At 58.5% G+C, this 115,343-nt stretch carries 102 protein-coding genes, 1 tRNA gene and 2 pseudogenes (2 of these 105 running past the window's edge); 44 read left to right on the top strand and 61 right to left on the bottom strand.

Features of this window, described 5'->3' with window-relative positions; all coding sequences use genetic code 11:
* On the top strand, positions 1-618 hold the 3' end of the coding sequence (gene ligA, locus HEQ17_RS06290) for an NAD-dependent DNA ligase LigA (RefSeq protein WP_296291948.1). Its footprint begins 1,422 nt before the window's first position; only the last 618 of its 2,040 coding nucleotides appear in the window; its start codon lies beyond the left edge, outside the window; it ends in the stop codon at positions 616-618.
* A complete protein-coding gene (gene def, locus HEQ17_RS06285; protein ID WP_296291947.1) occupies positions 615-1,154 on the top strand; it encodes a peptide deformylase in 540 nt (179 codons plus the stop codon). The genes ligA and def overlap by 4 nt, the downstream gene beginning before the upstream one ends.
* 99 nt (positions 1,155-1,253) lie before the next feature.
* Here the strand turns inward: def and HEQ17_RS06280 are convergent, their stop codons facing one another.
* The 5 genes from HEQ17_RS06280 to lptF are packed head-to-tail and all read right to left on the bottom strand — an operon-like array spanning position 1,254 to position 6,030.
* Positions 1,254-2,423 (bottom strand): pyridoxal phosphate-dependent aminotransferase, encoded by a 1,170-nt coding sequence (locus tag HEQ17_RS06280; RefSeq protein ID WP_296291946.1) that lies wholly within the window; start codon positions 2,421-2,423, stop codon positions 1,254-1,256.
* Positions 2,424-2,442: 19 nt separating this feature from the next.
* Entirely contained in the window at positions 2,443-3,384 is a 942-nt protein-coding gene (locus HEQ17_RS06275; RefSeq protein WP_296291945.1) for a CysB family HTH-type transcriptional regulator, read from the bottom strand.
* Between the two features lie 35 nt (positions 3,385-3,419).
* The gene (locus HEQ17_RS06270; protein ID WP_296291944.1) at positions 3,420-3,821 is read right to left on the bottom strand and encodes a CbiX/SirB N-terminal domain-containing protein; all 402 of its coding nucleotides are present in this window, start codon (positions 3,819-3,821) and stop codon (positions 3,420-3,422) included.
* Positions 3,818-4,924, bottom strand: coding sequence for an LPS export ABC transporter permease LptG (gene lptG / locus HEQ17_RS06265; RefSeq protein WP_296291943.1), 1,107 nt, complete (start codon positions 4,922-4,924; stop codon positions 3,818-3,820). Before lptG ends, HEQ17_RS06270 begins: the two co-directional genes overlap by 4 nt.
* The gene (gene lptF, locus HEQ17_RS06260; RefSeq protein WP_296291942.1) at positions 4,921-6,030 is read right to left on the bottom strand and encodes an LPS export ABC transporter permease LptF; all 1,110 of its coding nucleotides are present in this window, start codon (positions 6,028-6,030) and stop codon (positions 4,921-4,923) included. The genes lptG and lptF overlap by 4 nt, the downstream gene beginning before the upstream one ends.
* A 24-nt stretch (positions 6,031-6,054) precedes the next feature.
* Between lptF and HEQ17_RS06255 the strand changes: the two genes are divergently transcribed.
* The 4 genes from HEQ17_RS06255 (at position 6,055) to HEQ17_RS06240 (ending at position 9,609) form a co-directional block, all read left to right on the top strand.
* Entirely contained in the window at positions 6,055-7,626 is a 1,572-nt protein-coding gene (locus tag HEQ17_RS06255) for a leucyl aminopeptidase (protein ID WP_296291941.1), read from the top strand.
* 14 nt (positions 7,627-7,640) lie between these two features.
* A complete protein-coding gene (locus HEQ17_RS06250) occupies positions 7,641-8,075 on the top strand; it encodes a DNA polymerase III subunit chi (protein WP_296291940.1) in 435 nt (144 codons plus the stop codon).
* A 56-nt stretch (positions 8,076-8,131) separates the two neighbouring features.
* The gene (locus HEQ17_RS06245) at positions 8,132-8,356 is read left to right on the top strand and encodes a hypothetical protein (RefSeq protein ID WP_296291939.1); all 225 of its coding nucleotides are present in this window, start codon (positions 8,132-8,134) and stop codon (positions 8,354-8,356) included.
* Positions 8,357-8,442: 86 nt separating this feature from the next.
* A complete protein-coding gene (locus HEQ17_RS06240) occupies positions 8,443-9,609 on the top strand; it encodes a branched-chain amino acid ABC transporter substrate-binding protein (RefSeq protein WP_296291938.1) in 1,167 nt (388 codons plus the stop codon).
* A 102-nt stretch (positions 9,610-9,711) separates the two neighbouring features.
* Here HEQ17_RS06240 and HEQ17_RS06235 read toward each other — a convergent pair.
* Positions 9,712-9,802: transfer RNA gene (locus tag HEQ17_RS06235), tRNA-Ser, on the bottom strand.
* A 200-nt stretch (positions 9,803-10,002) separates the two neighbouring features.
* On the opposite strand from HEQ17_RS06235, the gene HEQ17_RS06230 reads away from it, so the two are divergent.
* The gene (locus HEQ17_RS06230; protein WP_296291937.1) at positions 10,003-12,276 is read left to right on the top strand and encodes an arginine/lysine/ornithine decarboxylase; all 2,274 of its coding nucleotides are present in this window, start codon (positions 10,003-10,005) and stop codon (positions 12,274-12,276) included.
* Between the two features lie 67 nt (positions 12,277-12,343).
* Positions 12,344-14,761 (top strand): YgiQ family radical SAM protein, encoded by a 2,418-nt coding sequence (locus tag HEQ17_RS06225; protein ID WP_296291936.1) that lies wholly within the window; start codon positions 12,344-12,346, stop codon positions 14,759-14,761.
* Positions 14,762-14,817: 56 nt separating this feature from the next.
* On the opposite strand, the gene HEQ17_RS06220 is transcribed toward HEQ17_RS06225, so the two are convergent.
* The 3 genes from HEQ17_RS06220 to map are packed head-to-tail and all read right to left on the bottom strand — an operon-like array spanning position 14,818 to position 18,860.
* On the bottom strand, positions 14,818-15,387 hold the full coding sequence (locus HEQ17_RS06220; RefSeq protein WP_296291935.1) for a flavin reductase family protein: 570 nt from the start codon (positions 15,385-15,387) through the stop codon (positions 14,818-14,820).
* A gap of 16 nt (positions 15,388-15,403) precedes the next feature.
* Positions 15,404-18,043: a [protein-PII] uridylyltransferase gene (locus tag HEQ17_RS06215; RefSeq protein WP_296291934.1), complete on the bottom strand. Its 2,640-nt coding sequence runs from the start codon at positions 18,041-18,043 to the stop codon at positions 15,404-15,406.
* A gap of 1 nt (position 18,044) precedes the next feature.
* Positions 18,045-18,860, bottom strand: a complete 816-nt coding sequence (map, locus tag HEQ17_RS06210) for a type I methionyl aminopeptidase (protein WP_296291933.1) — start codon at positions 18,858-18,860, stop codon at positions 18,045-18,047.
* 239 nt (positions 18,861-19,099) lie between these two features.
* Here map and HEQ17_RS06205 point away from each other — a divergent pair, with 239 nt between their 5' ends.
* Complete coding sequence (locus tag HEQ17_RS06205) at positions 19,100-20,443, top strand: Gfo/Idh/MocA family oxidoreductase (protein WP_296291932.1); 1,344 nt, start codon at positions 19,100-19,102, stop codon at positions 20,441-20,443.
* Between the two features lie 36 nt (positions 20,444-20,479).
* Here the strand turns inward: HEQ17_RS06205 and HEQ17_RS06200 are convergent, their stop codons facing one another.
* Both HEQ17_RS06200 and HEQ17_RS06195 read right to left on the bottom strand, forming a co-directional pair.
* A complete protein-coding gene (locus HEQ17_RS06200; RefSeq protein ID WP_296291931.1) occupies positions 20,480-20,803 on the bottom strand; it encodes a type II toxin-antitoxin system RelE/ParE family toxin in 324 nt (107 codons plus the stop codon).
* Entirely contained in the window at positions 20,800-21,081 is a 282-nt protein-coding gene (locus tag HEQ17_RS06195) for a type II toxin-antitoxin system Phd/YefM family antitoxin (protein ID WP_296291930.1), read from the bottom strand. Before HEQ17_RS06195 ends, HEQ17_RS06200 begins: the two co-directional genes overlap by 4 nt.
* A 233-nt stretch (positions 21,082-21,314) precedes the next feature.
* Between HEQ17_RS06195 and purL the strand changes: the two genes are divergently transcribed.
* Genes purL through HEQ17_RS06180 form a run of 3 tightly spaced genes read left to right on the top strand, consistent with a single transcriptional unit; the run spans position 21,315 to position 28,824 of the window.
* Positions 21,315-25,373, top strand: coding sequence for a phosphoribosylformylglycinamidine synthase (gene purL / locus HEQ17_RS06190; protein ID WP_296291929.1), 4,059 nt, complete (start codon positions 21,315-21,317; stop codon positions 25,371-25,373).
* 39 nt (positions 25,374-25,412) lie between these two features.
* A complete protein-coding gene (locus tag HEQ17_RS06185; RefSeq protein ID WP_296291928.1) occupies positions 25,413-27,503 on the top strand; it encodes a hypothetical protein in 2,091 nt (696 codons plus the stop codon).
* Positions 27,466-28,824 (top strand): DEAD/DEAH box helicase, encoded by a 1,359-nt coding sequence (locus tag HEQ17_RS06180; protein ID WP_296291927.1) that lies wholly within the window; start codon positions 27,466-27,468, stop codon positions 28,822-28,824. Before HEQ17_RS06185 ends, HEQ17_RS06180 begins: the two co-directional genes overlap by 38 nt.
* Before the next feature lie 290 nt (positions 28,825-29,114).
* Here the strand turns inward: HEQ17_RS06180 and HEQ17_RS06175 are convergent, their stop codons facing one another.
* The 6 genes from HEQ17_RS06175 to HEQ17_RS06150 form a co-directional block, all read right to left on the bottom strand.
* On the bottom strand, positions 29,115-31,085 hold the full coding sequence (locus HEQ17_RS06175) for a U32 family peptidase (RefSeq protein ID WP_296291926.1): 1,971 nt from the start codon (positions 31,083-31,085) through the stop codon (positions 29,115-29,117).
* A 487-nt stretch (positions 31,086-31,572) separates the two neighbouring features.
* Entirely contained in the window at positions 31,573-32,346 is a 774-nt protein-coding gene (locus HEQ17_RS06170; RefSeq protein ID WP_296291925.1) for a peptidylprolyl isomerase, read from the bottom strand.
* An 84-nt stretch (positions 32,347-32,430) separates the two neighbouring features.
* Complete coding sequence (locus HEQ17_RS06165) at positions 32,431-32,703, bottom strand: BolA family transcriptional regulator (RefSeq protein ID WP_296291924.1); 273 nt, start codon at positions 32,701-32,703, stop codon at positions 32,431-32,433.
* Positions 32,700-33,242: a septation protein A gene (locus HEQ17_RS06160; RefSeq protein WP_296291923.1), complete on the bottom strand. Its 543-nt coding sequence runs from the start codon at positions 33,240-33,242 to the stop codon at positions 32,700-32,702. Before HEQ17_RS06160 ends, HEQ17_RS06165 begins: the two co-directional genes overlap by 4 nt.
* A 44-nt stretch (positions 33,243-33,286) precedes the next feature.
* Positions 33,287-33,694, bottom strand: coding sequence for a peptide-methionine (R)-S-oxide reductase MsrB (msrB, locus tag HEQ17_RS06155; protein WP_296291922.1), 408 nt, complete (start codon positions 33,692-33,694; stop codon positions 33,287-33,289).
* Positions 33,691-35,238: a YdiU family protein gene (locus HEQ17_RS06150; RefSeq protein ID WP_296291921.1), complete on the bottom strand. Its 1,548-nt coding sequence runs from the start codon at positions 35,236-35,238 to the stop codon at positions 33,691-33,693. Before HEQ17_RS06150 ends, msrB begins: the two co-directional genes overlap by 4 nt.
* A 121-nt stretch (positions 35,239-35,359) precedes the next feature.
* Between HEQ17_RS06150 and HEQ17_RS06145 the strand changes: the two genes are divergently transcribed.
* The 19 genes from HEQ17_RS06145 (at position 35,360) to HEQ17_RS06055 (ending at position 57,211) form a co-directional block, all read left to right on the top strand.
* Positions 35,360-36,988 (top strand): 3-(methylthio)propionyl-CoA ligase, encoded by a 1,629-nt coding sequence (locus HEQ17_RS06145; protein WP_296291920.1) that lies wholly within the window; start codon positions 35,360-35,362, stop codon positions 36,986-36,988.
* Between the two features lie 124 nt (positions 36,989-37,112).
* Positions 37,113-38,345, top strand: coding sequence for a branched-chain amino acid ABC transporter substrate-binding protein (locus tag HEQ17_RS06140; protein WP_296291919.1), 1,233 nt, complete (start codon positions 37,113-37,115; stop codon positions 38,343-38,345).
* 188 nt (positions 38,346-38,533) lie between these two features.
* Positions 38,534-39,568, top strand: coding sequence for a branched-chain amino acid ABC transporter permease (locus HEQ17_RS06135; RefSeq protein ID WP_296291918.1), 1,035 nt, complete (start codon positions 38,534-38,536; stop codon positions 39,566-39,568).
* A 3-nt stretch (positions 39,569-39,571) separates the two neighbouring features.
* Entirely contained in the window at positions 39,572-40,864 is a 1,293-nt protein-coding gene (locus tag HEQ17_RS06130) for a branched-chain amino acid ABC transporter permease (RefSeq protein WP_296291917.1), read from the top strand.
* Positions 40,861-41,631: an ABC transporter ATP-binding protein gene (locus HEQ17_RS06125; protein ID WP_296291916.1), complete on the top strand. Its 771-nt coding sequence runs from the start codon at positions 40,861-40,863 to the stop codon at positions 41,629-41,631. The genes HEQ17_RS06130 and HEQ17_RS06125 overlap by 4 nt, the downstream gene beginning before the upstream one ends.
* Positions 41,631-42,326: an ABC transporter ATP-binding protein gene (locus tag HEQ17_RS06120; protein ID WP_296291915.1), complete on the top strand. Its 696-nt coding sequence runs from the start codon at positions 41,631-41,633 to the stop codon at positions 42,324-42,326. The genes HEQ17_RS06125 and HEQ17_RS06120 overlap by 1 nt, the downstream gene beginning before the upstream one ends.
* A 122-nt stretch (positions 42,327-42,448) precedes the next feature.
* A complete protein-coding gene (locus HEQ17_RS06115; RefSeq protein ID WP_296291914.1) occupies positions 42,449-44,560 on the top strand; it encodes a 3-hydroxyacyl-CoA dehydrogenase NAD-binding domain-containing protein in 2,112 nt (703 codons plus the stop codon).
* Between the two features lie 145 nt (positions 44,561-44,705).
* Positions 44,706-45,881: an acetyl-CoA C-acyltransferase gene (locus HEQ17_RS06110; RefSeq protein WP_296291913.1), complete on the top strand. Its 1,176-nt coding sequence runs from the start codon at positions 44,706-44,708 to the stop codon at positions 45,879-45,881.
* A gap of 90 nt (positions 45,882-45,971) precedes the next feature.
* Positions 45,972-47,813 carry an acyl-CoA dehydrogenase gene (locus HEQ17_RS06105; RefSeq protein WP_296291912.1) on the top strand — a complete coding sequence of 614 codons (1,842 nt, stop codon included), beginning with the start codon at positions 45,972-45,974 and terminating at the stop codon, positions 47,811-47,813.
* Positions 47,813-48,118 carry a Dabb family protein gene (locus HEQ17_RS06100; RefSeq protein ID WP_296291911.1) on the top strand — a complete coding sequence of 102 codons (306 nt, stop codon included), beginning with the start codon at positions 47,813-47,815 and terminating at the stop codon, positions 48,116-48,118. The genes HEQ17_RS06105 and HEQ17_RS06100 overlap by 1 nt, the downstream gene beginning before the upstream one ends.
* A gap of 13 nt (positions 48,119-48,131) precedes the next feature.
* Positions 48,132-48,923, top strand: coding sequence for an SDR family oxidoreductase (locus tag HEQ17_RS06095; RefSeq protein ID WP_296291910.1), 792 nt, complete (start codon positions 48,132-48,134; stop codon positions 48,921-48,923).
* Positions 48,924-48,942: 19 nt separating this feature from the next.
* Positions 48,943-49,365, top strand: coding sequence for a PaaI family thioesterase (locus HEQ17_RS06090; protein WP_296291909.1), 423 nt, complete (start codon positions 48,943-48,945; stop codon positions 49,363-49,365).
* 37 nt (positions 49,366-49,402) lie between these two features.
* Complete coding sequence (locus HEQ17_RS06085) at positions 49,403-50,419, top strand: NADP-dependent oxidoreductase (protein ID WP_296291908.1); 1,017 nt, start codon at positions 49,403-49,405, stop codon at positions 50,417-50,419.
* A 10-nt stretch (positions 50,420-50,429) separates the two neighbouring features.
* Complete coding sequence (locus HEQ17_RS06080) at positions 50,430-51,365, top strand: glutathione S-transferase family protein (protein WP_296291907.1); 936 nt, start codon at positions 50,430-50,432, stop codon at positions 51,363-51,365.
* Positions 51,362-52,267: an SDR family oxidoreductase gene (locus tag HEQ17_RS06075; RefSeq protein WP_296291906.1), complete on the top strand. Its 906-nt coding sequence runs from the start codon at positions 51,362-51,364 to the stop codon at positions 52,265-52,267. Before HEQ17_RS06080 ends, HEQ17_RS06075 begins: the two co-directional genes overlap by 4 nt.
* Positions 52,268-52,470: 203 nt before the next feature.
* Complete coding sequence (locus tag HEQ17_RS06070; RefSeq protein WP_296291905.1) at positions 52,471-54,840, top strand: Tex family protein; 2,370 nt, start codon at positions 52,471-52,473, stop codon at positions 54,838-54,840.
* Positions 54,841-54,846: 6 nt separating this feature from the next.
* Complete coding sequence (locus HEQ17_RS06065; RefSeq protein WP_296291904.1) at positions 54,847-55,932, top strand: phospholipase; 1,086 nt, start codon at positions 54,847-54,849, stop codon at positions 55,930-55,932.
* A gap of 9 nt (positions 55,933-55,941) precedes the next feature.
* Positions 55,942-56,229, top strand: coding sequence for a DUF1330 domain-containing protein (locus tag HEQ17_RS06060; RefSeq protein WP_296291903.1), 288 nt, complete (start codon positions 55,942-55,944; stop codon positions 56,227-56,229).
* A gap of 28 nt (positions 56,230-56,257) precedes the next feature.
* Positions 56,258-57,211, top strand: coding sequence for a rhodanese-related sulfurtransferase (locus HEQ17_RS06055; RefSeq protein ID WP_296291902.1), 954 nt, complete (start codon positions 56,258-56,260; stop codon positions 57,209-57,211).
* Between the two features lie 36 nt (positions 57,212-57,247).
* On the opposite strand, the gene HEQ17_RS06050 is transcribed toward HEQ17_RS06055, so the two are convergent.
* Positions 57,248-58,384, bottom strand: a complete 1,137-nt coding sequence (locus HEQ17_RS06050; protein WP_296291901.1) for an iron-containing alcohol dehydrogenase — start codon at positions 58,382-58,384, stop codon at positions 57,248-57,250.
* 211 nt (positions 58,385-58,595) lie between these two features.
* Between HEQ17_RS06050 and HEQ17_RS06045 the strand changes: the two genes are divergently transcribed.
* Together HEQ17_RS06045 and HEQ17_RS06040 are read left to right on the top strand one after the other, a co-directional pair.
* A complete protein-coding gene (locus tag HEQ17_RS06045) occupies positions 58,596-59,558 on the top strand; it encodes an alpha/beta hydrolase (RefSeq protein WP_296291900.1) in 963 nt (320 codons plus the stop codon).
* Between the two features lie 4 nt (positions 59,559-59,562).
* The gene (locus HEQ17_RS06040; protein ID WP_296291899.1) at positions 59,563-60,420 is read left to right on the top strand and encodes a YbgC/FadM family acyl-CoA thioesterase; all 858 of its coding nucleotides are present in this window, start codon (positions 59,563-59,565) and stop codon (positions 60,418-60,420) included.
* A 1-nt stretch (position 60,421) separates the two neighbouring features.
* Here the strand turns inward: HEQ17_RS06040 and HEQ17_RS06035 are convergent, their stop codons facing one another.
* Positions 60,422-61,381, bottom strand: a complete 960-nt coding sequence (locus tag HEQ17_RS06035; RefSeq protein ID WP_296291898.1) for a folate-binding protein — start codon at positions 61,379-61,381, stop codon at positions 60,422-60,424.
* 150 nt (positions 61,382-61,531) lie between these two features.
* On the opposite strand from HEQ17_RS06035, the gene mltG reads away from it, so the two are divergent.
* From mltG to HEQ17_RS06010, 5 genes are all read left to right on the top strand, one after another.
* On the top strand, positions 61,532-62,536 hold the full coding sequence (gene mltG / locus HEQ17_RS06030; RefSeq protein WP_296293686.1) for an endolytic transglycosylase MltG: 1,005 nt from the start codon (positions 61,532-61,534) through the stop codon (positions 62,534-62,536).
* A gap of 89 nt (positions 62,537-62,625) precedes the next feature.
* Positions 62,626-63,267 (top strand): dTMP kinase, encoded by a 642-nt coding sequence (gene tmk / locus HEQ17_RS06025; RefSeq protein WP_296291897.1) that lies wholly within the window; start codon positions 62,626-62,628, stop codon positions 63,265-63,267.
* On the top strand, positions 63,264-64,268 hold the full coding sequence (locus HEQ17_RS06020) for a DNA polymerase III subunit delta' (protein ID WP_296291896.1): 1,005 nt from the start codon (positions 63,264-63,266) through the stop codon (positions 64,266-64,268). The genes tmk and HEQ17_RS06020 overlap by 4 nt, the downstream gene beginning before the upstream one ends.
* Positions 64,269-64,271: 3 nt before the next feature.
* Entirely contained in the window at positions 64,272-65,078 is an 807-nt protein-coding gene (locus HEQ17_RS06015; RefSeq protein ID WP_296291895.1) for a TatD family hydrolase, read from the top strand.
* A 5-nt stretch (positions 65,079-65,083) separates the two neighbouring features.
* Positions 65,084-65,809, top strand: a complete 726-nt coding sequence (locus HEQ17_RS06010) for an ankyrin repeat domain-containing protein (RefSeq protein ID WP_296291894.1) — start codon at positions 65,084-65,086, stop codon at positions 65,807-65,809.
* Between the two features lie 176 nt (positions 65,810-65,985).
* Here the strand turns inward: HEQ17_RS06010 and HEQ17_RS06005 are convergent, their stop codons facing one another.
* From HEQ17_RS06005 to HEQ17_RS05960, 10 genes and pseudogenes are all read right to left on the bottom strand, one after another.
* Complete coding sequence (locus tag HEQ17_RS06005; RefSeq protein ID WP_296291893.1) at positions 65,986-68,463, bottom strand: penicillin acylase family protein; 2,478 nt, start codon at positions 68,461-68,463, stop codon at positions 65,986-65,988.
* 63 nt (positions 68,464-68,526) lie between these two features.
* On the bottom strand, positions 68,527-69,438 hold the full coding sequence (locus HEQ17_RS06000; protein ID WP_296291892.1) for an LD-carboxypeptidase: 912 nt from the start codon (positions 69,436-69,438) through the stop codon (positions 68,527-68,529).
* 14 nt (positions 69,439-69,452) lie between these two features.
* On the bottom strand, positions 69,453-70,823 hold the full coding sequence (gene tadA / locus HEQ17_RS05995) for a tRNA adenosine(34) deaminase TadA (RefSeq protein ID WP_296291891.1): 1,371 nt from the start codon (positions 70,821-70,823) through the stop codon (positions 69,453-69,455).
* Entirely contained in the window at positions 70,820-71,170 is a 351-nt protein-coding gene (locus HEQ17_RS05990) for a hypothetical protein (RefSeq protein WP_296291890.1), read from the bottom strand. The genes tadA and HEQ17_RS05990 overlap by 4 nt, the downstream gene beginning before the upstream one ends.
* A 6-nt stretch (positions 71,171-71,176) precedes the next feature.
* Positions 71,177-71,827 carry an FMN-binding negative transcriptional regulator gene (locus HEQ17_RS05985; protein ID WP_296291889.1) on the bottom strand — a complete coding sequence of 217 codons (651 nt, stop codon included), beginning with the start codon at positions 71,825-71,827 and terminating at the stop codon, positions 71,177-71,179.
* A gap of 48 nt (positions 71,828-71,875) precedes the next feature.
* Positions 71,876-73,528 (bottom strand): glutamine-hydrolyzing GMP synthase, encoded by a 1,653-nt coding sequence (gene guaA, locus HEQ17_RS05980; RefSeq protein WP_296291888.1) that lies wholly within the window; start codon positions 73,526-73,528, stop codon positions 71,876-71,878.
* A 70-nt stretch (positions 73,529-73,598) separates the two neighbouring features.
* Positions 73,599-75,069 (bottom strand): annotated as a pseudogene (gene guaB, locus HEQ17_RS05975) (IMP dehydrogenase).
* 133 nt (positions 75,070-75,202) lie between these two features.
* Positions 75,203-76,111 (bottom strand): class I SAM-dependent methyltransferase, encoded by a 909-nt coding sequence (locus tag HEQ17_RS05970; RefSeq protein ID WP_296291887.1) that lies wholly within the window; start codon positions 76,109-76,111, stop codon positions 75,203-75,205.
* Between the two features lie 8 nt (positions 76,112-76,119).
* The gene (locus tag HEQ17_RS05965; RefSeq protein ID WP_296291886.1) at positions 76,120-76,488 is read right to left on the bottom strand and encodes an RnfH family protein; all 369 of its coding nucleotides are present in this window, start codon (positions 76,486-76,488) and stop codon (positions 76,120-76,122) included.
* The gene (locus tag HEQ17_RS05960; RefSeq protein WP_296291885.1) at positions 76,481-76,921 is read right to left on the bottom strand and encodes a type II toxin-antitoxin system RatA family toxin; all 441 of its coding nucleotides are present in this window, start codon (positions 76,919-76,921) and stop codon (positions 76,481-76,483) included. The genes HEQ17_RS05965 and HEQ17_RS05960 overlap by 8 nt, the downstream gene beginning before the upstream one ends.
* Positions 76,922-77,015: 94 nt before the next feature.
* On the opposite strand from HEQ17_RS05960, the gene smpB reads away from it, so the two are divergent.
* Positions 77,016-77,510 carry an SsrA-binding protein SmpB gene (gene smpB / locus HEQ17_RS05955; RefSeq protein ID WP_296291884.1) on the top strand — a complete coding sequence of 165 codons (495 nt, stop codon included), beginning with the start codon at positions 77,016-77,018 and terminating at the stop codon, positions 77,508-77,510.
* Between the two features lie 92 nt (positions 77,511-77,602).
* On the opposite strand, the gene HEQ17_RS05950 is transcribed toward smpB, so the two are convergent.
* The 12 genes from HEQ17_RS05950 to HEQ17_RS05895 form a co-directional block, all read right to left on the bottom strand.
* Positions 77,603-78,685, bottom strand: a complete 1,083-nt coding sequence (locus HEQ17_RS05950) for an enoyl-CoA hydratase/isomerase family protein (RefSeq protein WP_296291883.1) — start codon at positions 78,683-78,685, stop codon at positions 77,603-77,605.
* Positions 78,678-79,562: a DMT family transporter gene (locus HEQ17_RS05945; RefSeq protein ID WP_296291882.1), complete on the bottom strand. Its 885-nt coding sequence runs from the start codon at positions 79,560-79,562 to the stop codon at positions 78,678-78,680. Before HEQ17_RS05945 ends, HEQ17_RS05950 begins: the two co-directional genes overlap by 8 nt.
* A 13-nt stretch (positions 79,563-79,575) precedes the next feature.
* Complete coding sequence (gene typA / locus HEQ17_RS05940; RefSeq protein ID WP_296291881.1) at positions 79,576-81,393, bottom strand: translational GTPase TypA; 1,818 nt, start codon at positions 81,391-81,393, stop codon at positions 79,576-79,578.
* 13 nt (positions 81,394-81,406) lie between these two features.
* Positions 81,407-82,387, bottom strand: coding sequence for a tRNA pseudouridine(55) synthase TruB (gene truB / locus HEQ17_RS05935; protein ID WP_296291880.1), 981 nt, complete (start codon positions 82,385-82,387; stop codon positions 81,407-81,409).
* Positions 82,388-82,389: 2 nt separating this feature from the next.
* Complete coding sequence (gene rbfA, locus HEQ17_RS05930; protein WP_296291879.1) at positions 82,390-82,764, bottom strand: 30S ribosome-binding factor RbfA; 375 nt, start codon at positions 82,762-82,764, stop codon at positions 82,390-82,392.
* Positions 82,765-85,716, bottom strand: a complete 2,952-nt coding sequence (gene infB, locus HEQ17_RS05925; RefSeq protein ID WP_296291878.1) for a translation initiation factor IF-2 — start codon at positions 85,714-85,716, stop codon at positions 82,765-82,767.
* A gap of 26 nt (positions 85,717-85,742) precedes the next feature.
* Positions 85,743-87,227 (bottom strand): transcription termination factor NusA, encoded by a 1,485-nt coding sequence (gene nusA, locus HEQ17_RS05920; RefSeq protein WP_108353971.1) that lies wholly within the window; start codon positions 87,225-87,227, stop codon positions 85,743-85,745.
* A gap of 71 nt (positions 87,228-87,298) precedes the next feature.
* Positions 87,299-87,862, bottom strand: a complete 564-nt coding sequence (gene rimP, locus HEQ17_RS05915) for a ribosome maturation factor RimP (RefSeq protein WP_296291877.1) — start codon at positions 87,860-87,862, stop codon at positions 87,299-87,301.
* 155 nt (positions 87,863-88,017) lie between these two features.
* A complete protein-coding gene (locus HEQ17_RS05910; protein WP_296291876.1) occupies positions 88,018-89,625 on the bottom strand; it encodes an ABC transporter ATP-binding protein in 1,608 nt (535 codons plus the stop codon).
* Entirely contained in the window at positions 89,622-90,677 is a 1,056-nt protein-coding gene (locus HEQ17_RS05905; RefSeq protein ID WP_296291875.1) for an ABC transporter permease, read from the bottom strand. The genes HEQ17_RS05910 and HEQ17_RS05905 overlap by 4 nt, the downstream gene beginning before the upstream one ends.
* Positions 90,674-91,711 (bottom strand): microcin C ABC transporter permease YejB, encoded by a 1,038-nt coding sequence (locus HEQ17_RS05900; protein ID WP_296291874.1) that lies wholly within the window; start codon positions 91,709-91,711, stop codon positions 90,674-90,676. The genes HEQ17_RS05905 and HEQ17_RS05900 overlap by 4 nt, the downstream gene beginning before the upstream one ends.
* Positions 91,712-91,714: 3 nt before the next feature.
* A complete protein-coding gene (locus HEQ17_RS05895) occupies positions 91,715-93,607 on the bottom strand; it encodes an extracellular solute-binding protein (RefSeq protein WP_296291873.1) in 1,893 nt (630 codons plus the stop codon).
* A 37-nt stretch (positions 93,608-93,644) separates the two neighbouring features.
* Between HEQ17_RS05895 and fabI the strand changes: the two genes are divergently transcribed.
* The 3 genes from fabI to HEQ17_RS05880 all read left to right on the top strand — a co-directional run bounded on the left by fabI (position 93,645) and on the right by HEQ17_RS05880 (position 95,720).
* Positions 93,645-94,457 (top strand): enoyl-ACP reductase FabI, encoded by an 813-nt coding sequence (gene fabI / locus HEQ17_RS05890; RefSeq protein ID WP_296291872.1) that lies wholly within the window; start codon positions 93,645-93,647, stop codon positions 94,455-94,457.
* Between the two features lie 70 nt (positions 94,458-94,527).
* Entirely contained in the window at positions 94,528-95,121 is a 594-nt protein-coding gene (locus HEQ17_RS05885) for a chromate transporter (protein ID WP_296291871.1), read from the top strand.
* Positions 95,118-95,720 carry a chromate transporter gene (locus HEQ17_RS05880; protein WP_296291870.1) on the top strand — a complete coding sequence of 201 codons (603 nt, stop codon included), beginning with the start codon at positions 95,118-95,120 and terminating at the stop codon, positions 95,718-95,720. Before HEQ17_RS05885 ends, HEQ17_RS05880 begins: the two co-directional genes overlap by 4 nt.
* Before the next feature lie 39 nt (positions 95,721-95,759).
* On the opposite strand, the gene HEQ17_RS05875 is transcribed toward HEQ17_RS05880, so the two are convergent.
* Genes HEQ17_RS05875 through HEQ17_RS05865 form a run of 3 tightly spaced genes read right to left on the bottom strand, consistent with a single transcriptional unit; the run spans position 95,760 to position 97,637 of the window.
* A complete protein-coding gene (locus tag HEQ17_RS05875) occupies positions 95,760-96,110 on the bottom strand; it encodes a hypothetical protein (RefSeq protein ID WP_296291869.1) in 351 nt (116 codons plus the stop codon).
* Between the two features lie 42 nt (positions 96,111-96,152).
* Positions 96,153-96,887 (bottom strand): 23S rRNA (guanosine(2251)-2'-O)-methyltransferase RlmB, encoded by a 735-nt coding sequence (rlmB, locus tag HEQ17_RS05870; protein ID WP_296291868.1) that lies wholly within the window; start codon positions 96,885-96,887, stop codon positions 96,153-96,155.
* A 60-nt stretch (positions 96,888-96,947) separates the two neighbouring features.
* Entirely contained in the window at positions 96,948-97,637 is a 690-nt protein-coding gene (locus HEQ17_RS05865) for an ABC transporter ATP-binding protein (protein ID WP_296291867.1), read from the bottom strand.
* Here HEQ17_RS05865 and HEQ17_RS05860 point away from each other — a divergent pair.
* Together HEQ17_RS05860 and mnmH are read left to right on the top strand one after the other, a co-directional pair.
* The gene (locus HEQ17_RS05860; RefSeq protein WP_296291866.1) at positions 97,636-98,286 is read left to right on the top strand and encodes an arylesterase; all 651 of its coding nucleotides are present in this window, start codon (positions 97,636-97,638) and stop codon (positions 98,284-98,286) included. The two genes, HEQ17_RS05865 and HEQ17_RS05860, sit on opposite strands and share 2 nt — an antisense overlap.
* Complete coding sequence (gene mnmH / locus HEQ17_RS05855) at positions 98,283-99,338, top strand: tRNA 2-selenouridine(34) synthase MnmH (RefSeq protein ID WP_296291865.1); 1,056 nt, start codon at positions 98,283-98,285, stop codon at positions 99,336-99,338. Before HEQ17_RS05860 ends, mnmH begins: the two co-directional genes overlap by 4 nt.
* 15 nt (positions 99,339-99,353) lie before the next feature.
* Here the strand turns inward: mnmH and HEQ17_RS05850 are convergent, their stop codons facing one another.
* The 17 genes and pseudogenes from HEQ17_RS05850 to HEQ17_RS05770 all read right to left on the bottom strand — a co-directional run.
* On the bottom strand, positions 99,354-99,575 hold the full coding sequence (locus tag HEQ17_RS05850; RefSeq protein WP_296291864.1) for a hypothetical protein: 222 nt from the start codon (positions 99,573-99,575) through the stop codon (positions 99,354-99,356).
* A gap of 49 nt (positions 99,576-99,624) precedes the next feature.
* A complete protein-coding gene (locus HEQ17_RS05845; protein WP_296293685.1) occupies positions 99,625-100,401 on the bottom strand; it encodes a DUF2189 domain-containing protein in 777 nt (258 codons plus the stop codon).
* Positions 100,402-100,583: 182 nt separating this feature from the next.
* On the bottom strand, positions 100,584-101,828 hold the full coding sequence (locus tag HEQ17_RS05840; protein WP_296291863.1) for a PLP-dependent transferase: 1,245 nt from the start codon (positions 101,826-101,828) through the stop codon (positions 100,584-100,586).
* Between the two features lie 72 nt (positions 101,829-101,900).
* Positions 101,901-102,425, bottom strand: a complete 525-nt coding sequence (locus HEQ17_RS05835) for a phosphoribosyltransferase (RefSeq protein ID WP_296291862.1) — start codon at positions 102,423-102,425, stop codon at positions 101,901-101,903.
* A 56-nt stretch (positions 102,426-102,481) separates the two neighbouring features.
* Positions 102,482-103,810, bottom strand: a complete 1,329-nt coding sequence (locus HEQ17_RS05830) for an adenylosuccinate synthase (RefSeq protein ID WP_296291861.1) — start codon at positions 103,808-103,810, stop codon at positions 102,482-102,484.
* Between the two features lie 17 nt (positions 103,811-103,827).
* Positions 103,828-104,988 carry an ATP phosphoribosyltransferase regulatory subunit gene (locus HEQ17_RS05825; protein ID WP_296291860.1) on the bottom strand — a complete coding sequence of 387 codons (1,161 nt, stop codon included), beginning with the start codon at positions 104,986-104,988 and terminating at the stop codon, positions 103,828-103,830.
* Between the two features lie 142 nt (positions 104,989-105,130).
* Positions 105,131-105,298, bottom strand: a pseudogene (locus HEQ17_RS05820) (DUF2065 domain-containing protein).
* A gap of 21 nt (positions 105,299-105,319) precedes the next feature.
* Complete coding sequence (gene hflC, locus HEQ17_RS05815; protein WP_296291859.1) at positions 105,320-106,219, bottom strand: protease modulator HflC; 900 nt, start codon at positions 106,217-106,219, stop codon at positions 105,320-105,322.
* Between the two features lie 11 nt (positions 106,220-106,230).
* Positions 106,231-107,610 (bottom strand): FtsH protease activity modulator HflK, encoded by a 1,380-nt coding sequence (hflK, locus tag HEQ17_RS05810; RefSeq protein WP_296291858.1) that lies wholly within the window; start codon positions 107,608-107,610, stop codon positions 106,231-106,233.
* Positions 107,611-107,666: 56 nt separating this feature from the next.
* Complete coding sequence (hflX, locus tag HEQ17_RS05805; RefSeq protein WP_296293684.1) at positions 107,667-108,833, bottom strand: GTPase HflX; 1,167 nt, start codon at positions 108,831-108,833, stop codon at positions 107,667-107,669.
* A gap of 72 nt (positions 108,834-108,905) precedes the next feature.
* Positions 108,906-109,169 (bottom strand): RNA chaperone Hfq, encoded by a 264-nt coding sequence (gene hfq, locus HEQ17_RS05800; RefSeq protein WP_040506060.1) that lies wholly within the window; start codon positions 109,167-109,169, stop codon positions 108,906-108,908.
* A gap of 70 nt (positions 109,170-109,239) precedes the next feature.
* Positions 109,240-110,580, bottom strand: coding sequence for a ribosome biogenesis GTPase Der (gene der, locus HEQ17_RS05795; protein ID WP_296291857.1), 1,341 nt, complete (start codon positions 110,578-110,580; stop codon positions 109,240-109,242).
* A gap of 20 nt (positions 110,581-110,600) precedes the next feature.
* Positions 110,601-111,731, bottom strand: a complete 1,131-nt coding sequence (gene bamB / locus HEQ17_RS05790) for an outer membrane protein assembly factor BamB (RefSeq protein ID WP_296293683.1) — start codon at positions 111,729-111,731, stop codon at positions 110,601-110,603.
* Positions 111,731-112,402, bottom strand: a complete 672-nt coding sequence (locus tag HEQ17_RS05785) for a tetratricopeptide repeat protein (protein ID WP_296291856.1) — start codon at positions 112,400-112,402, stop codon at positions 111,731-111,733. Before HEQ17_RS05785 ends, bamB begins: the two co-directional genes overlap by 1 nt.
* A gap of 24 nt (positions 112,403-112,426) precedes the next feature.
* The gene (hisS, locus tag HEQ17_RS05780; RefSeq protein ID WP_296291855.1) at positions 112,427-113,764 is read right to left on the bottom strand and encodes a histidine--tRNA ligase; all 1,338 of its coding nucleotides are present in this window, start codon (positions 113,762-113,764) and stop codon (positions 112,427-112,429) included.
* On the bottom strand, positions 113,761-115,050 hold the full coding sequence (gene ispG, locus HEQ17_RS05775; protein ID WP_296291854.1) for a flavodoxin-dependent (E)-4-hydroxy-3-methylbut-2-enyl-diphosphate synthase: 1,290 nt from the start codon (positions 115,048-115,050) through the stop codon (positions 113,761-113,763). The genes hisS and ispG overlap by 4 nt, the downstream gene beginning before the upstream one ends.
* Positions 115,051-115,052: 2 nt before the next feature.
* On the bottom strand, positions 115,053-115,343 hold the end of the coding sequence (locus HEQ17_RS05770) for a helix-turn-helix domain-containing protein (RefSeq protein WP_296291853.1). 636 nt of this gene lie beyond the right edge of the window; 291 of the gene's 927 nt are visible here — the last part of the coding sequence; the start codon falls outside the window, past its right edge; the stop codon is at positions 115,053-115,055.

Below are 115,343 nucleotides of genomic sequence, written 5' to 3'. Positions count from 1 at the left end.
GTCAACAGCCTGGCCGACTTGTACCACCTGAAACTGGACAAATTGGCCAACATGGACCGCATGGCCGAAAAATCTGCCGTCAACTTGCTCGAGGCTTTGGAAAAGTCCAAAACCACCACCCTCGGGCGCTTTTTGTTCAGCCTGGGCATTCGCCATGTGGGCGAGGCCACAGCCAAAGAACTGGCCCGCCACTTCGGTCAACTCGATGCCATCATGGCCGCCAGCGAAGACGCACTTTTGCAAGTGGCCGATGTGGGCCCTGTGGTGGCCCACAGCATTCGCACCTTTTTTGATCAGCCACACAACCGCGAAGTGGTGCAAGCCCTGCGCGATGCGGGGGTCTCCTGGCCCGAAGGTGAGGCCTTGGCCCCAACAGAAATGCCTTTGGCGGGCATCACCGTGGTGCTCACCGGCACGCTGCAAAGTATGGGCCGCGACGAAGCCAAGGAAAAACTCGAAGCCCTGGGTGCCAAAGTGGCCGGTTCGGTGAGCAAAAAAACCCACTACGTTGTTGCTGGGGCCGAATCGGGCAGCAAGCTCGACAAAGCCCAAACGCTGGGGGTGCCCGTGCTGGACGACACGGGTTTGGCGTTGTTGTTGACAGGCAACAAACCATGAGCGTGCATGACATTCTCAAAATGGGCGATGCCCGCCTGCTGCGCGTGGCTGAACCTGTGCAGGCTTTTGATACCCCTGAACTGCATGTGCTGATCGCCGATATGCGCGACACCATGGCGGCGGTCAACGGTGCGGGGTTGGCTGCGCCGCAAATCGGGGTCAACCTGCAGTTGGTGATTTTTGGCAGCACGGCGCACAACCCTCGCTATCCAGGACGCCCACTGGTCCCACCCACTGTGCTCGTCAACCCTGTGATCACGCCTCTGGGCTCAGACGAAGAGGAAGATTGGGAGGGCTGCCTGTCTGTGCCGGGTTTGCGCGGAGCGGTGCCGCGCTGGTCGCGCATTCGTTATACGGGTTTTGATGAATGGGGGCAGACCATTGATCGAACGGTGGAGGGTTTTCATGCCCGCCTGGTGCAGCACGAATGTGACCACCTGATCGGCAAACTCTACCCGATGCGGGTGCGCGACTTCAGCCGCTTTGGTTTTACACAGGTGTTGTTCCCTCAGATCAGCGCTGCTGAGGACGACTGAACAAGCCAAGGCCATATGCGGTGGCAGCAGACCTGTGGTCGGACATCGGTGCAGGCGCTGTCCACACTGTGCAAGCAGGGGTTGCAGCACAGCAAGGCTTTACAGGCACTTGAGTTTTTCCAGAGCGACCAGCAGCGTTTCGTCTTTTTTGGCAAAGCAAAAACGGATGACTCCTTGGTCAAAGCCGTCGCCGTAGAACGCGGACAAGGGGATGGCAGCCACCCCGATGTCGGTGGTGAGCCATTTGCAGAAGTCGGCTTCGCTGAGGTTTTTCTCGGGCACTTGAAGTCCTGATATGTCCACACACTGAAAATAAGTGCCCTCGCTAGGCAGCAGCCTGAAATGGGTTTGAGCCAGGCCTTGCCGAAACAGGTCGCGTTTGCGCTGGTAAAACGCGGGTAAATCCAGATACGGCGCGGAATCGGCCATGAAGCGGGCCAAGGCGTGCTGCATGGGTGTGTTCACAGTGAACACGTTGAATTGGTGCACTTTGCGAAACTCTGCGGTGTAGGCCGCAGGTGCTGCCACGGTGCCGATTTTCCAGCCGGTCACATGGTAAGTTTTGCCAAAACTGGACACAATGAAGGCGCGTGATGCCAGGCCGTCGAAGTGGGCTGCGCTCCAGTGTTGGTTGGGTGCATAGGCTATGTGCTCGTAGACCTCGTCGCTGATCAGCACGACGTTGGTGGGGGCCAAAATCTCTTGCAGCGTGAGCATGTCCTGTCTGGACCAGATCATGCCGCTGGGGTTGTGGGGCGAGTTGATCAAGATAGCCCGTGTTTGGGGCGTGAAGGCGGCGCGGATTTTGTCGAAATCCGGTCGGAAGGTGCCCGGCCTGAGGGGTACACGCACGACCAAGCCACCGGCCAATTCGATGTTGGGCACATAACTGTCATAGCACGGCTCCAGCACGATGACCTCGTCGCCCGGGTGCACGATGGCCAGGATGATGGTGAGGATGGCCTGCGTAGCCCCTGCGGTCACGGTGATCTCGCTGGTTGGGTTGTAATGTCGGCCGTACAGGGTTTCGATTTTTTTGGCCACAGCTTCGCGCAGAGGGGCCACACCAGTCATGGGCGGGTATTGGTTGAGGCCCTCGCGCATGGCGTCGTTCACCAGGTCGAGCAGCAGGGGGGCGCACGGAAAGTCTGGAAAACCCTGACCCAGGTTGACCGCTTTCTTTTCGGCGGCCAGCGCCGACATGACCGTAAAAATGGTGGTGCCCATGTGGGGCGCTTTGGATGTGAGGTCGGGGGTGCGTGCGTTCATGGTGTTCAAAGCGCAAGGCTCAAAGTTCGTAATCGTTGACCTGACCATTCATGGCGCGAGCGACCAGAGGGGCTGTGAGGCGATCACTCAGCATTTCTGCAAAATGGTAAACAAACTGCCGCAGGTAAGCCCCTCGTTTGAACGCCACCCGTGCCAGATTCATGCCCAACAAGGTGCCCAGGGGCCGCACCGCCAAGTCTTTGACTGGGTCATCTTTGACGGCCATTTCGGCCACGATGCCGATCCCCATTCCCATTCGCACATAGGTTTTGATGACATCCGAGTCAATCGCTTCAAGGGCGATTCGGGGACTGAGCTTCTTGGCGGTAAAGGCTTGGTCGATCCTGCTGCGTCCAGTGAAGGAGGGGTGGTAGGTGATCAAGGGTTCACTGGCAATGTCCTCCAGTGACAAGTGGGGTTTGCCGGCGAGGGGGTGATGCAGGGGAAGGACCAGCACATGTTGCCATTCATAGCAGGGCAAAGTGACCAGGTCCTCGTAGGCCGACAGGGATTCGGTGGCAATGCCGATTTCGGCCGTGTCGGCCAACAGCATCTGGACCACCTGATCGGGTGAACCTTGGTGCAGGCAGATGTTGACTTTGGGGTACTTCTCTCGCAGTTTGGCCACTGGCAAGGGTAAAACATAGCGGGCCTGAGTGTGGGTGGTGGCAATCGACAAGGTGCCGCTGTCCTGTGCGCTGAATTGTTCACCGATTTTTTTCAGGTTGTTCACTTCGCGCATGATCATTTCGATGCTGTGCAACACGTGTTGGCCTGGTTCAGTGATGCGTTTGAGGCGTTTGCCGTGTCGCGCGAAAATCTCGATCCCCAGTTCCTCTTCCAGCTCAATGATCGCTTTGGATACGCCGGGCTGCGAGGTGTGCAGCGCCTTGGCGGTTTCAGTCAGGTTGAGGTTTCGGCGCGCAGCTTCCTGGATAAAGCGGAATTGATGCAGATTCATATATGATTGGTTATATTAAAAGCCTGCATTATGCTTTAATCATCTATGTATTGAGCCGCCTGGCCCGCAGCAATGCGGGCCAGGAGATCGGTCATTGCAGGGTGCTCACCAATGGCGGGGAGCAACTCGAAAGCCACTTGGGGATGGGCCAGGGTCAAGTGCTTGACCATCTCGGGCAGGTCTTCGCGGGCATGTCGACCAACGCCCAAAAACATCGGCACGATGCGCAGATGAGACAAACCCTGCTTCATCATTTCTTCGACTGCGGTGGGCAAGTCCGGTTGAGTCAACTCCAAAAAAGCGACCGCCACAGGGATCTGGGGCCACTGCTGAGCCATGCGTTGGGCCACGGCGTCGATCGGCAGCCGCCAAAGCGGGTCCCGTGAGCCGTGGGCAAACAACACAACACCGGTGTTTACATGGAGGCAGGAAGTCATCGGCGCAGCACCATCCACCAGAAAGCGGCCAGAGAGATGGCGCTGTACAAGAGTGCTGGTGCCGCCGACGTGAGCAGCGGTTGCCAGTTTTGCAAGTTACCAATGAAGCTGAAAACGTTGTTCAGCAGGGCAAAGCTGATGCCTGCCAAAACACCGCCAAAGACGTGACCTGCAATTTGTCCAGATCGGAAATGCAGGTAGGCAAAAGGCAGCGCCAGCACCAGCATCACCAGGCAGCTCAAGGGGTAGAAAACTTTGCGCCAGAATTCAATCTCATACCGTTGGGCATTTTGTTGGTTGACCGTGAGATGGCGCATGTAGCCAAACAACTCCCACGTGCTCATCCGCTCCGGGCTCAACAAGGCGGCAGCCACCATGTCCGCGCTGATCCCGGTGGGCCATGTTTGGCTGTCCAGCCTGATGGCACTGAGCCGGGGCGAGTCACTGGGCGTGGCGTCCAGGATGGATTTGTGGTCGACCTGACTGAGCTGCCATTGCCCAGGCTGAATTTGTGCCTGCCCTGCGCTGGTAATGGCCAACAATTGGCCGCGCTGGTTGAATGCATGGATGCGAACGTCCAGCATCTGATCAATGCCGTCAAAACGGCGCAAATTCACTGCATATAGGACGTCGCCATTTTTTTCACGCAACCAGGCACCGGTTTGACCCACAGTCAACTGGCCCTGAAAAGGGGCCTTGATGTGCTGCGCTTGGCGATCGGCCCAAGGGCTGGCGTAATCCCCGAGGAAGAAGGTCATGAAAACAAAAACCAGCCCCAATTTGAAGAGTGAACTCAGGGCCATCCATGGCTCCAACCCCCCCGTGCGCAAAATGGTGAACTCCGAGCTTTGCGCCAAACGCGCCATCACAAAAATGCTGCCAATCAAGACCGATATGGGCAACAACTCGTAAAGGTGTGAGGGTGTTTTCAGTCCAATGAACAGCACTGCGTGCTGCAATTGGTAGCCTTGGCCTGCTAAACGCGAGAGGGCCTGAAGCTCGTCGACCAGGTCAAAAAATAAAAAAAGTGCCAAAAAGCCCACAGCCACAAATGCCACGGCGCGGATGATTTCTCCATACAAAATTCTGCGCACGGTTTTCATGATGGCGCTCCTTGGGGGCGCGGTGTCCCGGTCCACAGGTTGCGCCAATTCCAATTCATGTGACGCCAGCCCAGCCATAACAGAGACAAGGCCAAAATGCCCCCATGCAAGGCCATGACAAAGGACAGCGCACTGACCCGCCCGGCACTGATCCAACTTTGTCCAACAGTCAGCAGGTTGTAATAAGCCACAAACACAAACAAAGCCAATCCCAGGTGATAACTGCGACCCACGCGGGGGTTCACAGCCGAAAGCACCAAAGCCAGCAAAACCATGTTCATGGCGGTGAGCACCAAGCCAATGCGCCAACACAATTCAGCCTGGTTGCTCAAGGTGGGTTGTTGAATCAGTTGCAAGGTGGTGCTTTGGCGGCTGCTGCGCACGTCACTGAGTGGGGCCGTGTCGGCATCGATCAACAACTGGTAACGCTCAAATTGGGTTAGGCGGGTCACCCCAGTGTCCAGGTTGGTTAACCATTGTTGGCCGTTCTCAAGAAATAAAAAACGGTCCTGTCCTACGAATTCAATACGGCCCTGCGATGCGGTAGTGACACTTTCAAGGCGACCATCCCGGCTCGAAACGAAGACATTATTCCCCCAGTTTTGACCTGGGCTGTCTTTGTCGATGAAAAACACCCGGTTACCACCAGCCGACTCCTGAAACTGTCCCGGTGCGATCCGTTCTACATCGTTTCTTTTTTCAAAACGCTGGCGCAAATCCTGAATTTGTTGGTGACTCCAGGGCCATACCAACAAGGCCAGCAAGGCAATCACCAAGAAAATCGGCCAGGAAAAGCGGAAAAGTGGTCGAACGAATTGAGCCAAACCTTGGCCACTGGAGAACCAGATGACCATTTCACTTTCTCCATACATTCGTGACAAGGTGGCGACGCAAGCGATGAACAAGCTCAAAGTAATGATGGTGGTCATCTGTCCCAGCACGCTCAAGCCCATCACCAGCATCACCTCGGAGGGGTTGACGCTGCCTCTGCTGGCTTGGCCCAAAGTGCGAATCAGGATGATCGTCATGACGATGGTCACCAAAATCAGCAGCGTCGCACCAAAGTTGCGGGCCAGGTCTTTGCGTAAAGCGGAATGGAATAACATTGGCAAAACAGGAAAACCCGAATTATGAACTTCCAAATCCAAAAACTTTCTCTGTCTGAAGCCATACAGGGCCAATTGGACGCTTTGATCGTTTTATGGCCGAGCCAAGTGACCCCTCACGCCTTGGCCCATGACCCTGTGACCCGATGGGTGGCCAAAGCCATTGAGCAGGGCGACTTTGAGCTCAAGGCAGGAGCGGTCATTTCGCTGTATTGCCAACCAGGCATTTTGCCGCGCCACCTGGTGGTGGTTTGCACCGCTGACAACCAGCCCCCTCAAATTCGTGCTGCTGTTCAATTGGCCTGGGGGGCGTTGAAGTTGGCCAAGATCAAACATTTAGGCTTGCATGTGGTGGGCAATGCCACGCCCCAAGGTCTTCAATCGGCCTTTTCCGGTTTGGCAGAGGCCAGTTACTGCTACACCACCACCTTGAGCCAGCCCAAAACGCGCGCTCTCAAACAGGTAAGGTTCAGTTCGGCCAATGTCACTGCAGCCCTCGAGTCGGCTGTGCGGCATGCACAAGCCCTGGTAGCAGGTGTGGAGTTGGCCAAGGAGTGGGCCAATCGTCCGGCCAACCATGCCACGCCTTCCCATTTGGCCCGCGCTGCCCAGGACGTTGCTACTGGCCGTGCATTCAAGTGCGAGGTGCTGGGCCCCAAAGAAGTGGCCAAGTTGGGCATGGGTGCCTTCATGGCCGTGGCTCAGGGCGCGGCCGAACCCTTGCGTTTCATTGTCATGCGTTATAGCGGCGCATCGGCTTCTCAAGCCCCTGTGGTCCTGGTGGGCAAAGGCATCACATTTGACACGGGGGGGATTTCCATCAAGCCAGCACCCGAAATGGACGAAATGAAGTACGACATGGGGGGCGCTGCCAGTGTGTTGGGTGTGTTCAAGGCCTTGGGCTACTTAAAGCCCAAAATCAATGTGGTGGGCTTGATACCTGCAACTGAAAACATGCCCGATGGTTTGGCAGTCAAGCCCGGGGATGTCGTGACCAGCATGAGTGGCCAGACCATTGAAATCTTGAACACCGATGCCGAAGGCCGTCTGGTGCTGTGCGATGCGCTCACTTATGCCGAACGCTTCAAGCCTCAGGCGGTGATTGACATCGCCACCCTCACCGGCGCTTGTGTCATCGCCTTGGGATCTGTTCGCAGTGGCTTGTTTTCTAGCCATGACGCATTGGCCCGTGCCCTTGAGCAGGCCGGTGATTTCTCGGGGGATCCTTGCTGGCGCATGCCCCTGGATGACGACTATGCCGAGGGCCTGAAGTCTCGTTTCGCCGACGTGGCCAACGTCGCAGGTCGTGCAGCTGGCGCGGTCACAGCGGCCAAGTTCCTGCAGCGATTCTCAAAGAGCTTCGCCTGGGCTCATTTGGACATTGCTGGCACGGCTTGGCGCAGTGGCGCAGCCAAAGGCGCCACTGGCCGCCCTGTGGGGCTGTTGTTGCAATACTTGATAACTTTGGCATCCCGAACCGAGGTGTCGGGCGCGGGTCAAGAAAAAATCACCAAAACAAACAAAACCGCGAAGCGTGTTCGCAAAAGCTTGGTCAAGGCCATGCCTACTGCAGCACGCAAGGGCCGACCTGCCTGAGCCATTTTGCCTTGATGACCCGGATCGAATTTCACTTCAATATTGCCGAGCGGTTGCTGCACACCTGTCGTCTGTTGCGCAAAGTTCGGGCCCAGGCATTGCGTGTGGCTGTGGTGGGTGCGCCAGTCACTTTGCAACAACTGGATTTCGAGTTGTGGCGCTTTCATGATGTTTCTTTTTTGGCCCATTGCACGTCGGAATCGCCTCTACAGGTACAAAGCGCATCGCCCATCTGCTTGGGTGCTCATCCCCAAGTTTGGGGTGTGGAAGATGTGTTGGTGAATTTGGGCGATCAGGTTCCGCAAGGGTTTGACCGATTCAAGCGTTTCATTGAAATTGTCTCTAGTGATGACCACGGAAAAGCGCAAGCCCGTCTGCGGTGGAGGCATTACAAAAGTCTGGGGTATGAACCAGAGCAACACGATATGTCCAGGACTTCCGAGCCATGAACACCATCTCCAAGCCTTCTTCCGACCACAGTCCTTTGCCAGACGCGATGCCCACCTTGAGCGATGCGATCGAGGATGTGCCACCTTCTGTTGCTTGCGCACTCGATGCCCGCGCAGCAGAAAAACAAGCCTTTTTGGCATTGTCCGTTGAATTGTTGCAACAGTTGCGACCTGAGTTTGACCGCTTGGCGGCTGCGCTTGTGCACCGAACACTTGAAACAGCTTGGCAACACAAGGTCAATCAGTCTTCAAAAAACCAATTTCCCCCTGAATTTCTCTGATTTTGGTTTACCCTAGGCCAAAAGTGCTGGATTTTGAAGTATCGTTAAGGCTTGCTTAATTGAAGCAATCTTTTTTCGGAGTTTCTATGACTTTTTCTGGTGCACGTTCTTTGACTTTGGTGTCTGTTGCGGTTGCTGCAGTTGTTTTGGCTGCATGCGGCAAGAAGGAAGTGGTTTCTAGCGAGCTTGTTGTGAAGATTGGCCATGTGGGGCCGGTCAGTGGTGCGATTGCCCACTTGGGCAAAGACAATGAGAATGGCGCCCGCATGGCCATTGAAGAGCTCAATGCTGCGGGCCTGAAGATCGGTGACAAAACCCTCAAATTCGAGTTGCTGGCCGAAGACGACGCAGCAGATCCGAAGCAGGGCACTGCCGCTGCACAAAAACTGGTTGATGCCAAGGTCAACGGTGTCATCGGTCACCTCAACTCAGGTACCACCATTCCCGCTTCACAGATTTACAACACCGCGGGCATCCCCCAAATTTCGCCATCGGCGACCAATCCCAAGTACACCCGCCAAGGTTATGCCGGTGCTTTCCGCGTGGTGGCTGACGATGTGCACCTCGGGGGTACTTTGGGCAAGTACGCTGTCGAAACCCTCAAAGGGAAAAGCATTGCGGTGATTGATGACCGTACAGCTTACGGTCAGGGTGTAGCCGAAGAGTTCAAGAAGGCCGTTACTGCTGCTGGTGGTGCCATTGCGGGGCATGAGTTCACCACCGACAAGGCCTCTGATTTCAATGCGATTTTGACCACACTCAAGGCCAAAAAGCCTGACATCGTTTTCTTTGGCGGTATGGACGCCGTAGCCGGCCCCATGTTGCGTCAGATGAAGTCCTTGGGCATCCAGGCCAAGTTCATGGGTGGAGATGGCATTTGCTCCTCGGAGTTGGCCAAGTTGGCGGGTGACGCGATGCGTGATGAAAGCGTTGTGTGCGCCGAAGCTGGCGGTGTGGAAGGTGAGCAAAAGGTCGGCATGGACAAGTTCCGCGCCGATTTCAAAGCCAAATTCAATGCCGATGTCCAGGTCTACGCGCCTTATGTCTATGACGCGGTCAAGGTCATGGCCACTGCAATGGTCAATGCAGGCTCTGCCGACCCTGCCAAGTACTTGCCAGCACTCAAGAGCATCACCTACAAGGGCGTGACGGGTGACATCGCGTTCGACGAAAAAGGCGACATCAAAAATGGTGCTTTGACCTTGTACACCTACAAAGGAGGCGAGCGTTCACAAATCGCTGTGGTACGTTGATGGTCCATCGCTCCCGGACATGGGGGCGGTTTCATGTCCCGTGATACCGGGCACGAAATGACAGACGAAAAAAAGCCTGCAGGTGTGCAGGCTTTTTTTGTTTGGCGGAGCAGGCGGGATTCGAACCCGCGGTGGGCTATTAACCCACACACGCTTTCCAGGCGTGCGACTTAAACCACTCATCCACCGCTCCGAAGCCACGCATTGTAGCAGTGGAAAATGCCTACTCGGGAGAGTGTTCGCATTTCTTGAGTCGCCTTAGGCCGCTGGACGCCATCGGGTTTCTTTCAGCATTTTGTGATTTGTGGCACTCAACGGCTTTTTTTTTCCTTAAACTTCGCCTCTGTTCGAATTCCTTTGTCTCCTCTTGTTGGCTCAACGCCCGATCTGCCCATGAAATTCCGCTTTCCCATCGTCATCATTGACGAAGATTACCGCTCCGAGAACACTTCGGGCTTGGGCATTCGTGCACTGGCAGATGCGATCATTGCCGAGGGGTTTGAAGTGTTGGGGGTGACCAGTTATGGCGATCTGTCTCAGTTTGCGCAACAACAAAGCCGAGCCAGCGCGTTCATTCTCTCGATAGACGATGAAGAGTTCTCGCCCGGGCCGGACTTGGACCCCGCAGTCATCAATTTGCGCGCCTTCATTGACGAAGTTCGTCGCAAGAACGCCGATGTGCCTATCTACATTTATGGCGAAACCAAAACATCGCGGCATTTGCCCAACGACATCCTGCGGGAGTTGCATGGTTTCATCCACATGTTCGAGGACACCCCGGAATTTGTGGCGCGTCACATCATCCGTGAAGCCAAGAGTTATCTGGAGGGCGTACAACCACCTTTCTTCAAAGCCTTGCTTGACTATGCCGAAGACGGTTCGTATTCATGGCACTGTCCCGGACACTCTGGAGGAGTGGCTTTCCTCAAGAGCCCTGTGGGCCAGATGTACCACCAGTTCTATGGCGAGAACATGTTGCGCGCCGACGTTTGCAATGCGGTGGAAGAGTTGGGGCAACTGTTGGACCACAACGGCGCCATTGGCGAAAGCGAGCGTAATGCCGCGCGCATCTTCAATGCCGACCATTGTTTTTTTGTAACCAATGGCACGAGCACATCCAACAAGATTGTTTGGCACCATGCAGTAGCGCCTGGCGATGTGGTGGTGGTAGACCGCAATTGTCATAAATCGATCCTGCACGCGATCATCATGACTGGAGCAGTACCGGTCTTCATGAAACCAACCCGCAACCATTTCGGCATCATTGGCCCGATTCCAAAAAGTGAGTTTGAGCCTGCAGAGATCATGGCCAAGATCAAGGCCAACCCATTGCTCAAGGGCGTGGATCCTAAAAAGGTCAAACCCCGCGTGATGACGCTCACGCAGTCCACCTACGACGGCGTCCTCTACAACACCGAAACCATCAAAAGCATGCTGGATGGGTATGTCGAAAACCTGCATTTTGATGAGGCTTGGTTGCCCCATGCAGCTTTTCATCCGTTTTATGGGCCTTACCATGCCATGGGCAAAAAGCGCGCGCGACCCAAGGAATCGATGGTCTATGCCACCCAATCCATCCACAAACTGCTGGCCGGGATCAGCCAGGCCAGCCATGTGCTGGTCCAGGATGCCCAGAACGTCAAACTTGACAGGCCTCTTTTCAACGAGGCCTATCTCATGCATACCTCCACGTCTCCACAGTACAGCATCATCGCCAGCTGCGATGTGGCTGCCGCCATGATGGAGCCGCCGGGTGGTACCGCATTGGTCGAAGAAAGCATTGCAGAGGCCCTGGACTTCCGGCGGGCCATGCGCAAGGTGGATGCCGAATATGGCAACGACTGGTGGTTCAAGGTTTGGGGGCCGGAAAAGCTGGCTGATGAAGGCATAGGCCGTGCTGACGAATGGATTTTGCGCAATGACCCTCGCAAAAAAGCCAGCAAGTGGCACGGCTTTGGCCAGCAATTGGCCGACGGCTTCAACATGCTCGACCCGATCAAGTCCACCATCGTCACCCCCGGACTGGACCTGGATGGCAAGTTCGACAAAACCGGCATTCCAGCGTCCATCGTCAGCAAGTTTTTGACCGAACACGGTGTGGTGGTCGAGAAGACGGGCCTTTACAGCTTCTTCATCATGTTCACCATCGGCATCACCAAGGGCCGCTGGAACACGTTGCTGACTGCTTTGCAGCAGTTCAAGGACGAGTACGCCAAGAACCAGCCGATGTGGAAAATCATGCCTGAGTTTTGCCAGAAATACCCGCGTTATGAGCGCATGGGGCTGCGCGATTTGTGTCAGCATGTGCACGAGATGTACGCTAGGTACGACATTGCTCGCTTGACGACCGATATGTACTTGTCTGACCTTGCTCCGGCGATGCGTCCTTCCGATGCTTATGCGCACATAGCGCAGCGCAAAACAGAGCGGGTAGAAATCGACCATCTGGAGGGGCGCATCACCGTTGGCTTGGTCACCCCTTATCCCCCTGGTATTCCCCTTTTGATTCCGGGCGAAGTCTTCAACAAGAAGATCGTGGATTACTTGAAATTTGCCCGCGAGTTCAATGAAAAGTGTCCCGGATTCGAAACGGACATCCATGGCTTGGTGGAGATCAAGGACGATGACGGCAAGAAGCGCTACTTTGCCGATTGCGTCATGACCTGATTCCCATCCAGACCGCAGGCTTACCACCAAAACCTTACACTGGTGGGCACTCCCCCGTGCCCTGTACATGAACGCTTTCACCGACGTCTCTTTCTTCCCGCGTGACGCCAAACCCCTGACCAGTTACCGCAAGTACTGGGCGCAGCGCTTTGGCACGGCCCCGTTTTTGCCGATGAGCCGCGCCGAAATGACCCAACTGGGCTGGGACAGCTGCGACATCATCATCGTCACGGGCGACGCCTATGTGGACCACCCCAGCTTTGGCATGTCGGTGATTGGTCGCATGTTGGAAAACCAAGGTTTTCGGGTCGGCATCATCGCCCAGCCCGACTGGACCAGCGCCGACGCCTTCAAAGAACTGGGCCAACCCAACCTGTTTTGGGGCGTGACCAGCGGCAACATGGACTCCATGATCAACCGCTACACGGCGGACCGCAAAATCCGCACCGACGACGCATACACCGCGGGTGATTTGGGCGGCAAACGGCCTGACCGCGCCGCCATCGTCTACAGCCAGCGCTGCCGCGAAGCCTTCCCCGAAGTGCCCATCGTGCTGGGCGGCATCGAAGGCAGCCTGCGCCGCATCGCGCACTACGACTATTGGTCTGACAAAGTCCGCCGCTCGGTGGTGGTGGACAGCAAATGCGATTTGCTCTTGTACGGCAACGCTGAGCGGGCGATTGTCGAAATCGCCCACCGCCTGGCAGCCCGTGAGCCGGTAGCCCAGATCACCGACGTGCGCGGCACAGCCTTTGTGCGCCGCGAGACCCCAGAAGGCTGGTTTGAAATCGACTCCACCAGCGTGGACGCCCCCGGCCATGTGGAAGCGCACATCAACCCCTATCTGATGATTTCGGACCAAGCGCGGGAGCAGGGTGCCACTTGCGCCCGCGAAGAAGAAGCCAAAGAAGTGGCCGAGGGCCACAACGCGCAAAACGTCCAAAGTGTTGAAGCCGATTTGTCCGCCGCCGTGGCCCAGGCCCGCACCGTGCAAGCCGCTATTCAGCCCATCACTCAGCCGCTGACTTTTGTGCCCAACCCAGCACTGCGCGGCAAAGGCACCCACAAAGTCCCGCCCCGCGACAAAAGCGTGATCCGTCTGCCGAGCTACGAGCAGGTCAAGCAAGATGCCGTGCTCTACGCCCACGCCAACCGCGTGCTGCACCTGGAAACCAACCCCGGCAACGCCCGCTGCCTGGTGCAAGCGCATGGCGAAGGCCTTGATGGCGATGTCAATTCCAAACGATTGGCACGCGACGTGTGGATCACGCCGCCGCCCATCCCGCTCACCACCGCAGAGATGGACCATGTGTTTGACCTGCCCTATGCCCGCAGCCCGCACCCGCGCTATGCCGACGAAAACGGCAGCCACGACCACGCGACCAAGATCCCAGCGTGGGAGATGATCCGCTTCAGCGTGAACATCATGCGCGGCTGCTTTGGCGGCTGCACCTTTTGCTCCATCACCGAGCACGAAGGCCGCATTATCCAAAGCCGCTCCGAAGAATCCGTCATCCGCGAGGTCGAAGACATCCGCGACAAGGTCAAAGGCTTCACTGGCGTCATCTCTGACCTGGGCGGCCCCACCGCCAACATGTACCGCCTGGGCTGCAAGAGCCCCGAGATCGAATCGGCCTGCCGCAAACCCAGCTGTGTATTCCCAGGTATCTGCCAGAACCTGACCACCGACCACGGCCCGCTGATCAACATGTACCGCCGGGCGCGCAACTTGAAGGGCATCAAAAAGATTTTGATCGGCTCTGGCCTGCGCTACGACCTGGCCGTGCAGTCGCCCGAATACGTGAAAGAGCTGGTGCAGCACCATGTGGGCGGCTACCTGAAAATTGCGCCCGAGCACACCGAGGGCGGCCCGCTGTCCAAGATGATGAAGCCGGGCATCGGCAGCTACGACCGCTTCAAGTCGATGTTCGACAAGTACAGCGAAGAAGTGGGCAAAAAGCAGTTCCTCATCCCGTACTTCATCGCCGCCCATCCGGGCACCAGCGACGAAGACATGATGAACCTGGCCATCTGGCTCAAAAAGAACGGCTTTCGGGCCGACCAGGTGCAAACCTTTTATCCCAGCCCCATGGCCACCGCCACGGCCATGTACCACTCCACCCGCAACCCGCTGCGCAAAATCACCCGCGACAGCGAAAAGGTGGACGTGGTCAAAGGCGACAAGCGCCGCCGCCTGCACAAAGCGTTTTTGCGCTACCACGACGCCAACAACTGGCCCCTGCTGCGCGAAGCGCTCAAGGCCATGGGCCGGTCGGATTTGATTGGCAACGGCAAACACCATTTGATTCCGAACTGGCAGCCGTTGGCCGAAGACGGCTACCAAAGTGCCCGGCGCAAAAACAGTACAGGTGCTGGCGAAAAATCATCGGTGGCACTGTCCACCGCTCCCAAGCGCCTGGGTCAGCCCCGAAAGGGCCAATTGCTCACCCAACACACCGGTTTGCCACCTCGTCGCAAGAGTTGATGCAGCCACACCTGTTTGATTGACCCGTTATGACTCAGGGTAGCACTGGCCTAGCATCATTCAAGGGACTGGAAAGGACTGAATTGGCCAAATTGACTGGCCCTGTACATCAGAGCAGGCGTGTTGTTCCAGTCATAATCGCGAACCTTGCCCAGCACGATCAAATGATCGCCTGCGTCAACCAACTGGTGTAAATCGCAGTCAAACCAGGCCACAGTGCCTGTCAGCCGAAGCCGATCGCTGTGGTGCCGCTCGGCTGGTACGCCCATAAAACGGTCAGTCATGTTGCCGCTGGCAAATTGGACTGCCAACGCTTGTTGGTCGTGTGCCAGTACATTGACCATGAATCCATGGGATTCGGTGAAAGCAATCAGGCTGCTGGCCGCTTTGCGAATGCTCCACAACACAAGAGGCGGATTGAGAGAGACCGAGCTGAACGAGTTGCAGGTCATGCCCACGTCCTGCCAGCCATGATGGGTCGTGATCACAGTGACCCCGGTACCAAAACAAGCCAAGGCTTTTTTGTAATCGCCCGTGTTTTCCGGATGTCCTGGCGGGCTATCGCGGTCGGCTGCAAAAGGATCAGTGGTCAAAAGATGAGAAGACTTGGGGATTGACGGATTCATGAACGGTGAAGGTCATTCAGGAGGGCTGCAGGGCTTGCAATATCTCGGTTTCAATTTCGATTTGTGCCCGGTTGTGCTGAAGTGCTGGCCCGCTGATGAGGAAATTGTCTTCAACCCGCTCGCCGAGCGTGCTGATTTTGGCCAAGTGAAGGTGCACCCTGTGTTTGGCCAGCACCATGGCAATGCTGTAAAGCAAACCAATGCGGTCGCTGGCAGAAATACTCAGCAGCCATTTTTGAGCCGTGTCATCCGGACTGAGACTGACACGAGGGGTGATCGGAAAACTTTTGACCCGTCTGGACAGTCGGCCACGAGAAGGGGGAAGCAATGGGCCTTTTTTTTCCAGAACTTGGGTCAAGCCTGACTCCACCATGGTCATCAGTTCGCGGTAATGCTCTGGCAACATCGGGGTAACGATCTGAAAGGTATCCAAAGCCCAGCCGTTGAGGGTGGTGTGAATCCGGGCGTCCAGAATGCTGAAGCCCGATTGGTCAAAGTGACCACAGATGCGCGCAAACAAGTCGGGTTGGTCCGGGGTGAAGACCAAAATCTGTAAACCTTCACCCACAGGTGAGGGGCGTGCCCGCACAATGGTGCAGCCTTGCGACGAGTCGGGCGCAGCGACATGGCGCGAGAGTTGGCGGGCGTGCCAAGCGATGTCCGAGGCATCATGGCGCATGAAGTAACTCACATCCAGCGTATCCCAAAGAGCCTTGTGGCCCTCATGGGGTTGTGCCTGACGTGCCAATTCAATCAGGGCTTCCCTTTTGCGTGCCTGGACCTCCGTGTTGGCATCAGGGGCGCTGCCGCCCAGAACGCGCAGCGTGGCTTTGTACAGGTCTTCCAGCAACTTGCCCTTCCAGGCATTCCAGACTTTGGGGCTGGTGCCACGAATGTCGGCGACTGTGAGCAAATACAGGGCTGTCAGGTGACGTTCGTCGCGCACCCTCAGCGCAAATCTTGCGATGACTTCAGGATTTCCCAGGTCTTCTTTTTGCGCCACATGGCTCATGGTCAAGTGTTCGCTGACCAAAAATTCGGCCAATTTGGCGTCATCTTTGGGGACATTGTGTTGTCTGCAAAAGGTGCGAACTTCAGTGCAGCCTAGCTGTGAGTGATCACCGCCACGACCCTTGGCGATGTCATGGAACAAGGCTGCCAAATACAAAATCCAGGGCTTGTCCCAGCCACTGGCTAACTGTGAGCACAAAGGGTATTCATGGGTATGTTCGGCCATGAAAAACCGGCGCACATTGCGCAGCACCATCAGGATATGCTGATCCACCGTGTAAGCGTGAAAGAGGTCGTGCTGCATTTGTCCAACAATGCGACGGAAAACCCAGAGGTAACGGCCCAATACAGAAGTTTCGTTCATCAAGCGCAAAGCGTGTGTGATGCCTTGGGGTTGCTGCAAAATTTTGAGGAATGTTTGCCGATTCACCGGGTCAGCCCTGAACCGGGCGTTCATGACTGAGCGCACGTTGTACAGTGCGCGCAGAGTCCGCGCCGAGAGTCCTTTGAGTCCAGGGGTCGTCTGGTACAACAAAAAGGTTTCCAAAATGGTGTGAGGATGCTTTTGGTAAAGGTCGTCACTGGCCACTTCGATCAAACCTGCTTTTTCAAAAAAGCTTCTGTTCAAGGGGCGTAACTGGTCAATGCTTTCTCCGCGTTCGGTCTTGAGCCGGTCTTCGATGTTGAGCAGCAAGATCTGGTTGAGCTGCGTCACTGCCTTGGCCGCCCAATAGTACTGTTGCATCAGCTTTTCACTGGCACGCAGCGCCAAACGCCCCTGCGGGCTGACATCCGAGTTGAACCCAAAGGCCTCAGCCACACTGGTTTGCAAGTCAAACACCAATCGGTCTTCGCGCCGTTTGGCCTTCAAGTGCAAGCGGGCACGGATCAACCCCAGCAAGGCTTCGTTGCGTTTGATTTGCCTCGCTTCCAAAGGGGTGGCCAGACCTTTGCGGGCCAGGTCATCCCAACTCTGGCCCTGTCCGGCAGCTCGTGCGACCCATAAAATGACTTGGAGGTCACGCAAACCACCAGGGGATTCTTTGCAGTTGGGTTCCAGGGCATAGGGTGTGTTTTCAAACTTGGTATGGCGCTGGCGCATCTCCAGCGTTTTGGCTACCCAAAAAGCCTGGGGGTCCATCGCTTGCTGAAACAATGTTTGAAAGTCCAGAAACAAGCGGGTGTTTCCGGTGACGCGTCGTGACTCCAGCAAAGAAGTTTGAATCGTGATGTCTTTGCTGGCTTCGGCGAGACAGTCGCTCAGCGTGCGTACACTGGAGCCAAGGTCCAAGCCAGCGTCCCAGCAGCTGCCAATGAAACATTCAATTTGTGCTTGCAGCTCTGGTGTTTCTTCGGGAGCCTGGCCATCTGGCAGCAGCACAAGCACATCCACATCAGAGCAGGGAAACAATTCGGCGCGGCCAAAGCCTCCTACAGCCACCAAGCTGAGAGCCGAAGACATACCGGCATCTTGCCAAAGCTCAATCAGCAAACCATCGGCCAAAATGGACAATTGGCGCAAGCTCTGTTTCAAGCCTCGTGCAGCATATGCACTGTCTGCCAATGAGGACATCACCTTGGCTTTGTCCTGTTGGTAGGTCTGGCGCAGCGAGGCCAGGTCGGCCCGCAAGGGTGAGGCTGGCATGTCAGGCGCTGGCTTGATCGGTCACAAAAGTGGGCACTGCGGGAGAACCCGCCGAGACTGTCAGTACCTCGTAGCCGGTTTCGGTGACCAGAACCGTGTGTTCCCATTGGGCTGACAGCGAATGATCTTTGGTGACAATGGTCCAGCCATCCCCCATTTCCTTGATGTCGCGCTTGCCGGCATTGATCATGGGCTCAATGGTGAAGACCATGCCCGCGATCAACTGTGTCAAGGTGCCGGGTTTGCCATAGTGGAGAACCTGGGGTTCTTCGTGGAACACGCGACCAATGCCATGCCCGCAAAACTCCCGTACCACCGAGAAGCCATGTCCTTCGGCAAATTTTTGGATGGCATGACCGATGTCGCCCAAATGAGCGCCGTGCCTGACCTGTTCGATGCCTTTCCACATGGCCTCGTAGGTGAGGGCGGCCAGGCGCTTTGCAGCGATGGAGCCATCACCAACCATGAACATGCGACTGGTGTCACCATGCCATCCGTCTTTGATGACGGTGATGTCGATGTTGACCGAATCCCCCTTTTTCAAGGGTTTTTCGTTGGGTATGCCATGGCAAACTTGGTGGTTGACCGAAGTGCAGATGGATTTGGGGTAGGGCTTGTATCCGCCAGGCGCGTAATTGAGTGGCGCCGGAATGGCTTTTTGCACATTCACGATGTAGTCGTGGCAAAGCCGATCCAGTTCGTTGGTGGTGACACCCGGTTTGACATAAGGGGTGATGAAGTCCAGAACTTCAGATGCTAGACGTCCTGCGACGCGCATGCCGACGATGTCGTCGGCGCTTTTGATGGTGATACTCATATTGCGATTATCCCATTCGCTGCGTGTCTGAATCTCCTTCCCTGGACAAGACCCCCTCGGCCATGAAATCAGTCCCTTTGACTTTGGTTGTGACGCGGCAGTCGCGGGTAAACACCCTTGTTGCGAATTGAGGCATTTGCTTATTCTGTAAACCAACATGACACTTCAAGCCAATCATCTAAAAACGGCGCGCCCGACAGCGCCTTGCAGACTTCCCTCGAAAAGTTGAAGGAAGCCGCATGAACCTGCACGCCAAACTCCTGCAACGCGCGGCCGAAAACCGCCCCATCCGCATCGGCTTGATTGGTGCGGGCAAATTCGGCTCCATGTACCTGGCGCAAATCCCACGCACCCCCGGTGTGCATTTGGTGGGCATTGCCGACCTGTCACCCGACGGCGCCCGCGCCAACCTGGCCCGCGTGGGCTGGAACCCTGAGCGCCTGACCGCCATCAGCCTGGATGAGGCCGTGAAAAACGGCACCACCTACGTGGGCGACGACTGGCAAAGCCTGGTGCGCCACCCGGCGGTGGACGTGGTTGTCGAGTGCACTGGTTCGCCCCTTCACGCGGTGGACCATATTCTGGAAGCCTTCGCGAACCGCAAGCATGTGGTCAACGTTACGGTGGAAGCCGACGCCTTTTGCGGTCCCTTGCTTGCTACCCGTGCGCAAACAGCAGGCGTGGTCTATTCATTGGCCTTTGGCGACCAGCCCGCGCTCATTTGCGATCTGGTGGACTGGGCCCGCACCTGCGGCTTTCCGGTCGTGGCGGCGGGCCGGGGCCACAAATGGCTGCCGCACTTTTGCGAATCCACGCCAGAAACTGTGTGGGGCTATTACGGCCTCACGCCCGAGCAGGCCGAGCGCGGGGGCCTCAACCCCAAAATGTTCAACAGCTTTCTGGACGGCTCCAAGCCCTCGATTGAGAGCACCGCCGTGTCCAACGCCACGGGCTTGGGCGTGCCCAGCAATGGTTTGCTCTACCCCCCGGCCAGTGTGGAAGACATCCCCTACGTCACCCGCCCGATCTCGGAAGGCGGCGTGCTCGAGCGCAAGGGCATGGTGGAAGTCATCTCCAGCTTGGAAACAGATGGCCGAAAAATTCCCTACGACATCCGCATGGGGGTGTGGGTCACGGTGGAGGCCGAGACCGACTACATCAAAAACTGTTTTGAAGAGTACAACGCCCACACCGACCCCTCGGGCCGTTACTTCACACTGTACAAACGCTGGCACCTGATTGGCCTGGAAGTGGGCGTCAGCGTGGCCAGCGTGGCCCTGCGCAACGAACCCACCGGCGTGGCCATCGGCTGGAACGCCGACGTGGTGGCCACCGCCAAGCGCGACTTGAAGCCCGGCGACATGCTGGACGGCGAGGGCGGTTACACCGTCTGGGGCAAGCTGCTGCCAGCGGCCACCTCCAAACGCATGGGCGGCGTGCCCCTGGGCTTGGCGCACGGCGTGAAAGTGCTGCGCCCCGTGGCCAAAGGCCAAAGCCTCACTTGGGACGACGTGGCGATGGACACCAGCACCCATGCTTACAAAATCCGGCGCGAGATGGAGGCGACTTCGGTGCTGGGGTGAGCTTGATTTGCTGGGCTTGAGATTCTGGAGAGACCGCTATCGGTGGCTCAACAGACGTCTCATCAACAGGGTTTGAAAATCCTGTTGATGCCCTGCGATGGCGTAGACATAAAGCGTGTCGTCGATTTTTCGGTGCAAGATCCGATGGTGCGATGTCACACTTGTTTTGTAGTCAAAAATGCCCACGTCAGCAAATGCTTGGACGACAGTGCCGGACAAAAAACCACTGTCCAGTTCAGAGAGTTTTTGAAAAATTTCATCTTCGGCTTTGAGCCAAAGTGGTTCGCTCCAACGATCGAGCATGTAGCTTTGCACCGACAACAAGTCTTCTCGCGCATCGGGCAGGATGACAATGCTCACGGTTTGTGCTCTGTGCGCTTTTGTGCCAACAAAGCGCGAACTTCTTCCACACTTTGACCTTGTCCGTCCAACCTGTCCTTTTCGCCCATGGCCACCACCTTAAGCATGGCAATGAGGTTTTCTTTGTCCTGGTATTGCTGGATGCCTTCAACCACCATGCTGGCTTCGCCGTTTTGGGTGATGATGAAAGGCGTGCCATTCATGTCAAGGGATTCTGCAATTTGGGCTGCATGGCTCTTCAAGTAAGAAATGGACTTGATGTGTTGCGTGGCTTGCATGTGGGCTCCATTTAGTATGGGTCTGAATTTATACCCAAATTCGGACCAAAGCAAGGTCAATTTAATGGACCTGTGCTCTTTTGAGCCCGTTCAGGGCGGATGCAAAACATCTTGAAGTGCTGTTGTCATGGGGGTGTTGTCAGGGTTTCCCCCGTTAAAATACCGCCTTTGCCGGTCAGCCCCAGACAGCGGCCCCGGAATGACGGTTTTCTGTCTCTTTACAAGGCCACCCCGTGTCCCTGCACCTCACGACTTTTGAAGGCGCCAGCGCCCTCAGCGACTTTCGCATGGCCCAGCTTTTGCCAAGATTGGCCGCCATTTCGCCGCAAATACAGGGTATTTCATCCCGTTTTGTCCACATGGTCGCCACGACCACGCCTTTGGCTGAGGCCCAAAAACAGACACTTTCCGCACTTCTGACTTACGGCGAGCCCTATGCTGGACCGGTGGAGGGTCTGGTGATCGTGGTCAGCCCCCGCATTGGCACCGTGTCGCCTTGGGCGTCCAAGGCCACCGACATCGCCCACAACTGCGGTTTTGAGCTGCGCCGTGTGGAGCGCCTGACGGAATACCGTTTGACCATGAAATCTGGCTTGCTCAGCAATTCCAAGCTGTCGCCCGAGCAACTGGGCCAGGTAGCGGCCGTGTTGCACGACCGCATGACCGAATCCGCCATGCCCAGCCGCGATGAGGCGGCGGCCTTGTTCACGGCGCTGGAACCGGTGCCCATGTCGCATGTCAATGTGTTGGGCGGTGGCCCTGAAATGGGAAGGAAGGCTTTGGCGGATGCCAACAAAGCCTGGGGCCTGGCCCTGGCCGAAGACGAAATAGATTATTTGGTCACCGCTTTCACGGGTCTCAAACGCAACCCCACCGATGTGGAGTTGATGATGTTCGCGCAGGCCAACAGCGAGCACTGCCGCCACAAGATATTCAACGCCGAGTTCACCATCGACGGCGTGGCCCAGCCCAAGAGCCTGTTCGGCATGATCCGCCACACGCACCAGCTCAGCCCCCAGCACACGGTGGTGGCGTATTCGGACAACGCTTCGGTGATGGAAGGCCACACGGTGGAGCGTTTTGTAGCCCGAACCGGTGAGCAGGGCGCGGCTTACCAGTCTGAACAAGCCCTGCACCATGTGCTGATGAAGGTGGAAACCCACAACCACCCGACGGCGATTTCACCTTTCCCAGGCGCATCCACGGGCGCCGGTGGCGAGATCCGCGACGAGGGCGCGACCGGGCGCGGCTCCAAGCCCAAGGCGGGTTTGAGCGGTTTCACTGTGTCCAAACTTTGGGGCGGCATGTCGGACCAAGCGGGCGGCAAGCCCGCGCACATCGCAAGCCCCTTGCAAATCATGACCGAAGGCCCACTGGGCGGCGCGGCGTTCAACAACGAGTTTGGCCGCCCCAACTTGCTGGGCTATTTCCGCGAATACGAACAGACCGTGGATGGTGTGGTGCGCGGCTACCACAAGCCCATCATGATTGCGGGTGGTCTGGGCCAGATCGACGCCGAGCAAACCCAAAAAATCAAATTTCCTGCGGGCAGCTTGCTGATCCAGCTGGGCGGCCCTGGCATGCGCATTGGCATGGGCGGCAGCGCGGCCAGCTCCATGGCCACCGGCACCAACGCCGCCGAGCTGGATTTTGATTCGGTGCAGCGCGGCAACCCCGAGATCGAGCGCCGGGCGCAAGAGGTCATCAACCATTGCTGGGCGCAGGGTGCCAACAACCCCATCCTTGCCCTTCACGATGTGGGCGCGGGTGGTTTGTCCAACGCCTTTCCCGAGCTGACCAACGATGCCGGTCGCGGTGCACGCTTTGACCTGCGTGCCGTGAAGCTCGAAGAATCGGGCCTGTCGCCCAAAGAAATCTGGTCCAACGAGAGCCAGGAACGCTATGTGCTGGCGATCGCGCCAGACTCTTTGGCGCAGTTCACCGCCTTTTGCGAACGCGAGCGCTGCCCCTTTGCGGTGATCGGCGTGGCGACCGATGAGCGCCAATTGGTACTTGAAGATAGCGTTCAGCGTTCAGCGTTCAGTGTTGAGCGTGAAGACCAAGACGCTCAACGCTCAACGCCCGACGCTCTACGCCCAGTCGACATGCCCATGGACGTGCTGCTGGGCAAGCCGCCCAAAATGCACCGCGATGTGCGCACCGTAGCGCGTCAGTCGCCCGCCATGGACTTGAACGGCGTGAGTTTGCAACAAGCCGTGATCGACGTGCTGAGCCACCCCACGGTGGCGTCCAAGCGATTTTTGATCACCATCGGTGACCGTGCCGTGGGGGGGCTCACGCACCGCGACCAGATGGTTGGCCCCTGGCAAGTGCCTGTGGCCGATGTGGCCGTGACCCTGGCCGACTACGCAGGCTTTGCCGGTGAAGCCATGAGCATGGGCGAGCGCACCCCTCTGGCCTCGCTCAATGCCGCCGCCTCGGGCCGCATGGCCGTGGCCGAGGCCATCACCAATTTGCTGGCCGCGCCCATCGAGCTGCCTCGCGTCAAGATGTCCGCCAACTGGATGGCCGCTTGCGGCGAACCGGGCGAAGACGCCGCCCTTTATGAAACGGTGAAGGCCGTGGGCATGGAACTGTGCCCGGCGCTCGACATCTCGATCCCCGTGGGCAAAGACAGCTTGTCGATGCGCACGCAGTGGACCGACAACGGAGAGACCCGCAAGGTCACTTCGCCCGTCAGTCTGATCATCACCGCCTTTGCCAGCTTGCCCGATGTGCGTGGCACGCTCACGCCGCAGCTCGATGCGCAAGAGGGCGACACCAGCCTGGTGCTGATCGACTTGGGCCAAGGCCAAAACCGCATGGGCGGCAGCGTGCTGGGCCAGGTGTTGGGCCAGTTTGGCGACAGCGTGCCTGAGCTGCATGATCCTCAAACCTTGGTCAGCTTGGTCCATGCCGTGAACGCTTTGCGCGCCAAGGGACAGATCCTGGCCTACCACGACCGCAGCGACGGCGGCGTGCTGGCTGCTGTGGCCGAGATGGCTTTTGCGGGCCATGTGGGCGTGGCGCTCAATGTGGACATGCTGGTGACGGAGGGCGACGGCATCACCGACAGCCGCGCCGACCACGGCGACGCCAAGAATTGGGCCGGTCAGGTCAGCGCCCGCCGCGAAGAACTCACCCTCAAAGCGCTCTTCAACGAAGAGCTGGGCGTGGTGCTGCAAGTGCGCACGGCTGAGCGCAACGCGGTGCTGCAAACCTTGCGCGAACACGGCTTGTCCAAGCACACGCATGTGATCGGCAAGACCCGACCCGTGCAATCGACCATCCAAAAAGGCGTGGGCGAACTGAGCATCTGGCGCGACACCAAAGAGGTGTTTGTGGCCAAGCTCGAAGACCTGCACCAGGTTTGGGACAGTGTGAGCTGGAAGATTTGCCAGCAGCGCGACAATCCTGCCTGTGCTGATGCCGAACACGCCGCCGCAGGCCAGGCCAGCGACCCCGGCATGCATGTGTCGCTGAGCTTTGACCCGGCTGAGAACGTGGCCGCGCCGTTCCTGAACCTGTCGCGCCCCAAGGTGGCGATCTTGCGCGAGCAGGGCGTCAACTCGCATGTGGAAATGGCTTACGCCTTCCACAAAGCGGGCTTCGAGTCGCACGATGTGCACATGACAGACCTGCAATCGGGCCGTGCCAACTTGGCCGACTTCCAGGGCCTGGTGGCTTGCGGCGGTTTCAGCTACGGCGACACGCTCGGCGCGGGCATTGGCTGGGCGCGCAGCATCACCTTCAACCCAGCGCTGGCTGATCAGTTCAAGGGCTTCTTTGGCCGCGCCGACACCTTGGGTCTGGGCGTGTGCAACGGCTGCCAGATGTTTGCCGAACTTGCCGACATCATCCCCGGTGCACAAGATTGGCCGCGCTTCACGACCAACCAGAGCGAGCGCTTTGAAGCGCGTCTGTCGATGGTCGAAGTGCTGGAGTCGCCCAGCCTGTTTTTGCAAGGCATGGCGGGCAGCCGCTTGCCGATTGCGGTGGCGCACGGCGAAGGCTTTGCCAACTTCAAGCACCGGGGCAATGCGGCGCAGGCCATTGGCGCGATGCGCTTTGTGGACAACCACGGTCAAGCCACCGAGCAGTACCCGTTCAACCCCAACGGCAGCGCGGGCGGTCTCACGGCCGTGACCACGGCCGACGGGCGCTTCACGGCCATGATGCCGCACCCCGAGCGCGTGTTCCGCAATGTGCAAATGAGCTGGACGAGTGGTGACATCGCCGCCACCAGCCCTTGGTTGCGCGTGTGGCAAAACGCCCGCAAGTGGGTGGGTTGATGCGGTTACTCCCGATGTTTTCAGCAATTGAAGGCCAGGATGTCTGAACAATGGTTTCCGCCATCTCAGTTGGCGTATTACTTTGACTCCAATTCCTGGGCCAAAGGCACTTCGCTGTATCTCAAAAACGAAGTCCTGTCGGCGCGCATGACGTCCGAAGGCGAGGACTGGCGCATTGACGCTCAGGTGCAAGGCACCTCGTTTGAGCCTTACCGCGTCACGGCGCACCTGCGGGTCTCGGATGGGGGTAATTTGCAGGGCTGGCGTTCCACTTGTACCTGCCCGGTGGGGCGCTTGTGTAAACACGGCGCAGCGCTGGGCATCCAAGCGGCCATGCAAGGCTTGGCCATGCGCGACCCACAAGACAGCGCTGATGCACCGGACGACACAGAGCAACAATTCCGCTGGCGTGAAGAAAAAGCGCTGCAGCAATCTGAATACCAGGTACGCGAGTGGCTGGGTCGCTTGCAAGCGACCGATGTGCCCTCTGGTTTCAGAGTGCCGGGTCAAGCCAATGAGCGATTTTTGTACTGCCTGACGGCGGCCTCTTCAGGTCACCGCCCGGTGTTCCACCTGACCATCAAACAAGCCATGCTCAAGCAAAACGGCGACTGGGGCAAGCCTAAAAAGATCTCTCACCAGCCTTATCCCAGTGACCCGATTTGGCGCAGTTGTGATCCCGGAGAAGCTGACATTTTTGACCTGATGAAGGCCTGTCCGGCCACCAACAGCTTCAGCTTATACGGCTTTCAAAGCGCTGTGAAGTTACAAGGCGTGGCCGCGCATTTGCTGCTGCGCCTGTGCAGCCGCACCGGCCGATTGATGTGGGAAGAAGGCAAAATCCTGCAGCCTTTGCAGTGGTCTGAGCAAGCCGTGGTGTTTGGTGGCAGCTGGCAAGCCATGCCTGCGCAGGGACACCACCCTGCTGGCTGGAAACTGCACATGCAAGCGGCCCAGGCAGGCGTGTTGCACGGCCTGAACCATCCACCGTTGTATGTCGATTTGCCGCACGGCACCTGCGGTTTGCTTGACACGCAGGGCATGAGCACCGAACAGGTCTTGCTGCTGACGCAGTCCCCAGTGGTGCCCGAAAAAGTGGCGCTTAAATTGCATCAACAGCTGATGGACGTGATGGGCGAATTGCCGCTGCCGCCCGTGGTCGAAAAAATGGCTGAAGTCCGTGATGTGGCCCCTGTGGCCGTCCTGCGGATCGTGGAGGTGCCCGCGCATCTGCGCGGTGAAAAAGGCCTGTTTCAGGCCGAACTGAAGTTCCAATACGCTGACTGTATGGGCTATTGGCCAGACCACCAAGGCCGTGTGGTGGTGGGCCACGGCGCTCAGTCGCGCCTGCTGGTGCGCGATCTGGAGCAAGAGTTGGTCTTTTGGGAACAACTCGAAGACCTGGGCTTACTGCTATGGGATGGGAACTTGCTGGGCATGCCGGACCCTTATGGGCAGGCCCAATGGCTGGAATGGCTGGAAACCGACTTTGCTCCCTTGCGTGAAGCTGGTTTTGAGGTGCGCCCCACCGAAGGGCTGAATCACTGGCTGCGCCTGGCCGAGGACGTGCATGTACGCATGACCAGCGAGGGGGCTGAGGGAAGTACCGAAGAAACCTCGCCCTGGTTTGACCTGTCTTTGGGCATGGACATCGACGGCCAGCGGGTTAACATTCTGCCCTGGGTTCCCGAGATCCTGAAAGCCCTGGCACGTTCGGGCGTGTCAGTGATGGCAACGAACGGTGAACCGCCCGACCGCGTGCCTGACCATTTGTACCTGCCAGAACTGCGTGGGCCCGGTTACGTGAAGTTGCCCACGGCCAAGATCAAACCCTGGCTCGCCATGCTGGTGGAGCTTCATGGCGAGCGCGGTCACGACTGGGACGGCGACTCGCTGCGACTGTCGCGACTTGACGCGCTGCGCACCGTTGCCTCATTGGGCGAGGGTGCAGTGTGGCAGGGTGCGAACCAACTGCGGCAACTGGTGCAGAAGATCCGTGGCCAGACCGCCCTGGCCGAAGTGCCCAAGCCCGAAGGCCTGCAAGCCACGCTGCGGACCTTACCAGCAGCAGGGCCTGAACTGGCTGCAGTTCTTGCGCGAGCACCGTTTGGCGGGTATTTTGGCCGATGACATGGGCTTGGGCAAAACCCTGCAAACGCTGGCCCACATCCTGACCGAAAAGCAAGCGGGGCGATTGACTCAACCGGCGCTCATCGTGGCCCCGGTCAGCCTGCTGGGCAATTGGCAGCGCGAAGCGGCACGCTTTTGCCCAGATTTGAGCACCCATATCCACCACGGCCTGTCGCGCCACGAAACCGAGCAAGAACTCTGCCGCTTTGATGTCGTCATCACTGCTTATTCACTGCTCTCGCGTGATCGCGAGATGTGGATGCATGTGCCTTGGCACCTGCTGGTGCTTGACGAAGCGCAGAACATCAAAAATGCCAATACCAATGCCGCCCAAGTGGTCTCTGAAATTCCGGCTTTGCACCGGCTGTGCCTGTCGGGTACTCCCATTGAAAATCACCTGGGCGAGTTGTGGAGCCAGTTCCACTTTTTGATGCCCGGCTTTTTAGGAAGCCAGCGGCGCTTCACCGAGTTGTTTCGCAACCCGATCGAGCGCCAAGGCAGCGTGGAAAAAATGGCACAACTGCGCGCCCGTGTGACGCCTTTCATGCTGCGCCGTACCAAAGACCTGGTGGCCAACGAGCTGCCACCCAAAATCGATACGTTGATGCGCGTGCCCCTGGACGGCAAACAGGCCGACCTGTACGAAACCATCCGTTTGGGCATGGAAAAAACCGTCCGCGATGCGCTCAATACGCAAGGTCTGGCCAAGTCGCAAATCACCATCCTGGACGCTCTGCTGAAGCTGCGCCAGGTTTGCTGCGACCCGCGCTTGCTGAAATTGAGCGCCGCCAGTCAGGTGCGCGCATCGGCCAAACTGGAACAACTGTTGGACATGCTGCCTGAGATGGTGGCCGAGGGGCGCAAGATTTTATTGTTTTCGCAGTTCACGCAGATGCTGGGCCTGATCGAAGAGGCTTTGCCCGCTTTGGGCATCCCCTGGGTCAAGCTCACAGGACAAAGCAAAAACCGCGACAAGATCATTGACCAATTCACCAATGGGCAAGTGCCGCTGTTCCTGATCAGTCTGAAAGCGGGGGGCGTGGGCCTGAACTTGCCGCAGGCCGACACCGTGATCCATTACGACCCGTGGTGGAACCCGGCGGTGGAAAACCAGGCCACCGACCGTGCCCACCGCATTGGCCAAACCCAAAACGTCTGGGTGGTCAAGCTGGTGGCCCAGGGCACCATCGAAGAACGCATGCTGGCCTTGCAAGAGCGCAAAGCCCAGCTGGCCACCGACATGTACGAAGGGGCCGTTAAGCGCAAAGAGCCGCTGTTTGGTGAGTCTGACGTGAGCGAGCTTCTCAAGCCCTTGGGGTGAGGCGTACCTCATGCTTGTGAATCTGCGTGCGCGGTGTGGCCTTGTCTTGCCCAGCGTGTTCACGACGTCCTGCAATCTTGCCGCACCACCTGCATCTCCTCCTGCTGCGTCATCGGCTGTGCTGCAGGCCAGCGATGTGTCGATGGCAGCTTCCAGGTCGCGGGTCGATCCTTTCACGCCTGATGTTCAAGAGGCGGGCGCCAGCTCAATGGTCATTACGCAATCACATAATGGGCCTTGCAGGACCGATGATAGGCCTGCTTGCCGACTTTTGGAATGCGGCAGTCTGATCAGTGCAAGCCCACCACCGGCCGCGTCTTGTAAAACTGCACCGGGCTTTCGGGAACGGCGTTCAACACCGATTTTTTGATCTTGCCCACCACATGCATTTCGCAGGGCTTGCAGTCAAAGCGCAGGGTCAGTTTTTCCTTGCCGTTGATCAGCTGCATGGGCTCGGCTTTCACTGTGCCTTGCACACCGGTCACGCCTTTGGCTTGTTTGGGGCACAGGCTCAAGCTGAAACGCACGCAGTGCTTGGTGATCATCAGGCTGACTTCGCCCAATTCTTCTTGGCTTTCATAGGCCGCATCAATCACTTTCACGCCGTGTTTCGCGTAAAAATCGCGCGCTTTTTGGTTGAACACATTGGCCAGATAGGTCAGCGTGTCTTCAGGGTAAGCGACAGGCGGCTCCACCGGCACCGCACGCGGCAGGCGATGCAGGCCTTGGTTGCGAGCGTTTTCGAGCGCCTGCACGGCATCTCGGCGAAAAGCATTGAGCAGTGAAGGCGGCACAAACCAGGGGCGGGGCAGGGCGACTTGCACATCCAGCGGCTCGAACAGGGTGTCGCCCAGTTTGCCCAAAGCGGTTTTGAGTTTGTCCACGGCCTGCGTTGGGTCTTTGGGTGCTTGCCAGGCCATGGCCAGATCGGCCGTGCCGGTGTGGCCCACTTCGTCGGTCAGGGTCAGTTGCAGACCGCCGGCGGTTTCAGCCAACTGCATCCAAACGCCCATGCGCCGTTGCGCAGACTTTTTGTCCAGCTTGCGCACCCAGCTCATGTCGCGGTTGCGGTTGACCTGCACGCCTTGGCGCAGGTCCTTGAAGCCGCCCATGGGGTCTTTGGGGAAAAGCTTCCACACCCCCTTGGCTTTGGCGGCCTCGGCGCGGTTGATCTGCAAGCCCACTAATTCTTTTTGCAGGTCGTAGTAACACAGGCCATCGCCGTTTTGCAGTTCGGTGGCCGGGTCGTCGGTGGTGATCTCGACGTGCGCGGGCGTGACCTGGCTGACCCAGCCAATCGGCTGGCCGGGGTTTTTGGGGGTGTCAAACGCGCCAATGTCTTCCTTGCGGCCCTGCACAAAGTAGTCGGTGAACTCGCGGTTGAAGTTCTGGTTCGGGTCGGGCTCGAAGCTGAAGGTGCTGCGGCCGTGCGAGGCAGCAGCCAGCTCAGGACGTTCGTTGAGCACTTCGTCAAACAACTTGCGGTAATGGGCCGTGATGTTTTTCACATAGGCCATGTCCTTGTAGCGGCCTTCGATCTTGAAGCTGCGAATGCCTGCATCCACCAAATCGCGCAAGTTCTCGCTCTGGTTGTTGTCCTTCATGCTAAGCACATGCTTGTCGTGCGCCACGATGCGGCCTTGTGCGTCTTTGACCTCATAGGGCAGGCGGCAGGCTTGGGAGCAGTCACCCCGGTTGGCGCTGCGCCCGGTATGGGCATGGCTGATGAAGCACTGGCCGCTGTAGGCCACGCACAAAGCACCGTGCACAAAAAATTCAATCACGGTGCGCTCGGTGTCGATCACGTCACGGATGGCGGCAATTTGCGGCAGCGTCAGCTCACGCGCCAGCACGATCTGGCTCAAACCCGCGTCTTGCAAGAACTTGGCTTTTTCGGGGGTGCGGATGTCGGTTTGCGTGCTGGCGTGCAGTTGGATCGGCGGCATGTCGATCTCAAGCAGTCCCATGTCTTGCACGATCAGCGCGTCCACCCCCGCGTCGTAAAGCTGCCAGGCCAGCTTGCGCGCCCCTTCGATTTCATCGTCGCGCAAGATGGTGTTGAGTGTGACAAAGATGCGGCTGTGAAAGCGGTGGGCGTATTGCACCAGTTTGGCAATGTCCTGCACCGAGTTGTCCGCCGTGGAGCGCGCTCCAAAAGACGGGCCGCCAATATAGACCGCATCGGCGCCATGGTTGATGGCTTCGATGCCAATGTCGAAGGTGCGGGCGGGGGCGAGGAGTTCGAGGTGGTGAGGCTGCATGGCGCAGGATTATCCCAGTTTGTGCCTTTTAGGCATGCCGGAGCCCTGTCACTCTTGGGGACCCCTTGGTTCTGGGGGAGCCCTTAGTGCCTGGGGGAGCCCTGAAGCGGTGGGCACTGGGCGGGGCTCAGAGGCGCTTCGCTTTGCCACATCGCCCCGCCCAGTGCCCACCGCTTCAGGGTGTGGGCGTTCGTGGTTCTGGGTCTGGTGCAGGTGTGAAATTTGGTGCTGCCTTCGGCTAGTGCTTAGCCAAGACATGGCAGGGCTGAAGGCTCCGACAGTTTGGGATGCGTGCTCCAGAGACGCCCCAAAAAAGCATGGGCGCGGGATGGGGTGATGTGGCAAAGCGAAGCGCCTCTGAACCCCAGCCCGCGCCCATGCCTTTTGCCCTGCCACCCATGTGATCCCTGTCTAGGCCAACCCCGTCCGGCCACCACAAAACAAAAAACGCGACCGAAGTCGCGTTTTTCAGTAAGCAAAGACCAGATCACTGGATCTTGGCTTTGCTGCGCAGACCTTCTTGGTAAGCGCTCAGCTTTTGCTGTTGCAGCTGCTGGGCAATCTGGGGTCTGACTTCTTCGAGCTTGGGCAATTGGGCGTCACGCACATCGTCGACGCGGATGATGTGAAAGCCAAACTGGGTCTTCACGGGCGTGTCGGTCATCTGACCCTTGTCCAGTTTGACCATGGCTGCCGAGAACTCAGCCACATAGCTGCCCGCTGCCGCCCAATCAAGATCACCGCCATTGGCACCGGAGCCCGGGTCTTTCGACAATTTTTTGGCCAAGTCTTCAAATTTGGCCCCCTTCTTGATGTCGGCGATCAATGCTTTCGCCTCGTCTTCCTTTTCCACCAGGATGTGGCGGGCACGGTATTCTTTGCCAGCGTTGGCTGCGACGTATTTGTCGTACTCGGCCTTGATGTCGGCATCTGTAATCGGGTTTTTCTTCTGGAATTCGGTGAACAATTGACGGATCAGCAAGGTCTGTCGGGCCAACTCAAGTTGGTTTTTATAATCATCACTGCCATCCAGGCCACGTTTTTTGGCTTCCTGCATGAAGACTTCGCGGGCAATCAGTTCTTCCTTAATTTGAGCCATGATTTCGGGCGTCACAGCGCGTCCGGAGGCCTCAATCTGCTGCTGCAGAGCCTTGACGCGGGAAGAGGGCACAGGCTTGCCGTTGACCACGGCCAAGTTTTGCGCCAGAACGGGGGAAGCCAGCAAGGCCACCAAAGCGGCGCTGAGCAGTTGCTTTTTCATCGTGTTTTCCTAAGAGACGGAGGTGTCAGATGTGGGTCAAGGGTTCAAAAAAAGGGGCTGTCACCAAAGGGTGACGGCCCGGTGTCAGATCAGCTCGATGGCCAGAGCGTGCAAACCCTGGTCAATGAAATCTTGCAACGCATCATACACAAGGCGATGGCGCTGCACGCGGCTGATGCCGACAAACAAAGGGGAAGCAATGCACACCCGCATGTGGGTGCCCACGCCGCTGTCGTTGGCCCCCATGTGGCCCGCGTGTTGGGCGCTTTCGTCGATCACGCGCAGCTCGGTGGGTTGCAGGCGTTCGCTCAGACGGACGTGGATTTGTTCGCTCAGGGGCAAAGTGGCCTGGATCATGGCTGTTTGTCCTCGTCTTTGGGTAAATAGCGCGCAATGTAAAGGCCCTGACCCAAGATAAAGACCAAGGGGAAGGCATAACCCCAGAGCTTGAAGTTCACCCAGTCTTCGGTGCTGAAGTAGTGCGCCACATACGCGTTGATGGCGGCCATGAACAGGCAATAAAGCATCCACGACAGATTCAGGCGGTTCCACACGGCGTGGGGCAGTTGCAATTGCGTGCCCAGCAGCATGTGCAAAAAGTTCTTCTTTAACAACCAGTGCGCCACGGCCAGGGCAATGGCCAGGCCCGAGTACAACATAGTGGGCTTCCACTTGATGAAGCGCTCGTCGTGCAAGCCCAGCGTCAAGGCACCAAAGCCCAGCACCAGCACGAGCGTGATCTTGTGCATGGTCTGCAGCTTGCCGTCCATCTTGTAGATGATGGCTGTTTGCAGCACGGTCGCACCCATCAGCACCGCGGTGGCGGTGTAGATGTCGGCCAGCTTGTACGCGCCAAAGAACAGCAGGATGGGGAAAAAGTCGAGGATGAGTTTCATGTTGGGGGTCAGTTGCCGCGTCAACAGGGCGCGGCCGGGTTCGGTCAGGAAGGCTCGAAGTCTAACGAAGCGGAGTTCATGCAGTAGCGCAAGCCCGTGGGGGCGGGACCGTCCTCGAACACATGGCCCAGGTGCGCGCCGCATTGGGCGCAGACGGTTTCGACCCGGCGCATGCCGTGGCTGACGTCTACACGCTCTTCGATGGCGTTGTCGCTGGCCGCTAGCGAAAAGCTGGGCCAGCCGCAACCGGCGTCGAATTTGGTGTCCGAGCTGAACAAGGGCGCGTCGCAGCAGATGCAGCGGTAAGTGCCCTTGGACCAGTGGCCCTCGTACTTGCCCGTGAAGGGGCGCTCTGTGGCGGCTTGGCGGGTGACCGCAAAGGCCACCGGTTCTGCGTCTTTTCCGGCCAGCAGGTCACGCCATTCTTGGTCGGATTTGTTGATTTTTCTCATGAGGAACAGCTGATTTCCAGTTGGCCCGCCCAGTCGGGCGGCAAGTCAGCATAGGCTTCAAAGCCCGGATGCTCGTCGAAGGGTGACTGTAGCAAGTTGTACAGGGTGTCGATTTCCGAGAAGTCACCCGCCTGGGCTTGGCGGATGGCGATTTCGGCCAAGTGGTTGCGCAGCACGAATTTGGGGTTGCTGCGCAGCATCTGTTGGCCCATGGCTGAGAAGCTGTTTTGGCCTGAGCGTACGGTGTAACGCGCCAGCCATTCCAGCAGGCGAGGGCGGTCCAATACCAAGTCGGTCACGGCGCTCCAGCCCGCATCGGTCAAAGCAGCAGCAGTCGATTGCATCACCACGGCTTGGCTCAGTCGGCGCCAGAACACCGTGAAATCCACTTTTTCGGCCGCCATGAGTTGCATCAAATCTTCCACCAGCGTCCAGTCGGCTTCGCGCTCGGACTCGGGGGCCAAGTCGCCGATCAGGCCCAACTTGGCGCGCATGGCATCGCCCAAGTAGCGGGGGAACAGGGTTTTGTAGCCCTCCAGCACCAGCAGGGTCATCTCCTGGTCGTCGATCAACGATGCCAGGGCCTGGGCCAGGCAGTAAAGGTTCCAGTACGCCACATTCGGCTGGCGGCCATAGGCATAACGTCCCTGGTGGTCCGAATGGTTGCAGATGTGACCCGGGTCAAAAGCGTCCAAGAACTGGAAAGGGCCGTAGTCGATCGTCAGGCCCAAGAGGCTCATGTTGTCGGTGTTCATGACACCGTGGCAAAAGCCCACCGCTTGCCACTTCGCCAGCAGTTTGGCGGTGCGTTCTTGCACCTCGTCCAGCAAGGCCGCATACACATTGCCCTGCCACAACGCTGCGCGCTCGCGGCACTCGGGCAAGTGGTGGGCTATGGCATGGTCGGCCAGGGCGCGCAGGCTGTCGGTGTCGCCTTGCGCCGAAAAATGCTCGAAGTGCCCAAAACGCAGGAAGCTGGGGGCCACGCGGGCCACCACGGCAGCGCTTTCCATGGTTTCACGCCGCACGGGCTCTGGCGAAGCCACCAGGCACAGCGCCCGGGTGGTCGGGATACCCAAACCGTGCATGGCTTCGCTGCACAAATATTCGCGGATGCTCGAGCGCAGCACAGCCCTGCCATCGCCGCCGCGCGAATAGGGCGTGCGGCCTGCGCCTTTGAGCTGAATTTCTTGTGGACCCTGGGCCGATGCGGCTTCGCCCAGCCAGATGGCGCGGCCATCGCCCAGCTGGCCCGCCCATTGGCCAAACTGGTGCCCGCTGTAGACCGTGGCCAACGGTTGAGAGCCGACCATCAGCGCATTGCCCGCGAAGGCTTGCAGGTGTTCGTCGTCAAACAGCGCGTTCGGCCAGCCCAACTCGACGCGCAAGGCTTCATTGCGGGCGGCCCAGCGCGGCGCGGCCACCGGCGTGGGCTGCAGAGGGGTGAAAAATCGGGAACCCAGTTGGGTCAGGCGGTGCGTCCAGTCCAGCACAGGCAAGTCGTGGGGGTGGCTGACGGGGGAGACCAAAGAGGGAGATGACATGGGGTGTGATTGTCACGCCCTTGACAAGCACCCGCGGTTTAGCGGGTTTTAGGTCGGGTTGGCGTTGAACTCGGGTGCACAATGACCCGATTGAAAAACCCCAACTGACAGGAGACACACCATGCTGGGACTGATGCAACAGCAATCGCTTTTGATTTCTGCGTTGATTGAATTTGCCGAACAACACCATGGCGACAGCGCGGTTGTTTCGCGTCGGGTCGAAGGTGACATCCACCGCAGTGATTGGGCCCAGGTGGCCCGCCGTTCGCGCCAGGTGGCCAACGCACTGGATGCGCAAAAGCTGCCTCAGGGCACCCGCATTGCCACGCTGGCCTGGAACGGTTACCGCCACCTGGAGCTTTACTTTGGCGTGAGCGGATCGGGCCGCGTGCTGCACACCCTCAACCCGCGCCTTCATCCGGAGCAGATGGCCTGGATCGCCAACCACGCCGAAGACCAGGTGCTGTGTTTTGACATGACGTTTTTGCCCCTGGTACAGGCGCTGCACAGCCATTGCAAAACCATCACCCACTATGTGGCTCTGTGCGACGCAGACAAGCTGCCTGCTGACACCGGCATCCCCCATTTGGTGAGTTACGAAGCCTGGATGGGGCAGCAGCCCAGCACCTACGACTGGCCGCAGCTCGATGAAAACACCGCCTGCAGCTTGTGCTACACCAGCGGCACCACGGGCAACCCCAAGGGCGCTTTGTACAGCCACCGCTCCACCGTGCTGCACGCGTATGCCGCTGCTTTGCCCGACTCGATGTGCATTTCTGCCCGCGACGCCATTTTGCCGGTCGTGCCCATGTTCCACGTCAACGCCTGGGGCATCCCCTACAGCGCGGCCATGGCGGGGGCCAAACTTGTGTTCCCTGGCCCTGCGCTGGACGGCAAGTCGGTGTACGAACTGATCGAAGCCGAGGGCGTGACCTTTGCGGCCGGCGTGCCCACCGTGTGGCAAATGCTGTTGGGCCACATGGCGCCCGCAGGCTTGAAGTTCAGCACACTGGGCCGCACCGTGATTGGCGGCTCGGCTTGTCCGCCCGCCATGATCGACGCCTTCCGTCAGAACTACAACGTGGACGTGCTGCACGCCTGGGGCATGACCGAACTCAGCCCACTGGGCACTGTCTGTACCCTCAAAAACAAGCATTTGAGCCTGCCTGCTGAGCAGCAGATGAAGCTGCGCATGAAGCAAGGACGCTGCATTTTTGGCATTGACATGAAAATCGTGGACGCCGAGGGTCAAACCCTGCCGCACGATGGCAAAGCCGCAGGTGATCTGCTGGTCAAAGGCCCCTGGGTCATTGAGTCGTACTACAAACAAGAAGGCGGCAACCCTTTGGTGGACGGCTGGTTCCCTACGGGCGATGTGGCCACCATCGACACCGATGGCTTCATGCAAATCACCGACCGCAGGAAAGACGTGATCAAGTCCGGCGGCGAATGGATCAGCTCGATCGATGTGGAAAACATCGCCATGGCGCACCCGGCCGTGGCCATGGCCGCCTGCATCGGCATACGTCACCCCAAGTGGGACGAGCGGCCGATTGTGTGCGTGGTCAAAAAGCCCGGGGCCGAGGTCACGCATGAAGCGCTACTGGCTTTCTACGAAGGCAAAACCGCCAAGTGGCAGATTCCGGACGATGTGGTCTTTGTCGAGACCATTCCTTTGGGCGGCACCGGCAAGATGCTCAAGACCAAGTTACGCGAGCAGTTGGCCAACTATGTTTTGCCTGGCTTGTGATTTGCATGCAAAAGCCAGATTCAGAGTCGCAAGGGTGATATGCCTTAGGTGCAAACCCCGAGCGAATTTATCGAATCAGCGGTTACGCTTATCGAGTTTGTTACTCAACCTAGGAGACCATGAAATGAAAACCACCATTCGTTTGATCGCGGCAACTGCACTGGCAGCCTCAGCCATGGGGGCGTATGCCCAAAAGGGTGAAACCGTCAAAATTGCCTGGATCGACCCCTTATCTGGTTTGATGGCCCCTGTGGGAAGCAACCAACTCAAAAGCTTTCAGTTTTTTGCTGAAAAGTTCAGCAAAACCAACCCGGCCGGCGTCAAGTTTGAAGTCATCGGCATTGACAACAAATTAAGCCCTGCTGAAAGCTTGAACGCGCTCAAAGCCGCTATGGACCAGGGTGTGCGTTACATCACCCAAGGCAACGGTTCGTCGGTGGCAGGCGCCTTGATCGAAGCCGTGAACAAGCACAACGAACGCAACCCCGGCAAAGAAATCATTTTCTTGAACCACTCTGCGGTTGACCCTGATTTCACCAACAGCAAGTGCAGCTACTGGCACTTCCGCTTTGATGCCGACACTTCCATGAAGATGGAAGCCATGACCACGTTCATGAAAGACCAGAAAGACATCAAGAATGTCTACCTGCTCAACCAGAACTATTCTCACGGCCACCAAATGGTGCGTTTTGCCAAGGAAAACATTGCACGCAAGATGCCCGATGTGAAAATCGTGGGTGAAGACCTGCATCCTTTGGCGCAAGTGCGTGATTTCGCACCCTACATCGCCAAGATCAAGGCTTCGGGCGCTGACACCGTCATCACCGGCAACTGGGGCTCTGACCTGGCTTTGCTGATCAAGGCGGCCAATGAAGGCGGTTACAACGGCAAGTTCTACACCTACTACACCGGTGTGTCCGGCACTCCAACCGCCTTGGGCCAAGGGGGTGCAGGACGTGTCTATCAAATTTCCTACAACCACTACAACATGGGTGGTGAAATGGGCAAATGGATGGCCGAGTTCAAGCAAAAGTTCAACGATGACTTCTACACAGGCTCCGTAATTTCGATCTACAGCGCTCTGGGTGATGCCATGGCTAAGGCCAAATCGACCGATCCGGTCAAAGTGGCAGCGGCCCTCTCGGGTTTGACGTTCAAGAGCTACCACGGTGAAGTGCAAATGCGCAAAACCGACCACCAGCTGCAGCAACCCTTGTGGATGACGGTCTGGCAAAAGGCGGACAAGAAGTTCCCCTACAGCCCAGAAAACACTGGCATGACCTTGGCTCCCGTCAAGGAATACCCATCGTTCATCTCCAGCACGCCTACCAGCTGCCAGATGAAGCGTCCAGGCTAAACACGGGACGTCAACACCGTTCAGTGATGCGAGGGGGATGACGTCCAGTCACCGCCTTGCAGTGTGGGCCCAGACCCGATCAACACACGTTCATCGGGTCTTTTGTTTTTTGCATCCCTTCATTGGGGCGGTTGATCTGGCCCACTTTCGGTAACGCAGTTAGACCCTTGAAGGTCTGGAAAGTTTTTATGGAGTTTTTCATCATCTCCATGCTCAACGGTCTCAGTTACGGACTGTTGCTCTTCATGCTCAGCTCCGGCCTGACGCTGATTTTCAGCATGATGGGCGTGCTCAACTTTGCGCACGCCAGTTTTTATATGGTGGGCGCCTATTTTGGCTATACCCTTTCCGGTTGGATGGGTTTTTGGCCTGCTTTGGTGATTGCCCCTTTGCTCGTCGGTGCACTTGGTGCCGTCTTTGAGCGCGTGACATTGCGCAAAGTTCATCCTTTTGGCCATGTCCCCGAGTTGTTGGTGACCTTTGGCTTGTCTTATGTGCTTCTGGAGCTGGTGCAACTGGTTTGGGGGCGCACGGCCGTGGAGTTTCTGCCACCAGAATTTTTGCGCAGCTCAGCGTTCACCTTGATCAACCATTCTGTTGATGGCCTCAGTTTTGTATGGGGCGCGGCTCCGGCAGAGGCTTGTACAACGGCTGATGCCGCGGTGCGCTTGGTCTGCTCACCGTTTCCAGCCACACGAGGGTTCATGATGTTGGTGGCCGTGTTGATGTTGTTGTCCTTGTGGCTCTTGCTCACACGCACCCGCATCGGTCTGGTGATTCAGGCAGCTTTGACACACCCCGAGATGGTCGAATCCCTGGGCCACAACGTGCCCCGTGTTTTCATGCTGGTTTTTGGTGCAGGCACTGGTTTGGCTGGCTTGGCCGGCGTCATTGGTGGCAGCACCTTTGTGACCGAACCTGCCATGGCAGCCACTGTCGGCTCGGTGATTTTTGTCGTGGTGGTGGTGGGCGGCATGGGCTCTTTGTCCGGCGCTTTCTTGGCCTCGGTCTTGATTGGCGTGATTCAGACCTTTGCCGTCGCCATTGACTACTCGTTCCTGACTTTGGCCAAAGACATGGGCTGGGCCTTGTCTGCAGCCACCCAGGAAAACTCTTTTGCGAAACTCACCATTTCACAGGTCGCACCGATCTTGCCCTACTTGTTCCTGGTTCTGATCCTGATCTTCCGGCCCAAGGGCCTCTTGGGCACACGCGAGGGATAAGACATGGCTGCTGTTTACAAATTCAAACCATACAACGTCGGTCGTTGGGTCATCTGGAGCGCTTTCGCCTTGCTGTTGGTATTCGCGCCTTTGGTGTTCACCAGCAACTTGTCGATCACCATGTTGGCGCAAATGGGCATTGCCATCATTGCCTGCCTGTCCTACAACATGCTCTTAGGTCAGGGCGGCATGCTCAGCTTTGGCCATGCGGTTTACACCGGGTTGGGCTCTTACATGGCCATCCACGCCTTGAATGCCGTGACCGGTGGCAAGCTGCACATTCCTGTCAGTTTGCTGCCCATCGTGGGCGGACTGGCCGGCATGGGCTTTGCCATTTTGCTGGGCTGGGTCACCACGCGCAAATCCGGCACGCCCTTTGCCATGATCACCCTAGGTGTGGCTGAGCTGGTGTTTGCCATGTCGCTCATGTTCTCTGAGTTTTTTGGCGGGGAGGCGGGTGTCTCGGGCAACCGTGTGACCGGTGAGCCGTTCTTTGGCATCACCTATGCCCAACAAATTCAGGTTTATTACCTGATCGCGATTTACACCTTTGTGTGTGTGGCGCTCATGTATGCGTTTACCCAGACCCCATTGGGCCGGATTCTCAATGCGGTGCGCGACAACCCAGAGCGGGTCGAGTTCATTGGTTACAACACCCAGCGTGTGCGTTATTCGGCATTCATCATTTCCGGGTTTTTTGCTGGCATTGCAGGCGGCCTGGGCGCACTCAACTTCGAGATCGTGACCGCCGAGGTGGTCGGAGCGGCCCGTTCAGGCGCCTATTTGCTCTTCACATTTTTGGGCGGGGCAACATTCTTCTTCGGCCCGATCATCGGTGGCATGCTGATGGTCATTGCCTTTGTGCTGCTGTCGGAGCTGACCAAGGCGTGGTTGCTTTACCTGGGCTTGATTTTCTTGTTCATGGTGATGTATGCCCCTGGCGGCATTGCCAGTTTGATCATGATGAATTTGCGTGTCGCCATGTTTGGCAAATTTCGTCAAATATGGACCAGTTACCTGGCTTTGGGTTTGACCGCCATGGTCATGTTGGCGGGAGCCGGGGCAATGATCGAGATGGTCTATCACTTGCAGCTTAATTCAGCGCTGGGTGACACGGTGAAGTTCATGGGCATCAGCTTGAATGCCAAAGGACTGGACAGTTGGTTTGGTTCTGCCTTTGTCATGTTCACCGGCTTGGGCCTCTTCGAGCTTGTCCGTCGCCAATTTGCGCAGGATTGGGGGCGGATACAGACCGAAATTGAAAAAGAAATCAAACGCAGGGAGACTGCTGTATGAGTTACGCCCTTGAACTCAAGGCTGTACGCAAGAATTTTGGTAAAACCGAAATCATTCGCGGTGTGGATTTGGCGGTCAATGCAGGAGAGCGCGTGGCGGTCATCGGTCCCAACGGCGCCGGTAAATCGACCTTGTTCAATTTGATCAGCGGACGTTTTGGGCCAACATCCGGTGACATTTTGCTCAACGGTCAACGCATTCATAACAAGACACCCTATGAAATCAATCGCATGGGCCTGTCACGCAGTTTTCAAATCACCAATATCTTTCCCAAATTGAGTGTTTTTGAAAATCTGCGCTGCGCCTTGCTGTGGAGCCTCGGCTACAAATACACCTTCTTCAAATTCCTGTCTGGTCTAAAAGATGCCAACGAACGCACGGACCAGTTGCTGGACATGATTCGGCTGCACAAAAAGCGTGATGTCCTGGCCATGAACCTGACTTATGCCGAACAAAGAGCACTCGAAATTGGTGTCACCATAGCAGGTGGTGCCGATGTGATTTTGCTGGACGAACCCACTGCGGGCATGAGCAAAAGTGAAACATCCCGATTCATCCAACTCATCAAGGAAGTCACGGTAGGCAAAACACTGTTGACGGTCGAACACGACATGGGTGTGGTTTTTGGATTGGCCGACAAAATAGCGGTGGTGGTCTATGGCGAAGTGATTGCTTTTGACACGCCTGAAGCGGTCAGGGCCAATCCCAAAGTACAGGAAGCCTACTTGGGCTCACCTGTGGCTGACGGTCAAGCGGGAGTTCATTGATGTTGAAGATTGATAACCTGCATGCCTATTACGGCAAAAGCCATGTTCTGCATGGCGTCAACTTTGATGTGAAGCCGGGTGAAATCGTGGCCCTCCTGGGGCGCAATGGTTCAGGTCGATCAACCACAGCCAAAGCCATCATGGGTTTGGTCGAATGTCAAGGGCGAATCGACTGGAAAGGGCAGTCCATTCAAGGCAAAAAAGCCTTTGAAATTGCCCACCAGGGTCTGGGTTATGTCCCCGAAAACCGGGAGATATTTCCCAAATTGACTGTGCACCAGAACTTGCAGTTGGGACAAAAGCGCAGTGGTCAAAATGGAAGGTGGTCGTTCGAGGACATGTTCAACATGTTTCCCCGCCTGAAAGAGCGGGAGCACACCGAAGCCGGTGTTCTGTCTGGGGGTGAACAACAAATGCTCACCTTGTGTCGAACCCTGATGGGCGATCCTGACCTCATCATCATCGATGAACCTACTGAAGGTTTGGCGCCCAAGATCGTGGAGTTGGTGGGGCAATTTCTGCAAAGCCTGAAAACCCGAGGTGTGTCGGTGCTGCTGATTGAGCAAAAGCTGACCATCGCCATGAACATCTCTGACAGGGCATTGGTCATGGGTCATGGCAGCATCGTGTTTGATGGCACACCCGATGAACTGAGGGCCAACAGCTACATCCGTAAGGAATGGCTGGAGGTGTGATCACCTCAGGTGAGGGCGGGTCTCAGGGGCGACAAAAATATTTTGGTTGCCCTTTTTTTTGCCTACAATGCCAATAAACGAACGGTCGTTCTTTTTTCATTTTCTATCTAAGGAACTCCAGCATGACAGCTGAATACAAAGTCCACGGTGATGTCGCGGTCATCACACTGATGAACCCGCCCGTCAACGGTTTGGGGCTGTCCACTCGCGTGGGCATCACCGACAACCTGGAAAAAGCCAACAACGACCCCGCCGTCAAGGCCATCGTCATCACGGGTGCTGGCAAAGCTTTTTCGGGCGGCGCAGACATCCGCGAGTTTGGCTCCCCCAAAGCCTTGCAAGAACCCAATTTGCTCAGCGTGATTCGCGCTTGCGAGAATTCATCCAAACCCGTGGTCGCCGCCATGCATTCGGTGGTGATGGGTGGCGGTCTTGAGTTAGCGCTCGGCTGCCACTACCGCATTGCAGCACCCGGCACCTCCATTGCCTTGCCTGAAGTCAAATTGGGCTTGATCCCTGGCGCAGGCGGCACACAGCGTTTGCCCCGCGTGATCGGTGTCGAGCCAGCCCTCAACATGATCGTCAGCGGCGAAGCCATCAAGAGCGAGATGCTCGCCATGTTGCCCGGTCAAAAGCTGTTCGATGCCATGGCCCAATCTGCAGAGTCGCTGGCCGAAGAGGCTTTGGCGATGGCCAAAAAAGTGGCTGCAGCCCATGCCGATGGTGCGCCATTGCCTTTGGTGCGCAATTTGCCTTGCAAGCACCCCCAAGGCGACGCTTACTTTCAGTTCGCCCGCAACATGGTCAAAGGCATGGCCAAAAACCTGCCAGCGCCAGCCAAATGCGTGGATGCCGTGGAGGCGGCCACCCAGAAAAAATTCGAAGATGGCATGTTTTTGGAGCGTGAGATTTTCACCAACCTCATGTTCACCCCCGAAAGCCGCTCGCTGCGCCACATCTTCATGGCCGACCGTGCGGCGTCCAAGATTGCGGACGTGCCGGCGGACACACCCATGCGAGACATCAAGTCCATTGCCGTCATCGGTGCCGGCACCATGGGTGGCGGCATCTCGATGAACTTCCTGAACGCGGGCATCCCGGTCAAGATGCTCGAAATGAAACAAGACGCGCTCGACCGTGGCGTGGCCACCATTCGCAAGAACTACGAAGCACAAGTCAAAAAAGGCAAGCTCAAGCAAGACAAATACGAGCAGCGCATGGCCTTGCTCAGCACCACGCTCAGCTACGACGACATCGGCCAAGCCGATCTGGTGATTGAAGCCGTGTTCGAAGAAATGGGCGTGAAAGAAGCTGTCTTCAAGAAGCTGGATGCCGTCATGAAGCCCGGCGCGATTTTGGCCTCCAACACCTCCACCCTGGACGTGAACCAGATTGCCAACTTCACCAAGCGCCCACAAGACGTGGTCGGCATGCACTTTTTCAGCCCCGCCAACGTGATGAAGCTCTTGGAAGTTGTGCGCGGCGCGCAAACCGCCAAAGACGTCATGGCCACCGTCATGGCCATCGGCAAAAAAATCAAGAAAACCTCGGTGGTTTCGGGTGTGTGCGATGGCTTCATCGGCAACCGCATGATCGAGCAGTACAGTCGCCAAGCCGGTTTCTTGATCGAGGAAGGCTGCACTCCCGCACAGGTGGACAAAGCGGTCGAGAAATTCGGCTTTGCCATGGGCCCTTTCCGAATGGGCGACCTGGCTGGCAACGACATTGGCTGGGCCATTCGCAAGCGCCGCTACACCGAAAAACCCAACCTCAAGTACAGCAAAACCGCTGACTTGCTGTGCGAGATGGGGCGTTACGGCCAAAAGACGGGCGCAGGCTGGTACGACTACCAGACTGGCAAACGCGACGCGATCCCCAGCGCTGTGGTGGTTGAAATGATCGAAAAACACCGCGCTGCTTTGGGGCTAACACCGCGCAAGATTTCCGACGAAGAAATTGTGCAGCGCTTGGTGTATTCCTTGGTGAACGAGGCTTGCCACATTCTGGAAGAGGGCATAGCCAGCAAGGCCAGTGACATTGACATGGTCTACATCACCGGCTACGGTTTCCCGTTCTGGCGCGGTGGCCCCATGTTGTATGCCGACACTGTGGGCTTGTTCAACGTGGCTGAAGACATGAAGCGTTTTGCCAAGAACCCACACGACGACGCCCAATTCTGGCAACCCGCACCTTTGTTGGCGCGCTTGGCGGCCGAAGGCAAGACATTCAATTGAGGCACGTCTGGCGTTGAGGGTTCAGTTTGCAGGTTGAGTGTTCAGCGTTCTGCGTTGAGCGTCCAAAGACCAATTAGCTGCTCGCAAAACGCACAACGCCTAACGCTGAACGCACATCGCTCAACGCTCAAAACAAGGATTCAAAATGACCAATGCCGTTATCGTATCGACCGCCCGCACCCCTCTGGCCAAGAGCTGGAAGGGCGCTTTCAACATGACCCATGGCGCCACTTTGGGCGGCCACGCTGTGCAACACGCTGTGGCCCGCGCTGGCATTGATGCCGCCGAAGTCGAAGACGTGATCATGGGCTGCGCCACACCTGAAGGTGCCACCGGTGCCAACATCGCGCGTCAGATCGCCCTCAAAGCTGGTTTGCCCATCTCGGTATCGGGCATGACCGTCAACCGTTTTTGCTCTTCGGGTTTGCAAACCATTGCTTTGGCTGCGCAACGCATCATTGCGGGCGAAGGCCAAGTGTATGTGGCCGGAGGCGTGGAGAGCATTTCTTGTGTACAGCAAGAGATGAACACCCACATGCTGCAAGACTTGGCGCTGGCCAAGATGAAGCCAGAGATTTACTGGAACATGCTGCAAACCGCAGAACAAGTGGCCAAGCGCTACAAGATCGCCCGCGACCGCATGGACGAGTACGGCGCTGCCAGCCAGCAAAAAGCCTGCGCCGCAGCAGCAGCGGGCCTGTTTGATGCCGAAATCGCCGCCATCACTGTGCCCCAAGGCGTGGCCGACAAAGTCATGGGCATGACAACGAAGCAAGTGACTGTCAGCCGCGACGAAGGGTTGCGCGAAGGCACCACCGTGGACGCTATCAGTGGTCTGCGCTCAGCGCTGCCCGGTGGTTTGGTCACAGCCGGCAATGCCAGCCAGTTCTCGGACGGCGCAGGCGCTTGCGTGTTGATGGACGAAAAGCTGGCCGAGCAACGTGGCTTGAAGCCGCTGGGCCGCTTTCTTGGTTTTGCCGTGGCCGGTTGCGAGCCGGACGAAATGGGCATCGGCCCCGTGTACGCCGTGCCCAAAGCGCTGGCGCGTTTGGGCCTCACAGTCAACGACATCGACCTGTGGGAGCTGAACGAAGCGTTTGCCGTGCAGGTGCTTTATTGTCGCGACAAGCTGGGCATCCCGGCCGACCGGCTGAACGTCAACGGCGGCGCGATTGCGGTGGGTCACCCTTACGGCGTGTCAGGCCAACGCCTGACGGGTCACGCCTTGATTGAAGGCAAACGCCGTGGCGCAAAGCGTGTCGCGGTGACCATGTGCATTGGCGGCGGCATGGGGGCTTGCGGCATTTTTGAAGTGCTGTGATGGATTCACGCGTTGATGTCTGATCAACGCAAAGGGCGGTTGGCTTCGCGCTGCCCGCCTTTTTTTATGGGTTGAGTCTGGATGAGCTTTATGAGTTTACGTCCCACCATTGATTTTTTGCTGCACGACTGGCTGAAGGTGGAAAGCCTGCAGTCCCGCGAACGTTTTACCGACCACTCGCGTGAAACTTTTGATGCCGTGCTCGACACCTGCGAGCGCATTGCGCGGGAAAAATACGCCCCCTTCAACCGCCTGGTGGACACGCAAGAGCCGCACTTTGACGGCGAAAAAGTCATCTTGCCGCAGGCCACACACGATGCGTACAAGGCCTATGCCGAATCGGGCATGTTGAGCGCCGCGCAAGACTACAAGATGGGCGGCATGCAGCTACCCTACACGGTGGAGGCGGCTGCCAACGCCTTTTTTGCCATGGCCTCGGTCAGTATTGGCTCGGGTATGCTCACCAGCGGCAATGCCAATTTGCTGATGGTGCATGGCACCGACTTGCAAAAGCAGGTGTTTGCCGCCAACGAATTCAATGGGCGTTTTTCAGGCACCATGTGCTTGAGCGAACCGCAAGCTGGCTCGTCACTGAGCGACGTGACGACCCGTGCCACACCCGATGGCGCTGACTTTGAATCCGATGCTTTGGGTGCGCGCTACCGCCTTAAGGGCAACAAGATGTGGATTTCCTCGGGCGAGCACGAACTCTCCGAAAACATCCTCCATTTGGTGCTGGCCAAGATCCCCGATGCCAAGGGCCAGTTGGTGCCGGGCGTGCGTGGCATCTCGCTCTTCATCGTTCCCAAAAAGATGGTTGGCACCGATGGGCAACTCACCGGCGAGCGCAACGATGTGGCGTTGGCGGGCCTGAACCACAAGTGCGGCTGGCGCGGCACGACCAACACCTTGCTGAACTTTGGCGAGGGCAAGTACCCCGTTCGCGGCGAATCGGGTGCAGGCTTGGACGGCGCAGGCAGCGGCGCTGTGGGTTACTTGGTCGGCAAGCCCGGCGAAGGCCTGCGCTGCATGTTCCACATGATGAACGAAGCCCGCATTGGCGTGGGCATGGCCGCCACCATGCTGGGCATGGCGGGTTACTACGCCAGCCTCGATTACGCCAAAAACCGCCCGCAAGGCCGACCCAGCGGGGCAGGGGGCAAGGATGCCAGCCGCCCGCAGGTGCGCATCATTGAACATGCCGACATCAAGCGCATGCTTTTGGCCCAAAAATCCTATTCGGAAGGCGCCCTGGCGCTCGCCCTGTACTGCGCCCGTTTGGTAGATGAGCAGCACACCGGCTCAGCCGAAGACGCCGATGTGGCGCGGCTGCTGCTCGAAGTGCTCACGCCCATCGTCAAAAGTTTCCCCAGTGAGTGGTGTCTCGAAGCCAACAGCTTGGCCATCCAGATTCACGGCGGCTACGGCTACACCCGCGACTTTCCAGTCGAGCAGTACTGGCGCGACAACCGCCTGAACATGATCCATGAGGGCACCCACGGCATCCAGGCCATGGACTTGCTGGGCCGCAAGGTGCTGATGGAAAACGGTCGGGGCCTGCAACTGTTGGCCGAACGCATGTTGGCCACGACGGCCAAGGCTGAAGGCAGCTGGGGACCTGAAGCTGCGGCTTTGCGCGATGCCCTGCAACAAGTCGGCCAAGCCACCCAGCAAGCTTGGGACGGTGCCGAACCTGCCCAGGCGCTGGCCAATGCGGTGCCTTATCTGCAGGCCTTTGGCCACACCGTGATCGCCTGGATCTGGCTCGATGTGGCGGCCAGCTTGGAGGGCAACGATACCCCTGCCGCGCAGGGCCGCCGCGCTGCCTGCCGTTACTTCTTCCGCTACGAATTACCCAAAATTGGCGCCTGGCTGAACGTGGTCAGCAGCCGGGACCCGACTTGTGCGGATTTGCCCGAGGAGGCTTTTTGATGATCCGCCACATCGTGCTGTGGAGCCTTCACGAACAGGCACAAGGGGCCGACAAGGCCACCAACCTCGAAAAAGCCAAAGCATTGCTGCTGTCGTGCGCCAAGGTGGTGCCCGGCATCCGTGCTTTCGAAGTCGCCACCGCCACCCCCGGCATGGACTGCACCAACGATTTGGTACTCCACATGCTGCTCGATGACGCGCAGGTGCTAGCGGCTTACCAAAATCACCCCGATCATCAGGCCATCAAACCCTTCATGAAAGCGGTCGTCAAAGAACGCCGCTGCATGGATTTCAACGTCGAATAAAAGGAGCTCCTACATGGCACGCACTGTTCAACAACTTTTTGACCTGACCGGCCAAGTGGCCTTGGTCACCGGCGGCTCGCGCGGCCTGGGCTTGCAAATGGCCCACGCCCTGGGCGAGGCTGGGGCCAAGATCATGCTCAGCTCTCGCAAGGCGGCCGACCTGGAAGAAGCCGCTGCCCAATTGCAGGCCGCTGGCATCGACGCCCGCTGGATCGCTGCCGACTGCGGCAAAGAAGAGGACATCCGTCGTTTGGCCACTGAAACCATGGAGCGCATGGGGCCCATCGACATCCTCGTCAACAACGCCGGTGCCACATGGGGTGCACCCGCCGAAGAACACCCCGTGGCCGCATGGGACAAGGTCATGAACCTGAATGTGCGCGGTTATTTCATCCTGGCGCAAGAGGTGGCCAAGTTGTGCATGATCCCGCGCGGCAAGGGTCGCATCGTCAACATTGCTTCGATTGCCGGTCTGGCGGGCAACCCGTCCGAGATGAAGACCATTGCCTACAACACCTCCAAAGGGGCGGTGCTCAACTTCACCCGAGCGCTGGCAGGCGAGTGGGGTGAACACGGCATCACTGTCAACGCCATATGTCCGGGCTTTTTTCCCAGCAAAATGACCTATGGCTTGCTGGAAAAACTCGGCGCAGACAAGATGGCTCAAGCTGCACCACTGCGACGCTTGGGCGATGACGAAGACCTCAAGGGTCTGACCCTGCTCTATGCATCGGATGCGGGCAAACACATCACCGGCCAGTGGATGGCGGTAGACGGTGGTGTCACCGCGATCATCGGCGGCTGAACGTGAGCAAACTCGGACCATGAGCATCCCTTTTGGCGCTTTGATTCCGTTTGTGGAGCACCTGGGCTTCACACTGGAGAAGTTTGAGGGGGGGCAATCCGAGCTGCTCTTCGCGCCGCTGGCCCAACACCTGAACTCGTTTGAGGTGACACACGGCGGTGCGGTGATGACGCTCCTGGATGTGGTCATGGCCACTGCAGCCCGCAGCATGGAGCCCGACATGGGTGTGGTCACTATCGAGATGAAAACCAGCTTTTTGCGACCTGCCAAAGTGCCCGCGGGCCTGGCCCTTCGTGCTGCGGGGCAGTTACTGCATCGCACACGCAGCATGGCTTTTACCGATGGCAAGGTGTTTGACGCCACTGGTCAGCTTTGCGCGCACGCCACGGGCACCTTCAAATACGTGGCCAGGCGCGCATCTTCTGCACCTGCCACCGACTGATTTTTCTCAACTTTTTATTCTTTACACGGAGTCTTTCATGCCCATCAACCACCGCATCGTTCTCGATAACCGCCCCCAAGGCGAAGCCACTGTCAACAACTTCAAATTGGTCGAACTGCCTCTGCCCGATCTGCAAGACGGGCATGTACTGGTCTGCCACCACTACCTGAGCCTGGACCCTTATATGCGCGGGCGCATGAACGAAAGCAAAAGCTACGCAGTACCTCAGCCCTTGGGCGAAGTGATGATTGGTGGCACAGTAGGCGAGGTGGTGGACAGTCGCCACCCCAAATTCAAGGCCGGCGACCAAGTTGTTGGCATGGGTGGCTGGCAAGAATACAGCGTGGTCGATGCCAACGTCATCGGTGCACTGCGCAAGGTCGATACCACGCATGTGGCGCTGTCGCATTATTTAGGGGCGGTCGGCATGCCTGGCGTCACAGCTTGGTATGGCCTGTGCAACATCATCAATCCCAAAGCGGGCGAAACCGTCACTGTGAGTGCTGCCAGCGGCGCTGTGGGCAGCGCTTATGGCGCTCTGGCCAAAGCACGCGGCTGCCGCGTGGTCGGCATTGCCGGTGGCAAGGACAAATGCGATTACGTGGTCAATGAATTGGGCTTCGACGCCTGCATCGACTACAAGGAGCACAAGGACTACATCAGCTTATCCAAGGCCCTGCGCGAGGCTTGCCCGAACGGCATCGACGGCCACTTTGAAAACGTCGGTGGCATGGTGCTGGATGCTGTGATGCTGCGCACCAACGCGTTCGCACGCATCGCGGTGTGCGGGATGATTGCGGGCTATGATGGCGCACCACTTCCCATGGCCAATCCTGCCCTGATTTTGGTCAACCGAATGAAAATCCAAGGCTTTATCGTCAGTGAACACATGGAAGTCTGGCCTGCGGCCCTGCAAGAACTCGGCTCTTTGGTGGGCACTGGCAAATTGCGCCCACGTGAAACCGTGGCCCTGGGCCTGGCCGCAGCGCCTGGAGCTTTCTTGGGTTTGCTCAAGGGCAAGAACTTCGGAAAGCAGTTGGTCAAACTGATCTGAGACCGCCTGCATGTCTGAGCTGGTCCTGCACCACTACCCGATCTCGCCATTTGCCGAGAAGGTGCGCCTGATTCTGGGCTACAAGCAACTGGCCTGGAAGAGCGTGCTCATTCCAATGATCATGCCCAAGCCCGATCTGACGGCGCTCACCGGGGGCTACCGCAAAACGCCGGTACTGCAGATCGGCGCTGACATTTACTGCGACACCGCACTGATCGGCGATGTACTGGAGCACTTGGCCCCCGCGCCCACGATTTATCCTGATGCCGTCAAAGGCGCAGCGCGCATCGTCGCGCAGTGGGCCGACAGCGCTTTGTTCACGGCGTCCATGGCCTACAACTTCCAGCCTGCGGGTGTGGCCGAAGTCTTTGCGGGCGCACCCGCTGAGGGCGTGCAGGCTTTTGTGGCCGATCGCACGGCCATGCGTGGTGGCGCGGCCCGCATGGCGTCCGCAGACGCTACTGGCACTTACAAAAGCTACTTGCGCCGCATCGCCAGCATGCTGCGCGAGCAAGACTTTTTGTTCGGCGCACAGCCTTGCGTGGCCGACTTTGCGGCTTACCACCCCTTGTGGTTCACGCAAGAACGCACGCCAGCCTTGGCGGGCATTTTGGATGCAACGCCCGAAGTCAAAAGCTGGATGGCCCGCATGAAGGTCATCGGCCACGGCTCCCCTGGCAAATGCAGCGCCGAAGAAGCCTTGCAGATGGCTCTCAATTCAAGGCCTGTTGCCTTGCAGGGTGAGGTGTTCCAAGATGAGCACGGCATCGCATTGGGCAGTCAGGTCGAGATTGCCGCCGACAACTTTGGCCTGGAGCCGACCGAGGGCGAACTGATCGCAGCCACCCGCACCCGTTACACCCTGCGCCGCAGCGATGATCGGGCGGGCACGGTGCACGTCCACTTCCCACGTGTGGGCTTCACATTGAAAAAGGTTTCCCCATGATCGAAAACTTCAAAGGCAAAACTGCGGTGCTGACGGGTGCCGGTTCAGGCTTTGGACTGGAATGTGCCCGTATCGGTGCCCGACTGGGCATGAAGCTGGTGCTGGTGGACGTACAGCAAGACGCCCTGGACAAAGCCGAGGCCGAAATGAAAGCCCAAGGCGTTCAGGTGCTGGCCCGCAAGGTTGACGTCTCGAACGCGCAGGCCATGGCGCAACTGGCCGCCGACGTGCAAGCAAGCTTTGGGGCACCGAACTTTGTGTTCAACAACGCGGGCGTGGGGGCCGGGGGCCTGGTCTGGGAAAACTCGGTGGCCGATTGGGAATGGGTGCTGGGCGTCAACCTCTGGGGCGTGGTGCACGGCGTGCGCCTGTTCACGCCCATGATGCTCGAAGCGGCCAAAGCCGACCCGGGCTACCGAGGCCATATCGTCAACACCGCCAGCATGGCCGGCTTGCTCACGGCGCCCAACATGGGCATCTACAACGTCAGCAAACACGCTGTGGTTTCGCTCACGGAAACGCTCTACCAAGACCTTCATTTGGTGACAGACCAAGTCAGCGCCAGTGTGTTGTGCCCCTATTTTGTGCCCACCGGGATCAGCCAAAGCCAACGCAACCGCCCCAGCGACCTGCCGCCTCAACAACCCACTGCCAGCCAATTGATTGGCCAAGCCCAAAGTGACAAAGCTGTCAGCAGTGGCAAAGTGTCAGCGGCCGATGTGGCCCAGAAAGTGTTTGATGCGGTGGTCAGCGACCAGTTTTATATTTACAGCCACCCGCATGCACTGGGCAATGTGCAAAGCCGCATGGAAGCGCTCGTGCAAGGCAACAACCCGCCTGACCCGTTTGCTGCGCGCCCCGATCTGGGCGACAAGCTGCGCCAAGCATTGCGAAAGGCCTGAAGGGGCTTTGTTCAGCGACGAGCGCCGATTTTCACGGCCGCTTTGCGGCTGTTCATGTGTGGAAAAGGCCTGTTGCTGCGAGGCCTTCTCAGCGCCTGGCGCAACGGCTGAGAAATGGTCATCGCTGTGTCCTCTTGGGCTGATTTTTTGCTGCTGAGCTTGTGGCAAACTTGACCATTCCCCCTCTCAATGCGACCTGAGACATGCAAAAAATCCTGGCCCAACTGGCCGCAGAAATCCGTATCCGCACTGAGCAAGTCAAGACCGCCGTGGAATTGCTTGATGGCGGTGCCACCGTCCCTTTCATCGCCCGTTACCGCAAAGAAGTGACCGGAGGCCTGGACGACATCCAGCTGCGTGAGCTGGAGTCTCGCTTGGGGTACTTGCGAGAGCTGGAAGACCGCCGCTCCGCCGTGATCAAGAGCATCACTGAGCAGGACAAGATGACGCCCGACTTGCTGGCCGCCATCGACGCCGCACCCACCAAACAAGCGCTGGAAGACCTCTATTTGCCCTTCAAGCCCAAGCGCCGCACCAAGGGCATGATCGCTCGGGAAGCCGGGCTGGAGCCCCTGGCCGACAAGCTGTTTGCCGACCCGACCCTCGACCCGCACGCCCAAGCGCAAGCCTTTGTGCTGGCTGCGGGTGCCATTGAAGGCGCTGACTTCACGACCACCGCGGCTGTGTTGGACGGTGTGCGCGATTTGCTGAGCGAACGTTGGGCTGAAGACGCGTCACTCGTGCAGGCGCTGCGCGAATGGTTATGGAACGAAGGCCTGTTCAAAAGCAAGCTGGCCGACGGCAAGGACGAGAACAACGCCGATGTGTCCAAGTTCCGCGATTACTTTGACTACGACGAGCCGATGGGCCGCGTGCCCAGCCACCGGGCGCTGGCCGTGTTCCGGGGTCGCGCTTTGGACATGCTGGACGCCAAGCTCATTCTTCCTGTTGAGCCCGAGCCGGGCAAGCCCAGCATCGCCGAAGGCAAGATCGCCATGCACCTGGGCTGGAGCCATGCAGCGCGCCCCTCGGACGACCTGATCCGCAAATGCGTGGCCTGGACCTGGCGCGTGAAGCTCAGCCTGTCGACCGAGCGTGACCTGTTCACCCGCCTTCGCGAGGACGCGGAAAAAGTCGCCATCAAGGTCTTTGCGGACAACCTGCGCGACCTGCTGCTGGCCGCCCCCGCTGGCCCCCGCGTGGTCATGGGCCTGGACCCGGGCATCCGCACCGGTGTGAAGGTGGCCGTGGTCGACACCACCGGCAAGCTGGTCGACACCGCCACGGTGTATCCACACGAGCCGCGCAAGGACTGGGCGGGTTCGCTTTTGACCCTGGCCAAGCTGTGCGAAAAACACAACGTCAACCTGATCGCGATTGGCAACGGCACCGCCAGCCGCGAAACCGACAAACTGGCCGGTGACCTGATCCAACACCTGGCCCGCTTGCGTGACGGTGTGGAGATTCAAAAAGTGGTGGTGAGTGAAGCGGGTGCGTCGGTGTACTCCGCCAGCGAATTCGCATCGCAAGAGATGCCCGACGTGGACGTGAGCCTGCGTGGCGCGGCCAGCATTGCCCGCCGCCTGCAAGACCCGCTGTCAGAGTTGGTCAAGATCGACCCCAAAGCGATTGGCGTGGGCCAGTACCAGCACGACGTGAACCAAAGCGAACTGGCCAAGACGCTGGACGCGGTGGTGGAAGACTGTGTGAACTCGGTGGGCGTGGACCTCAACACCGCCAGCGTGCCTTTGCTCACCCGGGTGTCGGGCTTGTCAGGCAGCGTGGCCAAGGCCGTGGTGCGCTGGCGCGATGCCAACGGCGTGTTCAAAACCCGTCAGGACTTGCTGAAAGTGACGGGCCTGGGGGCCAAGACTTTTGAGCAAAGCGCGGGCTTTTTGCGCATCCGTGGCGGCGACAACCCCTTGGACATGACCGGTGTGCACCCCGAAACCTACCCGTTGATCGAGCAAATCATCGTCCAAACCGCCAAGCCGATTCAGGAGATCATGGGCCGCAGCGATGTCTTGAAGACGCTCAAGCCTGAGCTGTTTGCCAACCACAAGTTCGGCGCGGTGACCATCCAGGACATCTTGGGCGAGCTGGAAAAACCCGGCCGTGACCCGCGCCCCGATTTCAAGGTGGCCCGCTTGGCCGATGGCGTGGAAGACATCAAGGACCTGAAAGAAGGCATGACCCTGGAGGGCACCGTGAGCAACGTGGCCCTATTTGGCGCGTTCATCGACTTGGGCGTGCACCAAGACGGCCTGGTCCATGTGAGCCAGTTGGCCAACAAGTTCGTGACCGACGCCCGTGAGGTGGTCAAGACCGGCGACATCGTCAAAGTGAAAGTGCTCGAGGTCGATGTGGCCCGCAAGCGCATCAGCCTGACCATGAAGCTCGATGCGGCACCTGACAGACGCGATGGTCCCAGAGACAACAAGTTTGAAGGGGCAGGGCGCGACAGCCGACAGCGTGGCGGGGGATCGGTCGGGGGTTACACCTCGACGCCAGCCGCTGGCTCGGGCTCGGCCATGGCCAGCGCCTTTGCCAAACTGCAGGGCCTCAAGAAGTAAAACGCCATGCAAGCCCTCCACATCCACGCAGGCCCCAAAGCGCTGGCCCACATCCGTGAACACGGCTTGCGGCCCGAGCACATTGGCGTCATACCGGGTGCGGCGGGTGGCCCCAAGGGGCTGATCCTTGGCCCATTGGACCGCTTCATCTTTGGCGAGTGGCTGACCCAGAGCAGTCAGTCGGTGGACTTGGTCGGGGCGTCGATTGGTGCCTGGCGCATGGCCACGGCGTGTCTAAATGATTCGGTGGCGGCGTTGGAGCGGCTGGAGCACGACTACATCCACCAGCATTACGAACCGCTGCCGGGCCAAAAGCGAGTGAGCGCCCAGCAGGTGAGCGAGGCCTTTGGCCACAGTTTGCAAGCCTTTTACGGTGGACGCATCGCCGAGGTGCTGAGCCATCCACGGTACAAACTGCACATCGTCACTTCACACGGGCGGCACATCTTGCGCCGCGAAAACCCGGTCGCCACGCCACTGGGCTATGCCGGGGCTTTTTTGGGCAACGTCTTGAGCCGTCGCGCCCTGGGTGGGTGGCTGGAACGGGTGGTGTTTTCAGGGCAGGGCGCACCCTTACCGTTTGACGCGCAAGACTTTCGAACCCGCGCTGTGGGCCTGACAGAAGGCAATTTCATGCCTGCGCTGCAAGCCAGTTGCTCGATCCCTTTCGCGCTCAAAGCCGTGCACGACATCCCCGGCGCGCCTGCTGGTGCGTATTGGGATGGCGGCATCACCGATTACCACTTGCATCTGAAATGGTCTGTGCCTGAAATTGGCACCGATCGGTCCATCGTGCTGTACCCGCATTTTCAGAAAAGTGTGGTGCCGGGATGGCTGGACAAAGCGCTCAACTGGCGGCATGGCGCTACGCCTTTTCTGGACAGCACCATTGTCCTGGCCCCCAACCCCGAGTGGGTCAAAACCCTGCCAAACGGCAAATTGCCCGACCGCAAGGATTTCAGGGCCTACGATCACAATCTGGCGGGGCGGGTGAAGGTGTGGACTGCGGCTGCCCGTGCCAGCCAGCCATTGGCGGATGAGTTCAGCCACTGGTTGCAAAACCCCGCCCCTTCCTTGGTTCAGCCCTTGTAAGGATCGCTCATGTCACAAACCTATGTGGTCGGTCAAATGACCGTGAAACACACCGAAAAATGGGGCCAATACCGATCGCAGGTCTTGGCCACCTTGCTGCCTTTTGGCGGAGAGCTCGTGTTTCGGGGTGAACAGGTCCAGTCGTTTTCGGGCGTGAATCCGCACCCTGACATCGTGGTCATCCGTTTTCCGACTTTGGCCGATGCGCAGGCTTGGCATGCATCTGCGGCCTACCAAGCCCTGATCCCTCTGCGCCAAGAGGCGGCAGATGTGGTTTTGACCACTTACGCGGCATAACCATGATGGCAAAGAGGATAATCGCAGCATGTTGACCCAACCCCTTTTCCTCACTGCCGCCCTCTACAAATTCGTCGATCTGCCCGACTTCACCGACCTGCAAGCGCCGTTGCAAGCCTGTTGCGAGGCCAACGAGGTCAAAGGCACGCTGCTGCTGGCGCACGAAGGCATCAACGGCACGATTGCCGGCCCCGAAGCCGGTATCCGCGCCGTGCTGGCGTTTTTGCATGCTGACCCACGCTTGGCCAGCTTGCCGCACAAGGAATCGTGGAGCCCCAAGCCGCCGTTCACCCGCATGAAGGTCAAGCTCAAAAAAGAAATCGTGACCTTGCGCGTGCCCGAGCTGGACCCGAACAAGACGGTGGGCCAATACGTCAAGCCTGCCGACTGGAACGCCTTGCTGGCCGATCCGGACGTGGTGGTCATCGACACGCGCAACGATTACGAAGTGGCCATTGGCACCTTCAAGGGCGCGATCAACCCGAACCTCAAGAACTTTGTGCAGCTGCCCGCCTGGCTGGACGCACAGGAAAACCTGCAAGGCGAGGCCGCCAAAAAGACCAAAGTGGCGATGTTCTGCACCGGTGGCATCCGCTGCGAAAAGTCCACCGCGCTCATGAAAATGCGTGGCTTTGACGAGGTGTATCACCTGGAAGGCGGCATCCTCAAGTATTTGGAAGAAATCCCGCCGGAGCAAAGCACCTGGGAAGGCGAGTGCTTTGTGTTTGACGAGCGCGTGAGCGTGGGCCACGGCTTGGGGCTGGGCCACCACGATCTTTGCCGCTCGTGCCGCTGGCCCCTGAGCGAGCAAGACAAGCAATCACCGCATTACGTGTTGGGCGTGAGCTGCGCCCACTGCCATGACCAGCGCACACCCGAGCAAAAAGAAAAACTGGCCGAGCGCCAGCGCCAAGTGGCGCTGGCCGAAGCGCGGGGCGAGTTGCATGTGGGTGCCAAGATGCCCAGACACGACATCACCTAGGGGCAAAGCGAAAAATCGCACCGACCCTACTCAGACTCACAGGCTGGTCAGCAGCATGTCCCGGTATTCGTCGGCCGAGGCGATGCGCGGATTGGTCTTGTGACAGTGATCCGCCAGTGCGCCGGTGATCACGGCGTCAAACAGGTTTTCGGTCACGCCCATGGCGCCCAGCCCGCTGGGCAGCCCTAAGCGGGCGCACATGTCCCGGATGGCGTCGGGGATGTCCGACCCGCTGTGCAGGCCCATGGCCTGGGCCATGCGGTTCAGGCGGTTGTCCTTTTGCACGGATTCGGCCACGGCGTTGAACTTCACCACGGCTGGCAAAAACATGGCGTTCAAGGTGCCGTGGTGCAGGCGCGGGTTCACGCCGCCCAAGCTGTGGCTGAGAGAATGTACGCAGCCCAGACCTTTCTGGAAAGCCATCGCCCCCTGCATGCTGGCGCTCATCATGTTCAAACGGGCTTCACGGTCTTGGCCATTGACCGTGGCGCGTTCAATGTTGGCCCAGCCCCGGGTCAGGCCGTCGAGTGCGATGCCGTCAGCGGGTGGATTGAAGGGCGCGGCCATGAAAGTTTCCATGCAATGAGCGACAGCGTCCATCCCGGTGGCTGCCGTCAGGATGGGGGGCAAGCCGAGGGTCAGTTCAGGGTCGCAAATGGCCGCTTTGGGCACCAGGAACCAAGAATGAAAGCCCACTTTTCGACCATCGTCCAGGATCAAAATCGCACCCCTGGCCACTTCGCTGCCGGTGCCGCTGGTGGTGGGCACCGCAATGAGCGGGGCCACGCGGTCGGTGATCTTGAGCGAGCCGCCTTCGATGGTCGCGTAGGTTTTGAGCGGGCCCTCGTGGCTGACGGCAATCGCCACGCCTTTGGCGCAGTCGATGGCCGAGCCGCCGCCCACCGCGATCAGGCCGTCGCAACCGTGTTGCTGGTACATGGCCGCTGCGGCGCGCACCGCCGATTCGGTCGGGTTGGATGGGGTCTGGTCAAACACGGTGACGGGCAGGCCCGGCAAGGCGTCGAGGGCTTTCTTCAGCACGCCCGCGGCTTTCACGCCCGCGTCGGTCACGATCAAGGGTTTGCGAATGCCCACGCGCTCGCACTCGGCCTGCAGCAGCTGGACAGCGCCAAAGTCGATCTGGATCTGGGTGACGTAATGGATGAAAGACATGCGAAAACTCCTGACTGAGGTGGCCCAACGCGGATCAAATGACAGACCCGCAGGGCAGGGGGTTGTACGATCAAAGTCCATTTTGATGCACGAAGGGGATGAGCGCTTGTCACCGCTGTCACCCTTGTTGGCTGAATGAGGCCCGACCTCTGCTGCGCATGCAAAAATGTTCAAACAGTGTTGAATTTCAACGGACCTTCTCCCTTTCTTCATGAGCAGCCACCACACCAACCCCCGATCTCTGTTGAATGCCGCCGCGCGCAGCTTGATCGAGCGCGTTGAACGCGCAGGCCGGCCCCCGATGGCCGCCATGTCGCCTGTCCAAGCGCGTGCCTTTTACGACACCGGTGGGCCGATGCTCGACCTGCAGCCCGCCCCGCATGTGGACCGGGTGCACAACTTCAGCATCCCTGCTCGCGACGGCCACGCCATGCCCGCCCGCTTGTACGCGCCCCAAAGCGATGTGGCCTTGCCCGTGCTGCTGTACATCCACGGCGGCGGTTTTTCGGTGGGAAGCCTGACGACCCATGACGTGCTGTGCCGCCAACTCTCACGCCAAGGGCATTGCGCTGTGGTGTCGCTGGACTATCGACTGGCCCCTGAGCACCGCTTTCCAACGGCCGTGCATGACAGTTGGGACGCCCTGAACTGGTTGCAGCAGCATGGCCGATCGCTGGGTTTGGACACCACGCGATTGGCCGTGGGCGGCGACAGCGCTGGTGGCACTTTGGCCACGGTTTGCGCCCTGATGGCCCGTGATCTTGGACTGCCCCTGCGCCTGCAGCTGCTGTTTTACCCCGGCTGCATCGCCCGGCAAGACACCGCCTCGCACCTCACGTTTGCGGAAGGCTTCATGCTCGACAAGGACACGGTGGACTGGTTTTTTGCCAATTACATCGACGAAGCCGATCGGGAAGACTGGCGTTTCGCGCCCATGAACGCCCCAGACCACAGCGGCCTGGCCCCGGCCTGGATCGGCTTGGCCGAATGTGACCCCTTGGTGGATGAGGGCGTGCGCTACGCCGATACTCTGCGCATGGCGGGTGTGCCGGTTGATCTGGAAATTTACAAAGGTGTGGTGCATGGCTTCATCACCATGGGCCGCGCTATTCCCCTTGCCCTGCAGGCCCACGCCGATGCGGGCCGGGCCTTGAAAAACGCTTTTGAAAGTTGACCCCATGAAACGCCAAGACTTCCGTTTGTCTCACCGCATGCGCGTGCGCTGGGTGGAGGTGGACATGCAAAAGATCGTCTTCAACGGTCACTACCTCATGTATTTCGATACCGCCGTCACCGAATACTGGCGGCAACTGGCCATGCCTTACGCGGAGACCATGCACCAGTTGGGCGGCGATTTGTTTGTCAAAAAGGCCAGCTTGGAGTACCACGCCAGCGCCGAAATGGACGATTTTCTGGAGGTGTGCATGCGTTGCGACCGGGTGGGCAACTCGTCCATGTCGTTTTCTGGGGCGATTTTTCGGGGCGATCAATTGCTGATCACCAGCGAGATGGTCTATGTGTACGCCGACCCGGTGGCCAAAAAGAGCCAGCCCATCCCGGCCCCGCTGCGCGACCTGCTCGAAAGCTTTGAGCGCGGTGAAGACATGGTGCAGGTGCATGTGGGTTCTTGGCACGACTTCCACAAACAGGCCAGCCCGCTGCGCCACGAGGTGTTTGTGGATGAGCAAAAAGTGCCCGTTGAGATGGAGTTGGACCACGAGGACGAGACCGCCTTGCACGCCGTGGCGCTGAACCGCATGGGCTTTTGCCTGGCCACAGGCCGCCTGATCCAACACGCGCCAGGTGTGGCCCGCATCGGACGCATGGCCGTCAAAAAGCAGATGCGCGGCAGCGATCTGGGCCGCCGCGTGCTGCACGCCCTGATGGACGCCGCGCAGCACCGGGGCGATACCCAGGTGATCCTGCACGCCCAATGCAGTGCCGAGGGCTTTTACAAACGCTCAGGCTTTGAGCCGCATGGGGGTGTTTTTGAGGATGCGGGGATGGCGCACATCGAGATGGTGCGGGAGCTGTGATTTAAATATCGGCCAGCAATTCGTAAGGCAGCGGTAGCAGTTCCAACGCTTCGCATTGCACGCTGCCCACCCGCCACCCAGTCTGCTGGCTCTCCAGCGTTCCGCTGACCAGCGCATCAAAACCCCGTCCATCAGGGCGCGCCGCGCTCAGCACCACAGTGGCGCAGGGCTGTTCAGGGTCGGTGGGGGTGAAAACGTCTTGCCCCGCCGCCAAGGCCGCAGGACTGTGCGCCAGGGCTGTGCGGCGCTTGAGCGTGCCGCGAAACTGGCTGCGGGCCACGACTTCTTGCCCGGGGTAGCAGCCTTTTTTGAAGTTGACGCCACCGACCGATTCGTAATTGAGCATTTGCGGCACGAAGGCCTCGAACACAGGTTGACTGACCAAGGTCACGCCGCTCATGACTTCGGCCCAGGCCCAAACTTCGGTGGACAGCGCTGCTCCGGCAGGCAGTGTTTGAGATGGCGCGCCCAGCCAAAGGGCGCGGGGCACTTGGGTGTCGCCCAGCACAGCTGGATAAAGCGCCACGGCATGGGCCCCGTCGTTGCTGGTGGTTTGCCAGGGTGTGGCTTCAGCCAAAACGGCGCGGGCGCTGTCGCCCAATAAGCCGCGCAGCTGCCACTGGCTGGTTGCATCGCTCATTTTGACCTTGGCGCGCAGCACAAACATGGACAGGCGCTTAAGCGTCTGGGCCAACAAATCGATGCTCATGACCAGCAAAACGGTGTCGGGCGCGGTTTTGATGACCACAAAGCTGGCCTGCATCCGGCCCTTGGCCGAGCAAAAAGCAGCCAGACGGGACTGGCCTACGGGCAAGAGCAGCACATCGTTGCTCAGTTGGTTGTGCAAAAAGTTGGCCGCGTCTTCGCCTTGGGCCTGGATCACGCCGAGATGGGGCAGGGCGGTAATGCCTTGCAGCTGTGAAGCGAAGTGGTCGAGGGGGGCGGTGGATGAGGTGGTCATGGCAAAAGGTGTGAGGTGAGCCCCGCTGGCAAGGGCCACAGAATCCAAGGGGGCCGAATGGGGCCACAGAGCAAAGGCTGGAAAGCCTCAATTATGATCAGCCGCCAGAGTCAATCGGCTCTGTGCGGACATTTTCAAGGATTGCAGGTGATCAAAGGTTGGTTCAAGGGCTTGGTGGGTTTGGGCGTGCTGGCCTTGGCACTGGCTGCGGCCGCCTATTTTTGGGTGCAAGGCCCCATGCCGCTGCGTGCGCCAGCGGCTACCCCGGTCGATTTGTCGATCGAGCCGGGCACATCGGCCAAAGCCATCGCGCAGGCTGTGGCCGATGCCGGTGTGGACACATCACCCACCTTGCTTTACGCGTGGTTTCGCCTGTCTGGCCAGTCGCGTCAAATGCGCGCCGGAAGTTATGAAATCGCCCCCGGCACGTCGCCCGAGCGTTTGCTGAACATGCTGGTGCGGGGCGAAGAGAGCCTGCGCACCGTGACGATCGTGGAGGGCTGGAGCTGGCGGCAAGTGCGCCAGGCCTTGGCCAAGGCTGAGCACCTGAAATCCGACAGCCGGGCGCTGGACGACGCGGCCTTGATGGTCCAGCTGGGACGCCCCGGCGTGGCCCCGGAAGGGCGCTTTTATCCAGATACCTATTCGTATGCCAAGGGCGCGAGTGACTTGGCGGTGTTGCAGCGGGCCATGAAGGCCATGGACAAACAATTACAGCACGCCTGGGATGCTCGGCAACCCGGCGCGGCATTGCAGTCGCCCGAGCAGGCCCTGATTTTGGCGAGCATTGTCGAAAAGGAAACCGGCAAGGCCCAAGACCGAGCTCAGATTTCGGGTGTATTCAACAACCGGCTGCGCATCGGCATGCGGCTGCAAACCGACCCGACGGTGATTTATGGTCTGGGCGAAGCTTTTGAAGGCGATTTGCGCCGTGTCCACCTGACGACCGACAACCCCTGGAACACCTACACCCGTGGTGGCTTGCCGCCCACGCCGATTGCCATGCCGGGCAAGGCGGCCTTGTTGGCGGCGGTGCAACCCGCCAAGACGCCAGCTCTGTACTTTGTGGCCAAAGGCGATGGCAGCAGCCACTTCAGTGCCACGCTGGACGAGCACAACCGGGCGGTGAACCGTTATCAGCGCGGGCAGAAGTAAGCGCTGTTGAGATCACTCCATCGTGGCCTGAGACCGCTCCCACAGGGGGCGACACCTGCGACAATCGGGTTTTGTCTTTCACGCACACCATGACACGCGGTTTGTTCATCAGTTTTGAAGGCATCGACGGCGCGGGTAAATCCACGCACATCGCGCGCGTGGCTGAACTGTTTCGCCAAGCGGGCAGGGGGGTGGTCCTCACACGCGAGCCTGGGGGCACCCCGTTATCAGAAAAACTGCGCGAGTTGGTGCTGCACGAACCCATGGACGCGCTGACCGAGGCGCTGTTGATGTTTGCGGCCCGCCGTGAGCATCTCGTACAGGTGATCGAGCCCGCACTGCGCCGAGGCGATGTGGTGTTGTGCGACCGCTTCACTGACGCCACTTTTGCCTATCAAGGTGGCGGGCGTGGGTTTGACTGGCAGGTGCTGGTGCAGCTGGAGCGCATGGTGCAGGCCTTGCCCGATGGCGCTTTGCGCCAACCCGAGCTGACCGTCTGGTTTGATTTGGACCCCCAAATTGCAGCGCAGCGCTTGGCCTCAGCCCGCGTGCCGGACAAGTTTGAATCGCAACCTGCCGACTTTTTTGCTTCGGTTCGTGCAGGCTACGCCCGGCGCATGGCTGAGACGCCTGATCGGTTTGCTCGCATCGATGCTGCTCAAAGCCTGGACGCCGTGGGATTTGACGTGGGACGTGTGGCGACCAAATGGTTGAAACGGGTTGCGGCATGAGCGCTGTTTTGAACGCCCCGTGGATTGCGCGCCAGGCCACTGATTTGCTGGCCCAACGTGGTCACGCTTGGTTGTTGCAAGGCCCATCAGGTTTGGGCCAATACGAATTGGCCTTGGCCCTGGTGTCGGCCTGGCTTTGCGAAAAGCCCACACCCCAAGGTGCTTGTGGCGAATGCCCAAGCTGCCATGCTGTCTCTGTGCACACCCACGCCGACCTGGCGGTGCTGATGCCTGAAACGGTGATGATCGAGCTGGGTTGGCCTTTGTCTGAAAAAGCCCAGGACGAGATCGACAAGAAAACCCGCAAGCCCAGCAAAGAGATCCGGGTGGATGCCATGCGAGACGCGGTGGAGTTTTCGCAGCGCACCAACGCGCGGGGTCGCGGCAAGGCGGTGCTGGTGTTTCCGGCTGAGCGCATGAACACCATCACGGCCAACGCCTTGCTCAAAACACTCGAAGAGCCGCCGGGCGATGTGCGCTTTGTGCTGGCCACCGAGGCGGCGCACATGCTGCTGCCCACCATCCGCAGCCGCTGCTTGGCCCACACCCTGAAGTGGCCCGAAGCCGACGAAGCTTTGACTTGGCTGAGCGGGCAGGGCGTTCCCACCCCCGTGGCGCAGGCTTTGCTGCGCAGTGCGGGCGGCCGCCCCACCGATGTGCTGCGCCAAGCCGAAACCGGTTTGACGCCCGATTGGTGGGCCGCTTTGCCCCAGGCCATGCGAGGGGGCGATGCCCGGCACTTGGCCGATTTGAGCCCTGCTCAAGCCATCGATGCCTTGCAAAAGCTTTGCCACGATTTGGTGTTGCGCCAGTCGGGTGCTGCGCCGCGCTTTTTCGAGGCCACCCAATTGCCCGCGACCCAAGCGTCGGTGCCGACCCTGAGCGATTGGTTCAAACGGCTGATGACGTCGGCCCGAACCGCCGAACACCCTTTCAATGCCGGTTTGATGCTCGAAGCGCTGACCGCCGATGCCCAACAAACCCTGCTGTCCAAGGGCTGAGCCGTGTACACCGATTCCCATTGCCATTTGAATTTTCCTGAGCTGATGAGCCAGCTGGACAGCATCCAGCAGGCCATGGTGGCCGCCCAAGTGACCCGCGCCATGGTCATTTGCACCACGATGGAAAAGTTTGACGAAGTGCACAACTTGGCCATGACCAACGACAACCTGTGGGCCACGGTGGGTGTGCACCCGGACAACGAAGGCGTGCGCGAGCCCAGTTTGCAAGACCTGCTGGACGGCGCAGCTCGCCCCAAAGTGGTGGCCATTGGCGAGACGGGCCTGGACTATTACCAAATGGACGAGCGCAAAGGCGGCCGTACTGTGGCAGACATGGAATGGCAGCGTGAGCGTTTTCGCACCCACATCCGTGCAGCGCGCCAGACTGGTTTGCCGCTGGTGATCCACACCCGTCAGGCGTCAGACGACACCATCGCCATCTTGAAGGAAGAGGGCGAAACCGGCGAAGCAGGGTGCGCGGGCGGGGTGTTTCACTGCTTCACCGAAAGCCAAGAGGTCGCCCGAGCGGCCCTGGATTTGGGTTTTTACATTTCCTTGTCGGGCATTTTGACCTTCAAGACCGCTGCGGATTTGCGCGAAGTGGCTAAATTTGTGCCCGATGACCGATTGTTGATCGAGACCGATAGCCCTTATTTGGCGCCCGTGCCTTACCGCGGCAAGCTCAACAACCCTTCTTATGTGCCCTTTGTGGCCAAACTATTGGGTGAGTTGCGTGGCTGCAGTTCCGAGGCGATTGGGGAATTGACGACCCAGAATTTCCTGAAATTGTTTGTTAAAACAACGGCTTAAAGTTTATGCATTACTTCAATTATCTTAAAAAAGTCATTGCTTTCATTGGATTTATTTCTTTTTCAAATCTTTCATATGCAGGTGCTTACGAGGACTTCTTTCAAGCGGTCAAGTTTGACAATGTGCGCACCGTTCAAGCCTTGCTTCAACGTGGTTTTGATCCCAACACGGTCAACCCTGAGGGCGTTCCAGCCTTGATGCTGGCGGTGCGAGAACCATCTCTGAAGGTGGCTGAGTTGCTGGCCAGTTGGCCCAAAACCAAAACCGAGCTGCGAAACGACAAAGACGAAAGTGTGTTGATGTTGGCTGCTCTCAAAGGCCATTTCAGTTTGGTACAAAAACTGGTTGAACACGATGCCGATGTGAACAAACCTGGCTGGACACCTTTGCATTACGCAGCGTCTGCTGGCCATGTGCACATCCTCGAGTACCTGCTAGAGCACAGCGCCTACATTGATGCTGAGTCACCCAACGGCACCACGCCACTGATGATGGCCGCCATGTACGGCAGCCCTGAAGCCGTTAAGGTGCTGATTCAGGCAGGTGCTGATTTAAGCCATAAAAACCAACTGGGTCTCAGCGCTTGGGATTTTGCAGTGCGCGGCCAGCGTCAAAATTCCAAAGAACTCATTGAAACCGGATTGGCGCGTCATGCGGCTCGTCAAAACCAGGCTACACCCAAGGCGGGCCAGCAAATTCCTGCTGTGCCCAGCCCATCCTTACCCAAGTGATCAGGTCGCTGGTATTTGGCCTGTTGGCCATTTTAATAGTTACATACGATGTATATTATGTAAAGTAACAATGGCATAGCCATCAACGCAGTTTACTGCGATCACCACGAAAAGAGATGATCGACTTCGAGACCTCACAGGGCACGGTGCGATCAAATCATAAAAAGAGGATGGGTTCACGGGGTCAGCGTCAATCGGTGAACAGCTGTGCTGTTTTGTTGCAGCGGGCGGTAATGGCCCGCAGCCCAAGCGCTGGCCATCGAGCGGCTACGGGTATCAAAAACATGGCCAGATTGACCCGTTTGGTAAATGAAGACCGATTGCTCAGGATCGGCCAAGTCATACACCGCGCGCATGGAAGCCGCATGGCGGTTGGCAAAGGGCTCTTTGGGGTCATTGGCCCAGTACTGACCGACATTCACCGTAAACAAGTCCCCTGCACTTTCGGTGCGCACATCAAACAAGGTGTTCAGCAAAGGCACTTTGCCAAAGGGCTTGTGGCTGCTGATGGCCGGATGCCAAGCACCCCAGCGCCACGCACTCATGTTTTGGCCTTGTTTGGCGGCAATGCGGCTCAACGCCCGATCGAGTGCCGCAGACACTTGCACAGGGCAGCCAGCAGCGCCACACCAAAAAGGGTCCGAGCGTTTCAAGATGCCCTCCACCGCCGCGCGGAAATGGCGTTTGCCGTAAAGGGCTTTGAACCGATCGGCACCCAGATGCGGCACCAGCAAGCCCCGTGTCAATTCATCGGCCCAAACGTTGAAGACCAGCGCAGCGGCGCTGTCCGCTGTCATTTGCCCATCAAAAGTGATGAGCATTTTCAAAGCCTGATCGCCCAGCGGGTGTTGCGGTTTGGCCGTCAGCACCACCGGCAGCAGCGACTTGGCACCCAACGATATGACATCGTTTTGAATGGCTTGCAGGCTTGTTCGGCTGTGTTGGGGTCTGGCAGCGAGCAGTTGTTCGATCCGGTCAAAGCGCTCGGGCGTGGTCCAATCGCTGCCTACAAAATGCGCGTAACCGGGCGACAGGATGTTCTGGTTGGCAGTGGCGTGCCAGCCCTTCGCTTCGATGGTGTCGCGGTTCAAAGCGGGGTTTTGGTTCGCGGGTAACCAGCCGGTCCAGTCGTATCGGGCCAACCAGCCGGGGGCCGGCGCGACGCCCCGGATGTCATTTTGCGGCGACCGTAGGGGCAGTTTGCCCACGGCCTGAAACGCCACCTCGCCCAGCGTGTCGGCCATGACCACGCTTTGCATGGGCGCATGGTTGTCGGTGAAGGCTTTTTGCAACTCGGGCACGGTTTGCGCCCAGTTGGTCAGCATGCCCGATTCCACGGTTTTGTTGTCCTCGGTCAAGGCCGACCAGCGCAGGCTCACCGCGTAGCGCTGGCCGTTGATGAGCTGGCGGTATTGCGGTTGCACATCGCTGATAACCGGGCCGTGGCGGGTGTTGCGCACTTGGAGGGTCACATCGCCCTGCCCTTTGACTCGGATGGTTTCGGCACGCGCCTCAAACGCCGCCCAGCCGGTGGGTGTGCGGTACTGGCCAGGTTTGGTGGCGTCCAGCTGTTCGAGGTACAGGTCTTGAACGTCCGGGCCGGTGTTGGTGAAGCCCCAAGCCACACCTTGGGTGCGACCCAGCACCACAAAGGGCAAACCGGGCAATGTCGCCCCGATCACATCCAGCGCGGGGTGTTTGTGCCCACCGGGCAACTGCCCTGCAGGCGCTTTGAGGCGCGCGAAATACCAGATGGCAGGTGAGCTCAAAGCCAGATGCGGGTCGTTGGCCAGCAGGGGCTTGCCACTGACGGTGCGACTGCCGGGCACCACCCAGTTGTTGCTGCCCTTGCCTTCCAGAATACCGACATCACGCACCCAGTCGGCTGACCATTGGGCCAGGGCGTTGGGGGCGGTATGGATTGCCGAAGCGGCTTTGTCCTTGGGGGCGTACACACCCAACTCGGCATACAAGGCCGGCAGGTCCACTGCGGTGGCGGGTTTTTCACCGGGGTAAGGCGGCATGAGTTGCCACAGTTGCTCATGGTTGAGCACCTGCGAGGCCGACAAACGGGCGAATTCCTGCCCCCAGTTGCCCCCCAGATCAAGCGCCATCATCAGCGCCCAGCCCAAGCTGTCTTCGGGCGACCAGGCCTGGCCTTTGGGGCCGCCTGCCACGGTGCCAAGCAGTTTGAATTCGGGCGATGGTCGAACCGCGCCACCCGCCCAAGCGTTTTGAATGCCGTCGCTGTAGGCCTGCAGGGCTGCTTGCGTTGCGGGCGATAAACCCTTCAACTGTTTTTGGGCCATGCCGATGATGCCCAGCGTGCGCATGAGTTTGTCGGTGTCCAGCGTGGCCGCACCCAAAATTTCAGACAACTCGCCGCGCATCAGGCGGCGATTGAATTCGAGTTGCCAGCCGCGTTCTTGCGCGTGCACAAATCCCAGTGCGCGCCAGGTGTCCAAAGCGGAGGCCCCTTCAATGTGTGTCACATCCGCAGCGTCGCGGGTGACGGTGACATCGCTACTCAAGCCTGCCAACTTGAGCTGTCCGTCCAGTTGCGGCAGACTGCGCAGCAAGTGCACGGCCAATGCGCCGCCCGCCACCAACACAGCGGCCAGCAGCAGCAAAACAAGTCGTCCGATCCATTTCATGGGTGTCTCCGTGTGGGCGTTGCACACGCCTCTGGTGGCGCCTGTTCAGGCTTTGATGCGGTATTAAATGTGGCCCCAAACTATCAGCGCGTCACGCCCTTCGGTGACGAGGTCCACCTTGGCCCCCACGGGCAGCAGCACCTTGGTGGCCACATGGCCAAAAGGCAAACCACTGAGCACCGGGACCTTGGTCTGGCCGCGCAACCAATCGACCACGGTGGCCAGCTTGAAACCTTTGTCGTGCGTGGGCACCAGCTTGTAGCGTGTGAATTGGCCGATCAGCACCGCTTTTTGCTGGGACAGAACGCCTGCGTGCAGTAACTGCGTCAACATGCGCTCAATCTGGTAGGGGTGCACACCCACATCTTCAAGAAAAAGCACACCGCCCTTGATGGGCGGAAAGTACGGCGTGCCCAGCAAGGACACCAACACCGAAAGGTTGCCGCCCCACAGCGGCGCGTTGCTGGCCCGCACGGATCGCTCCGCCTCGGCCTTGGGCAATTGCCAGCCCGTGCCCTCCCCTTGCTCCAGCAGCAAGTCGTCAAAACAGGCTTGCATGATGTCGTCGGGTTCTTCGTTTGGGCCAAAGTCTTCGCCCAAAGCCGGGCCCTGCCAAGTGATGCGTCCGGTCTTGGCGAACACCGCCTGGTTGAAAGCGGTGAAATCGCTCAGACCCACAAACTGCGTGCCGCCGTCGATGGCTTTGGCGATCTGTTTGTAGGGCAAGGCGGACAGGATGCGCGTGAGGCCATAGCCGCCGCGCGAGATGAGCGCCACATCGGCCCCGCTGGCGGCAGCGCGGGTGATGGCCGCGATGCGCGTGGTGTCGTCGCCCGCAAAGCGCATGTGGCTGACCAATGCGGCTTCGTCCACCTCAACTTCATGGCCTTGGGCTTTCAGGCGCTTGAGGCCGCGACGGAAAGCGGCTTTGTCGCGCACCGCGCTGGACGGGGAAAAAATGTAGATGTGGGCCATGCGGGGGTTCTTATTCAGGGCTTGAAGTGTCGCACAGCGGCCTCAGCAATCGCCCGGCCCTGCTCCTGCACAAAATGCCCTGCATCGGGCAGCAACATGGGCTCGAGGCAGCCTTTGATTTGGCCTTGCAATTGGCGCATGACCGGCTCGCCCAGCACCGGGTCTTGCTGGCCAATGGCCATGAAAGTCTGACCATGCCTGTCGTTGCGCCAAAAGTCTCGCGCTTGCCGCGAGATGGCCGCACCGGGTGAATCGGCGAACTCCGGCACCATGGGCGGAAAGGCGCGCAGCGCGGCTCGGTAGCCCTTGTCCGGGAAGGGCGCGTTGTAGGCCGCCGTCTCGGCAGGCGTCATGCTGCGGTTGCCCCGCGCAAACAGCTTGCCCACATCGAACAGCGGCTGGCTTTGGCACCAATCGCGCCAAGCCAAAAAGCCTGCACTCAAGGGGGCCTCGCCGGTGGCCAAGGTCGTGTTCATGACCAGCAAACCCTTGTAACGCTCGGGTGCGGCCATGGGCAAGGTCAGCCCCAAAATGCCGCCCCAGTCCTGCACCACCAGCACCACGCGCTGCAGGTCGAGCCGCTCAATCAAATCCAGCAAGGACTGGCGATGGGTTTCAAACTGGTGAAAACTGTCCTTCTTGGGCTTGTCGCTCTTGCCAAAGCCGATCAGGTCGGGCGCCACCACGCGGTGGCCTGCCGCCAGCCAAACCGGGATCATCTTGCGGTACAGGTAGCTCCAGGCCGGGTTGCCGTGCAGGCACAACCAAGTCAATGGGGCATTGGCGTCGCCCTCATCCAGGTAATGCATGCGCAGCCCGGCGATGCTGGGCAGGTCGTTCACATAGCGCGGCTGCCAGGGGTAGTCGGGCAAACCGGCAAAGGCCGTATCGGGCGTTCGCAAAGCGTCTTCGCGCACCGGGTCGGTGTTGATGCGCCGGGGTTTGAAAAAGTCCCTGAGCATCTGGCCGCATTCCTCGGCCAGCACGCCGCCCATGACTTGGGTTTGGGGGTTCAGCTGCCTGTGGTCAAACAAATTGAGCACCGAGCCTGCCGCCCCGGTGCGCGGATCGGCCGCGCCAAACACTACGCGGTCCAACCGAGCGTGCAGCATGGCGCCGCTGCACATGCTGCACGGCTCCAGTGTCACGTACAGCGTGCAGCCTTCGAGCCTGTAATTGCCCAACACGCGGGCCGCTTCGCGCAGCGCCACCACTTCAGCGTGTGCTGTCGGGTCATGGCTGGCAATGGGGGCGTTGCGACCGGTGGCGATGACTTCGCCGTCTCGGACCACCACCGCCCCCACCGGCACTTCACCGGCGGCAGCTGCCGCGCGGGCTTGGGCCAATGCCAGCTGCATGCCCTGCTCGTCGGTCCAATCTTTCATGCGTCCACATCCTCTTCGATGTGAAAGCGATGCAAAAAACGGTGCAACACGGGCGCACCCAATACGCCCACACAAATCAAGGCCACAAAACCGCTGTACAGCGCGTAGGTGCCCGCAAACAACTTGCCTGCGGTGCTCAGGGGTTCACCGACTGGCCCCATGCCCGACAAAATCATGGCAGCACTCAAAAAAGCATCCACCCAGGGCAGGCCTTCGATCGCGTGGTAACCCACCATGCCCGCCCCCAAAGAGAGCACGATGAGCAAGAGGGCCAAGCCTGCGGCCCCCACCAATCGGCGGTGGTAGGCGGCCCGGGGAATCAGGGGTTTGCTATGGTGCTCAAACACGCCGCTTCATCCCTGAACACGGGGCACCAGCCCGACATCTTCCATCCAACGGGCCAAGGCCTGTGCATTCGCCGGACCTGCGGCATAAGCCGCATGCATGGCCGCATGCGCCTCAGGGCGGTGCTGGTTCAGTTTAACCGCACATTGCAGTTCAACAATGGCCATCTCGAAAGCGACGATGCCGTTGAGCATGGCCGAGGTGTACGTGGCGGGCAACTCGCGCCATTGCTGAGCGTAGGACGGCTCGTGGTCGGCAATGAGGCATTTGAGCAAGCGGTCCCGGTCGGTGTGCGGGTCAACGATGCGCGTTTGGACTTTGGCCTGCACCGCCAGATATGTCCAGGTCGGCACGCGCTGCTTGTCGGCATACACGCCGGGCGACATGTAAGCTTGTGGCCCCATGAAGCTCACCAGGGCATGCGACTGATAGGCCAGCAACTGCGCATGCGGGTTCGCGCGCGCGCAGTGCCCCAGCAATACGCCATGCTCAGGCGCATCCTCGCCCCAAAGTGACACGCCCTGCCAATGCATGGGAATGTGGCTGAGGACCGGAAAACCGTCTTCGCCCACAGACACCACGGAAGCCAAAGGGTGCTCGCGCATGATGCGCTGGGCAATGGCGGGATCGGTGTTGTGGAACTGCTTGGGGAGGTACATGGTGGGGTGAATGTACCAAAACGATGGCACCCGAAGGTGCCTTGTTGGTCATTCCCACTCGATCGTCGCCGGTGGCTTTGAACTCACGTCGTAGGTCACCCGGTTGATGCCCCGCACCTCGTTGATGATGCGCCCCGACACTTTCTTGAGCAGCGCATAAGGCAGCTCGGCCCAGTCGGCCGTCATGAAGTCGCTGGTTTGCACGGCGCGCAGCGCCACCACGTAGTCATAAGTGCGGCCGTCGCCCATCACGCCCACGCTTTTCACGGGCAAGAACACGGTGAAGGCCTGGCTGGTCAGGTCGTACCAGGTCTTGCCCGTTTCGTCGGTGAAGTTGCGCAGTTCTTCGATGAAGATCGCGTCCGCACGGCGCAGCAGGTCGGCGTATTCTTTTTTGACTTCACCCAAAATGCGCACGCCCAGGCCCGGACCTGGGAAGGGGTGACGGTAGACCATCTCGCGGGGCAAGCCCAGCGCCACGCCCAGTTCGCGCACTTCGTCTTTGAACAGTTCGCGCAGCGGCTCCAGCAGTTTCAGGCCCAACTGCTCGGGTAAACCGCCCACGTTGTGGTGGCTCTTGATGGTGACGGCCTTTTTGCTTTTGGCACCGCCCGACTCGATCACGTCGGGGTAAATCGTGCCTTGGGCCAAGAAGGTCGCCCCTTTGACGGCTGGCCGGCCGTCATTCCCATCTTTGCCGCCGTCGGCAGCTTTCAACTTGGCCGCTTGTTCCTTGAACACTTCCACAAACAAACCGCCGATGATCTTGCGCTTGGCTTCGGGCTCGCTCGCGCCCGCCAGTTTGCCCAGGAACAAATCGCTGGCATCGACACGGATGACTTTCGCATGCAGCTTGCCGACGAACATCTCCATGACCATGTCGCCCTCGTTCAAGCGCAGCAGGCCATGGTCCACAAACACGCAGGTCAGTTTGTCGCCAATGGCGCGGTGGATCAGGGCGGCAGCCACGGACGAATCCACGCCACCGGACAGACCGAGGATGACTTCTTCGTCGCCCACTTGCTCGCGGATTTTGGCCACAGCCTCTTTGATGTAGTCGCACATGATCCAGTCAGGGCTGGCCTGGCAGATGTCGAGCACAAAGCGGTTGAGCAGCGCCTGGCCTTGCACGGTGTGGGTGACTTCGGGGTGGAACTGCACCGCGTAAAAGCGCCGGGCCTCGTCGGCCATGCCCGCTATCGGGCAAGCTGGGGTCGAGGCCATGAGCTTGAATCCGGCAGGCATGGCCGTGACCTTGTCGCCGTGGCTCATCCAGACCTTGAGCATGCCGTGGCCTTCGGCTGTGGCGAAGTCTTCAATGCCTTGGAGCAGTTCGGTGTGCCCGTGGGCGCGGACTTCGGCGTAGCCAAATTCGCGATGCGTCGATGCCTCCACTTGACCACCTAGCTGGACGGCCATGGTCTGACATGCCGTAGCAAATGCCCAAGCACGGGAATCCCCAGCTCGTAAACACCGCATCAGGCGCACGCAAATCGTCCTCTTCGTACAGTGCTGGCATGTGATGCCCGACAAGATCACGCCCTTCAAGGTTGCCGTCTTTGGCGTATTCGCGCACCCAGTCGCTGCTGACATCACAAGGGATGCACTTCGCAAAACACATGTGCCTTCGCGCACGCGGCGGGCGATGAGCTGGGTGACTTGCGAGCCGAAGTCGAGGATCAGGATCTTGGAATGCTGCATGGCAGGCGTCGTTCTTTGAGAAATGAAAAGGCGTCTGGGGTGCAGACGCCTTGGTGATCAAGTGCAGATTTTAGTCGGCCCGGTAGTTGGGGGCTTCCTTGGTGATCTGCACGTCGTGCACATGGCTTTCGCGGATGCCCGCAGCGGTGATCTCCACAAACTGCGAGTCGTTGTGCATGGCCTCAATCGTCGCGCAGCCGCAATACCCCATGCTGGCGCGCAAACCGCCGGCCATTTGGTAAATGATGGACACGACCGAGCCTTTGTAGGGCACGCGGCCTTCAATGCCCTCGGGCACCAGTTTGTCAGCGTTGGGGTTGCCGGTGCTGGACTCTTGAAAGTAGCGGTCGGCACTGCCTTGCTGCATGGCGCCAATCGAGCCCATGCCCCGATAACTCTTGTAGCTGCGGCCTTGGAACAAGACGATCTCGCCGGGTGCTTCTTCGGTACCGGCGAACATGCCGCCCATCATCACCGTGCCTGCGCCAGCGGCAATGGCTTTGGCGATGTCACCGCTGTAGCGGATGCCGCCGTCGGCGATCAGGGGAACGCCTGTGCCTTTGAGGGCTGTGGCCACACTGTCCACCGCCATGATTTGCGGCACGCCCACACCCGCCACGATGCGGGTGGTGCAGATTGATCCGGGGCCAATGCCCACCTTGACCGCATCGGCCCCGGCTTCGACCAAGGCCAAAGCGGCAGCGCCGGTGGCGATGTTGCCGCCAATCACTTCGATGTGCGGGTAGTTTTGTTTGACCCAGCGCACGCGGTCGATCACGCCTTTGCTGTGGCCGTGCGCAGTGTCCACCACGATGGCGTCTACTCCGGCACGGGCCAGAGCTTCGACTCTTTCTTCGGTGCCTTCACCCACACCCACGGCCGCGCCCACCCGCAACTTGCCCGCGTCATCTCGGGCTGCGTTGGGGAAGTTCAACTGTTTGGTGATGTCCTTGACGGTGATCAGCCCTTTGAGTTCAAAGTTGTCGTTGATGACCAGCAGGCGCTCCAATTTGTGTTTGTTGAGCAGGTGCTTGGCTTGCTCGGGCGTGGTGCCTTCGGGCACGGTGATCAGGCGCTCACGCGGTGTCATGATCTCGCTGACCTTCTGGTCGTAACGGGTTTCAAAGCGAAGATCACGGCCGGTCACAATGCCCACCACTTGGCGGCCGTCGCAAACAGGGAAACCGGACACGCCCAGCTCTTCGCTCAAGGCCATGACTTGGCGCACGGTGGTGTCGGGGGTGATGACCACCGGGTCGCGCAGCACGCCCGATTCGTAGCGCTTGACCTTGGCCACTTGAGCGGCTTGCTCTTGCGCGGTGAGGTTTTTGTGCACGATGCCGATGCCGCCTTCTTGCGCGATGGCAATGGCCAAGCGCGCTTCGGTCACGGTGTCCATGGCGGCAGACACCAAAGGAAGGTTCAGGCGGATGTTGCGAGGTGAATTGCGTCGCGAGAGAAGTGTCCTTGGGCAGGACTTGCGAGTAAGCAGGGACGAGGAGAACGTCGTCAAAAGTCAGGGCTTTACCGAGTAAGCGCATAAGCGAAGGCTCCAAAAAATCGATTGTACCCGTGCGGGCCGAGGGATTTACCTGCGCAGTGGCCTGAGAGGTGGTCAAAATCGCAGGGCTCAAACCAAGCGCTGGCCCCTCATTTGGGCTGTTGGTTGCCCGATCAGGCGTTTTGATAATGCAGCACCTTGAGCGACTTTTCCGGATCGATGTCGGCAAATGCCGCGGGGTTGGCCAAACGCTCGACAAACTTCAGGCTGGGCGCAGCCTCGGCCACTTGGGTGTGCAAAAACTGCGAGTCCAACTCGGGCGCATTCAGGCACAACAGCACATGCCCTTGCGGCTCCAGCAAATCGGACAAACGCCGAATCAGCTTGATGTAGTCCTTGGTGGCGATGAAGCTGCCTTTTTGGTAACTGGGCGGATCGATCACGATCACGCCATAAGGCCCCATCTTGCTGATCTTGCCCCAGGTCTTGAAGATGTCATGGCCCAGAAAGCGCGCTTTGGCAGGCAAGTCGTTCAGGCGGTGGTTTTGCTGCCCCACGGCCAGTGCGGCCTGGCTCATGTCCAGGTTCACGACTTGCGCGGCCCCGCCTTGCAAGGCCACCACCGAGAACGCGCAGGTGTAGGCAAACAGGTTGAGAATATTTTCGTGCAGTGCATGGTTTTTCAGCCACTCGCGTCCGACGGCCATGTCGAGAAACAAGCCGTGGTTTTGCCCGCGCATCAGATGAACGATGTAACGTGCGCCCTGCTCGGTCACCACATGCGGCTCGGGAACGCTGCCCGCCATCAGGCGCGTTTCGGCTTCACCCGAAACCCGGCTCTGGAACACCCAATTGAGCGGCATGCCCGGGGCCAAGGCTTGCCAGCGGGCTTCCAGAGCCCTGTGGCAATGGGCCAGTTCTGCATCGTTCACCGGTTTGAAGCTGGTCAAGACCCAGACGGGTGCGAACCAGTCCAGCGACCATTGTTCACAGCCGCAATACAGGCCGCCTCGTCCATGAAAAACACGCCGGACGTCGTCGCTCAGAGTGATCTGCGAGATCGCGTTCAAAAGGGCTTGCATGGCGACTTTCAGTACCCTGCAGCCGAGCCGCTCTTGCGATTGGCAAACAACCCGGTGCGCCCCTTGCCCTGGCGCTTGAAGCGTTGACGCCGTGCGACTTTGGGGTCGACTTTGAGCGGGCGGTACAGCTCAATGCGGTCGTTCGCATTCACAAGTTGCGTCCAGGGCACTTTGCGGCCCCAGATGCCCGGCTGTTGAAACTTGAGCGATGACAGGGAAACAGAATCGGGTGATGGACTGACCTCAAGCCACTGGGCGACGCCAAAATCCACCGCAGCCTCCACCGTGCTGCCTGTTGGCACCCTCAGTATCAGCTCCTGCACATGACGCGGCCCCAGACTCCAGCACAGCGTGACTTCGATCATTCGCTCAGCCATAAACCGCTTCGGCGCGTTTGACAAAGGCATCGACCAAGCTGGCAGCGATCTTGTCGAACACGGGCCCCACCAAGGCAGACAATGTTTTGCTGGAAAAGCCGTACTCCAAATCCAACTCAACCTTGCATGCACGTTGCGAGCCATCGCCAACAGGGGTGAAGCGCCACATGCCGCTCAGTTTAGAGAAAGGCCCTTTGACCAAGCTCATGCCAACCGATCGGCCTTCTTCGTGTGTGTTGCGGGTGGTGAAAGTTTGTTGAAGACCTCCCAGGCTGATGCCCACTTCAGCCACCATGCCGTGCTCATCGGTTTCGAGCACGCGGGCTTCGTCGCACCACGGCAAAAACTCAGGGTAGCGGTCCACGTCGGTGACGAGGCGAAACATTTCCTCTGGCGAGTACCAGATGAGGACAGACTTGTGGATATTCTTCATACAATGCAGCGATTGTAGTTTTCCAACCCGGTGCTTTGCTTTCCAGCCGCTTGGACTTTCTTGAGAACGGCCAGGCCGTCCCCATCTGATCCCCATGGCCACCTCCAAAAAAACAACCGTCGCTCCCACTTTTGCTAAGATCGCCGAAAACAAAAAGGCTGCCTTCGACTATTTTTTTGAAGAGCGCTATGAGGCGGGCATGGTACTGGAAGGCTGGGAAGTCAAGGCCATTCGCGAAGGCAAGGTTCAGCTCACCGATGGTTATGTGGTCATCCGCAACGGCGAATTGTTCATCATTGGCTGCCTCATCAACCCGCTGAAAACGGCTTCAACCCACATCAATCCTGAAGCGGCGCGCACCCGCAAACTGCTGCTGAACAAAGAAGAGATCAAGCGGCTGATCGGCAAGATCGAGCAAAAGGGTTACACCCTGGTGCCGATCAACCTGCATTGGAAATCAGGCAAGGTCAAATGCGACATTGCGCTGGCCAAGGGCAAGGCCGAGCACGACAAACGCGACACCATCAAAGACCGCGAAGGCAAGCGCGAAGTCGAACGCGTGATGAAGAGCCGTCACCGCGACCGCTGAGTGTCCAATCCCAGAGATCAGTCTGTAGGTCGGTGGCTTTAGCCCCGACACGGTTTGTCATGAAAATTCTCGGGGCTAGAACCACCGACAAATCACGCCAAATCGCGCAGCGGGTGATGATCTGAAGGCCAGGGGCTCGCAAAGAAACGAGCGGCTTCCGATAAATCCACGTCTTCCGCCCTTGCAGGCTTCCAGTTCGGCTTGTGGTCTTTGTCCACAGCCAAGGCGCGGATGCCTTCCACGGATTCGCTGTCGGCCACAGAGCGCAGGTGGAAGCAGTGGTGCACCATGTCGCGTTCCATGCGCAGATCATCAGCCAGGCCCAGTTGACGGGCGCGTCGTATTTGTTCCAGCACCACATGCAGCATCAATGGTGAGCGGTGGCGCAAAACATGTGCGGTTTTCTGACTCCACTCATCGGTAGCCGCTTCCAGCTTGAGCAACATGTCAGCCAAGGTGGGGAGACCAAAAACCGCATCGATTTGGGGCTGTGGCGTGAGTTTTTCGGGCGTCATCGCACCCGCTTGGGCCAGCACCCACCGCTCCACCGATTCGGCGTTCTCAAAGGGGCTGCTGACCAAGGTCTGCCAAATGGGCTCCAGCATCCCGCTGGCCAGCGAGATGTCGGCCAGTTTGGCCGCGACCGCCTGGGGGCCGTTGAGCATCTGTCCCGTTAAGCCAAGGTATTCGCCCAGACGACCTGGGCAGCGGCTCAGAAAATAGCCCCCGCCCACATCCGGAAACAATCCAATGTGGGTTTCGGGCATGGCCATTTTGGTGCGCTCGGTCACCACACGCACGCTCGCGCCCTGGCTGATGCCCATGCCGCCACCCATGACGATGCCGTCCATGAAGGCGATGTAGGGTTTGCTGTAGGTGTGGATCAGGTGGTTCAGGCGGTACTCTTCAGTGAAAAAGTCCCCCAATGCCGCGTCGCCCGCATGTGCGGCTTGGTGAAAAAATCGGATGTCACCGCCCGAACAGAAGGCGCCAAACGGACCTTCTTTGCCGGTACCGCGCACCGCCACGGCCAAAACTTGCGGATTGGTTTGCCAATCGAGCAAGGCGCGAGTCAAAGCACGCACCATGCCCAGCGACAAGGCATTCAACGCCTTGGGTCGGTTCAGGGTGATGGTGCCCATACGACCTTCAATTTGAGCGATGACTTCAGTCATTGTTGCCTCTCGAGCCTAACCATTGGTTCATGAGCAACGCCCCAAGGACCAGGGAACCGCCTAACAATACGCTCATTTGCGGGGCTTCGTTAGCGCCCCACCAAGCCAAGGCAATGCCAAACACGATTTCCAGCAGACACAACAATGACGCCTCCGGGGCTTTGAGCACCCGCACGCAAATCACCGACAACACACAGGGAATGGCCAATTGGAACAAGCCCAAAATAGCGAGCAAGCCGACATCGTGGGCCGATGCCTGAAACGGCATGGCCAAAGGCCAAGTGAACAAAGTAGAGAAAACAGCACCCAACAAAACCGAGGGCACCAAGTCCAGACTGTGGCCATCGCTTTGGCTTTTTTGCGCCAAGGTCCACTGCACGGCGCCCGCGATGGGCACACACAAGGCCACCAGGGAGCCCACCAGAAAATTCGGGTCGCCCAAGCTCAACTGGGTGCCATACATCCAGCCAATTCCAATCCCGGCCACCACAATGGCGACCCAGGTGCGCAAAGGCAATGGGTGGCGCAAAAACACGCGGGTGAACAAGGCAGTGAACAAAGGTCCCACGGCCATGGTGATCAACACATTGGCCACCGCCGTGAGCGTCAGCGCCACCATGAAGGCGGTGAACATGACGCTCCAGCACACGCCAGACAGCCAGAAGTACCGGTTGCGCCACGGCATTCGAGACCACACCCCCCTGCCCTGCAACAAAGGCAGGATGATCAAGAGGGACACGACGGTGAAAAAGCTGCGCCAGAAGGTGACTTCAAAGCTGCGGGCCTCTTCAAGGTGCCGCGTCACCACCCCGGCCATCGACCACAGGGCGGTGACGCCCACCATGGTCCAGACGGCCAGGCCGTGGGTCATGCGCATGGCCTGAGTCCGATCACTTGTTGCGCTTACGGTCGCTTTCTTTCAAGAAACGCTTGCGCAAACGGACGCTCTTGGGCGTGATTTCGACCAACTCGTCGTCCTCGATGAATTCAACACCGTATTCCAGGGTCAGGTCAATCGGAGGCGTGATCTTGATGGCATCTTCTTTGCCGGACACGCGAAAGTTGGTCAGCTGCTTGGTGCGTGTCGCGTTGACCACCAGGTCGTTGTCGCGGCTGTGGATACCCACGATCATGCCTTCGTACACCGGATCGTTGGCTTTGACGAACATGCGGCCACGGTCGTCCAGCTTGCCCAGGGCGTAGGTGAAGATTTCGCCATCGTCCATGGAGATCAGTACACCGTTCTTGCGCCCACCGATTTCACCTTTGTGTGGCTCGTAGCCGTCAAAGATGTTGGAGATCAGGCCTGAGCCTCGAGTCAGATTCAGGAATTCGTTGGAGAAACCAATCAGACCACGGGCAGGAATGCGGTATTCGAGACGAACACGGCCACGCCCATCGGGCTCCATGTTCACCAACTCGCCTTTGCGCTCACCCAAAGCTTGCATCACGCCGCCTTGGTGAGTTTCTTCGATGTCGGCGGTGACCAGCTCGATGGGCTCATGGCGCTCGCCATTCACATCGCGGAAAAGCACGCGGGGCTTGGACACGGCCAATTCGTAACCTTCTCGGCGCATGTTTTCCAGCAAGATGGTCAAGTGCAATTCACCACGACCCATGACTTCAAAGATGCCCTCTTCGTCGGTTTCGTTGACGCGCAGGGCCACGTTGTGTTGCAGCTCTTTTTGCAGGCGGTCCCAGATCTGACGACTGGTCACGTACTTGCCTTCTCGGCCAGCCAAAGGCGAGGTGTTCACGCAGAAGTTCATCGTCAGCGTGGGCTCGTCAACTTTCAGCATGGGCAATGGTGCGGGGTTGATCGGGTTGGTCACTGTGACGCCAATGTTCAGGTCGGCAATGCCGTTGATCAGCACAATGTCACCAGGGCCAGCTTCGCTCACCTGTACCCGATCCAGCCCCTGGAAGGTCAGCACCTGGTTGACACGGCCTTTGATGATCGAGCCGTCTTCGCCCTCCATGACCACCACGTCCATGTTGGGCTTGATGGTGCCTTGGCTGATGCGACCCACACCAATCCGGCCCACGAAGGTCGAAAAGTCGAGCGCAGAAATTTGCAATTGCAAGGGGGCTGCCGGATCGCCCGTATTGGGTTTGACGTGGTTGAGCACGGTATTGAACAAGGCCGACATGTCAGGGCCCCACTGCTCACCGGGAGCGCCCTCTTCCATCGAGGTCCAGCCGTTGATGCCGGAGGCATAGACCACCGGAAAGTCAAGTTGCTCGTCGCTGGCACCGAGTTTGTCGAACAAGTCAAAGGCGGCGTTCACCACTTTGTCAGGATTAGCGCCGGGCTTGTCGACTTTGTTCACCACGACGATGGGTTTCAACCCCAAAGCCAAAGCTTTCTTGGTCACGAAACGTGTCTGAGGCATAGGGCCTTCTTGCGCGTCAATCAACAGCACTACGCCGTCGACCATGGACAAAGCACGCTCGACTTCGCCGCCGAAGTCAGCGTGTCCAGGGGTGTCCACGATGTTGATGTGCGTGCCTTCCCAGCTCACGGCGCAATTTTTGGCCAGGATGGTGATGCCACGCTCACGTTCGATGGCGTTGTTGTCCATGACGGTGTCGACGATTTTTTCGTGGTCAGCGAAGGTGCCAGACTGACGCAGCAGTTGGTCCACCATGGTGGTTTTACCGTGGTCAACGTGGGCGATGATGGCGATGTTGCGAATTTGCTTGCTCATACTTTCTCTTCCTTTAAACCTGCTCGGCCAGCAACGGCTCAAATGCAGGTGAACTTTCCAAAATCTGTTGAATTTCGATCGGGCTCAACAATCGACCCGGAACCAATTCGCCGCCATGCACCATTGCTGTTCCCAGCAAGGCGCGAGGATGTTCTCCATACACTGCGACTTGATCACAATCAACCCAAGGGCCGTGTCTGCGCACCCCGTTCAAAAAACGGCCTGTGTTGTCGCTGTCCAGGTTCACCTCGGTGTAGCCCGGCAACAAAACAGCCACGGGCAGCAAAGCGCCCAGGCGCTTTGCTTCATCCATCGCTTCCAGATCCTGCAGCGTCACGCACTGTGACGCGACAAAAGGACCCGTGACCACCCTGCGCAATGCACTCAAGTGGCCACCACAACCCAAGGCCTCGGCGATGTCTTCGCCCAGCGTGCGGATGTAGGTGCCTTTGCTGCAGCGCACACGCAACCGCAAAAAAGGCGCATCGCCTTGCAACTGCATGTCCAGCAGATCCAGGGCATGAATCACCACGTTGCGCGCTTCGCGTTCAACGGTTTCGCCCTCTCGGGCATATTCGTACAAGGCCTTGCCGTCCTTTTTCAAGGCACTGTGCATCGGGGGCACTTGACTGATCGGGCCTATGAAACGGTCCAAAATTTCTACCACCCTACCAGCCGTACATGACACTTCACGCACAGAAATCACATCGCCTTCGGCATCCGCCGTGCTCGTCTTCTGCCCCAGGCGCACGGTGGTCTCGTAGGTCTTGTCTGCGTCCAAATGCTGTTGACTGAATTTGGTTGCAGCGCCGAAGCACAAGGGCAAAACACCTGTCGCCAAGGGGTCCAGGGTGCCGGTATGCCCCGCTTTTTCAGCCCGCAACAACCACTTGGCTTTTTGCAAAGCCTGGTTGCTGGAAAGACCCAGCGGTTTGTCGAGCAACAACACCCCGTGCACAGGGCGCCGCTGCACCCTGGTGCGTGGCGCGTTCATGCTCAGTCCTCTTGGGCTCGGGATGACACGGCCTTGGCGATCAAGGCGTTCATGTCCGATGCACGCTCGGTGGTGCGGTCAAACAAGAAGTGCAATGTCGGCACGGTGTGGATGTGAAGACGCTTGAACAAGCCGTTGCGCAAAAAACCGGCCGCTGCATTCAAGCCTTCGCTGGCCTCTGTGGGGTTGCCTGTCAAAACACTGAAATAGACTTTGGCGTGGGCGTAATCGGGCGTGACCTCGATGGCGTTGATCGTGACCATTCCAACTCGCGGGTCTTTCAACTCGCGTGCGATCAGCTCGGCCAGATCACGCTGGATCTGGTCGGCCACGCGGAAACCGCGATTGGGAACGGACGATGGCTTTCTGCGCACCATTTACAGCGTTCTCGCGATTTCCTTGACGTCGAAAAATTCGAGTTGATCGCCTTCTTTGATGTCGTTGTAGTTCTTGAGCTTGATGCCGCACTCGAAGCCTTCCTTGACTTCGCGAACGTCGTCCTTGAGGCGCTTGAGCGAATCGAGTTCACCCGTGTAGATGACCACGTTGTCGCGCAACAAACGGAACTTGGCGCTGCGGGTGACTTGACCTGAGGTGACCATACAGCCAGCCACGGTGCCAATTTTGGAAGCCACGAAAACGGTCCGGATTTCGGCCATGCCCATGATTTCTTCGCGTTGTTCTGGTGCCAACATGCCCGACATCGCGGCCTTGAGCTCGTCCACAGCGTCATAAATGATGTTGTAGTAATGCAGATCAACGCCATTGCCTTCGGCCAACTTGCGCGCACCGGCATCGGCACGCACGTTGAAACCGATCACGATGGCCTTGGAAGCGATCGCGAGGTTGATGTCCGACTCGCTGATGCCGCCCACGCCAGAGTAAACCAACTGAACTTTGACTTCTTCGTTGGACAGCTTGAGCAAAGAAGCGCCCAAGGCTTCTTGAGAACCCTGCACATCGGCCTTGATGATGATGGGCAACATCTTCACTTCGCCTGTCGACATGTCGGTGAACATGTTCTCCAGTTTTGCCGCTTGTTGCTTGGCCAGCTTGGTGTTACGGAACTTGCCGGCACGGTAAGTGGCGATCTCGCGGGCACGGCGCTCGTCGCCCATGACCATGAACTCGTCACCAGCTTGCGGCACATCTGTCAGGCCCTGAATTTCAACCGGGATCGAGGGACCAGCAGACTTTATGGTCTGGCCATTTTCATCCAGCATGGCTCGAACACGGCCAAAAGTCTGTCCTGCCAAAACCACATCACCGGTGTTCAGGGTGCCAGACTGAACCAGGATGGTGGCTACAGGACCTCGGCCTTTATCGAGACGCGCTTCAATGACCAAACCCTTCGCGGCAGCTTGAACGGGTGCCTTAAGTTCCAGCACTTCGGCTTGTAAGAGCACTTCCTCGAGCAAGTCATCAATGCCAAGGCCAGTTTTGGCCGACACCGAGACGAATGGAGAATCACCTCCGAACTCTTCGGGCACCACCTCTTCTGAAATCAGTTCGGCACGCACACGCTCGATGTTGGCGTCGGGCTTGTCCATCTTGTTGATGGCGACCACGATAGGCACACCTGCTGCTTTGGCGTGCTTGATGGCCTCCCTGGTCTGAGGCATGACGCCGTCGTCACCGGCCACCACCAAAATAACGATGTCAGTGGCTTGGGCACCACGGGCACGCATGGCTGTAAAAGCCTCGTGACCTGGCGTATCAAGGAATGAAATCATGCCGCGCGGCGTTTCGACGTGGTAAGCACCAATGTGCTGCGTGATCCCGCCAGCTTCGCCAGAAGCCACTTTGGATCGGCGAATGTAGTCCAGCAGCGAGGTTTTACCGTGGTCCACGTGACCCATCACAGTGACCACAGGTGCACGCGACAACAATTCGGCGTTTTGGTCGGAGACTTCTTCGTCGGTGAAGGCCTCGGGATCATCCAGAGCAGCCACGACCGCCTTGTGACCCATTTCCTCGACCACGATCATGGCTGTATCTTGATCAAGTGGCTGGTTCATCGTCGCCATTTGGCCCAACTGCATCAGGTGCTTGATGACCTCAGAAGCCTTGATAGCCATTTTGTGGGCCAGCTCGGAAACGGTGATGGTTTCTGGAACGTGAACCTCCAAGACACGGACTTCTGCCGGCGCCTGCTGGTGAGAACCATCTTCCCTATCCCTGTCGTTGCCTCGACGACCACGCGGCCCTGTTCTCCAATTGTTTCGCCCTACCCCGCCGCTGGTATCACCACGGGTTGGTATGGCTTTTTTCTTGGCCGGATCGCCAGCCCAACTGGAGGAGAGCTTGGCAGATTTGACTTCCTTGTTGCCGCCAGGGGATGATGGTCCCGCGGCTTGAGCTGCTGCAGTGCGGGTACCCGGTGCAGGTGTCCCCGCTGGCTTATGCAAGGTGCCTTTGACCGGAGCCTTGGCCTCAACCTTGGGCTCATCCTTTTTGGCAACCAAAACCTTTTTGGGCGCATTCATCATGCTGCGGATCGCTTCAGCTTCGGCCAAAGCCTTGCGACGACGGGCGTCCAGATCTTGTGCACGTGCCGCTTCCTCATCAGCCTTTACTTTTGAATCAGCAACAGCTTGCAAAGCGCTGGCCTCGCGCAATGACTGATCAGCCCTGGCTTTGACGGCTGGAGACTCATCCGTTGATGTTGCTTTTGCGGCCGCTTGCGAAGTCAGTACAGGAGCAGATTTTGCCTGAGCGGCTGCATTGATGCTGACCGCTTCGGCACGGGCCAACTGCTCACGATCTGCTCGACTAAGTGTGGGCTTTTGCGAAGTTTCTGGTGTTGCGCCAGATGAACCGGCGGGCAGGGCTTGAGAACCTGCAGGACCTTCTTGAGCAGCCAAATCAGCACGTTGCTGGGCTTCTTGGGCCTCTCGGACAAGACGATTTTGGGCCAACTCTTCTTCTTGTAGTCTAATCGATTCGGCCAGATGCCGCGCTTGTTCTTCTCGGCGAGCAAGATCGGCATGGTCCACAACAGGCTCATCCGTCGGTGATTGAGGCTCATCATCTCGTTTGATCAGGGTGCGCTTTTTCCTGACCTCAACTTGGATGGTTCGAGCTTTGCCAGAAGCATCTGCTTGCTTGATTTCACTTGTTGATTTTTTGACCAAGGTGATCTTCTTGCGGTCACCCGTCACCGTGCCATGACTGGCTTGCAGATAGCTGAGCAATTTTTGTTTATCGGCATCTGTCAGAACATCGCTGTCGGATGTTTTCGCAACGCCAGCTGATCTCAATTGATCAAGAAGGACATCGGCAGATTTTTTGAGTTCATTGGCGAACTCGGCAACAGTGGTACTGGACATAATTTTGTTCAAGCCTCCATCAAACTTCAGGCCTGGCCTGCGAACCAATGTTCGCGGGCTTTCATGATCAGGGCGGTGGCCTCTTCAACGCTTTGACCGGTGATGTCGGTCAACTCGTCAGTGGCCAGATCAGCCAGGTCGTCACGGGTTTGAACACCCGCCTCAACCAGCTTGGAAATCAACTCAGGGGTCAAGCCTGGCAGGTCACGCAAGTCTTGAGAAACGTCTTCAACGCTCTCTTCACGCGCAATTTCCAGGGTCAGCAAAGCATCTTTGGCACGGGTGCGCAGCTCGTTGATGGTGTCTTCGTCAAAGCTTTCGATTTCCAGCATTTCCTGGATGGGCACATAAGCTACTTCTTCGAGGCTGGTGAAACCTTCGCCGATCAGGATGTCGGCAATCTCTTGGTCCACATCAAGCTTTTCCATGAACAACTGGCGGATGCCGGTGGTTTCTTCGGCTTGCTTTTGGGCCGACTCGGCTGCGTCCATGATGTTGATCTTCCAACCCGTCAGATCAGAAGCCAAGCGTACGTTTTGACCGCCACGGCCAATGGCAATCGCCAGGTTTTCTTCGTCCACCACCACGTCCATGGCGTGCTTTTCTTCATCCACCACAATGGACTGCACATTCGCCGGGGCCAAAGCGCCGATCACGAACTGAGCGGGGTCTTCGCTCCACAAAACAATGTCGACTCTCTCGCCAGCCAACTCATTGGTGACGGCATTGACCCGAGTGCCGCGCACGCCGACGCAAGTGCCAATCGGGTCAACACGTTTGTCATGCGAGAGCACGGCAATCTTGGCGCGCGACCCAGGGTCACGGGCGCAGGTTTTGATCTCGAGCAGGCCTTGTTCGATTTCGGGCACTTCCTGACGGAACAACTCGATCATGAACTCGGGTGCAGAACGAGACAACAAAATCGGTGCGCCGCGCAAAGTCAGGTCGACTTCCATGATCATGGCGCGAACGCGGTCACCGCTGCGCAGGTTTTCTTTGGGGATCATCTCGCTGCGTCTCAAGCGGCCCTCGATGCGGCCAGATTCACAGATGATGTCGCCCTTGTCCATGCGCTTGACAGTGCCCACAAAAATCTTTTCGCCACGCGACATGAAGTCGTTGAGCAGCATTTCGCGCTCGGCATCCCGAATTTTTTGCAGAATGACCTGCTTGGCAGCCATGGCACCAATGCGTCCGATCGGCACCGACTCAATCGACTCTTCAATGTACTCGTCGACTTCAATGTCCGGTATTTGCTCTTTGGCTTCAAACAACAGGATTTCTTGCTCGGGCAATTGCAAACCTGCCTCATCGGGCACCACATGCCAGCGGCGAAAACTCTCGTAGTTGCCGTTGTCGCGATCAACCGCAACACGGATGTCCACTTCGCCTTGATAAAGCTTTTTGGTGGCTTGTGCCAAAGCGGCTTCAACGGCACCAAACACCACGTCGCGCTCAACGTTCTTTTCACGTGAAATGGCTTCGACCAACATCAACATTTCGCGATTCATGAATTGACTCTCCTGTTCCACAGGCCCCATGTGTGGGGCCCGAAAGTTTGCTCAAAAAATGGGGGCTGCCGTCAAGCTTCCTGCTTGGGCTTTCGCCCTTTGAAGTCCACCACGGGCGCGAGGCGCGCATCGCGCAACTCATCCAGCGTGAACCCCAATGCATGCGAAGGCAAAGGAATCCGTTTTTTACTGACCTTTTGACCGGGCTTGACCACAGGCGCATCGTTCCAGACGATTTGCCAGCCTTGACCGGTGGCGGCACGCTCGAGCGTGCCGCGAAATTTTTTGCGAGTCGGGTTAACCAAGCCCGCAGCGCTCTCACCCATGGGCGCTTTGAGCGTGATGTCAATCAACTCGCCTACAAACCGCACAAAGTCCTGTTCACTGCTCAAAGGGCGGTCGATGCCTGGAGAGGACACTTCAAGACGGTTGTAAGCAACGCCATCCACTTCAAGGGCAAATTGCAACTGACGATTAACTTTTTCGCAATCTTCCACGTTGATGAACAGCTCCGAACCTGGCTGCCAAGGCCAGTCGATGGTGATGCGCAACAAACCGCCCGCTGTGCGGTCAATCTCAACCAGGTCGTAGCCCAGGCCGGTTACGGTTTCTTGAACAATTTGCTGCAATGCCACAGAGCTTCTGAATGTCAACGTTAAAAAAGAAACAACCAAAAAAAACGGGCGGTGAAAACCCGCCCGTTTGGTCGTGAAGCCAATATTCTAGCTCAAAAAACGCTCTAAGTGCGTGATTTTCAAGGAAAACGATGCGTCTACGACCGACTTGCCGTTCAGCTTGTCTCGGGAAAGGCCAGCACCAAGCTGCGGGTATAGGGGTGGTGTGGATCGCTCAGCACCTGCTCAGCCAAACCCTGCTCGACCACCTGCCCTGACTTGAGCACCATGACCTGGTGGGCCATGGCCCGAAGCACATCCACATCGTGGGTGATGAGCAAATACGCCATGCCGCGTTTTTTTTGCAGCGTTTTCAGCAATTCAAGAATTTGCTTTTGAACGGTCACGTCGAGCGCGCTGGTGGGTTCGTCCAGCACCAACAGCGCAGGTTCGACCACCAAGGCTCTGGCCAAGGCGATGCGTTGGCGCTGCCCGCCCGAAAAAGCATGCGGGTAGCGGTTCAGCACATCGGCAAACCCTTCGCCTACCAAGCCCACCTCGGCCAAAGCCGCGCGAACGCGTTGCTCGGTTTCTTCTGGTGTCCAGTGCGGCTGGTGCAAGCGCAGGCCCTCAGAGACGATTTCACCCACCGTCATGCGCGGTGACAGGCTGCCATAGGGGTCCTGAAACACCACCTGCACCTGCCTGCGCAAGGCCTTGTCCCGAGCCGGACTGCCAAGCCAAGTTTGCCCGTCAAACGACAATTCACCCGAAAAAGGGATCAAACCCAGCACCGCCTGCGCGAGGCTCGACTTGCCCGAACCCGACTCGCCCATCACGCCCAAAGTACTGCCGGGCGACAGTGAAAAATCCGCGCCGTGCAGGGCCGTGAAATGGTGCTTTTGAAACCAAGCTTTGAATCCGGGCACCGCCTTCGGATAGCGCACCTGCAGTTGACGGGCTTGCAAGATGGGTGACCTCTCCAGGGGGGGCGTGTCCACCAGACCCTCACGGGTGGGGCGACTGGAGAGCAATCTTTGCGTATAAGGGTGCTGGGGCTGCTCAAAAACCGCTTGCAAAGTCCCCTGCTCCACCAGATGCCCTTTTTCCATCACCGCCACCCGATGGGCAAAGTGGCGCACCAAGGCCAGATCGTGCGTGATCAACAGCACGGCCATGCCGGTTTTTTGCTGCAAATCGGCCAGCAACTCCAGCATTTGCAATCGCAAACTGGCATCCAGTGCGGTGGTGGGTTCGTCGGCCAGAAGAAGTTTGGGCTCGGACGCTAGGGCCATGGCCATCATGGCGCGTTGGCGTTGGCCGCCCGACAACTGGTGCGGGTAAGCCCCAAACCGACGCTTGGGGTCATCGATCCCGGTTTCGGACAACAAATGCACGGCCCGCTCATCGGCGTCGCGCCGGGACAAGAGCTTTTTGAGCTGCAGCACTTCCGAGATCTGCGACCCTACCGTCATCAAGGGGTTGAGCGCCGTCATGGGTTCCTGAAAAATCATGGCGATCTCGTCGCCACGGATGCGTTGCATTTCAGCAGGCGTTTGCTGCAGCAAGTCCCGGCCTTGCCACAGCACCTGGCCCGAAAGCTGCGCCGATTCCAGCAAACGCAGCACCGACAGCGCCGTGACCGACTTGCCCGAGCCCGACTCCCCCACCAAGGCCACGCGCTCACCCGCCTGGATGCTCAGATTCACGCCACGCACCACAACCTGGCCACCAAAGGCGATGCGCAGGTCTTGGAGTTCCAACAAAGCTTGGGGCGTGCTCATGCGTCCACCTTTCGCGGATCGAGCGCATCGCGCAAGGCATCGCCCATGAAGGTCAAGAGCAGCAAGGTCACCACCAGCACCACAAAGGTGGACATCGATATCCACCAAGCGTCGATGTTGTTTTTGCCCTGGGCCAGCAATTCACCCAAAGACGGCGTGCCCGGTGGCACGCCCAGGCCCAGGAAGTCCAGAGAGGTCAGGGCCAAAATCGCCCCGCTCATGCGAAACGGCAAGAAGGTCACCACCGGGGTCATGCTGTTGGGCAAGACATGCCGCCACATGATCTGCCAATGCCCCAAACCCAGCGCCCGGGCTGATTTGACGTAATCGAGTTGCCGGTTGCGCAAAAATTCAGCCCGCACGTAATCGGACAAACCCATCCAGCCAAACAAGCTGAGCAGCACCAGCAGCAGCCCCACACTGGGCTCGAACACGGCTGAAAAAATGATCAACAAATAGAGCTCAGGCATGGCGCTCCAGACTTCGATGAAGCGCTGAAAAACCAAATCGGTCTTGCCCACAAAAAACCCTTGTACCGCGCCGGTCAACACGCCCAGCAACACGCCAAACAGCGTCAGCGCCATGGCAAAAAGCACCGACACCCGAAATCCATACAGCAAACGCGCCAGCACATCACGCCCCCGGTCATCGGTGCCCAGCCAGTTATGCGCTGTTGGCGGTGCCGGGTTGGGCAATGGGGCAAAGTAGTCGAGCGTGCTGTGGTGGTAAGGGTTGGGCGCTTGCAAGGCCCAGTTGCTGCCCTTGTGCAGTTGCTGCTGAATGAACGGGTCGAGGTAGTCAGCAGGCGTCTCGAAATCACCCCCAAACACTTTTTCAGGCAAGGTCTGCACCACCGGGAAATACCACTGACCCTCAAACCGCACGACCAAGGGTTTGTCGTTGGACAAGAACTCGGCCCCCAAGCTCAGAATGAACAGGGACACAAAAATGATCAGGCTGCCAAAACCGAGGCGGTTGCGCCTGAAGCGCAGCCACGCACGCGCCGAGGGCGAGGTCTGATGCGGCAAGGCGGTGGTGTTCGCTGGGGTCATTTGTCAAACTTCACACGCGGGTCCACCCACAGGTAGCACAGGTCACTGATCAGCTTGGTCACCAAGCCAATCAGGGTGAACAAATACAAGGTGCCCAACACCACCGGGTAGTCACGCCGAATCACCGCCTCGTAACTCAGCAAGCCCAGCCCATCGAGCGAGAACAGGGTTTCGATCAACAAAGACCCGGTGAAAAACGCACCGATGAAAGCCGCAGGGAACCCCGTCACCAGCGGGATCAATGCATTGCGCATGACATGGCGGTACAAAACCCGGTTTTCGCTGAGACCCTTGGCGCGGGCCGTCAAAACATACTGTTTGCGGATTTCTTCCAAAAATGCGTTCTTGGTCAGCATGGTGATCACCGCAAACGAGCCCAACACACTGGCCGTGACGGGCAAGGCGATGTGCCACAAATAATCGACCACCTTGGCTCCCCAGCTCAGTTGTTCCCAATTCGACGAAGTGAGGCCGCGCAGCGGAAACCACTGCAGTTGCCCGCCAAAAATGACAAGCAAGGCCACGCCCAGCACAAAGCCCGGAATGGCATAACCCACCAGCACCAGCAAACTGGTGAGCGTGTCAAAGCGCGTGCCCGCCCGCACCGCCTTGGCGATGCCCAAAGGCACCGACACCATGTAGCTCAGAAAAAAAGTCCACAAGCCCAAGCTGATGGACACGGGCAGCTTTTCCTTGATCAGGCTCCAGACGTCTTTGGGGTAGAAAAAGCTCTTGCCCAGATCGAACTGCGCAAACTGTTTGAGCATCATCCAGAAACGCTCAGTGGGTGGCTTGTCAAAACCGTAGAGCGTTTTGATTTCGGCAATGCGGGCCGCATCCACGCCCTGCCTGCCCCGGTAACCGCTGCCTGCAGCTGCCGCGCCCTCCCCGCCTGTGTCCCGACCTTGCAGCTGGGACACCATTTGCTCAACGGGCCCACCTGGCACAAACTGGATCACCGCAAACGTCAACAACAACACCCCAAACAAGGTCGGGACCATCAGCAGCAAGCGTTTGAAAATGTAGGCCAGCATCGGTCAGGGGGCCTTGGGGGCAGGTTGGGCCGCTGGTGCGGCTAAGGCATGGGGCGACCACCACACGGTGGTGACCAGTTTCTCAGGCTGGTAAAAACGGGGCAAGTCGGCGGGTCTGGCAAACGCCTTGGCCCGCCAGGACACCCGGTGCACTGCGCCATACCAGTGCGGCACCACATAGTGGCCATGGCGCAGCACCCGGTCCAACGCACGCAGGCTGGTCACCAGTTCTGGCCTGGACGTGGCACTCACCACCTTGTCCAGCAGCGCGTCCACCGCCGGGTCTTTCAGGCCGATCACATTGCCCGAGCCCTCCACGTCGGCCGATCGGCTGCCATAGCGCTCGAGCAACTCGGTGCCGGGCGCTTCGCTGCCCACGGTGCGGTTGCTGATGATGTCAAAGTCAAACACGTCCATGCGTTTTTGGAGCAGCGCAAAATCGATGACCTTGTACTGAACTTTGATGCCCAGTTTTTCAAGGTTCTTGGCAAAGGGGGTGACCACGCGCCCCATGGAGCCCGAACTGTCCAAAAACTCGATGCTCAAGGCTTGGCCCATGGCGTTGCGCAAAGCGCCATCGCGGTAGGTCCATCCGGCGTCTTTGAGCAAATCACGGGCCTGGCGCAAATGGTCGCGCAAGGTACGTCCCGAAGTCGGGTCCAGGGAAGTCTGGGGCGGTTGCGGCACATCTTGGTCAAACACGGCGGCGGGCAACTTGGCCCGTATGGGGTTGAGCAAAGCCAATTCGTCGGGGCCAGGACGGCCCTTGGCTTCAAAATCGCTGGCCACAAAATAACCGCGCACCCGGCTGTAAGCGTTGTAGAACAGTTGGCGGTTCAGCCATTCAAAATCCATGGCCAGCGCGATGGCCTGGCGCACGCGCACGTCCTTGAATTTGTCGCGGCGCGTGTTGAACAAAAAGCCCTGAAAGTCACCCGCATTGCCATGAGGCAATTCGGCCTTGATCAGCTCACCACGCTCAAACGCCCGCCCGGTGAAAGCTCTGGCCCACTCCCGCGCAATGAAAGATTGCATGTAATCGAACTCGCCCGCTTTGAAAGCCTCGAGTTGCGCGGTGCTGTCTTTGTAAATCTTGTAGGTGATGCGGTCGAAATTGAACTGCCCCTTGCGCACGTTCAGGTCTTTGGCCCAGTATTGCGGGTCACGCACATAGGTGACGTCCTTGCCAAACTGCACCGGTCCGAGGCGGTAAGGCCCCGACGCAATCGGAATGTCCACGACCATCTGGTCCAGCGGTTTGTGATTTGCCTTAGGCCCCTCGCCATGTAAACCCCACTTGGCACTGAACACGGGCAAGCTGCCCACGATCAAAGGCAACTCGCTGTTGGGGCGCACAAAATCGAATCGGATGCTGCGCTCGGCCAAGACGGTCGCGCCCTTGACCTCACCAAAGTACGTGCGGTATTGGGGCGCTGCCTGCTTGCTGGTCAGGCGTTCAAAGGAATGGCGAACATCGGCCGCCAGCACGGGGTCGCCATTTTGAAATCGGGCTTGCGGGTGGATCTGGAAGGTGACCGACATCCGGTCTTTGGCCACCGTGACATCCGAAGCCAACAAACCATAAGCCGTGGTCGGCTCATCCATGTTGCCCACCAATAAGGTGTCAAACATCATGCCCAACATGGCGGGAGGTGCGCTGCCCTTCAAGGTGAAGGGGTTGTACTTGTCGAAGTTGGACTGGCGGGTCGGCGGCACCAGCACGATCTCGCCCCCTTTGGGTGCGGCCGGGTTGGCGTACGAGAAATGGGCAAAGTTTTCAGGGTAGCGGATGTCGCCAAACTGGGCATACGCATGGGCAGCGAAGGCATGTCCGGACAGGCTAAACCCCAGGGCCAGCAAGCAGTTTGTCCAGAATCGAGCCAAGGGTCTTCGCATGCGACAATTCTGCACACATTTTCCAGGAGTTGAAGAGATGACGATAAAAACAGGTTTTTTGGCAGGCAAAAAGTTGCTGATCACCGGGGTGCTGTCCAACCGCTCGATCGCTTACGGCATTGCCAAGGCCTGCCATGCACAAGGCGCCGAGCTGGCGTTCAGTTATGTGGGTGAGCGCTTCAAGGACCGCATCACCGAGTTCGCGGCCGATTTCGACTCCAAGCTGATTTTTGATTGCGACGTTGGCAGCGACGAACAAATTGAAAAACTCTTCAGCGACCTGTCGGCCACTTGGCCCAAATTTGACGGTTTTGTGCACGCCATCGGCTATGCCCCGCGTGAAGCCATTGCGGGCGACTTCCTCGACGGCTTGTCGCGTGAAGGTTTCAAGATCGCGCACGACATCAGCGCCTACAGCTTCCCGGCCATGGCCAAAGCAGCCCTGCCCTACCTGAACGACAAGTCGGCTGTGCTGACCCTGACGTACCTCGGCGCGATCCGCACCGTGCCCAACTACAACACCATGGGCTTGGCCAAAGCCAGTCTGGAAGCGTCGGTCCGCTACTTGGCCGAATCGTTGGGCAGCCAAAACCGTGGCCTGCGTGCCAACGGCATCTCGGCCGGCCCCATCAAGACGCTGGCCGCCAGTGGCATCAAGGGTTTTGGCAAGATTTTGTCGGTGGTGGCCGAGGCCTCACCCATTCGCCGCAACGTGACGATTGAGGATGTGGGCAATGTGGCCGCGTTCATGCTGAGCGACTTGGCTGCGGGCGTGACGGCCGAGATCACCTATGTGGACGGTGGTTTCAGCCAGGTGGTCGGCGGGATTGCGGAGCCTGCAGACCTTTGACAACCATTGAGTCAGAGCCACTGGCTTGCATGTGACAGCTTACAAAAAATTCAAGTCGCATAATCTGACCATGCCCGAATCACCGCCACTCAACAAGCCAAGATCAAAAACCGATTTGTTTTTTTCATTCTCCGTGTTGGCTCTGCAAGGTTTTGGTGGGGTACTGGCGGTTGTTCAGCGTGAGTTGGTTGAAAAAAAACGGTGGATGACACAAAGCCAGTTTGTGGAGGACTGGGCCGTGGCCCAGATCATGCCAGGCCCGAATGTGGTGAATTTTTGTCTGATCATCGGAGGACGGCACTTTGGTCTAGGAGGGGCCTTGGCGTCCCTGGCAGGGATTTTGATGGCTCCATTGGCCGTGGTTTTGGTTCTGGCATCGGTTTTTGGTGAGGTGTCTGATGCGGCTTGGGCACAAGGTGCGCTGCGAGCCATGGGCGCTGTAGCGGCAGGTTTGATCGCTGGCACGGGCATCAAACTGATCGGTGCTTTGAAAAACAATCCGATGGGCATGGCCATCTGTGGGTTGGTCATGGTGGCGACCTTTGTGGGTGTGGGCTTGCTGCGCTGGCCCTTGCTTTGGGTTTTGCTGGGGATTGGATCTTTGTCATGTTCTTGGGCCTATGCCCAGTTGTCACGCTTGAAACGATCAGATGCGGGCTCATGATGCTCAGTCTGCAATTGACCTTCATTGACTGGTTGGCTTTTTTCAACCACTTCTTATCTTTATCTCTGCTCGCTGTCGGCGGGGCCATCATCACGGCACCGGACATGCATCGCTTCCTTGTGGACCAACATGCGTGGTTAACCGAGCACCAGTTCAGCTCGTCCATTGCTTTGGCCCAGGCTTCGCCGGGCCCTAACGTCTTGTTTGTGGCGCTGATGGGGTGGAATGTGGGCTTGAATGCGGGCGCGGGCTTGGGTGGGGGCTGGCTGAGTGTGGCTTTGTCCACTCTGGGTGTCTTTCTCAGTCTTTTGGGGATCATGCTGCCCTCTTCTGTTTTGACCTATACCACCACCCAATGGGCCCATCGACACCGTGACAAGCAAGGCATCAAAGCCTTCAAGTTGGGCATGGCTCCCGTGGTGATTGCCTTGCTGATTTCAACTGGCTGGATCCTTACGGCCAGTCATGACAATCCAATTCAAGACTGGGGCTTGTGGCTATTGACTGGCGCATCGATGTTCCTGGTCTGGCTGACCCGCATCCACCTGTTGTGGCTCATTGGTGCAGGCGGGCTGTTGGGAGCTGTGGGCTGGATTTGATGCAGTTAAGCCTCCAGCGCTCACACCCAGTCACTGACATCAGCGCGGGCTCTCGAAAAACACCGTGTTCGAGTAGTCGCTGACCTCGAAATACACTTTTTTCTCGCCCGGATCGACTTCGAAGTTGAAGTTTTCATCGAGCACGCCGTAGCCATAACGGTAGGCACGGGCTTTGCCATCGTCTGTACCCAAAGCGGTGCTGACTTTGTCGACCTTGATGAAGCGGCGCACCAGCTTCTCGCCTGCATACACCTCCATCACGCCATTGGTCCCGGTCCAGTTCTGGATGCCGCGGCTGATTTTGTTTTGTTGCTCTTGTGTGCAGGCGGCCAGCAGGCAGGTCGCACCAACGGCGATGATCAAGCCGATTCGGGGGGTGTTTTTTGACATGGCGTGCGCCCTATTTGAATGGTTGGATGATTTGAAAGAATCTCAGCTGCGCTGGCGCAAGGCCTCGTAGAGGCAAACGCCACTGGCCACCGACACGTTCAGGCTTTCCACCGCGCCGCGCATGGGGATGCTGACCAGCTCGTCGCAGTTCTTGCGCGTCAACTGGCGCATGCCAGCGCCCTCAGCGCCCAGCACCAAGGCAGTGGGCACTTTCAAGTCGGCTTGGTAAACCGTGCGCGGTGCATCGTCGCTGGTGCCGACGATCCAGATGCTGCGCTCCTTGAGTTCGCCCAAGGTGCGCGCCAAGTTGGTGACCATGAAATAAGGCATGGTTTCGGCCGCGCCGCTGGCCACCTTGGCCACGGTGGCGTTGATGCCCGCCGCGTGGTCTTTGGGGGCGATGACCGCGTGCGCACCCGCGCCATCGGCCACGCGCAGGCACGCGCCCAGGTTGTGCGGATCGGTCACGCCGTCCAGCACCAACAGCAAGGGCGGGCCTTCCACGGTGTCGAGCAGGTCGTCCAGCGAATGGTTTTGAGGCATGGGCGAGACCATGGCCACCACACCCTGGTGACCGTGGCCACCGGCCAGCTTGGCCAAGCGCTCACCGTCCGATTCGATCATGCGCATGCCCGAATCGCGCGCCTTGTCGATGAACTGGCGCATGCGCGCATCGCGGCGCGTGACCTCGTAATGGATTTCAACAACGGATTGAGGGGCGATCTTGAGGCGAACGCCCACGGCATGAAAGCCGAACAGCACTTTGTGGGATGACATGCTCGGATTATCGTTGGTCGCAGCCTGCCGATTTGACCGCTTGCCCAAACGGATCCGAGTTCAGGCCGGGGTCGCTGCAGGCTCCGACAAACGTCCTGCCTGAATCACCAAGCTGCGCTCGCATCTAGCGGCCAGCAGGCGGTCGTGCGTGACCAGGACCAAGGTCGTGCCCTGCTCGCGGTTGAGCGCGAACATCAAATCCATGATGGCCTCGCCGGTGGCGTGGTCCAGACTGCCGGTGGGCTCGTCGGCCAGCAGCACGTCGGGTTGCACCACAAAGGCACGGGCCAGCGCCACGCGTTGTTGCTCGCCGCCACTGAGCACTTTCGGCAGGTGCTTCAGGCGTTCACCCAGGCCCACGCGCTGCAGCATGGCCGTGGCGGTGCTGCGGGCATCGTGCCGATCGGCCAACTCCAGGGGCAGCATCACGTTTTCCAGCGCTGTCAGATTGGGCATGAGCTGAAAGCTCTGGAACACAAATCCCACATGTTGGGCCCGAACGGCCGCGCGCTCGTCTTCGGACAAATCGAACAGCGATTGCCCTGCCAACACCACCTGTCCCGTGCTGGGCGTGTCCAACCCGGCCAGGATCGCCAGCAGCGTGCTTTTGCCCGAGCCGGAAGCACCGACAATGGCGGCTGTTTCCCCCGCGATCAAAGAGAAATCGATATCGCGCAAAATGTCCAGCTGCCCACTGGCATCCTGCACACTTTTGGAAATGCCACGCACGGCAATGATGGATTCAGGCATGCACAAACCTTTGTTGAGACGACGCCACTTTAACTGGACCTTGCTGGCCCTTGCCAGCTGGGGCTTTGCCGCGCCAGTGACGGCGGCCTCCGGGCAACGCATTTTGGTGGTAGGCGACTCGCTGAGCGCCGAATACGGCCTGGCCCGCGGCACCGGTTGGGTGGCCTTATTGCAAAAACAACTGGCCACCGAAAAGCCGGGCGTTCAGGTCATCAACGCCAGCATCAGCGGCGACACCACCTCGGGCGGGCGCTCACGCCTGCCCGCCTTGCTGCAACGCCACCGACCCAGCCATGTGGTCATTGAACTGGGGGGCAACGACGCCCTGCGCGGCCTGCCGATGGCCATGACGCAAGACAACTTGCTGGCCATGACCAAGCAAGCCCAAGCGACCGGGGCCCAAGTGCTGCTTTTGGGCATGCAAATGCCGCCCAACTACGGCCCCGAGATGGCGCGGCAGTTTGAAGCTGCCTACGCCCAAGTGGCCAGAAGCCAAAAAGCGGCGCTGGTGCCTTTCTTTTTGAAAGGCGTGGGCGATGATGCCGAACCGCTCAAATGGTTTCAGGCCGACCGCATCCACCCCAACGAAGCTGCGCAGCCGCGCATGCTGGCCAATGTTTGGCCCACCTTGAGTAAACAACTAAAATGAGCCTTCACCTGATCTCGGCCTTTGAAGCCATGGCCAAACTGAACCAGTTTGACGCCATTCTGGATGCGCGCTCCGAAGGTGAACACGCCGAGGACCACCTGCCCGGCGCTTTGAGCTGGCCGTCACTCAACAACGAAGAGCGCATCAAGGTGGGTACCCTGTACAAACAGGTCAACCCCTTTGAGGCGCAAAAAGTGGGGGCGGCCTTGGTGGCCAAAAACATCGCCCGACACATCGAAACCCAGGTGATGGACAAGCCGCGCAACTGGCAACCGCTGGTGTATTGCTGGCGCGGGGGCAAGCGCAGCAATTCGCTGGCGCTGATCTTGGGGCAAATCGGATTCAAGGTGCACCTGATTGAGGGCGGCTACAAAGCGTTTCGCAAAGAGGTCATGGAAGACACGCCCCGCCAGGCACAGCGCCTGCAATTCAAGGTGCTTTGTGGACCCACGGGTTCGGGTAAAACGCGCTTCCTGCAAGCCTTGGCGCAAGAAGGTGCGCAGGTGCTCGATCTGGAGGACATCGCCTGCCACCGCAGTTCGGTGTTGGGCTTGATTCCGGGCACGCCGCAGCCGACGCAAAAAGCCTTTGACACGCAGGTCTGGAATGCTTTGCGCGGCTTCAGCGCGGACCGTCCGGTGTTTGTGGAAGCCGAAAGCAAAAAGGTGGGCAATCTGGCGGTGCCCGACGAGCTGATGGTGGCCATGCGGGCCAGCCCCTGCCTGCGGGTGGACCTGTCGCTGGAGAGTCGGGTGAATTTGCTGATGGAAGACTATGCGTTTTTCACGCAAGACCGCGCCCTGTTTGCCGACCGGTTGGAGCGGCTGACAGCCCTGCGCGGCAAGGCTGTGGTGCAAGGCTGGCAAGAAAGAATTGAGCGGGGTGAAATGCGTGAGGTGGTGACCGAACTGCTTTCAGGCCACTATGACCCGGGTTACGAGACCTCCACCGGCAACAACTTTGTGCATTACGCCCAAGCCCCGCTGGTCACGCCGGCCAGCCACAGCATGGTGGACATGCTGGTTTTGGCGCGTGAGCTGGTGCAAGGGTGATCAATGTCCGGTGATTCAATCAGCTGGCGTGGAAGCGTCGACCGCGCCGGGCGTGGACGAGTCAGCAGCACCGGGCGCTGCATTGTTGGCGTCGCCCTCTTCGCCCTCGATTTCGGAGCCGTCTTCTGAAAACAGGCCCGATTTGCGGTCGGACTTGGCTTTGAGCTTGTCTTCTTTTTTGCGTTTCTTGGCCAGTTCTTTCTGGCGTTTTTCGAATCCGTAGTTGGGTGTGGCCAAGATGGCTCCTTTAATGAGGGCTGTTCAATGTAACAGTTTCTTTGAGGCCTTACTCCCACCCGACAGTGGCCCGATAGGCATGCCAGCTGGCGTGCCCCAGCCAAGGCCCCACCAAAATGATGCCCAAGGCCCATGGCCACAGCGCGGCCAACACCAAAACGCTGAGCAAAAAACCCCACAGCAGCATTACCCCAAGGTGTGAAAAAACAACCCGAATGCTGGTCAGCACCGCCGTAATCGCGTCGGTGTCGAGGTCCAGGATCATGGGAATTGACACCACCGATAAACCGTAAACAAGGCTTGCAAACACCCCTCCCACAACCAGATAGGCCACTATAAACTCGATATTGTTGGGGTTAAAGACCGCCTCGATCACGCCCGTGGTCGAGGGCATTCCGGTGTTGAAAAATACCGCAAACACCACCAAAGAAACTCTGCCCCACAGCAGCTCCAACACCAGCAGCGCCAACACCAGCATGGCCATGCTGCGGATGTGCTGGTCCCAACACATGAGCGATGTGGCCAAGTCTGGCATCTCGCCCCGCTCTCTTTTTCGGCTAACTTCGTACAGCCCCATGGCCAAGAATGGCCCCACCAGCAAACAGCCTGATACCAGTGACAAGGTGTATTCGGGCTTGTGCTTGAAAACCAGGGTCAGCACCTGCGCCATGCCCCAAAAGCACAGGCCATAAAACAGCGCAATGCCCGGGTGCTTCAAAAGATCTTGCCAGCCGCGGGCAAGCCAGCGAAAGGGGTCTGCAAAGCCCAATGGCCGAATCAGCAACTGGGGCCCTTCAGGAGCCGGAGGCACATAGGGCGAGGCCATGGTGGGCAAGTCAGCGTTTTCGGTTGAGACTGCGGGCAAGGGCTTGACGTCAGAGGGCATGACAATCCTGAAATCATTGGTGAGTTCAGATTACCCTCCCTCTACAGCTTTGAACAGTCAGGAAACTACCCAAACGGGGAAATCAATCGAGAATGACAGTCCACACTGAATAAAAAACGGGCTCAAGCAACAGGCAGGTGGGCTTGGGCAGATTGATTCAGGTCATGTATCAAGTCGTGCGCCGACTCCAGACCGCTGGAAAAGCGCACCAGCGTGCCTTGCTTCAAATGAGAAGGCCAACTTTGCCGCATGGAAGCCAGGTCATACGGCACGACCAGACTTACCGGCCCCCCCCAGCTGTAGCCAATCCTGAAGAACTTCAAGTTATCGCAAAAGGCATCCACTTGCGCCTGGCTATAACGCGCATCAATCATCACGCTGAACAAACCCGCTGCCAATCCCGAACCGGGCGTGCGCTCGCACAGTGCTTGCCAATGCGAGTGCCCCGGCGAGCCTGCAAATGCAGGGTGCAGCAACTGAACACATTGCGGCTGAGCCTGCCACCAGGCAGCCAAGGCCCGAGCGGTCTGGTCATGTGCCCGATAACGCAAATCAATGCTGGGTAAGGAACGCAGCACTGCTTCGGCATCGTTGGCTGCCACACCCAAGCCCAATCGCATGTGGCACAGCTTGATTTTCAAATGCAGGGCCGGATTCCGCGTGATGACGCTGCCCATCAGCACGTCGCCACCTCCGCTGGGATATTTGGTCAGCGCATGAGCGCTGATGTCCACCGCCAAACTGCCCGACTCACCATCGGCAGGCGCGTCGCCCAGCAAATCAAAGGGCTTGAAGGCCAAGCCTGAACCCCAAGTGTTGTCCAGTGCACACATAACGCCTCGAGCCTTGCACAGGCGCACCATCTCAGGCAGATCCGGAAACTCCATGCTGACCGACCCGGGTGCTTCCATCCACACCAAGCGAGTGCGCGGATTGATCTTGCTGGCCAGGTCTTGCGGACTCAGCGGGTCGTAGAGTTGGTGAGAGATGCCGTAATGGCGCAACTCGCCTTCGGCCAGCGCCTTGTTGGGGCCGTAGGCATTAGCGGGCAGCAGCACCTCATCACCACTGTGCAGCACCGCCAAAGCCACGGTGGCCAAAGCAGCCAGCCCACTGGGAACCAGAACGCACTGGGCACCGCCTTCCAGGCTGCACAGGCGCTCTTCGAGAGTGTAGGTCGTGGGTGTTCCGTGCAAGCCGTAGGTATAAGACGATTTGTCTTTCCATTCACGCTGGCGCATGTTGGCCACGGTTGGAAAGTACACCGTCGAAGCCTTGAAAACGCCCTGCTGTGGGGCGTCAAAGCCGGCAGGCGGTGTGTAGGCGTGGTGGATAAGATTGGTGATGTCTCGTTTTGTTGTGCTCATGTCAGCATCCTGAAGCAAGGGGTGCCTAGAAGGAATCCTATCCGATCCACAAGCAGTCGTTTTGAGTGGAGCTTAGACACTCCACTTTTCCAGCAATTTTTCGGGACGCATGTTGTCATACGGCTCGAAAGGCTGGTGAATCCAGGGGTTCGTGGGCAAGTCGTCCACCGAATAGTCAGGCTTGAAGGTCGACACCCCCTTGGTCCAGATGACAGCAGTACGTAATTCAGTCACGGGTTTGTAGTTGTTCTTGAGCAGATCCACCACCGCACGCAAGGTATGACCGGTATCGGCCAAATCGTCGACCAACAGCACTCTGCCAGCGATCTCGCCTTTGGGCGTGGTGATGTAACGGGCGATGTCCAGGTGGCCTTGCAAGGTGCCGGATTCGGCGCGGTAGGAGCTGGTGGACATGATGGCCAGAGGCTTGTCAAAAATACGCGACAGGATGTCGCCAGGGCGCATGCCGCCACGGGCCAGACAAAGGATATTGTCAAACTGCCAGTCGGACTGGTGTATTTTGATGGCGAGTTTTTCAATCAGGTTGTGGTACTCGTCGTAGCTCACGTACAGGTGCTTGCCGTCTTCAGTCAACATGGGAAGAACTCCGTCGAAAAAGGTGGGTGGATAAACAGGAGGCGCTGATCGCTCAATCAGGTCGCAAAAGGGTTGTGCAACAAGATGGTGTGATCTCGGTCAGGGCTGGTGGACACGACATGCACAGGCACGGCTGTGACTTCGGCAATGCGCTCGATATACCGGCGCGCGGTCGCTGGCAGTTGATCCATCTCGGTCACACCCACAGTGGTTTCGGTCCAGCCGGGAATGACTTCGTAAATCGGCTTGCAACGAGCGATTTCGTCTGCACCCATGGGCAGGATGTCGATGGTTTGTCCATCCAGCTCGTAGCCAATGCACAGCATCAACTCTTTCAGGCCATCTAGTACGTCTAGCTTGGTGATGCACAGGCCCGACAGGCCATTGACCTGCGCGCTGCGCTTGAGCAAGGCCGCGTCAAACCAGCCACAGCGGCGCGAACGACCGGTGGTCACCCCCTTTTCGGCACCCACGGTGGACATATGGTAGCCGGGGGTGCCGGGGGTTTCCCAGTCGAGTTCGGTGGGGAATGGACCGCCACCTACGCGGGTACAGTACGCCTTGGTGATACCCAGAATATAGTGCAGCATGCCGGGGCCAACACCTGAGCCTGCAGCGGCATTGCCCGCCACGCAGTTACTCGATGTCACAAAGGGGTAAGTGCCGTGGTCCACGTCGAGCAGGGTGCCTTGCGCGCCTTCAAATAACAAGTTGGCGCCGGCCTTGTGGGCGTCGTTCAGTTCGCGCGACACATCGGCCACCATGGGCAGCAGCGCTTTGGAATAGGCCATGGCATCGTTGTATACGGAATCAAAGTCCACCGGCGCCGCACCCAGGATGTTGACCAGGATTTCATTGTGCAATGCCAGGTTATCGCGCAACTTGCCGGCAAAACGCTCAGGGTATTTGAGGTCTTGCACGCGCAGGGCACGGCGCGCTACTTTGTCCTCGTAAGCAGGGCCAATGCCGCGGCCTGTGGTGCCGATTTTGGCCGTTCCGGCTTTTTCCTTGGCAGCTTCGCGGCCCACATCCAGCGCCACATGGTAGGGCAAGATCAAGGGGCAGGCTTCGCTGACGCGAAGGCGTGACCGCACCTCGACACCAGCTTTCTCAAGACCGGCAATTTCTTCAAGCAATTTGGGCACCGACACAACCACACCGTTACCGATGTAGCATTTAACACCGGCACGCATGATGCCGCTGGGGATCAGGTGCAAAGCGGTTTTGACGCCGTTGATCACCAAGGTGTGTCCCGCGTTGTGACCGCCCTGAAATCGGACCACGCCCTGTGCGCTTTCGGTCAGCCAGTCCACCAGCTTGCCCTTGCCCTCGTCGCCCCATTGAGTGCCGACAACGACCACGTTACGGCCTTGCTTCATGTTCATGCTTGAAATCTTCTTTCTCAAAGAGCCTGTACCAACCACTGCCCTGCCGCTTCAACCAACTCACGGTCGCAATGGAACTCATCAACTTCGCTTTCGTGCCCGGGAAGCACGCACACCACGGTTTCACCCCGGCTGCGCAAGCTGGCAATCGCTGCACGCAACTCGGTCGAAGGCCCCCAGGGGGCACGAATGGCCGCCCGCAGCGCCAAGGGCTGAACTGCAGCAACCAACTCTTTCAAATCAAGGCTGAAACCGACGGCGGGGCGATCACGATCAATACGGTGTCCAAACACTGCCCCCACACCGTCATAGCGCCCCCCACGCGCCAGCGCATCGGCAGCGCCCCTGGCATAAATGGCAAAGCGGATGCCGCTGTAATAGGCGTAACCACGCGAATCACCCAAATCGAAACTGATGGTGGTCCCCGAAATTTGAGTGGCCAGCCAACGCAACTGACTCAGTGCTTCGGTGATTGCGGGAGTTGCAGGCAGGCATTGCGCGGCTTGATCGAGCACTTTGGCATCACCATACAAATTGACCAAAGCGCGCAAACCATCGCGGTTGGCAGACGCAAAACCCGTTGTCAGACGGGCAATTGCACTGCCATCTTTGATAGCCAAGGCTGCGTGAATGTCGTGACGCAATGCATCCGAAATGTCCTCGGCATGCAGTAGGCTGCTGACAATGCGGGCATCCGCCAAGTCCACCTGCAAGTCGCCAGCGCGTGCGGCACGCAGGCTATCCAGAGCCAGTTGCAAAACTTCAAGATCGGCCTCAGGTCCAGCGTGGCCGTAAATTTCGGCACCCAGTTGCAAGGGTTCGCGGGTGGCATGTGGACGCGCAGGACGCGTGTGCAGCACGGGGCCGCAATAGCACAGACGCGTCAGGCCCGCGCGGCCGAGCAAATGCGCGTCGATCCGGGCCACTTGAGGTGTTGTGTCAGCACGCAAACCCAAGGTGCGGCCCGAGAGTTGGTCGACCAGTTTGAAGGTCTGCAAATCTAAGGCTTCACCCGTGCCGGTCAGCAGGGATTCCAAATGCTCCAGCAGCGGCGGCATCACCAGCTCGTAGCCATAGCCACGGGCGGTGTCCAGCAGTTCGCGGCGGAGTTCTTCGATGTGGCGAGCCTCGGAAGGCAAGACATCGGCAACGTGATCCGGTAGGACCCAAGCAGACATGAGGGGATGGGGGGAAGGGGTAAAAACGAGATTTTACCGGGTTGACAGGCTCATTTCCGGCAAAGAGATTGGCAAATTGTCCAAATCCTGACTCTGTGAGAAGAATGGGCCCGTTCGGATCAGCCGCACCAGCGTGAGGGTGTCAGGCCAGCAGCCAAATCACCACCAGTCCGAACACCACCATGATCATGCCGAAAAACCGAATCTGCCCCTCCTGAAGCTGGAGCATTTGCTATAACAGGCCTCGCCACCTGCGTGGCGAGATCATGGGCAGCAACCCCTCCAGGATAAGCATCAGGCCCAAGGCCATCAGGAGGGTGTCGAGCAAGATTTACTTCCGGGCCGGCGCACTGCCCGGTGTGCCGCGCATGCCCTTGAAGAACTCGGAGCTACCGGGGTCGAGCACCATCACGTCACCTTTGCTGTTGAAGCTGGATTTGTAGGCTTCGAGGCTGCGGTAGAACTGGGCAAACTGAGGGTCGCGGCCAAAAGATTCAGCATACAGACGGGCCGCTTGGGCATCACCCTCCCCCTTGATCTTCTGGGCATCACGGTAAGCGTTGGCAATCGTCACCTCGCGTTGGCGATCGGCATCGGCGCGGATTTTTTCACCCTCAGCACCACCGGTTGAACGCAGCTCGTTGGCCACCCGCTTGCGCTCGGCTTCCATCCGGCGATAAACCGATTCGGTGATGGTGTCCACATAGTCGGCGCGGGTGATGCGCACATCCACCACGTCCACACCCCAGGGCTTGGCCCCTTTGACAACGGTCAGCACGGCGGATTTGACGTCGTCCATCAGTTCTTCCCTCTTGAGAGAGAGCAACTCGTTGACGGTGCGTTTGTTGATTTCTTCTTGGAAAGCGTTACGGACCACGCGGTTGAGTTGGTTGGTGCCTGCCTTCTCATCCAGACCCACGTTGCGGATGTAGGCCTGTGGGTCGGTGATGCGCCAGCGCACATACCAATCGATCACCACACGCTGCTTTTCAGCGGTGAGCATGGGCTCATTTTCAGGGCTGTCCAGCGTCAACAAACGCTTGTCAATGTAATTAACGTTTTGCAGGGGGGGCGGCAGTTTGAAGTGCAGGCCCGGCTCGGTGATCACTTCCTTGATCTGACCCAAAGCGTAAACCACGCCAAATTGACGCTGGTCCACCACGAACAATGTAGAGCTGAGCAGTGCGAACACCACCAGCAAACTCGAAATCCACAATCCGATGCGATTCATTGTTTTGTTCCTTATCGTGGATCGCGGCTACGCGAACGCTCGAGGTCTCGGGAGCGGGTATCCACCGTGCCGTTGCTGCCTGCGGTAGCAGGGGCTGCGGGCACATCCATGGCGGGCGGGGCCACTTGCGTGACCTGTTGCATGATTTTGTCGAGCGGCAAGTACAGAAGGTTAGAGCCTGACTTGCTGTCCACCAGCACCTTGGTCACGTTGCTGTAAATCTGCTGCATGGTGTCGGTGTACATGCGGTCACGCATCACCTGCGGAGCCTTTTGGTACTCGGGCAAGATGGTCTTGAAGCGCTGGGCGTCACCTTCGGCTTGCGCCACGATGCGTTCGCGGTAAGCGTCGGCCTCCTCCTTCAGGCGCGAGGCCGCACCCACGGCGCGGGGCACCACGTCGTTGGCGTAGGCTTGCGCTTCGTTCTTGGCGCGTTCGCGCTCCTGTCCGGCTTTGAGCACATCGTCAAAAGCGGCCTGTACCTGCTCTGGCGGACGCACGCCCCCTTGCTGCAGGTTGATTCCCACCACCTCAATGCCGACTTTGTAGCGGTCCAGGATGACTTGCATTTTTTCACGCACACGGGGCGCGATTTGGTCTCGCTCTTCGGCCAGGGCCGAATCCATCTTCATTTTGCCCACCACCTCGCGCACAGCGGTTTCTGCAGACTGCACCACCGCCTCGGTCGGGTTGCGGCTTTCGAACAGATAAGCGCGGGCATCGTTCAAGCGGTATTGCACAGCAAACTTGATTTCAACGATGTTCTCGTCTTCGGTCAGCATGGCTGACTCGCGCAGACCTGTGGCCTTGACAATGTTGTCTCGCCCAATGTCTACCGATCGGATCTGAGTCACGAACACCAGCTCATGGCGTTGCACGGGGTAAGGCATGCGCCAGTTGAAACCGGCAGTCACTGTGGAGTGGTACTTGCCAAACTGGGTGATAACGGCTTGCTGACCTTCTTGTACGATGAAAAAGCCGGTGGCCAGCCAAACCAGCAAAGCGCCGCCCAAAATGACGCCAATGCCCAAGTTCTTGATGAACGCCGGGATTTCCGGTCCGCCCGAACCACCGCCCGAGCCGCCTGGGCCTTGGGGACGCTGAGGGCCGCCTTTGCCGCCAAAGATCTGACCGAGCTTGCGGTTGAAATCGCGCCACAACTCGTCCAAATCGGGCGGGCCGCTTTGTTGTTGCTGTGGGCCGCGTCCGGGGGGTGGTTGCCAAGCATCTGGCTTGGGGCCGGGTGGCGGCGTGTCGCTCGTTGGCTTGTTGCCCGAGTCACCGGAAGATTTGTCATCGTCACGACCCCAGCGTGGGTCGTTCAAATTGAACATGCCTCGGATCTTTGCGGGCAGCAAGGACCATCGCAGGGCTGGCAGTTGAAAATTCATGGTTCTTTGTCTTTGTCTGGAGGACGAAACAGCATTGTGCCGAATTTAAGGGCCACTTAAGGCAGGTCACCGGGATATTCCCGGTTCAAGTCACGGGGATCGGGCTCGGGCGAATCGGTGGACGGCAGGGCCGCCTTGACGATATCGGCCAGCGCCGTGCGCAAAAGGGCCAAACCCTCACCACTTCGCGCGCTCAAAAAAACACGCGGCACGGGCTCGCCATCGAGTTCGTACTGGTCTTGCATCTGCAAGGGGTAACGCTCAGCGGCCAAGGCATCGAGTTTGTTGAAGACCACCAGTTGCGGCACCTGATCGGCACCGATCTCTGCCAGCACTTTTTGCACCTCGGCCATTTGCTCCGGAAAATCCGGGTTGGCGGCGTCCACCACATGCAGCAGCAGATCGGCTTCGGTTGCCTCTTGCAGTGTGGCCTGGAAGGCTTCGACCAGACCGTGCGGCAAATCACGGATGAAACCCACCGTGTCCGACAAGGAAACCGAGCGACCCGCCTCGCCCAAATAGAGCTGGCGCGTGGTGGTGTCCAAGGTGGCAAACAACTGGTCGGCGGCAAAGGCGCGGGCCTTGACCAGGGCATTGAACAGTGTGGATTTGCCCGCGTTGGTGTAGCCCACCAGCGAAATGTTGAAGGTGTCGCGCCGCTCGCGCTGTCGCCGCTGGGTGTTGCGCTGCTTTTTGACCTTGAGCAAACGCTCCTTGATTCGCTTGATCGAGTCGTTGATCATGCGGCGGTCCAGCTCGATTTGGGTTTCACCCGGACCACCCCGCATGCCAATACCACCACTTTGCCGCTCCAAGTGCGACCAGCGGCGCACCAGACGGGTGCTCAGGTACTGTTGTCGGGCCAACTCGACTTGCAGCTTGCCCTCGTGGCTGCGGGCGCGCTGGGCAAAAATTTCCAGGATCAGCAAAGTCCGGTCGTTAACAGGTAAACCGATGTGGCGTTCCAGATTGCGCTGCTGTGCCGGGCTCAGGGCTTGGTCAAACAAAACCTCAATAGCCCCATGCATCAGGGCCACCTGCTTGATTTCATCGGCTTTGCCGCAGCCCACAAAAAGCGCTGCATCCGGGGCTTTACGCTTACAGGTCAAACGCGCCACTGGACGAAGACCACCTGTTTTGGCAAGCAAGCCCAACTCCAGCAAGTCGGCATCAAAGTGAGGCAAACCAAAGTCAACACCGACCAGCACGGTGGGCACATCCATGGACAAGGGTGATTCAATCACACTCAGTCACTATAGGCTGACCGGCTGAGCGCCAAAATACGCGATTCAAAATCAAGCCGTGATTTCTCCTGTTTCAGGGGTGCTGAAGGTCACCGAACGGCCTGGAACGATGGTCGAAATCGCATGTTTGTAGACCATCTGTGTCACAGTATTGCGCAAAAGCACAACGTATTGATCAAAAGACTCGATTTGGCCCTGAAGTTTGATGCCATTGACCAAGTAAATCGACACAGGCACATGTTCTTTGCGCAGGGCATTCAAAAAAGGGTCTTGCAAAAGTTGGCCTTTGTTGCTCACGATATTCTCCGTGTTCAGAAGTTTGAAAGCGTCGACCTTACCACAGGGCTCTCGTCCATTTAAGCAAATGGCAAGATTTCCTCATCATTCAGGCGGTTTCCTTGTCAGCGAACGGGTTTGAGGACGTTTTCATCTCAATTCGCAAGGGTGTGCCCGACAAATTGAAAGCCTTTCGAAAACGCCCTTCCAGGAAACGCTTGTAGGTGTCGGTCACGTGTTCCAGTGAGTTGCCGTGGATCACGATGACCGGTGGATTCATGCCACCTTGGTGGGCGTAACGCAGTTTGGGACGGTACATGCCGCCACGCTGGGGGCTTTGGAACTGCACCGCCTCTAGCAACAAGCGTGTCAGGATGGGGGTGCTCATCTTGCACATGGCCGATTTGTGGGCCTGCACAATGGAAGCCCACACAGGGCCCAAGCCTTGGCGCTTTTTGGCCGAAATGAAGTGCATGTTGGCAAAGCCCAAAAATGGCAGGCGGTTTTCAATCGATCGCTGCACCCATTGACGCTGGTAGTCATCGACCGCATCCCATTTGTTCACGGCCAACACCATGGCGCGGCCACTTTCAAGGGCGTAGCCCGCTATGTGCGCGTCCTGATCGGTCACGCCCTGCTCGGCGTCCAGCAACAGCAAGACCACGTTGGCCGATTCAATCGCTTGCAGGGTTTTGACCACCGAGAACTTTTCAATGGCCTCGAAAACCTTGCCTTTACGGCGCAAACCGGCCGTGTCAATCAGCTCGAATTTCTGACCTTGCCGCTCAAAAGGAACGCTGATCGCATCCCGCGTGGTGCCCGGCATGTCAAATGCCACCAAGCGCTCCTCTCCTAGCCAGGTGTTGATCAGGGTGGACTTGCCCACGTTAGGGCGTCCAGCGACAGCAAGCCTGACAAGGCTTGGGTCCTCGACAGCGTCTTGTGGCTCGTCTGGCAAATGAAGCAGCCCGAAAGCCAACTCCACCAATCCGCGCGTGCCCTGACCGTGGGAGGCCGAGATGGCAATCACCTCACCCAAACCCAGCTCATAGAACTCACTCAGTTGAATGCCTTCGCGCATGCCTTCTGCCTTGTTGGCCACAAGTAAACAAGGCTTACCGATCTTGCGCAGGTATGTAGCAATGTCATGGTCTTGGGCCGACAGCCCACCCCGTGCATCAACCACAAAAAAAACCACATCCGCCTCGGCCACTGCTTGCTGCGTTTGCTTGGCCATCTCTTTGTAGATCCCGCTGCTTGCATCGGGCTCAAAGCCCCCGGTGTCGATCACAATGAATTCTTGACGGCCTAGCTTGCCATTGCCGTAATGACGATCACGGGTCAAACCTGCAAAATCGGCGACGATGGCGTCCCGGGTTTGGGTCAGACGGTTGAACAGCGTGGATTTGCCCACATTGGGGCGGCCAACAAGGGCCAGTACAGGTTTCACTTAAAAAAATATCCGATCTATCACTCAGAGCGAAAACCAAAGACAGAACCGGCGCGCGTCACCACCACCAAAGTTTGGCCTACTATCATGGGTTTACCCATGATGGCGCTACCGTCGGTGGCAACCCGCTGCACAGGCAGGCCATCCTCTAGGCCCAGAAAATGGATCCAGCCTTCCTGATCGCCCACCACCACCTGTCTCTTCCAGGAAGAAGGCATGCTCAGTCCACGGAAACGCAAGGCTTCCTGCGCCCACAGTGGCGTTCCGCTACTGCGTTGCCATGCCAGCACCTTACCATCCGACTCGGTCCCCAACAGAAAATTGTCACTGCCATCGAGTCCTTGGTGACCTTGGGCTGGCCGTGTCCAATTGAGCCGCCCATTGAGTCCATTGAGGCAAGCCACCGAGGTCTGGAAGGACCGTACACACAGGGTCTGGCCCTGACGACTGGCTCCGGCTACAAGGTCCACCAGCCGCTCCACTTCGTTGGTACCCCGGGTGGACCCAATCAAGGTTTCCCAACGAACAGCACCATTCATTGGATTGAATGAAACCAGACGTCCTCCCAAGCCCACCAGTAAATTGTCTTCCATCGGAATCAAAAGACCTGCCTGGCGAAGCAAAAGTGGTTCAGTGGCGCGTTGCTGACCCCATAGACGCCGCCCCGTCTCGGCATCAAAGGCCGTGACGGTGCGGTCGCCTGTCAACACAAAAACCCGCTCACCCGCCACCAGTGGCGGCGTATAGGACAGTGCTGACAGTTGATGACGCCAAAGAATCCTGCCGGATTCGACCACCACCAACTCGTTGTTTTGAGTGACCACTGCAAATCGGCGACCATCCCCACCCACACCCGCTTGTATGGGGGCGCTCAGTTTCAAGCGCCAAATATCCTGACCATTTTGTGCATCGATCAAGGCCAGTTGGCCCTGCGTCGATGCCATTGCAATGTGCTGTCCGTGAACAGAAGTCAACAGGTGTGTTGAAGTTGAACCGATCTGGCTCCTCCAGACACTTTGGATTTTGAAGCTGCCACTGACCACCGGCAAGGGTGAGGCTTTGGGCTTTTCAGGCGAACTGGAGCAAGCGATCAACATTGACAATGCCGCAGCGGCTGAGACACGCGAGAGTACAGACTTCAGAAAAAACATCACTTTGAGTTTCCTGCAGGTTCCGAAAATTGAGGGTCGACCCCCATGGCATTGAGTTTGGCCTCGACAAGGCGACGGTAGTCCGGGATGTCCTCCAGAAACTGCCACGCATTGCGGTAGGCAGTCAGGGCTTCATCCTTCTGATTTTTGCTCATCCGGATATCGCCCTGGAGATCAAAAGCCAAGCCCTTCAACGAAGGGGCCAACGGCTGAGCCAAGAGGCTCAACGCCTCGTCCTGTACACCAGCATCCAACAAAATACCCGCCAAGCGGAGTCGAGCGATGTCACGGTAGGCAGAATCAGGGGCAGCATCGATCACCCATTTAAGTGTTGTACGAGTCTCGTCGGTTTTGCCATGGGCATGAAGTGATTTGGCCGCCATCAGAGCAGCCTGATGAGCAAACAAGGTTTTTGGAAACTTGTCTTTCATGTCCGCCAATGTCCGTTGAACACGAGCCAAATCGTTGGCAGAAACTGCGCGCTCGACCTCATCGAACAACACGGCTGCTTTGGCTGCCTGGTTGCGTTCCCAGTATTGGTAACCATTCCAAGCCGCGTAGCCGCCCAAAACGACAATCAACACCCAGGAAATCAGGTTGCCGTATTTCTTCCAGAAGTGTTTGATCTGGTCGAGTTGTTCTTGTTCTTCAAGGTCGAGGGCTTTGGCCATGGTGTGATTAAAAGGTTGAGCGCTTCAAAGCGCGGATTGTAGGCTGTGGGCCCACGCGGCCGCAGTGTTCAGCGGCTCGGTTCGCTGGGCACCTTCACCGTCACGCAGCGATTTGACCGCCACCAGGCCTTGGGCCAATTCTTCGGCACCGAAGACCAGGGCGAAACGCGCACCCGAGGCATCGGCTTTTTTGAACTGGGACTTCATGCTGCCCATGCCGTCACCCGAGCCAGAATGCATCTGAGCCGACACGCCACAAGCGCGCAAGCTCTGCAGCACCTGCATGGCCACCGGCAAAGCGGCGGTTTCGGGGATGATAGCGTACACATCGGGAGCCAGATCGGGCAAGTCCTCGCCCTGCTCCTTGATGAGTTCAAGTACCCGCTCGACACCCAAGGCCCAGCCCACGGCCGCGGAGGGTTTGCCGCCAATTTGCTCAACCAGGTAGTCATAACGGCCACCGCCGCAGATGGTGCCTTGCGAGCCCAGGCGGGTGGTGACGAATTCAAACACCGTGAGGTTGTAGTAGTCCATGCCGCGCACCAGGCGCGGGTTGATGCTGTAGGCCACCCCATTGGCATCCAGAATGGCTTTGACTGCATTGAAATGGGCCAAGGACGCTTCACCCAAAAAGTCGAGCAAACGGGGGGCCGCCTCCACCACGCTTTGCATGGCCGGGTTCTTGGTGTCCAGGATGCGCAGCGGGTTGGTGTGCAGCCGGCGCTTGGCTTCTTCGTCCAGCACATCGCTGTGCTTTTCAAGGTGGGCAATCAAGGCTGCGCGGTGGGCTTGACGCTCTGCGGGTTGGCCCAAGCTGTTGAGTTCCAGGCGCACATCTTTCAGGCCCAACACCTTCCACAGGTCATTGGCCAGCAAGATGAGTTCGGCATCCACCTCCGCCCCGCCAAAACCCAGCACCTCGGCACCGACTTGGTGAAACTGGCGGTAGCGACCGCGCTGCGGGCGCTCATGGCGGAACATGGGGCCCATGTAATACAGGCGCTTGCCGCCTTCGTAAAGCAGGTTGTGCTCGACCACAGCGCGCACAAGTCCTGCTGTCCCCTCGGGGCGCAGGGTGAGTTGTTCGCCATTCAGGCGGTCTTCAAAGGAGTACATCTCCTTTTCAACGATGTCGGTCACCTCACCCAGGCCGCGCACAAACAAGGCCGTGGGCTCAACAATGGGCAAACGCACGTTGCGGTAGGCATAACGCGCCATCAAGGCGCGCACTTGCTGCTCCAGCCATTCCCAACGCGCCGAGTCGGGCGGCAGGATGTCGTTCATGCCCTTGACGCCGACCAGCTTTTGGGCCTTGGCCACCTTTTCAACCTTGGGGGCGTTTTCTTTCAACGGCTCGATCATTTTGTCTCAGCAGTTGCTGAACCGAAACGGTTCGCAATGTAGTTTTCAACCAGCACCTGAAACTCTTGCGCAATGCCTTCACCGCGCAGCGTCAGGCGTTTTTCGCCGTCGATGAAGACCGGAGCCGCAGGCGCTTCGCCCGTGCCCGGCAGGCTGATGCCAATATCGGCATGCTTGCTTTCACCTGGTCCGTTCACGATGCAGCCCATCACGGCCACCTTGAGGTTTTCGACTCCAGGGTAGCGCACACGCCAGACAGGCATCTGGGCACGTAAAAAGTCGTCAATCTGCTTGGCCAGCTCCTGGAAAGTGCTGCTGGTGGTGCGACCGCAGCCTGGGCAAGCCGTCACGCTGGGCACAAAAATGCGCAAGCCCAGCGACTGCAAAATCTCAGACGCGATCACCACCTCTTGCGTGCGGGCTTCACCCGGCTGAGGCGTGAGCGAGACACGAATGGTGTCGCCAATCCCTTCTTGCAGCAAAACGGACAAAGCTGCAGCAGAGGCTACGGTGCCTTTGGTGCCCATGCCCGCTTCGGTCAAGCCCAAATGCAAAACATAGTCGGTGCGCCTGCCCAACTCGCGGTAAACCGAGATCAAATCCTGCACCCCTGACACTTTGCAGGACAGCGTGATTTGTGAGCCTGGCAAGCCCATTTGCTCGGCTCTTTGTGCAGAGGAAATGGCCGACGAAATCAAGGCCTCGTACATGACTTGGCGGGACTCCCAGGGACTTGATCGCAAACTATTTGCGTCCATCAATTGAGCCAAGAGCTCCTGGTCGAGGCTGCCCCAATTCACACCAATACGGATAGGTTTGTTCCATCGCATGGCAGCTTCAATCATTTGTCCGAATTGAAGGTCACGTTTGTCCCCTTTGCCCACATTGCCAGGATTGATGCGGTATTTGGACAAAGCCTCTGCACAAGCAGGGTAATCGGTCAACAAACGGTGCCCGTTGTAATGGAAATCGCCGATCAAGGGAACGTCGATGCCCATCTTGTCGAGCTGTTCGCGAATGTGTGGTACCGCCTCTGCCGCTTCAGGTGTATTGACCGTGATGCGCACCATCTCGGAGCCTGCAATGGTCAATTCTTTGACTTGTATGGCAGTCCCAATCACGTCAGTTGTGTCGGTGTTCGTCATGGATTGGACCCGGACCGGAGCACCGCCCCCCACGGTCACCACCTTGGAGCCCCAAACCACACAGGACTGACGACTCACTCTTTTGAGAGGTTTGGCGATTTCAATGGCTGTTTCAGAGGAAGAATGGGCGAATGAGCGCATGGTTAATCCTTCACTTCAAAACGGGCAACTGTCAGTTGGGTATGCGGGCCAAGGTCAAAAAGCTGACCACGCAAGGTGGCACTGACCACCTGAGCACGCCCTACCACCACCCGAACAGGCAAAGGGCTGTCGATGCGTATGACATCTCCTTCTTTCAGGGTCCCACTCCAAATAACTGCATCTCGCGTATTTCGAAGCTCAAGCCAGCTTTCTCCTTTGGCTCTGAAAACCCAAGGCACTGTGCCCGGTGACGCCGCGGGGCCAGTGTTTGCGCTTTTCATGGGTGAATCGGC

Origin of the sequence: Limnohabitans sp. (genome assembly GCF_023910625.1) — a bacterium.
Taxonomy (GTDB): domain Bacteria; phylum Pseudomonadota; class Gammaproteobacteria; order Burkholderiales; family Burkholderiaceae_C; genus Limnohabitans_A.
This window is presented reverse-complemented; position numbering and strand designations above follow the sequence as displayed.

Excerpts from the sequence above, each read along its gene's own strand:
- HEQ17_RS06105 (WP_296291912.1), top strand. The coding sequence starts at position 45,972 with ATGAGTTTACGTCCCACCATTGATTTTTTGCTGCACGACTGGCTGAAG.
- HEQ17_RS06095 (WP_296291910.1), top strand. The coding sequence starts at position 48,132 with ATGGCACGCACTGTTCAACAACTTTTTGACCTGACCGGCCAAGTGGCC.
- HEQ17_RS06010 (WP_296291894.1), top strand. The coding sequence starts at position 65,084 with ATGCATTACTTCAATTATCTTAAAAAAGTCATTGCTTTCATTGGATTT.
- HEQ17_RS06240 (WP_296291938.1), top strand. The coding sequence starts at position 8,443 with ATGACTTTTTCTGGTGCACGTTCTTTGACTTTGGTGTCTGTTGCGGTT.
- HEQ17_RS05985 (WP_296291889.1), bottom strand. The coding sequence starts at position 71,827 with ATGTACCTCCCCAAGCAGTTCCACAACACCGATCCCGCCATTGCCCAG.
- HEQ17_RS05945 (WP_296291882.1), bottom strand. The coding sequence starts at position 79,562 with ATGCGCATGACCCACGGCCTGGCCGTCTGGACCATGGTGGGCGTCACC.
- HEQ17_RS05830 (WP_296291861.1), bottom strand. The coding sequence starts at position 103,810 with ATGAACATGAAGCAAGGCCGTAACGTGGTCGTTGTCGGCACTCAATGG.
- HEQ17_RS06220 (WP_296291935.1), bottom strand. The coding sequence starts at position 15,387 with ATGAATCCGTCAATCCCCAAGTCTTCTCATCTTTTGACCACTGATCCT.
- hflC (WP_296291859.1), bottom strand. The coding sequence starts at position 106,219 with ATGAATCGCATCGGATTGTGGATTTCGAGTTTGCTGGTGGTGTTCGCA.
- HEQ17_RS06110 (WP_296291913.1), top strand. The coding sequence starts at position 44,706 with ATGACCAATGCCGTTATCGTATCGACCGCCCGCACCCCTCTGGCCAAG.
- HEQ17_RS06020 (WP_296291896.1), top strand. The coding sequence starts at position 63,264 with ATGAGCGCTGTTTTGAACGCCCCGTGGATTGCGCGCCAGGCCACTGAT.
- HEQ17_RS06135 (WP_296291918.1), top strand. The coding sequence starts at position 38,534 with ATGGAGTTTTTCATCATCTCCATGCTCAACGGTCTCAGTTACGGACTG.
- HEQ17_RS06150 (WP_296291921.1), bottom strand. The coding sequence starts at position 35,238 with ATGTCATCTCCCTCTTTGGTCTCCCCCGTCAGCCACCCCCACGACTTG.
- bamB (WP_296293683.1), bottom strand. The coding sequence starts at position 111,731 with ATGTTTTTTCTGAAGTCTGTACTCTCGCGTGTCTCAGCCGCTGCGGCA.
- HEQ17_RS05950 (WP_296291883.1), bottom strand. The coding sequence starts at position 78,685 with ATGACTGAAGTCATCGCTCAAATTGAAGGTCGTATGGGCACCATCACC.
- HEQ17_RS06065 (WP_296291904.1), top strand. The coding sequence starts at position 54,847 with ATGCAAGCCCTCCACATCCACGCAGGCCCCAAAGCGCTGGCCCACATC.
- HEQ17_RS06140 (WP_296291919.1), top strand. The coding sequence starts at position 37,113 with ATGAAAACCACCATTCGTTTGATCGCGGCAACTGCACTGGCAGCCTCA.
- HEQ17_RS05905 (WP_296291875.1), bottom strand. The coding sequence starts at position 90,677 with ATGACCCCAGCGAACACCACCGCCTTGCCGCATCAGACCTCGCCCTCG.
- HEQ17_RS06115 (WP_296291914.1), top strand. The coding sequence starts at position 42,449 with ATGACAGCTGAATACAAAGTCCACGGTGATGTCGCGGTCATCACACTG.
- HEQ17_RS06270 (WP_296291944.1), bottom strand. The coding sequence starts at position 3,821 with ATGACTTCCTGCCTCCATGTAAACACCGGTGTTGTGTTGTTTGCCCAC.
- HEQ17_RS05840 (WP_296291863.1), bottom strand. The coding sequence starts at position 101,828 with ATGAGCACAACAAAACGAGACATCACCAATCTTATCCACCACGCCTAC.
- HEQ17_RS05895 (WP_296291873.1), bottom strand. The coding sequence starts at position 93,607 with ATGCGAAGACCCTTGGCTCGATTCTGGACAAACTGCTTGCTGGCCCTG.
- HEQ17_RS06100 (WP_296291911.1), top strand. The coding sequence starts at position 47,813 with ATGATCCGCCACATCGTGCTGTGGAGCCTTCACGAACAGGCACAAGGG.
- HEQ17_RS05875 (WP_296291869.1), bottom strand. The coding sequence starts at position 96,110 with ATGTCAAAAAACACCCCCCGAATCGGCTTGATCATCGCCGTTGGTGCG.
- nusA (WP_108353971.1), bottom strand. The coding sequence starts at position 87,227 with ATGAATCGCGAAATGTTGATGTTGGTCGAAGCCATTTCACGTGAAAAG.
- HEQ17_RS06040 (WP_296291899.1), top strand. The coding sequence starts at position 59,563 with ATGAAACGCCAAGACTTCCGTTTGTCTCACCGCATGCGCGTGCGCTGG.
- HEQ17_RS06215 (WP_296291934.1), bottom strand. The coding sequence starts at position 18,043 with ATGCCAGCCTCACCCTTGCGGGCCGACCTGGCCTCGCTGCGCCAGACC.
- HEQ17_RS06060 (WP_296291903.1), top strand. The coding sequence starts at position 55,942 with ATGTCACAAACCTATGTGGTCGGTCAAATGACCGTGAAACACACCGAA.
- guaA (WP_296291888.1), bottom strand. The coding sequence starts at position 73,528 with ATGCAGCATTCCAAGATCCTGATCCTCGACTTCGGCTCGCAAGTCACC.
- HEQ17_RS05900 (WP_296291874.1), bottom strand. The coding sequence starts at position 91,711 with ATGCTGGCCTACATTTTCAAACGCTTGCTGCTGATGGTCCCGACCTTG.
- fabI (WP_296291872.1), top strand. The coding sequence starts at position 93,645 with ATGACGATAAAAACAGGTTTTTTGGCAGGCAAAAAGTTGCTGATCACC.
- HEQ17_RS06130 (WP_296291917.1), top strand. The coding sequence starts at position 39,572 with ATGGCTGCTGTTTACAAATTCAAACCATACAACGTCGGTCGTTGGGTC.
- truB (WP_296291880.1), bottom strand. The coding sequence starts at position 82,387 with ATGAACGCGCCACGCACCAGGGTGCAGCGGCGCCCTGTGCACGGGGTG.
- HEQ17_RS05965 (WP_296291886.1), bottom strand. The coding sequence starts at position 76,488 with ATGGCTGAGCGAATGATCGAAGTCACGCTGTGCTGGAGTCTGGGGCCG.
- HEQ17_RS05885 (WP_296291871.1), top strand. The coding sequence starts at position 94,528 with ATGCCCGAATCACCGCCACTCAACAAGCCAAGATCAAAAACCGATTTG.
- HEQ17_RS06280 (WP_296291946.1), bottom strand. The coding sequence starts at position 2,423 with ATGAACGCACGCACCCCCGACCTCACATCCAAAGCGCCCCACATGGGC.
- ispG (WP_296291854.1), bottom strand. The coding sequence starts at position 115,050 with ATGCGCTCATTCGCCCATTCTTCCTCTGAAACAGCCATTGAAATCGCC.
- HEQ17_RS06145 (WP_296291920.1), top strand. The coding sequence starts at position 35,360 with ATGCTGGGACTGATGCAACAGCAATCGCTTTTGATTTCTGCGTTGATT.
- HEQ17_RS06075 (WP_296291906.1), top strand. The coding sequence starts at position 51,362 with ATGATCGAAAACTTCAAAGGCAAAACTGCGGTGCTGACGGGTGCCGGT.
- HEQ17_RS05880 (WP_296291870.1), top strand. The coding sequence starts at position 95,118 with ATGATGCTCAGTCTGCAATTGACCTTCATTGACTGGTTGGCTTTTTTC.
- HEQ17_RS05785 (WP_296291856.1), bottom strand. The coding sequence starts at position 112,402 with ATGGCCAAAGCCCTCGACCTTGAAGAACAAGAACAACTCGACCAGATC.
- HEQ17_RS06050 (WP_296291901.1), bottom strand. The coding sequence starts at position 58,384 with ATGTCTTTCATCCATTACGTCACCCAGATCCAGATCGACTTTGGCGCT.
- HEQ17_RS05960 (WP_296291885.1), bottom strand. The coding sequence starts at position 76,921 with ATGAAGAATATCCACAAGTCTGTCCTCATCTGGTACTCGCCAGAGGAA.
- HEQ17_RS06165 (WP_296291924.1), bottom strand. The coding sequence starts at position 32,703 with ATGATCCAGGCCACTTTGCCCCTGAGCGAACAAATCCACGTCCGTCTG.
- HEQ17_RS06000 (WP_296291892.1), bottom strand. The coding sequence starts at position 69,438 with ATGGCCCACATCTACATTTTTTCCCCGTCCAGCGCGGTGCGCGACAAA.
- HEQ17_RS06035 (WP_296291898.1), bottom strand. The coding sequence starts at position 61,381 with ATGACCACCTCATCCACCGCCCCCCTCGACCACTTCGCTTCACAGCTG.
- HEQ17_RS06230 (WP_296291937.1), top strand. The coding sequence starts at position 10,003 with ATGAAATTCCGCTTTCCCATCGTCATCATTGACGAAGATTACCGCTCC.
- HEQ17_RS06125 (WP_296291916.1), top strand. The coding sequence starts at position 40,861 with ATGAGTTACGCCCTTGAACTCAAGGCTGTACGCAAGAATTTTGGTAAA.
- rbfA (WP_296291879.1), bottom strand. The coding sequence starts at position 82,764 with ATGGTGCGCAGAAAGCCATCGTCCGTTCCCAATCGCGGTTTCCGCGTG.
- mnmH (WP_296291865.1), top strand. The coding sequence starts at position 98,283 with ATGAGCCTTCACCTGATCTCGGCCTTTGAAGCCATGGCCAAACTGAAC.
- HEQ17_RS06175 (WP_296291926.1), bottom strand. The coding sequence starts at position 31,085 with ATGCAGCCTCACCACCTCGAACTCCTCGCCCCCGCCCGCACCTTCGAC.
- HEQ17_RS06170 (WP_296291925.1), bottom strand. The coding sequence starts at position 32,346 with ATGAAAAAGCAACTGCTCAGCGCCGCTTTGGTGGCCTTGCTGGCTTCC.
- HEQ17_RS06090 (WP_296291909.1), top strand. The coding sequence starts at position 48,943 with ATGAGCATCCCTTTTGGCGCTTTGATTCCGTTTGTGGAGCACCTGGGC.
- HEQ17_RS06185 (WP_296291928.1), top strand. The coding sequence starts at position 25,413 with ATGTCTGAACAATGGTTTCCGCCATCTCAGTTGGCGTATTACTTTGAC.
- smpB (WP_296291884.1), top strand. The coding sequence starts at position 77,016 with ATGGCCACCTCCAAAAAAACAACCGTCGCTCCCACTTTTGCTAAGATC.
- HEQ17_RS05860 (WP_296291866.1), top strand. The coding sequence starts at position 97,636 with ATGCACAAACCTTTGTTGAGACGACGCCACTTTAACTGGACCTTGCTG.
- HEQ17_RS06120 (WP_296291915.1), top strand. The coding sequence starts at position 41,631 with ATGTTGAAGATTGATAACCTGCATGCCTATTACGGCAAAAGCCATGTT.
- tmk (WP_296291897.1), top strand. The coding sequence starts at position 62,626 with ATGACACGCGGTTTGTTCATCAGTTTTGAAGGCATCGACGGCGCGGGT.
- typA (WP_296291881.1), bottom strand. The coding sequence starts at position 81,393 with ATGAGCAAGCAAATTCGCAACATCGCCATCATCGCCCACGTTGACCAC.
- lptF (WP_296291942.1), bottom strand. The coding sequence starts at position 6,030 with ATGTTATTCCATTCCGCTTTACGCAAAGACCTGGCCCGCAACTTTGGT.
- HEQ17_RS06255 (WP_296291941.1), top strand. The coding sequence starts at position 6,055 with ATGAACTTCCAAATCCAAAAACTTTCTCTGTCTGAAGCCATACAGGGC.
- HEQ17_RS05825 (WP_296291860.1), bottom strand. The coding sequence starts at position 104,988 with ATGTCTGCTTGGGTCCTACCGGATCACGTTGCCGATGTCTTGCCTTCC.
- HEQ17_RS06250 (WP_296291940.1), top strand. The coding sequence starts at position 7,641 with ATGACCCGGATCGAATTTCACTTCAATATTGCCGAGCGGTTGCTGCAC.
- def (WP_296291947.1), top strand. The coding sequence starts at position 615 with ATGAGCGTGCATGACATTCTCAAAATGGGCGATGCCCGCCTGCTGCGC.
- HEQ17_RS05865 (WP_296291867.1), bottom strand. The coding sequence starts at position 97,637 with ATGCCTGAATCCATCATTGCCGTGCGTGGCATTTCCAAAAGTGTGCAG.
- HEQ17_RS06045 (WP_296291900.1), top strand. The coding sequence starts at position 58,596 with ATGAGCAGCCACCACACCAACCCCCGATCTCTGTTGAATGCCGCCGCG.
- HEQ17_RS06275 (WP_296291945.1), bottom strand. The coding sequence starts at position 3,384 with ATGAATCTGCATCAATTCCGCTTTATCCAGGAAGCTGCGCGCCGAAAC.
- map (WP_296291933.1), bottom strand. The coding sequence starts at position 18,860 with ATGAGTATCACCATCAAAAGCGCCGACGACATCGTCGGCATGCGCGTC.
- hflX (WP_296293684.1), bottom strand. The coding sequence starts at position 108,833 with ATGGATGTGCCCACCGTGCTGGTCGGTGTTGACTTTGGTTTGCCTCAC.
- HEQ17_RS05835 (WP_296291862.1), bottom strand. The coding sequence starts at position 102,425 with ATGTTGACTGAAGACGGCAAGCACCTGTACGTGAGCTACGACGAGTAC.
- HEQ17_RS06160 (WP_296291923.1), bottom strand. The coding sequence starts at position 33,242 with ATGAAACTCATCCTCGACTTTTTCCCCATCCTGCTGTTCTTTGGCGCG.
- infB (WP_296291878.1), bottom strand. The coding sequence starts at position 85,716 with ATGTCCAGTACCACTGTTGCCGAGTTCGCCAATGAACTCAAAAAATCT.
- HEQ17_RS05845 (WP_296293685.1), bottom strand. The coding sequence starts at position 100,401 with ATGGCCTCGCCCTATGTGCCTCCGGCTCCTGAAGGGCCCCAGTTGCTG.
- HEQ17_RS05970 (WP_296291887.1), bottom strand. The coding sequence starts at position 76,111 with ATGCAAGCCCTTTTGAACGCGATCTCGCAGATCACTCTGAGCGACGAC.
- hisS (WP_296291855.1), bottom strand. The coding sequence starts at position 113,764 with ATGATCGAGCCGTTGAAAGAAAACGCCCCCAAGGTTGAAAAGGTGGCC.
- HEQ17_RS06080 (WP_296291907.1), top strand. The coding sequence starts at position 50,430 with ATGTCTGAGCTGGTCCTGCACCACTACCCGATCTCGCCATTTGCCGAG.
- HEQ17_RS05910 (WP_296291876.1), bottom strand. The coding sequence starts at position 89,625 with ATGAGCACGCCCCAAGCTTTGTTGGAACTCCAAGACCTGCGCATCGCC.
- HEQ17_RS06195 (WP_296291930.1), bottom strand. The coding sequence starts at position 21,081 with ATGCAAGCCACGCAACACATCAAGTCCATTTCTTACTTGAAGAGCCAT.
- tadA (WP_296291891.1), bottom strand. The coding sequence starts at position 70,823 with ATGAAAGATTGGACCGACGAGCAGGGCATGCAGCTGGCATTGGCCCAA.
- HEQ17_RS06225 (WP_296291936.1), top strand. The coding sequence starts at position 12,344 with ATGAACGCTTTCACCGACGTCTCTTTCTTCCCGCGTGACGCCAAACCC.
- msrB (WP_296291922.1), bottom strand. The coding sequence starts at position 33,694 with ATGAGAAAAATCAACAAATCCGACCAAGAATGGCGTGACCTGCTGGCC.
- HEQ17_RS06005 (WP_296291893.1), bottom strand. The coding sequence starts at position 68,463 with ATGAAATGGATCGGACGACTTGTTTTGCTGCTGCTGGCCGCTGTGTTG.
- HEQ17_RS06205 (WP_296291932.1), top strand. The coding sequence starts at position 19,100 with ATGAACCTGCACGCCAAACTCCTGCAACGCGCGGCCGAAAACCGCCCC.
- HEQ17_RS06070 (WP_296291905.1), top strand. The coding sequence starts at position 52,471 with ATGCAAAAAATCCTGGCCCAACTGGCCGCAGAAATCCGTATCCGCACT.
- rlmB (WP_296291868.1), bottom strand. The coding sequence starts at position 96,887 with ATGTCATCCCACAAAGTGCTGTTCGGCTTTCATGCCGTGGGCGTTCGC.
- lptG (WP_296291943.1), bottom strand. The coding sequence starts at position 4,924 with ATGAAAACCGTGCGCAGAATTTTGTATGGAGAAATCATCCGCGCCGTG.
- hflK (WP_296291858.1), bottom strand. The coding sequence starts at position 107,610 with ATGAATTTTCAACTGCCAGCCCTGCGATGGTCCTTGCTGCCCGCAAAG.
- HEQ17_RS06085 (WP_296291908.1), top strand. The coding sequence starts at position 49,403 with ATGCCCATCAACCACCGCATCGTTCTCGATAACCGCCCCCAAGGCGAA.
- HEQ17_RS06055 (WP_296291902.1), top strand. The coding sequence starts at position 56,258 with ATGTTGACCCAACCCCTTTTCCTCACTGCCGCCCTCTACAAATTCGTC.